This is a genomic window from Massilia rhizosphaerae (assembly GCF_016093545.1).
Lineage (GTDB): Bacteria > Pseudomonadota > Gammaproteobacteria > Burkholderiales > Burkholderiaceae_D > Telluria > Telluria rhizosphaerae.
Map to the genome: position 1 here is coordinate 114,601 of NZ_JADKYX010000005.1, position 115,343 is coordinate 229,943.

Here is a 115,343-nt window from a genome sequence, read left to right on the forward strand (position 1 = left end):
CAACCGACACCGTCGCGCCGGAGGCCGACCTGCTCGACCGCATCGTCGAGCAGAGCAAGGTCGCCAAGTCCAGCGCCGAGCATGCGCGCGCCCGCGACCTGATCGCGGAACTGGTGGGGCAGGTCATGGAAGGCACGGTCGTCGTATCCGACAATCTGGCCGCCACCATCGACGCGCGCGTGGCGGAGCTGGACCGCCTGATCTCGGCCCAGCTGTCGGCCGTGATGCACGCGCCGGAATTCCAGAAGCTCGAATCCAGCTGGACGGGCCTGAACTACCTCGTCAAGAACACGGCGACGGGGCCGAACCTCAAGGTCAAGATGCTCAACGCGACCAAGCGCGAACTGGTGAAGGACTTCCAGAGCGCCATCGAATTCGACCAGAGCACCATGTTCCGCAAGGTCTACGAGGAAGAATTCGGCACCTTCGGCGGCGCGCCGTTCGGGGCGCTGCTGGGCGACTTCGAGATCACGCGCCAGCCGGAAGACATGTATTTCGTCGAGCAGATGTCGCACGTGGCGGCCGCCGCGCACGCGCCGTTCATCTCGGCCGCGTCGCCCGAGCTGTTCGGCCTGGAGAGCTATTCGGATCTCGGCAAGCCGCGCGACCTGTCGAAGGTGTTCGACACGGTGGAATACGCGAAATGGAAGTCGTTCCGCGAATCGGAAGACGCGCGCTACGTCGGCCTCACCTTGCCGCGCTTCCTCGGCCGCCTGCCGTACAACCCGCTTGATGGCGCCACCACCGAAGGCTTCAATTTCGTCGAGGACGTGGACGGCACCGACCATCACAAATACCTGTGGTGCAACGCCGCCTACGCGTTCGGCACCAAGCTGACCGGCGCGTTCGAAGACTACGGCTGGTGCGCGGCGATCCGCGGCGTCGAGGGCGGCGGCCTCGTCGAAAACCTGCCCACGCACACGTTCAAGACGGACGAGGGCGAGATCGCCCTGAAATGCCCGACCGAGATCGCCATCACGGACCGCCGCGAAAAAGAGTTGTCGGACCTCGGCTTCATCTCGCTCGTGCACTGCAAGAACACCGACTACGCCGCGTTCTTCGGCGCCCAGTCGGCGCAGAAGGCGCGCAAGTACGCCAGCGACGCGGCCAACGCGAACGCCGTGCTGTCGGCCCAGCTGCAGTACATCTTCGCCGTCTCGCGCATCGCCCATTACATGAAGGCCATGATGCGCGACAAGATCGGCAGCTTCGCGGCGGCGTCCAACGTCGAGGACTTCCTGAACCGCTGGCTGACCCAGTACGTGCTCCTCGACGACAACGCGAGCCAGGAGCAGAAGGCGCAATTCCCGCTGCGCGAAGCGAGCGTGCAGGTGTCGGAAGTGCCGGGCCGGCCCGGCGTGTACCGCGCGGTGTCGTTCCTGCGTCCCCATTTCCAGCTCGACGAGCTATCGGTTTCCCTCCGTCTGGTCGCGGAGCTCCCGGCATCGACCAATTCTTGATCAACCCGCAGTCAATCAACGCAACAACCTGAAAGGAAGAGAACAACATGGCAATCGACGTCTACCTGCAAATCGACGGCATCAAAGGCGAATCCGCCGATGCCACGCACAAGGACTGGATCGAGGTGAAGAGCGTCCAGTGGGAAGTCCTGCAGCCGAAGTCGGCCACCGCGTCGACCGGCGGCGGCCACACGGCCGAGCGCACCGAGCACAAGGACATCGTCGTCTCCAAGCTGGCCGACCTGGCCACGCCGATCCTGCTGCAAACCTGCTCGTCGGGCAAGACCATCCCGAAGGCGAAGTTCGAGTTCCTGCGCGCCGACGGCCAGGGCGAGCGCGTCAAGTACTTCGAGATCGAGCTGGAAAATGTCCTGATCAGCAGCGTCGCGCCGGCCGTCGAGCAGGGCAACATCCTGACCGAGGACGTGGCGCTGAAGTACTCCAAGGTCAAGTGGAAGTACACCCAGCAGAAGGTCGGCGGCGGCACCGGCGGTAACACGTCGGGCGGCTGGGACCTGTCGGCCAACAAGATCGCCGCCTGATCGCGCGCCGGCACGATGTCCGCCAAAGGTTTCACGCCCGGCCTGTTCGACCGTCTCATCGAGAGACCCGGCCAGAACCAGGCGGGCACCGTGCCGCGCGTGTCGCTCGAGGAAATGAAGGATTCGGTGGCGCGCGATCTCGAGGCGCTGCTGAATACCCGTGCCGTGATGCCGCAGGACGCATTGCGGCGCTTTCCCGAGTGCGCGCGGTCCATCGTCGCGTACGGCCTGCACGATTTCGCGGGCCTGTCGCTGTCGAGCACCGACGACCGCGCCTTCATCTGCAAGAGCCTGGAGGCGGCGATCGCGCGCCACGAGCCGCGCCTGCGCAACGTGCAGGCCCGGCTCGAGCTGCGCGAGGATGCCGTCAACCGGCTGAATTTTTCGATCACCGCGCTGATGGTCGTGAGCGCGGCCCACGAGCCGGTGAACTTCGACGCCGTGCTGCAGCCCTCCAGCCAGCATTACACGATCAGCAAGGCACGGCGCCAGGCCGTGCCGGGAGCCTGAGTTGGACCAGTTATTACCGTATTACGAGCAGGAGCTCGGCTTCCTGCGCCGCCACGCGCGCGAATTCTCCGAACGCTATCCCAAGATCGCCGGCAAGCTCCTGATCGGTGGCGAGGTGTGCGAAGACCCGCACATCGAACGCATGATCGAATCGTTCGCCCTGCTGAACTCGCGCATCGCCAAGCGCCTGGACGACGATTACCCCGAATTCACCGAGGCGCTGTTCGAAGTGCTGTACCCGCACTACCTGCGCCCGTTTCCGTCCTGCTCGATCGCGCGCATGGACTTCGGCGCGGCCGCCGCGCAGCCCGGCGCCGCGGGCGTCATCCCGCGCGGCACGCAGCTCGCCACGCGTCCCGTGCGCGGCGCGCCGTGCACCTTCCGCACCGCCTACGATGTGACGGTGGCCCCGCTGGCGCTGGCGCGCGCCCGCTTCGACGCCATCCTCGACGCGCCCGACGCCGTGCGGCCGCCGCCGCAAGCCACGTCGGCGCTCGCGATCACGCTGTCCGCGACGGGCGCCGCGCCGGTCGCGGCACTGAAACTGGCGAGCCTGCGCGTATTCATCGACGGCGAACCGTCGTTCTGCGCGGCGCTGCGCGACGCCCTGTTCATGCGCGCCGTGTGCGCCTACGTCGAGGCCGACGGCAACGGCCGCTGGATGCCGTTGAATGCCATCCCGCTGCGCCCGGCGGGGTTCGGCGAGGACGAGTCGCTGATCGATTTCCCGGCGCGCTCGCACACCGCGTACCGGCTGCTGACCGAATACTTTTGCTTCCCCGAGAAGTTCAACTTCTTCGACATCGACCTGGCCGCGCTGACCGCCGTGCTGCCGCAGGGGACGCGCACCATCACGCTGCACCTGGCGCTGTCCGGCCTGCGCGCCGATTCGAACGCGGCGCGCATGCTCGGCACGCTGTCCGCGACGAACCTGCTGCTGGGCTGCACGCCCGTCGTGAACCTGTTCCGCCAGCGCGGCGAACCGATCCGGCTGACTCACACGACGGCCAGCTACCCGGTGCTGGCGGACGCGCGGCGCGCCTTCGCGTTCGAAGTGCAATCCATCGACAGCGTGCGCCTCGTGCGCCAGACGCCGCAGGGCGAATCCATCGTCGAATTCCGGCCCTTCTATTCGCTGCGCCACGGCCAGGCGCCGGACAAGAGCGGGCATTACTGGATCATGCGGCGCGACGAACTGCTGGCCGAGAAAAGCCCCGGCTACGAGACGCAGATCTCGCTCGTCGACATCGATTTCGATCCGGCCAACGTCGAAACGGACACGCTCAGCATCGAACTGACGTGCACCAACCGCGACCTGCCCGCGCAGCTCGCGTACGGCGTGCGCGGGGGCGACCTGTTCCTCGCGGGCGGGTCGACCGTGCAATCCATCGGCTTCCTGCGCAAGCCCACGCCGTCGTACCGCTTCGAGCGGGGACGCGGCGCGCACTGGCGGCTGATCTCGCACCTGTCGCTGAACCATTTGTCGCTGTCCGGCGGCGGCATCGCCGCGTTCCGCGAGATGCTCGCGCTGTACGACCTGCCGCGCTCCCCGGCGTCGCAGCGCCAGATCGGCGGCGTCCTCGCCGTCGAGCACCGCGCGGCGACGGCCTGGCTGGCGGGCAATCCGTTCGCCTGCATGGTGCGCGGCATCGAGGTGCGCCTGACGATCGACGAGGAGGCGTTCGTGGGCAGCGGCGTCGACGCGTTCGCCCACATCGTCGAGCGCTTCCTCGGCCTGTACGTGCACGCCAACAGCTTCACGCAACTCGTGATCGTTTCGAACAAGACCGGAGGAGAGCTGCTGCGATGCACGCCACGAAGCGGCGATTTGAGCCTGCTGTAATCGAGCGGCTGTTCGCGCAGCCGTACCGCTTCCAGTATTTCCAGGCCGTGCGCATGATCGAGCTGTGGCTGCGCCGGCGCGGCATGCCGGAGGACGGGCTGCTGCCGAACTTCCTGCGTTTTTCGAATTCGACGTCGCTCGCGTTCCCGGCCAGCGAGATCGAGGCCCTGCAGCCGGAGCCGCGCGCCGTCGCACCGACAAGCGCCGCGCTGGCCGCCGCGCTGGCGTCGTCCGAGCTGCGCTACGTGCGCCTGACGCCCACTTTCATGGGCCTGCTGGGTTCGAGCGGCGCGCTGCCCGCCCATTACACGGAGCGCGTGGCGGCGCAGCAGATCGCCGAACGGGACGACGGCCCGCGCGCCTTCCTCGACACGTTTTCCAACCGCACGCTGGCCCTGTTCTACGAGGCCTGGCGCAAATATCGGCTGGAGCTGAAATACGGCGGCCGCAAGGACGGCTTCTTGCCGCTGCTGCTGGCGCTGGCGGGAATGGGGCATGCGTCGCTGCGGCGGCGCCTGTCCGACCACGGCACTGGTGTGCTGGACGAATCCGTCGCGTACTTCGCCGCCGCGCTGCGCCAGCGGCCCGCGTCCGGCGTGCAGATCGCGCGCGTGCTGTCCGAGTACTTCGGCCAGGACGTGCGCGCCGAACAGTTCGTCGGCCGCTGGTACGACGTGCCCGCCGCCCAGCAGACGGCGCTCGGCCTGGGCAACGCCACCCTGGGCGGTGGCGCGCTGGCCGGCACGCGCGTGTGGCAGCGCGACCTGCGCCTGCGCCTCGTCATCGGGCCGCTGGACCTGCAGGCCTATGAATCGTTCCTGCCGGGCGGCCGCGCGGCGCGCGCGCTGGCGCACATGGTCACCATGTTCACCGGGCTGTCCCTCGAATACGAGGTGCGGCTCGTGCTGCGCGCGTCGCACGTGCGCGGCGTCGCGCTGGGCGATGCGCGGGCCGGCGCGCGCCTGGGCTGGGACGGGTTCCTCGTCGACGGCCCGCAAACGCGCGACCGCGCCGACGTCCATTACGACATCCATGCCGCCTGACGGCGTGCCCACCACTCTAGGAGACTCGATGAGCATTAACCTGAAAACCCTGATCGGCAAACTGGACGACGCCTGCCGCACGGCCGCCACGCGGGCGGCCGGCCTGTGCGTGTCGCTCGGCCAGTACGAGGTCGACATCGAGCACCTGCTGCTGGCATTGCTCGAACAGCCGGCCTGCGACGTGGCCGTCATCGCGCGCCGCTGCGACGTCTCGCTCGAACGGCTCGAAGCCGACCTGCACGCGGAAATCGCCGGCTTCAAGAGCGGCAACACGCGCACGCCGGTGTTTTCCGAGCGCCTGCCGAAGCTGTTCGAGCACGCGTGGCTGATCGCCTCGCTCGACCTGCGCGCGGGACGCCAGGCCGCGATCCGCAGCGGCCACCTGCTGCAGGCCCTGTTGAATTCGCCCGAGCTGTCGCAGCTGGCGCACCGGGCGTCGCCGCAGTTCGCCCGGTTCGACCTGGACCGCATCAAGCACCAGTTCGACGACGTCACGGCCGGCTCCGACGAAGCGCCGGCGGTCGCGGAGGTGGCCGTGCAGGACGAAGGCGCCGACCCGGTGGGCGAGCTGCGGCGCGAACAGGCCGCGAAGACGCCGGCGCTGGACCAGTTCACGACGAACCTGACGCAGCGCGCGCGCGACGGCAAGGTCGATCCGGTGATCGGACGCGACGCGGAAATCCGCCAGCTCGTCGACATCCTCATGCGCCGGCGCCAGAACAATCCGATCCTGACGGGCGAGGCGGGCGTGGGCAAGACGGCCGTCGTCGAAGGCCTCGCGCTGCGGGTCGCGCAGGGCGACGTGCCCGAGGTGCTGAAAGGCGTGGAGATCCACGTGCTGGACCTCGGGCTGCTGCAGGCCGGCGCCAGCGTCAAGGGCGAGTTCGAGAACCGCCTCAAGAACACCATCGACGAAGTGAAAAAAAGCCCGCACCCGATCATCCTGTTCATCGACGAGGCGCACACGATGATCGGCGCGGGCGGCCAGGCGGGCCAGAACGATGCGGCGAACCTGCTGAAACCCGCGCTGGCGCGCGGCGAACTGCGCACGATCGCGGCGACCACGTGGAGCGAGTACAAGAAATATTTCGAGAAGGACCCGGCGCTGGCGCGGCGCTTCCAGGTCGTGAAAGTGGAAGAACCGAGCGAGGAACTCGCCTGCGCCATGCTGCGCGGGATGGCGCCGTTGATGGAGCAGCATTTCAACGTCCGCATCCACGACGAGGCCATCACGGAAGCCGTGCGCCTGTCGCACCGCTACATCAGCGGCCGCCAGCTGCCCGACAAGGCCATCGGCGTGCTGGACACCGCCTGCGCCAAGGTGGCGCTGGGTCGCGACGCGGCGCCGGCCCGCATCGAGGACCTCACGCGCCGGCTGGAGCGTCTCGATGCGGAACGGGCCGCGCTGGAGCGCGAGCAGGCGGCGGGGGAGGGCGCGCACGATGCGCGCCTCGGCGAGCTGCTGGCCGCGCGCGGCGCCGCCGAGGACGAACTGGCGACCTTGCGCGCGCGCTGGGAGCGGGAACGGGACCTCGTCCAGCGCATCCGCGAGGCAGTCGATGCGCGCGGCCTGCGCGCGGAACTGCAGGCCGTGCAGGGCGAGGCGCCGCTGGTGCCGCTGCAGGTGGACGGCCACGTCGTCGCCGGCATCGTCGCCGGCTGGACCGGCATCCCGCTCGGCAAGATGGTGAAGGACGAGATCCACACGGTGTTGAACCTGCGCGACCTGCTGGAGGCGCGCGTGCTGGGCCAGCCGCATGCGATCGAGGCCGTCGCGCAGCGCGTGCGCACCGCGCGCGCGAACCTGGACGACCCGAACAAGCCGCAGGGCGTATTCCTGTTCGTGGGGCCGTCCGGCGTCGGCAAGACCGAGACGGCGCTGGCGCTGGCGGACGTGCTGTACGGGGGCGAGCGCAAGCTCGTCACCATCAACATGAGCGAGTACCAGGAAGCGCACAGCGTCTCCGGCCTGAAAGGCTCGCCGCCGGGCTATGTCGGCTACGGCGAGGGCGGCGTGCTGACGGAGGCCGTGCGGCGCAATCCGTACAGCGTGGTGCTGCTCGACGAAGTGGAGAAGGCGCATCCGGACGTGCTGGAGCTGTTCTTCCAGGTGTTCGACAAGGGCGTGCTGGACGACGCGGAGGGCCGCGAAGTCGACTTCCGCAACACGATCATCATTCTCACGTCGAACGTCGCGTCCAGCACCTTGATGCAGGCCTGCCTGAACCAGGCGCCCGAGGACGTGCCGGCGGCGGACGAGCTGGAAGCGCTGATCCGCCCGGCCCTCGTCAAGCAGTTCAAGCCCGCGTTCCTGGGCCGGCTGAAGGTGGTGCCGTTCTATCCGATCCCGGACGACGTGCTGGCGGGGATCATCGAACTGAAGCTGGAGCGCATCGGGCGGCGCGTGGCCGCGAACCACAAGGCGGCGTTCGCCTACGACGACGCGCTGGTGGACGCCGTGCTGGCCCGCTGCACGGAAGTCGATTCAGGCGCGCGCAACGTCGACAACATCCTGAACGGCACGCTGCTGCCCCAGGTCGCCGAAGCCGTGCTGGCGCGGATGGCGGAGGGCGCGCCCATCGAACGGATCGCCGTGGGCGCGGACGGGAACGGGGACTTCACCTACGACATCGTGTAGCGGCCGGCGCCGCCCTGGTGGAGATATCGATACCAAGCCAGGTGTGGCGTTTTGTTAACATCGGGCACGGCCTTCCTGTTCTCGCAGGCAAGCAAAGCCCCCGTCTGCGGGGCATGGGAGGCCAAATTGTACGTAATTAGTAAAAATCATAACGCGGATTAGTTCCTTTCATTACACAGTCAACTCCTATAATCCAATCGCAATTGTTATCGATATCTAAAACAACTGCCGGCCCCACCCAGGCCGCAGCCCGACAAAACAATCAAGACACCAGACGACTCGGATTATTGGAGGAGAAGAAGATGAATCAGAAATACTACACAGGCCCGCGCATGACGCTGGTCGCACTGGCCCTGTCCCAGGCCTTTGCCATGCAGGCAATGGCGCAGGAGGCGACCCCGGACAGCAACACCGTCGTCGTCACGGGCATCCGTGCCAGTGCGCAATCGGCCCTGGACATCAAGAAGAACACGATGGAGGTCGTGGATTCGATCTCTGCGGAAGATATCGGCAAGCTGCCCGATGCGAACGTCGCCGAGACGATGACCCGGGTTCCGGGCGTGACGGGCTACCGCTACGGTGGTCAAGCCGCCTCCCCCGCTGGCAACGGCTCTGGCCTGACGATTCGCGGCTTGTCCGGCTTGACCTCCGCCCAGCTCAACGGCCGCGCCTATTTCACCGCCGGCAGCCGCGAATTCAACATCGAAGATGCGATTCCCGGGATGATTGCCGGGGTGGACGTCTACAAGAACCCGTCGGCCGAACACGTGGAGGGCGGGATCGGCGGCCTGGTCAATATCCGCACGCGCAAATCCAGCGATTTCAAAAAATTTACCGCGCAATTCAATGCCGGCGTCAACTACAACGAGTTGGAAAAGAAATACGACCCGGACTTGTTCGGCCTGGTGGCCAACCGCTTCAAACTCGGGGGCGGTTCGAGCATTGGCGTGTTGGCGGGCGTTGCCTATCAAAGGACCGCCGATCGTTCGGACAGCATGCTTGCCAACCGCGGGCCGGACCTGCGCCGCATCGTCCGCGCCGACAGTGCCGAGTATGCCAACATGGCCGCCGCCAACACCAGCAACAACCCGGCCCTGCCACTGTCGAGCTATGTCGGTAAAAGCGATATCAGCTACCTGGCGCCGGTCCCGACCCTGCCGGTGGCGGGCACGGTGGGCCCGAACATGCCGAACACGGCCGGTATGACTCCGGAGCAGGTCAGCAACATCATCACCACGCCCGGCGTGTTCACCAACCTGTTCCAGGAGTCGATCCATCGCCAACGCAAGGGGCTGAACCTGGCGGCGGACTACGTCGTCAATAACACCCTGCGCTTCTACACCGAAGCCAACGATACCGAGTACCTGTACCACCAGAAATATCGTTTCATCTGGATCGACCAGGGCACCGCCGGCGGTAGCGGCAACGTGCGCAACCTGCAGACGGCGCCGTTCGCCTTGACCGAAGGCCTGGCCAACCGCAATCTTAACGGCGGCAGCGATGATGTGCTGAGCACCAAACGCTTCCTGTCGGGTACCTTCCTGAACACCCAGCTGCGTCCATGGGGCGGCGACGAGCATTCTCCCTACAAGACCTGGAACGTCGCGGGCGGCGCCGATTGGCGACCCACCCCGGCCCTGTCGCTCAAGGCCGACTTGTCCTATCTGAAGTCATCCCGCACGCAGGACAATCGCCGCGTCGAGTTTGCTGGAGCGGCAGGCACGTCCTGGGACGTCACCCGCGCGACCAATACCGAACCGCAGCAACTCGGCATCAGCGGTCCGAGCGTGTCCGATCCGTCGAATTTCGTGTTCAATTGGTATAACAACGGCCCTCATCAGTCGTGGAATGATAAAGGGAAGGCCGCCGTCTTGAGTGGTGCTTTCACCCCTGAAGATGGGTTCATCTCACGCGTGTCGTTCGGTGTGCGTTACGCTTCCCAGGAGGACCAGTACAGGAACTTCGGTTTCGGCCTCCCCCTCACCACCGATGGCAAGCCCCTCGCGGCAGACCGGTCGAATGCGATCTCGGTGAGCAGCAAGGCCGGCCAGACGGTGCTCGGTCCCACCAACTGGATGCAGGGCAAGACCGGGTTCACGAGCCCGTATGTGGTCTACAACCCGGATCTCCTGCTGGGCAACCAGGTGCGAGATCAGTTCCCGAGTGCCAACATTCCAGCGGAAGGCAGCTGGGCGGAGGCCCTCGATCAGCGCCGCGGCTACAAGGAAAGCACAACGGCGGGATGGCTGAGCGCCGACTTCAACGCGCTGGACGAGCGCATCAAGGGTAACGTGGGCGTGCGCGTAGTACGCACCGATCTCACGGCGTACACGAATCTCATGGACCCCACCACCGCGTCGCTGGCAACGCAGACCAAAACGAACAGCTACACCAACGCACTGCCGACCCTGAACGTCAGCTATGACATTATGAAGGACTTCCTGGTGCGTTTCGGCTATGGTCGCGGGATCACCCGTCCTGACCCGGGCCTGATCAATCCCAACATCGATCGGGGCAACGGAGGCATCGGTGTGCTCAAGGTGGGCAATCCGAACCTGCGTCCGCAGGTGGCCGACAGTTTCGACGTGTCGTTCGAGCGCTATTTCAACGCCACGAACTATACGTCGGTCGCCCTGTTCAGAAAGAACATCGACGGCTTCTTCAACACAGTGCTCAGCTGCCAGTCGGTCCCCTTCACGCCGGCCTATACGGGCGCCACGCTCAATGGCTGTGACGCCGGCAAATGGAGTGTGCAGCAGCAAGTCAACGCAGAAAAGGGTTGGGTCAAGGGCGTCGAAGTGGCGGGCCAGTGGTTCTTCGATCCAAGCGCGGGCTGGCTGAATCACTTTGGCGTGTCCGGTTCGTACACCTACCTCGACTCCGCCAACCCGGTCAACATTGGCACCGCGGCGGCACCGAATATGATCACCACGCAGCAGCCCGCCCTCTCGAAGAACAGCTACAGCCTCTCGGGCCTGTATGAGGACAACAAGCTGTCGGCCCGCCTGGTCTACACCTGGCGTTCGTCCAACACGCCGTGGGGCTTCGGGACGTCCCCCATGTCCAACACCTACACGCCGGCGTACGGCATTCTGGACGGTTCGCTCAACTACGCCGTGGACGACCACATGACGCTGTCCTTTAACGCGAGGAACCTTACCAACAAAGCTCCCCTCCGCTTCTCCGGCGAAGCCCAGACTTACGAGACTGGCCTCGATTCTCAGCACTTCATCAACGGCCGCGCCTTCAGCCTGAACATGCGCTACAAGTTCTGATCACGGCAAGCACCGGCACGACCGTCCGCATCCGCGGCCGGCCGTGCCGGTTTTTTTTGGGGGGAATACCGATCAATGACCACCGATTTCCACCGCCGGCGCGTGCTGCGCGCCGGCGCCGTGACCGTCGGCAGCGCGCTGCTGCCTGTTTCCGGGATCGTCCACGCGGCGGTCTCGCGTCGTTTTGCGATCGGCGAACACGACTTCCTGCTGGACGGGAAACCGCTGCAGATCCGCTGCGGCGAAATGCACTTCGCGCGCGTGCCGCGCGAGTACTGGTCGCACCGCCTCAAGACCATCAAGGCGATGGGCCTGAATGCGGTGTGCGCCTACCTGTTCTGGAATTACCACGAGTGGCGTGAAGGCCGCTACGACTGGGCCGCGCAGCGCGACGCCGCCGAATTCTGCCGGCTCGCGCAGGCGGAAGGCCTGTGGGTGATCCTGCGCCCCGGCCCGTATGCCTGCGCGGAATGGGAAATGGGCGGCCTGCCGTGGTGGCTGCTCAAGCACGACGGCGACGCCTTCCTGCGCACGCGCGACGAAGCGTATCTGGCGCCCGCGCGGCGCTGGCTGAAGGAAGTCGGCCGCGTGCTCGGGCCGCAGCAGGTCACGCACGGCGGTCCGATCCTGATGGTGCAGGTCGAGAACGAATACGGCTTCTACGGCGACGACGTGGGCTACCTGCGCGCGCTGCGCCAGGCGCTGCTCGACACCGGCTTCGACGTCCCGCTGTTCCAGTGCAATCCGACGAACGCCGTCGCCCGCACCTACATCCCCGAACTGTTCACGGTGGCGAACTTCGGCAGCGACCCGGCCGCCGGCTTCAAGGCGCTGGACGCGGTGCAGAAGGGCCCGCGCATGTGCGGCGAATACTATTCCGGCTGGTTCGACACGTGGGGCGCGACGCACCACGGCGGCGGCGTCGAAGGCGCGACGAAGGACATTAGCGCGATGCTGAAGGCGAACGGTTCGTTCAGCCTGTACATGGCGCACGGCGGCACGACGTTCGGCCTGTGGGGCGGCTGCGACCGCCCGTTCCGGCCCGACACGACGAGCTACGACTACGACGCGCCGATCGGCGAGGCAGGCTGGATCGGCGCAAAGTTCGACGCCTACCGCGCCGCCATCACGCCGTTCCTGGCGCCCGACGAAAAGCTGCCGCCGCCGCCGCCGCGCATGCCCGTGATGACGATTCCTCCGTTCGCGCTGGCGGAATCCGTGGCGGTGAAGTCGGCCATGCCGGCGCGCGTGATCAAGGACGTGTCGCCCCGTCCGATCGAGCAGTACGACATCAGCCGCGGGCTCGTGTCCTACCGCGTGACTTTGCCGGCGGGTCCAGGCGGCGTCGTGGAAGTGGCGCGGGCACGCGACCTGGCGTGGGTCCACCTGGACGGCAAGCAGATCGGCACGTTCGACACGCGCTACCGCCGCTACAAGGTCGACGTGCCGGCGCGCGCCAAGCCGGCCGTGCTCGAGATCCTGCTGTACACGATCGCGCGGGTGAACTTCGGCCCCGAAGTCCACGACCGCAAGGGCATCCATGGTCCGGTCACGTTCACGCCCAAGGGCGGGACCGCGGCGCCGCTGGAACACTGGGAAATCCGCGCCCTCGATTTCGATGCGGACGGCGTGCTGCCGCCGCTTGCGTTCAAGAAGGGGCGCGGCAAGGGCGCCGCGTTCTACCGCGGCGGGTTCGATGCCGCGCGCACGGACGACACCTTCCTCGACATGTCGGCATGGGGCCAGGGCGTCGTGTGGGTCAACGGCCGCTGCCTGGGGCGTTTCTGGAGCATCGGTCCCACGCAGACGATGTACCTGCCGGGACCGTGGCTGCGCAAGGGCCGCAACGAGGTCGTCGTGCTGGACCTGACCGGGCCGCGCGGGCAGGGCGTACCCACGATCGCCGGCCTGGCCGCGCCGATCCTCGACCAGCCGCACCGCGAACGCGACCTGCCGCGCCCGCCCAGCACCGTGCGCCTGCACCTGGACGGCGTGAAGCCTGTGCACGAGGGCGAGTTCGCGCCCGGTTCGCAGACGCAGGACGTGCGCTTCGCGCTTCCTGCGACCGGCCGCCAGTTCTGCCTGGAAGCACTCGACGCTTTCGACGGCAAGCCGTATGCTGCCGTGGCGGAGCTGTCCCTGCTGGACAAGGACGGCAAGACCCTGGATCAGTCCAACTGGACCATCGCCTGGGTCGACAGCGAGGAATCGACGAAGGAAGACGGCGGGGCGCTCAACGCGATCAATGGCCAGAACAGCGATTACTGGATCACGGCGCTGACGGGCGCGAGCTACCCGCACCGGCTCGTGCTCGACCTGGGCCGGACCATGGAAGTGGCGGGCCTACGCTACGTGCCGCGCCAGGGGCCGGAAGGCGTGACGGGGCGCATCCGCCGCTTCCGCGCCTATGTGGGGGCCGCGCTGGCGACAGACCAATAAAGAGGAGACACGAGATGAAGAGCAAGACGAGAGTATTCGTGGCCGCGGCCCTGCTGGGCGCCGCATGCCACGCCGGGGCGGCCGACATGTTCCGGCCGGGCGCGCTGTGGCCCGACGACAAGGGCGTGCACATCAATGCGCACGGCGGCGGCATCCTGGAGGACCACGGCGTGTATTACTGGTTCGGCGAGCACAAGGTGGCCGGCGAGGCCGGCAACCGCGCCCAGGTCGGCGTCCACGTGTACAGCTCGCGCAACCTGACCGACTGGCACGACGAAGGCATTGCCCTCGCGGTCAGCACCGATCCGGCCAGCGACATCGTCAAGGGCGCGATCATCGAACGGCCGAAGGTCATCCAGAATCCGAAGACTGGCAAGTATGTGATGTGGTTCCACCTCGAGCTGAAGGGCCACCGCTACGACGCCGCGCGCGCGGGCGTGGCCGTGGCCGACAAGGTGACGGGGCCGTACGTCTACCAGGGTTCGTTCCGGCCGGACGCCGGCGCCTGGCCCGTCGACGTGACGGCCGCCGACAAGGATCCCGCCACGTCGTTCCTCGCGCGCGACCACGCCGGCGGCCAGATGGCGCGCGACATGACCCTGTTCGTCGACGACGACGGCACGGCCTACGACATCTACGCGTCGGAGGAAAACCATACGATGCACATCTCGCGGCTGACGGACGACTACCTGCACTCGGCCGGGCAGTATGCGCGCATGACGCCGAACGGCGACGACGAAGCCCCGGCCATCTTCAAGCACGGCGGCAGATACTACCTCGTGACGTCGGGCCTGACGGGCTGGGCGCCGAACGCGGCGAAGTCGTACGTCGCGGACCACATGTTCGGCCCGTGGAAGCCGCTCGGCAACCCGGTGCGCGGCACGCCGGAACAGCAGAAGATCACGTTCGGCGGCCAGTCGACGTATGCGCTGACCCTGCACCGCAACGGCTGCACGCGGCATATCCTGATGTTCGACATCTGGCGCAAGCACGATGCCATCGACGGCCGCTACGTGTGGCTGCCCGTCGAATGGGAAGGCGGCAAGCCCGTCGTGCGCTGGCGCGACAGCTGGACCCTGGCCGACCTGGACAAGCTGCCCTGCGACGGGGAACGATGAAGGCCGCGCGTAGCGAATCCGGCGCGAGCGCGACGATCTGGGACGTCGCGAAACGGGCCGGCGTGTCGGCCATGACCGTCTCGCGCGTCGTCAACGGCAGCGCCGGCGTCAGCGAGAAGAAGCGGGAAAAAGTCGTGCGCGCGATCGACGAACTCAATTACCAGGTCAACGTGGCGGCGCGCGCCGCGCGCATCGGCACCTTGCGCGTGGGTCTCCTGTACGGCAACCCCAGCGCCGCCTTTCTCAGCGCCTTCCTCGTCGGCGCACTGAGCGAATGCGGACGCCAGGGCGCCCATCTGCTGCTGGAGCACTGCGATACCTTGCAGGGCCAGCGCCAGGCCATCGACCGCCTGATCGAGAACGGCGCCGACGCCATCCTCGTGCCGCCGCCGTTGTGCGACGCGCCGGCGGCGATCCGGCAGTTGTCGGAACTGGGCATTCCCACCGTGGCGGTGGCGACGGCCCGTCCGTCGCACGGCATGTCGGCCGTGCGCATCGACGACTACGAAGGCGCCACCATGTTGACGAATTACCTGCTGTCGCAGGGCCATACCGACATCGGCTTCGTCAAGGGCGACCCCGAACACACGCCGGCCCAGCTGCGCTACCAGGCGTTCATCGACGCCATGCGCGCCGCCGGCCACGTCGTGCCGGCCGAACGCGTCGCCCAGGGCATGTTCACTTATCGTTCCGGGCTGCGGGCGGCGCGCGAGCTGCTGTCGCAACCGACCCGTCCCACCGCCATCTTCGCCTGCAACGACGACATGGCGGCGGCCGTCGTCGCGGTCGCCCACGGCCTGCATCTGCGCGTGCCGGACGACATCGCCATTTGCGGCTTCGACGATACGCCGGTCGCGACCACCGTGTGGCCGGAACTGACGACGATCCGCCAGCCGATCACGGAGATGGCGTGCAGCGCGGTCGCGCTGCTGATCGAACACATCCGCCTGCAGCGCACCGGCCATGCGCACACGCCGCAGCACCGGTTGATGCCCTACACGCTGGTCGTGCGCGAATCCACGGGCGCGGCCGGCTGAGCGCCGGCCGCCGCTCATTTTTCCATCAAGGCGTCACGGGACGCAGCCACAGGGCCTGGCCGCCGGAAGCGGGCAGGTCGAGCTGCAGCACCGTGCGCGCGTCCACCTTTTGCCGGCGGATGCCCACGTGCGTGCGCGTGGGCGCATTCGGGTCGTCCGCGTAGATCGTCGCTTCGTAGGACCGGCCCGGCGGCAGGAAGTCCAGGTGCAGGGGCACGCGGCGCGCTTCGGTGTTGGTGATGCTGCCGACGAACCATTCGTCGCCCTTGCGGCGGGCGACCGTCACGTCGCGGCCGGGCGCGCCGTCCAGCACGCGCGTCTCGTCCCACGTGGTCGGGATGCGGTCCCAGAACGCCAGCTCCGGCTCGTCGTGCGACCGCTCCGGCGTGTCGTACCAGTACAGCGTCTGCAGGGGGCTGTAGTAGACGACGGCGAGCGCCAGCTGGTGCGCGTGCGTGGTCTTGATGCGCGGGTCGTAGTAGCAGATCGTATAGTCGGCCGGACCGGCAAGGAAGCGCACGAACGGCAGCACCGTGTTGTGGGTGGCGTCCGGCATCTCTTCGTTGCCGCGGATGCCTTCCGCCGTCATCAGGTTGGGCCAGGTGCGTTGTTCGCCGGTGGGGCGCCAGTCGTCGTGGATGTTGACCATGATGTGCGCATCGGCCGCCTGCTGGATGGCTTTCTCGAGCCAGGTGGTCCAGCGGTGCGAGCCGACCTGCACGAAGCCGAACTTGACGCCCTTGACGCCCCAGTCGCGGTAGGTCTTGAACAGCGTGTCCGACTGGGCCAGCAGGCCTTGCTGGTTCACGTACAGCCACACGCCGATGCCGTGTTCCTTCGCGTAGGCGATGATGGCGGGCAGGTCGAAGTCGGGAAGCGCCACCTTGCTCGGGTCGGCGTCGAACGAGAAGGCGTTGCCGTACCACTTGAAGTCGATCAGCACGTATTGCAGGTGATGGCGGGCGGCGAAGTCGATGTTCGCCTTGGCGTCCTTGGTCGTCAGCGACATGATGCGCATGATCTTGCCCGGCTTGATCCAGGACGTGTCCGCGATGCGCGACGCGTCGTTCAGGTTCAGGATGAAGTCGTCGTTCTCGATCAGCTGGCCGGGACGGCGCGCGATCATGATGCCGCGCCACGGCGTCGCGAACGGCGAGATCAGGTCGGCCGGGCCGTGCATGGCGGTGACGATCGTGTCGGGCTTGTCCGCGCTCAGCTTGAACTTGGTGCGCGCATAATCGACCATGCGCGCTTCCAGCAGCGCGACGGACAGGCCGTTCGGCAGGGCCAGCGTGAGCGGACGCTCGGACTGATCGGGCCAGTCGTGCAGCGGCAGCAGCTTGTACGGGGCTTGCGCCCAGCCGTGGAACCACGCGCGGGTGCCGGCGGGCATGACGAATTCCACGTCCTCGCCGACGATGCGGTAGTAGGTGCCTTTCGGATTTTCGGGGAAGGCGAAGCGCAGCGCCACGCCCGCGTCGTAGGCGCGCACCTCGACCGCCAGCTTGTAGGTCGGGTTGTCGTCCTTGACCAGGTCGACGGTGAGCGCCTGGTAGTGGTCGCGGATGTGCGCGCGGTCGCCCGTCACCGGGGTCCACGTGCTGTCGTGGGCCGCGCGGTGCACGCCGGTCACGCTCAGGTTCTCGAACCAGCGCGCGTGATGGTCGATGGGCAGCGCCATCGCGCTTTCGGACAGGTGGTTGTCGAGCCGCAGTTCCAGCAGGGAGTCGCGGATCACGGGTTCGCCGTCGTAGCGCACGTTGTAGTACAGCGCCCGCTTGCCGGCGGCGTCCGTTTTCTGCGTGAGTTCGAGGACGATGTGGCCGTCGGGCGAGGCGAGGCGCTCGTCGAGGTCCGTCCCGGCCGCGTGGGCGAGGGTGGTGCCCAGCAGGCACAGGGCGGCGATCAGCATACGCATGGGTCAGGTCTCCAGAAGTCGTCGTGTTTGTTATCGATCACATGCTAGCAGATGTCGGATGGGGAACGCAATCATTCTCGGCGTTTCCGATGGCGGTGATCGGCATTTCCCGTTTCCCCTGCGCGCGGCCCGGCACGACAATCGTCGGCCTGCACACACGCAGTCCGGTAAACGCTAGCGACAGGAGAGCAACGACATGGTTGAAGCACGACAGGAACGGGTATTGATCGCCGGCGGCAGTTCCGGCATGGGGCTGAGCCTCGCGCGAACGCTGCTCGCGGACGGCGCGGCCGTCGTCATCGCGGGCCGCTCGGCCGACAGGCTGGCGCGGGCGCGGGCGGCACTGGCCGACGTCGGCGACGTGCGCACGATCGCGGCCGACATCACGCAAGAGGACGACGTCGTCCGCCTGTTCGAGCAATGCGGGGACGTGGACCACATCGTGTCCACCGCGGCGGACATCGCGGGCGCCTACGAGCTGCTGCCGGCGCTGGACGTGGCCGCCGCCCGCAAGGTCGTCGACTCCAAGTTCATCGGACCGCTGCTGCTGGCCAGGCACGGCGCGCCGCGGCTCGCGGCGAGAGGCTCCATCACGTTCACGTCGGGGATCGCGGCCTACCGCCCGGCGGCGCGCGGGTCCGTCGTCGCGGGCGTCAACGGCGCGCTCGAATCGCTGGCCTATGCGCTGGCCGTCGAACTGGCGCCGATCCGTGTGAACGTCGTGTCGCCGGGCTGGGTCGACACGCCCATCTGGCAGCACGTCGCCGGCGCCGAGGCGCGCGCGAGGCTGGACGCGATGGCGCAGAAGCTGCCCGTCGGCCGCATCGGCCGGCCCGAGGACATCGCCGACGGCATCCGCTTCCTGATGCACAACGGCTTCGTCACGGGGACGGTATTGCATCTCGACGGCGGTCATCGCCTGGTGTAGCGGCGCCGGCCGACGCGGGGAGGGCGGCCAGCAACGCCGCGATGGCGGGCGCCGTCCGCTTGCGCCAGGCGACCGACACCGGCACCGTCGCCGCGTCGCCCAGCCACGGCACGACGGCCACCCGCGCATCCGCGAGCGCCGGCACCATGCGCGGCACGATGGCGCAGCCCAGGCCCCGTTCCACGAGGCCGACGATGGCGGCCACGCTGTCGAATTCGCCCGCGATGCGCGGCCGCGCGTCCGGCCGCGCGTGCAGCGCGGACTCGAACATGCGGCGGTAGGCGCAGCCCTGGCCCGTGACGAGAAACGGTTCGTGCGCGATGTCGGCGTAGCTCGCGCCGGCCGGCGCCTTGGCGGCCAGCGGGTGGGCGGGCGGCACGACCAGCACGAGCGGCTCGTGCGCGACCACGCTGGACGCGACGTCGCCGTCCGGCGCGAGCGTGCCGAAGAAGCAGGCCGCGTCGAGCGATCCGTCCCTCACGCCCGCGTGCAGGGCCGACGTGGCGCCGACGGTCACCCGGACGCTCACGTGCGGATGGGCCGCCGCCATCCGCGCCACGACGTCGGGCAGGAACGCGGCCGCGATGGTCTCGATGCCGCCCACGACCAGCGTGTGCGTGGCGCCGCCGCCCGCCGCGAGGACGGCGGCGCGGGCGGCGTCGGCCAGTTCGATCAGGCGCGTCGCGTGGTCGAGCAGGCACTCGCCCGCGGGCGTCAGCGCGAGCTTGCGGTGCGCGCGGTCGAACAATGCCACGCCGAGGTCGGCCTCGAGCGCCTGGATCTGCTCCGTGACGCTCGACTGCGTGCGATGGATCCGGCGCGCGGCCTCGCTGAAGTTCAGCGTGCGGGCCACGTGGACGAATGTCTTCAGGCGTTTCAGATCCATGGTGAAGGGCGGATGACGATGGACCCGATTGTACTGCGGACTCAGGCCGGCGGCGGCACCCCGAGCATTTCCTCCAGGTGGGCCAGCGCGCCCTGGTCCTTGATCACGGAGCGCAGCCAGGTGTGCAAGTCCTGCTCGCCCGCGCTCGCGGCCTTCTCGGCGAAATACGAGACGGGGCTGTGCGGCTCCGTCTCGCGGAAGAACTTCGCGATGGTGCGCAGCTGGGCGATCGCGTCCGCGCGCGAGCGGATCGCGCCGGCGGCGGGCAGCGGCTGCGGTGCCGCGGCGACGACCTGCACCTCCGCCGGCGCCGGCGATTCGAGGGCGGGCGGTTGTGGCGTCGCGGCCGGCGCGGGCAGCGCGTGCAGCAGCGTCTGCACGGCGTCGCGCGCGGCGGAAAAGCCCGGGCTGTCCTGGCCCAGGCGCGCGTCGGCCGCCCGTTCCAGCTGCGCCAGCGCGTCCAGGCAGGCCAGCGCATCGGCGCGCAACGCGTCGAGGAAGGCCGGCGGGCTCGCGCGCCGCGCCGCTTCCATGTCGGCCAGGCGCGGCGGCGTGTCGGCGTCGCCGGCGGCGGCGCGGCGGCGCGCGGCCTCGAAGTCCACCGTCGAATACGCCGTGCCGCGGCCGTCCGTCAGCGGCATCTCGCGCACGAGGGCGCGCGTGCGCGACAAAATCCACGCGAGGTTGCCGATGCGCTGTTCCTGGTCGCCGCCGTCCGCTTCCGGGTACAAACCCGCGTCCCAGTAACGCTCGCACAGCCCGGCCAGCAGGCGGAAACCTTCGCCCAGGCCGCGCAGGTGGTGGCGCCTGGCGGCCGCCTCGGTGAGCCAGACGGCCAGGCGCAGGTCCTTCGTCTGCTCGGCCAACAGAAGCGCGCAGCGGTCGACGACGAAGCCCCAGTCGGCTTCCTTGAGGTCCGTGACCCACTCGCCCTGCGCGAGCGACGGGTCGTCGAATTCGCGGGCGCGGGCGATGGCGTCCAGGTCGGGAGAAAACGCGAGGTCGGCGCCGCACGGGTGCGCGGCGGAGATCGGGGCGAGCAGGGCGTCGGCGGAAAACATGGCGGTGTCTTTCATCGTTCGGTCATTGCACGAGGCGGAATTCGATGCGGCGGTTGCGCGCGCGGCCCTCGGCGGTGTCGTTGCTGGCGATGGGGCGGTCCGGACCCTGGCCGCTCGTGCTGAGGTTCTCTTCCGCGATGCCGTGCGCCGCCAGGTAGGCCTTCACGGTGGCGGCCCTGGCCTGGCTCAGGCTCACGTTGCTGGCGCGCAGGCCGGCGCTGTCCGTGTGGCCGATGATCTCGACGCGGCGGCCCTTCAGCTTCAGCATCGCGCCCACCATCTCGTCGAGGATCGCGCGGCCGGCGGGCGTCAACGCCGCCTTGCCGCTTTCGAATTCGACGGTGCGGTTACCGAGCGTGTTGTCGAGCAGGGCCTGCTCGGCGGCGGCCACGCGCAGGCCGTTGTTGACGGTATAGGTCGGGTTCAGGTTCGTGGCGACGTTGCTGGCGATGCGCTGGCGCAGCGCCTCGTTGGCGACTTCGCCGTGCAGGCTGACGTTGCTGCCGTCGATCTTGAGCTGGCCGCGGCTGATCTGGCGCAGGTCCGGCGTGATCAGCTTCTGCACGTAGCCGTTCCAGTTGGCCGGCGTGGCGACGGGGCCGACGGCGATCTGGTCGACGACGCGATCCAGACCGTAGACGTCGCGCAGCCTGGCGAGGACGGCGGCCTTGGTCGCGTCGTCCGGCACGGTGCCGCTGACCAGCACCTGGCCCGGCTGCGGCGCGGCGGGCGCCGGCGCGATGTTCTGCGCGGCCGCCGCGCCGGCGCAGCACAGGGCGATGAACAGGAGGGGGAAGAGTCGCATATCAGGTTCCGATGAATGCCGCGCCGACGGAATCGAGCGCGGACTTGAGGGACAGGCCGCCTTGCGCCAGGTAGGCCGAGAGCTTGCGCACGCCGTAGTCGGCATCGACCTGGTCCTCGACCCACTCGAGGTCCGCGAACGCGATGAGGTGGTCCAGGCCGGCCTGCGGGTCGATCAGGGTGCGCAAGGTCTGCGCGGAGGCGCCGGAAAAGCCGACGACGAGCGCGGGCCGGCGTTCCAGCCGGGTGACGAACAGCGCCAGCTCGAAGTCGGCGCGCGCCAGGAACGGCGCGATCACGTGCATCCAGAACGCGGCCACGAGGTTGCGGTGGATGGCGTCGTCCGGCAGCGGCAGCACGAGGCTCTTGTCGAGCCGCCCGGACCCGCTGGCCAGCACGGGCTGCAGCAGCATGCCCAGCGCCAGCAGCACCTGGCGCGTGGTGACGCGAAAGCCGGCGCCGGCCAGCAGCACGTCCAGCGCGGCGATCGTCTGCACGTCGAGGAAGTCGTCGAACGCGGCGTCGTAGGCGGACGCGCCAAGGTCCAGCGCGATGGGCTGGCCGCTCGCGGCGGCCAGCGGCGCGGCCGGATCGCCCGCGTTGCGCACGCCCGCCGTCAGCGTCTCGAGCCGGCTCCACAGGCGCGTGAACACGAGCGGGGTCGTGGGCAGGAAGGCCGCCGGCTCCGCGATTTCCATCGCACCGGCCATCAGGAAAGGATAGCGCCGGCTCGACGCGTCGCTGCTGGCGACGATGTGGCCGCCGATCGCGTGGCGCCGGCGCGGGCCGACGAAGGCGAAGTGCAGCGGCGCGGCGGCGTCGTACGCGAGCTTCCAGCGCGCATTGGTGCTCATCAGGTCCATCGCTTCCGACAGCCAGTCGTCCAGCACCTTCAGCAAGGCCGGGCTGGCGCTGGCGCGCACGAAGTCGCCGCGGCTGGGCAGCTTGCCGAAGTAGCCGACGCTGACGGGGGTGGCCTGGCGGCTCATTGCGCGTCTCCCGCCATGGCCGTGCGCAGCGGCGCCGGCGTCGCTGCGCGCGGCGCCGTGATCGTGTCCGGCAGGCGCAGGCGCTTGAATCCCTGGGCCGGCGCGGCCGCCTGGACGGGCGCCGGCGCCGGGGCGGCCGGCAGGACCTTCAGGTTCGCCGTCACCGTCACGCCCGCGTTCTGCCACGAGAGTTCGAACACGCCGCCGTCCTTGCGCTTGCGCTGGGCCGAGTCGATCATCTTCTTGAGGCCGAAGTGGCCCGGCTCGTCCAGCACGACGACGTTGCGGCCTTCCGGCGTCAGCGCCGTGATCTTCGCGCCCGGCACGCCGGCCGGATTCGGCCACACCATGTGCACCCAGGGCTGCGGCTGGCCGCGCCAGCGCAGCGCCTGGCCGTCGATCTCCAGCGTGAATTCGGTGGCGCCCTGCGTGCCCAGCGCCTGCAGGTCGAAACGGGTCTGCGCCTCGCCGCCGCTGCTGGCCGCCGCGTTGGCGACGCCGCCGGCGGCCAGCGGCGCGACCCAGCCCGGGAAGCTCGCGACGACGTTCGGCGCGAGGTTGATCCCCATGTCGGCCCACGTGCGCGGGCTGAGCGAGTCGCCGCGGCGCACGACCAGCGGGCCGACCGTCGTGTTGAAGAATTTCGCGATCGCGCCCTCCGGGCCGAAGATCTCGCCGATCTCCGCGTTGCTCGCCTCGGCCTTCGATTCGGTCGCGAACGGGTACTTGAGCGCCAGGTTGCGGTTGAACGGCTGGACCACCTGGGCGGTCCACACCTTGTTGATCTCCGCTTCCGCCGGCCGCACGATCACGGCGAACGTCTGCATCAGCGGGCGCACGAGCACCGGGCGCAAGGCCTGGCGCTGGGTGTCCGTCATCCCGACCAGCATCTGCTCGTCGACGTAGCGCAGCAGGTCGGCCAGCTCGGAGCCGCTGCCGTCCAGCGTCTGCTGCATCAGCTGCTTGGCGCCGGGGCCGGGGTCGCCCTGGTTCTTGATCTGGTTGAAGCGCGCGCGCAGCTTGGACAGGTCGTCGATGTAGCCGCGCAGCAGCGACGCATCCTTGTCGCGCGCGACGACGAGGCGGGCGACGCCGGCGAATTCGCGGCCGACCGGGCCGAGCGCCGCGGTGCCACTCTGTCCGGCCGCATTCGGCGTGCCGGGCACGGGCAGGCTGACGTTGACGATGGCCGGCTTCTGGCGCAGGATCGTCGCGCGGAACCAGCCGGTAAAACCTTTCTGCGCGCGCTGCAGGGTGGCGCCGGCCAGGGTCGGGTTGTCCCACGACGTCTGTTCGTAGACCGTGGACATGAGCTTGGCGATGGGCGAATTCTGCGGATCGCCCAGGCGGTTCATGGCGGCGGCCGCGCCGTCGAAGCCGTCCAGGTCCTTCATGGTCACGCCCTGCATGAACTTCTGCCACTCGCGCGCGTACTCGGTCTTGTACAGGTCGACGAGCGATTTCTGGATCTGTTCCGGGCTGCCTTCCAGCGTGAGGTCGTCGCGCGCCGCCGTCTTGAGCACCCAGTCGGCGCTCTGCAGCTCGCGGTTGGCGGCGTCGCGGAACGCCTGCTGCACATAGCCTTCCCAGGCCTCGCGCGTGAACGCGCCGGAGATCGCGTAGCTGCCGAGGACGAGATCCTTGTCCTGGTCGCCCACGATGCGCGCCACCGTGATCGACGGATAGCGCGTGGACGCGCGCGCCTTGATGTCGGCGTACACGCGTTCCCGCGCCGGCATGCCGCGCACGACGCGGCGCAGGTTGTCGCGGGTCTGGTCGACGAGCGCGAGGCGGGTGTCGATGACGGGCCAGGACGGGTCGTTGACCTGGGCGAGGTAGAACGTGATCATGCGCTCGGCGCTGCGGATCATCTGCTCGCGCGGCATGGCGCCGCGGTTCGCCTCCAGCCAGTTGCGCCAGAAGCGCGTCAGCTGGTCGTTCAGGTGGGCGCTTTCGGCGCGCGATTTATCGCCCAGCATCAGGTAGGTCTTGAGCGCGTTGTAGGCATCCTCGGTGTCCGCCGGCGACGCGTCCTTGAACTGCTGCGGCGCGTCGGCGGCCGCGGCGGCCGCGGCGCCCGCCGGCTTGTTCATGGGCTGCAGCTGGGCGGCGTTGCCGTTCACGTCGGCCAGGTACGATTCCAGCGACTGCGTGACGGGCTTCAGCATCACCTCGCGCACGCCGTTGAAATACTCCTCCTTCAGCTTGCGGTCCAGCAGATTGCCCTGGTACAGGCCGAGGCTGAGGGACAGCGGCCGGTGCTCGGCATAGCGGTCGAGCTGTTCGATGCGGTCCTGCAGGATCTCCAGCGCCTGGAAGCGCGACTGCAGGTCGAGGCTCTTGCCCTGCACGCGGATGGCCTGGTCCAGGTCGGCCTGGACGTTGGCGACGAGCTGGCGGTTGTTCATGTACGACCAGCTCCAGCCGGCCAGCGCGAGGCCGACGACGGCCGTCGCCGCGAAGAACGCGGCATAGCGCAGGCGCGTCTTGGCGGGGCTGGCGTACTGCGCGACGAGATCCCTGTCGGCGAAGATCACCTTGCGGAACAGGTTGAGGAGGAAGTACCCCTGCTGGTGGTGCTGCTCGTCGTGCGCGGGCGGCGCGAGGCGCAGGTCGAAGCGCTGGGCCACGCGGGCGGACGACGTCGACACCGTCTCGCCCTCCTGCAGCGCGCTCGTGAAGTAGAAGCCGCGGAACACGGGCTTGAACTGGAACGGGTTGTCCTCGAACAGCGTGGCGACGAACGCACGCAGCGCCGGCTTGATCGACGCGAATTCGAGCGGGAACGTGAACACGCCGGACGGCATGGTCTCGCGGCGCTGCAGCGCCATGTTCGCGAGGCTCAGTTCCTTGAGGCCGTCGTACAACTCGTCGAAGCGGGCGTCGAACAGGTCGAGCAGGCGTTCGCTGGCCGCGTGCTGGTCGTAGGGCAGCGTGGCGCCCCACACCTGTTCGCGCTCGGCGCGTTCGCTCTCGTGGAAGAATTCGTTGAAGCCGTCGATCAGGTCGGCCTTGGTGAACACGACGTAGACCGGCGCGTGCACCTCCAGCCGTTCCGTCAATTCCTGCACGCGCTGGCGCAGGTTCTTGGCGAGGTCGATCGCGAACTCGGGACGGTTGCGCGTCAGTTCCGCGATGCTGACCGCGATGACGACGCCGTTGATCGGCGCCTTGCGGCGATGCTTCTTGAGCAGGTCGAGGAAGCCGAACCACTCCGCGCGGTCCTCGTCGACGACGGAATAGCGTCCGGCCGTGTCGAGCAGGATGCCCTCGGTCGTGAAGAACCAGTCGCAGTTGCGCGTGCCGCCCACGCCCTGCACGACCTTGCTGTCGGCGAACGGGAACTGCAGGCCGGAGCTGGCGATGGCCGTGCTCTTGCCGGCCGCCGGGTTCCCGATGATCATGTACCACGGCAGTTCGTACAGCGCGGCGCTGCCCGACAACTGGCCCAGCTTGGAGCCCTTGATCGTGGCGATGGCCTCCAGCAGGCGCTTGCGGATGACTTCCGTCTCCTGGCGCTGGGTGGCGTCGGGGACGGGCTTGTCGGCCTGCTGTTCGAGCATGGCGCCGATCCGCGCGGCCTTGCGCGCATGGCGCCAGCGCCGCCACGCCCACAGGCCGGCGCCCGCGAGCAGCGCGACGCCGAGCACGATCCAGGGCAGGGTGGACGGCCATTGCAGCAGCCGCGCCGTCGTGAACAGCAGCGCGGCGAAGGCCACCCAGCCGATGACGGCCAGGCTGGTGCGGGTGGTCAGGAAATGCCAGATTTTTTGCATGATGACGAAAGTGTGTTGAATGCCGTGTTATGCCGGGTTATGCCTTGTTGCGGGCGATGCGATGCCGGTGCGCTAGCGCTTCATGACGCCGGGTAGCCGCAGTTCCGTGTGTCCGAGGTCCATCATCTTCCAGCGTCCGCCCCAGGTCAGGCCGACGGATTCCGCCACCTGGCCGTACAACTGGTAGCCCCGCATCGCCCAGGGATCCCGTTCCGAGATCACGAGCCGGCCGTCGCGGACGAACGCGCAGTCGGCGGCGAGCCCGTACTGGTGCCAGCTCTGGTAGGCGCGGGCGTTCGTGACGCCCGGGCCCAGCGCGGCCAGCGCGTCCTGGCGGGCGGCGCTGCGATAGCCTTCCAGGATCGCCATGTCGTAGCCGTAGCGCTCCTTCATGATCCGGAACACCGTCAGCAGGCGCTGCGTGTAGTCCGCATTCAGCATGGCCCAGTCGCGGCTGGCCGAAGCGAGCAGCGGACGTTCGCGCGCCACGTCGGCCGTCGTGAACGCCAGCGGCGGGAGCGGGGGCGGCGGCACCAGCTGCTCGCCCTGCAGCAGGTCGGCCACCTGCGCGTTCACGGGGCGATCCGATGATTCGTACCCGCTCAGCACGGGCCGGTCGGCCAGCAGCAGGGCGGCCAGCGGCGGCAGGCCGACGAGGCCGATGCCGAGCGCGCACGCGATCCAGTGACGCCGCACGAAGCCGGCCAGGCTGTCCGCCGCCGCGCGGCCGTTGGCACGCAGCGCATCCGCATCGCGCATGCCTTGCTGCGCCAGCGCGCCGGCACGGCGGCCGAGCCGCTGCCCGACCCCGGCCAGCGCGTTCAGCACGAACTCGCGCCCGGCCGGAAACAGCACCATCCAGCTGACGGCGCACGCCACGACGAAATAAACGGTTACTGCCAACATCCACACCGCGCTCTCTCCGGAGGAAACGGACACATTGTTGTCGAAGAAATATTTCCGGAAAGTATAAATCCGGTAACCAAAAAACCCGCGCACGATTGAAAAAACGCAAAAACTCACCAAATGTGTTAATCGCGCACGATTAAAAGCAAACTTGCGGCACAATTGTCTTGATTCTTGTAAAGTAATGCAAACTTTTTTAAGGAGCTAATTTGCAACATCAAGGCGATCGCCCGGTCCGAGTCGACCGGCCCAGCCTGCTTACGCCCGACGAGCAGGCCGCACCGGAACGGCAGGGCATCCTCAGCTCCCTCGACGGCATGGGGGCGCAGCCCCGTGCCGAGCGGCGGCCGCGTCCTCGTTCGCGCGCGCTGGCGTGGGGTTTGGCGGGCGCGGGGGCGATCGTCGCGGGTGCGGCGCTGTTCCTGCTGACCGGGGGCGAGGAGCGGCAGGCGCCGGCCGTCGCCGCCGCGGCGGTGCCGAGCGTGGCGGCCGTGGCCGAGGCGCCGCGCGCCGCGCCGCTCACGCCGGTGTCGCTGCCGGAACCCGCCACGCAGACGGCGGCCGTGCTGCGCGACGAGCCCGCGGCGCCGGTCGAGCCGGAACCGGCCGGGCCGATGCCGAATCCGCTGGCCGACATGGCGGTGCCGCCCGCGCCCGAGCACCACAAGGCCCATGCGGCCAAGGCCGAACGCAAGGAAGCGCACGCGAAGGCCGCGCACCGCAAGGCGCACGAGACGGCGCAGGCAAAGCGGTCGAAACCGCGCGCGGCGCGCGAGCAGGACAGCGACGTCGTCCTGCTGGCGGCCCTGATGAGCCACATCGATCCGGCGAGCCGCAAGGCCACGCCGGCGCAGCAACTGGAAGCGTGCCGCCGCTACAACGCCGCGGGCGAGGCGCAGTGCCGGTTGCGGGTGTGCGAGGCCGTGGGCCGCAAGGAGGCGGCGTGCAAGCGGGTGCCCGTTGCGCGGACGGATCCGGAGACTTGAGCGGGACAGGGGCGCGTGAAAGCGCCGGCCGGTCGGCAAGCGCGTCGAAGATTTACGGCGGCGGCAGCGGCCGGCCGCTTTTTGCGCCGTTCCCGTTCCTGACGGGCGCCTCCAGCCCCGCCGCGATCATGGCCACCATGTTCGCGAAGATCTGCCGCAGCACCATGTCGAAGCGCGGATCCGGTTGCGCCGTCCTGCGCCGGCGCACGTGGCGGGCCGCCTGTCGCGTCATTTCGTCGACCATGCGCGCGTCGTCAAGCGGAGCCGGTGCGGGAAAAAGATGATAAAGTGCGGGCCCCGGCATGTGCCGGCAGACCGTCATCCAATGTATCCCATGAGAGACTTCGCGACCGCGGCGCCGCCGTTCGACGCCGCCTTCCTGCACGATCCGTACCCCGTCTACCGCCGGCTGCGCGCGGCCGGGCCGGTGCTGTGGCGCGACGACGTGTTCCAGGGCGCGTGGCTGTTGACGCGCCATGCGGACGTCGAGCTGGCGCTGCGCGATCCCCGTTTTTCCTCGCAGCGCACGGCCGGCTGGGTCAAGCGCATTCCCGGCGTCGACGCGAGCTTCGCCGGCCGCCGCGCGCAGGCGGGACTGGACGCGTTCCAGCGCCTGTTCGGCAGCGCCATGGCGTTCCTCGACGGTGAAGACCATCAGCGTGTGCGCAAGGCGATGGCGGCCGGCTTTCATCCCACGCTGGTCAGGACCTTGCGCGCCGACGTCGAGCGGCTCACCGACGAATTGCTGGACGGGTTGGACGCGCGCGCCGGCTTCGATTTCATCGCCGCGGTCGCGCGGCCGCTGCCGTCGCGTGTGATCGGGCTGATGCTGGGCGTCGACCGTGCCGACGAGGCGCGCTTCATGGCGTGGTCCGACGACCTCGCTGCGTTCGTCGGCGCGCTGCAGCCCACGAGCGACCAGTTGCGCGCCGCCCAGCGCAGCCTGCTGCAGATGGTGCGTTATTTCGACGAACTGCTGCCGGCGCGCCGGCGGCAACCCGGCACGGACCTCGTCAGCCGCCTGCTTGCCGCCGAGGCGGCGGGCGAGATCGAGCCGGACGGCGAACTGCTGGCGCAATGCGCGATGCTGCTGTTCGCCGGCCACGAGACGACGCGCAACCTGCTCGGCAACGGCCTGTACACCTTGCTCGGGCATCCGGACGCGTGGGCGCGCCTGCGGGCGGACGAGGACGGGGTGACGCTCGCCGTGCGCGAACTGCTGCGCTACGACAGTCCCGTGCAGTACACGGGCCGGCGCGTCGCGGCGGACCTCGAGCTGCACGGCGCGATGCTCAAGCGCGGCGACCTCGTGCTCGCCATGATCGGCGCCGCCAACCGCGACCCGGACCGCTTTACGGACCCGGACATGTTCGACATCGGCCGCCGCGCCGGCAGCCACCTGTCGTTCGGCAGCGGCCCGCACGTCTGCATCGGCGCCGGCCTGGCGCTGCTGGAGGCGGACGTGGTGCTGCGCGCCGTCCTGCGGCGCTGGCCGGGCCTGGCCATGACGGACGCCGCGCCGCGCTGGAACGGCATCGCCGGCCTGCGCGGACTGGCCGCGCTGCCGGTCAGCGCTTCGTGAAGTGTGCGACGGCGTCGAAATTGGTGCCGTTCGACTTGACTTCGTACAGCTCGGTGCCTTGCACGGCCAGCCCGTCGAACGGGGCCGGGCCCGCCGGGTAGATCCGGTCGGGCACGCACACGGCGCCGCCCGCGTAATCGATGCACCAGTTGGGCTGGCCGTCGATAATCTTGTGGCTGACGAAGGTGCCGGTGAGCGTGACGCTGCGCTGCGGCACCTGGGTCGTCACCTTGTCCACCGACGCCGAGATCACCGGCACGCCGGGGCCGGGCACGATGGACGTGGCCACCGTGCCGACATAGGTCGCCGTCGTGCCGGCGCTCCAGACCTGCGTGGCGATGACGTCGCCCGTGCACGCCGTGTTGGCGTAGTAATTCGTCGTGACGTCGAGCGTGAGGGTATTGCCCGATCCGGCCGGGCGCTGGATGACGACGGTGTCGACCCCGTGCGACGTGCAGGCGGACGTCCACGTGCCGGCGTAGGCGTCGAGGTTGCCGCTCGTCGACAGCGGCGGCGCCGACGACCCGCCCGCATTGCCGCCACCGCCGCCGCAGGCGGTCAGGCAGAGCGCCATGGCCGCGCACCACATTCTTGTTCGCATCTCGATCTCCTGGCATCAGCTGGCATGATACGCGATCAGCGCACGCTGAGCTGCTGCACGATCTCGCGGTCGAGGGCCTTGAGCGGCACGGACTTCTCCACGCCGCCGCGCTTGATGGCTTCCCTGGGCATGCCGTAGACGACGCAGCTGTCCTCGTCCTGCGCCACCGTGCGGCTGCCGGCCTTGCGCATTTCCAGCAGGCCGGCCGCGCCGTCGTCGCCCATGCCCGTCATGATGATCCCCAGCGCGTTGGCGCCCGCATGCCGGGCGACGGAGCGGAACAGCACGTCCACGGACGGGCGGTGGCGGTTCACGAGCGGGCCGTCGATGACGTCCACGCAGTACTGCGCGCCGTCGCGCCGCAGCAGCATGTGCTTGCCGCCCGGCGCGATCAGCGCGCGCCCCTGCAGCACGCGGTCGCCGTGGCGCGCCTCGCGCACCTCGATCTGGCACAGGCCGTTCAGGCGTTCGGCGAAGGCGGCCGTGAATTTTTCCGGCATGTGCTGCACGATGACGATGCCGGGCGTGACCCGCGGCAGCTGCGTGAGCACTTCTTCCAGTGCCAGCGTGCCGCCGGTCGACGTGCCGATGGCGACGATGCGCTCCGTCGTGCGCAGCATGGGCCGCCCGTCCTGCGCGGCCGGCAGCACCGCGTCCGCCGTCAGTTTCACGGGCACGGGCGCGGGGGCGGGAGAGACTCGCGCGGCGAGGCGCCGCACGTTCGCCAGGCTCGCGGCGCGCACGGCCGAGATCAATTCGTCCGCGCTGTCGCTGAGGAATTCCTTGAGTCCCAGCTTCGGCTTGGTGATGATGGACACGGCGCCCGCGGCCAGCGCCGCCATCGTCGTCTCGGCGCCCTTTTCCGTCAACGTGGAGCAGATCACGACGGGCGTCGGCCTCTCCGCCATGATCTTCCTGAGGAAGGTGATGCCGTCCATGCGCGGCATCTCGACGTCCAGGACGATCACGTCGGGCCAGGCCACCTTCATGCGCTCGATCGCGAGCAGCGGGTCGGACACGGCGTGCAGCAGCCGGATGCCCGGCGCGTTTTCCAGCATCGCGCCGACGACCTTGCGCACCACGGCCGAATCGTCGACCACCATCACCGTTATTGTCTTCATTCCGGCTTGCGGTACACGGAGGGGATGACGGGCCGGATCATGTCGCCGAGGTCCTGCAGGCTTTCGGAATGGCCGATGAACAGGTGGCCGCCGGGCCTCAGGCGGCCCAGCACGCGCGTGACGACCTGGCGCTTGGTCGCGCCGTTAAAGTAGATCATCACGTTGCGCAGGAACACGATGTCGAACGTGCCCAGGTCGCCGGGCAGCGTCGTGTTCAGGTTCACCTGGCGGAACTGCACCCGTTCGCGCAGGGCGCGGTTGACGAGCAGGGTGCCTTGCTGCTCGCGGACACCCTTGAGGCAGTAGCGGCGCAGATAGTCCGGCGGCACGTGGGAGGTCCGCTCCAGCGGATAATGCCCGGTGCGGGCGCGCTGCAGCACGCGCGTGCTGATGTCGGACGCCGTCACCTCCCACGGCGCGGCACCCAGCACGTCGGCCAGCACCATCGCGATGCTGTATGGTTCCTCACCGGACGAGCAGGCCGCGCTCCACACGCGGAACGGGGCGCCTCCGCGCAGGTGGTGGCGCTCCGCTTCCGCCGCTTCGCGCAACAACTCGAAGTGGCGCATCTCGCGGAAGAAATACGTTTCGTTCGTCGTGAGCAGGTCGACGGCCAGTTGCGCCTCGTCCTTGTGCGCGCCGTCCGTCAGCAGGCGGAAGTAGGCATCGTACGAGGGCAGGCCGAGATGCTGCAGGCGCTTGGCGAGCCGGCCGCTGACCAGCGCCTTCTTCGAGTCCGACATCGTGATGCCGGCCATGTCGAAGATGAAGCGCTGGAAGCGCGCGAACTCGCCCTGGCTGATCGCACTGTGCTCCATGGCCGCCTCAGGTGAGCAGCTCGGCGGCCAGGTCCGGCAGGCCTTCGAGCGCCAGCACCGAATCCACGTTCAGCAGGATCACGAACTTGCCGTTCACCTTGCCCATGCCGGCGATGAAGTCGCCGCGGATGCGCGTGCCGAACGACGGCGCCGGCTCGATGTCCGTTGCCGGGATGTCCAGCACGGCGCTGACCGCATCGACGACGACGCCGGTCAGCTGGCGCTCGCCGTCCGACTCCAGCTCGACGATGACGATGCACGTGCGCTTGCCGGGCACGGTCTGGGGCCGGCCGAAGCGGGCCGCCAAGTCCAACACGGGCACGACGGCGCCGCGCAGGTTGATCACGCCGCGGATCGACTCCGGCATCATCGGCACCTCGGTGATGCCGGAAAATTCGATGATCTCCTTGACGGCCATGATGCCGATGCCGAAGGCTTCGCCGCCCAGCATGAAGGTGAGGTATTGGGCGGCCTCGGTGTCGGCCGCCGCGATCGGTTCCTTGTTGGTGTGCTTCATTTTGTCACCCTCGGATCAGAAATTCGTGAAACTCGCTTCGTCCGGCTCGGGCTGCGCGCTCAAGCCGCCGGCCACGCGCAGCGGGGAGCGCCTGGCGCGCGCCGGCTGGCGCGGCGCGGCGGGGCGGCCGGCCGCGCCGCCGGCGAGGCGGAAGAAGCCCATCGTCTGCTGCAGCTGCTCGGCCTGGGAACTCATCTCCTCGGCGGTCGCCGCCAGTTCTTCCGAGCTCGAGGCGTTCTGCTGGGTCGTCTGGGACAGCTGGCCCACCGCGGCGTTGATCTGGCCCACGCCGGACGACTGTTCTTCCGACGCCGCCGCGATTTCCTGCACCAGGTCGGACGTCTTGCCGATGCTCGGCACCATCGCGTCCAGCAAGGTGCCGGCCTTTTCCGCCAGCGCCACGCTGTTGGTCGCCACTTCGCCGATCTCCTGCGCGGCCACCTGGCTGCGCTCGGCCAGCTTGCGCACCTCGGCCGCCACCACCGCGAAGCCCTTGCCGTGCTCGCCCGCGCGCGCCGCCTCGATCGCGGCGTTCAGCGCCAGCAGGTTGGTCTGGTAGGCGATGTCGTCGATGATGCCGATCTTCTTGGCGATCTGGTTCATCGCCGACACGGTTTCCTTGACGGCGGTGCCGCCTTCCGCCGCTTCCTTCGCGGCCTTGGCCGCCATGCCGTCGGTGACCTTCGCGTTCTCGGTGTTCTGCGCGATCGACGCCGTCATCTGTTCGAGCGAGGCGCTGGTTTCCTCGACACCGGCGGCCTGCTCGCTCGACGCCTGCGACAGCGACTGCGCGGTGGCGCTCACCTGTTCGGACGCGCTGGCGAGGGAATCGGCCGCGCCGTTGACCTCGGCCACCACCTGCGCCAGCTTCTCGACGGTGTTGTTGGCGTAGGACTTCAGCTTGCCGTACTCGCCCTCGTACGCCTTGTCGATGCGCTTCGTGAGATCGCCTTCCGACATCGCGCCCATCACCCGCACGACGTCCTCGATGGAAGCGCGCGTGGTCGCCACGAGCTCGTTCAGTTCTTCGCCCATCTCTTTCTGGAAGCCCTTGAGGCCGGCCAGTTCGACGTGGTGGTCGAAGTTGCCGCGGTTGGCCGCCGCCACCACGCGCTTCTGGCCTTCGATCACCTGCGACAGCTTGGCGATCATGTCCTTCACGGACTGCAGCAATTGCCCGGTCTCGTCGGTCGACGTCACCTCGATGTCGATCGCCAGGTCGCCTTCCGCGAGGCGGTTGGCGGCGCGCACGGCGGTGTCGAGCGGCCGCGTCACGCTGCGGCTGATGACATAGCCGAGCGCGATGCCGAGCAGGACGCCGACGGCGATGGCGGTGAGCATGAGCGTGCGGCTGGACTGGTACACCACCGTGGTTTCGTCCGACGCCGCCTTGGCATTGTCTTCCTTCATCCTGCTCAACTCGGTCATCAGGTCGTCGACCTTGTCCACGATCACGCGTGCGTCCTTCATCGCGTACTGGGCGGACTTGCGGTCCTCCTGGTGCAGCCCCGCCGCTTCTTCTTTCTTGGCCGTCGCGAGGATATAGTCCTGGGCTTCCTGGTAGGCCTTGTAGCTGGTTTCGAGCTCGGCGAATTTCTGCTTGCCGGCCTCGGTATAGAACATCGGCCGTGCCTTGTCCAGGTTCGCGCGCATCTGTTCGCGCGCCTTCATCAGCGCGTCCAGATAGGGCGCGGCGTCGACGGCCGGCAGCGATTGCGCCAGCAGGTAATTGCGGATGGCGCGCGCCTGGTAGACCAGGTCGATGTTGGCTTCCTTGATGGACGAGACGCCCTGCAGTTCCTTGGCATACATGCTGTCGGCCATGTCGTTGATCTTGCTGGCGTTGGAAATGCCGATCATCCCGACCACGGCGCTGATGGCCGCCACGAGCACGAAGCCCGCGATCAGGCGCACGCCGATCTTCATATTTTTGAACATATTGGTGTCCCTCAGAATTTGGTGAAGCTCGTTTCATCCGGCGCGTCGGCGGCGAATGCCAGCACGGCGTGTCCCGCGGTGCGCGCGCCTTTCCTCGGCGCGGCGGCCGGCCGGCCCTGCGCCCTGCGTGTGCCGGGCAAGCCCGGGCCGGAATCCTGCGCCAGCTTGAAGAAGGCCATCGCCTGCTGCAGCTGCTCGGCCTGGGAACTCATCTCCTCGGCCGTCGCCGCCAGTTCTTCCGAGCTGGAGGCGTTCTGCTGCGTCGTCTGGCTCATCTGGCCCACCGCCGAGTTGATCTGGCCGACGCCGGCCGACTGTTCTTCCGACGCCGCAGTGATCTCCTGCACGAGGTCGGACGTCTTGCGGATGTTCGGCACCATCTGGTCGAGCAGGTCGCCGGCGCGTTCGGCCACCTCCACGCTGCTCGTGGCCACTTCGCCGATCTCCTGCGCCGCCACCTGGCTGCGCTCGGCCAGCTTGCGCACCTCGGCCGCGACGACGGCGAAACCCTTGCCGTGTTCGCCCGCGCGGGCCGCCTCGATGGCCGCGTTCAGCGCCAGCAGGTTGGTCTGGTAGGCGATGTCGTCGATGATGCCGATCTGCTTGGCGATCCGCTTCATCGCGGCGACCGTGGCTTTCACGGCTTCGCCGCCTTCGGCCGCCTCGCGCGCGGCCTGCGTGGCCATGCCGTCGGTGACGCGGGCGTTTTCCGTGTTCTGCGCGATCGACGCCGTCATCTGTTCCAGCGAGGCGCTCGTCTCCTCGACGCCGGCCGCCTGCTCGGACGCCGATTGCGACAGCGATTGCGCCGTGGCGCTGACCTCTTCCGACGCCGAGGCCAGCGACTGCGCGCCGCCGTTGACGTCGCCGACGACCTGCGTCAGCTTGGCGATCATCTGCTGCATCGCCGAGAGCAGCAGGCCGGTCTCGTCGCGCGACTGGCTGTCGATGCGGACGGTGAGGTCGCCCTCGGCCAGGCGGTTCGCGGCGTCCACGGCCTGGCGTAGCGCGCGGGTGATCGACAGCGTGAGCGCCGTCGCGATGGCCAGCGCCAGCACGATCGCGGCGGTGGTCATCATCATCGTGAGCGACCGGGTCTGCTGGTACTCGGCCTGCGCCTCGGCGGCCAAGGCGTCCATGCGCTCGGTCTGGAGCTTGACCATGGCGTCGATGGCCGCGATCAGTTCCGTGTCCGCGGGGCCGTAGTCGGTCGTGATGTACTCGGCCGCCTGCGCCGGCGACGTCTCCGCCAGCTTTTGGAATTTTTCGTACTTCGCTTCCACGACGTTGCGCTTGTCCGCGATGGCGCGCATCAGTTCGCGCCCGCGCGGCGTGTTGATCCGCTTGGACAGCTCGTCGATCTGCTGCGCCGTGTCGGCCCGCTCGGTATCGGCTTCCTTGCGGAAGCGCTGGATTTCGGCCGGATCCTTCGTCAACAGGAGGGCCCGCAGGTGGCGGCCGATCTCGATGGACTGGCGCGCCACGCTCTGGGCCAGCATGACCTTCGGATACACGCCGCTGACGATGCGGTCCTGCGCGTCGTTCATCCTGGACATGCGGCCGGTGGCCAGCGCGGCGATGCCGGCGAGCAGCAGGAGGACGATGCCGAAGCCGAGGCCAAGGCGCACGCCGATTTTCATATGTTTAAGCACGATGGCTCTCCAGTTGAGTAAGACGATGAGGGACCGTCATGCGGCGGCTGCGTTGCTGTCGGACTCCACGCCGGCAAGGAGGGCCGCTATGTCGAGGATCAGCGCGACGTCGCCGTTGCCGAGGATCGAGGACCCGGACAGGAAGCGCGCGCCGGCGAACACCTTGCCGAGCGGTTTGATCACCGTCTGGAACTCGCCCAGCAGGTGGTCGACGACGAGACCCGCCTTGCTGCCGCCGTGGCGCACGACGACGACGCTGCGCCGCCGCGCCGGCGCGCCCGCCACGCAGAAGCGCTCGCGCAGGCGCACGAAGGGCAGGGGCTCGCCGCGCAGGTCGACCCAGTCGCGGCCCGGCGTTTCGCAGAATTCGATGCATTCCTCGACCACGTCCATCGGGATCACGAACACCGATTTCCCGACGCTCACCTGGAAGCCGTTGATGATCGCGAGCGTGAGCGGCAGGCGCACCGTGACGGTGGTGCCCGCGCCCTCGGTGCTGGCGATGTCCACGCTGCCGCGCAGCGCGACGATGTTGCGCTTGACGACGTCCATGCCCACGCCGCGGCCCGACAGGTTCGTCACCTGTTCGGCCGTCGAGAAGCCGGGCTCGAAGATCAGGTTGAAGATTTCCTTGTCGGTCGGCAGGCGGCCCGGCTCGACGAGGCCGCGCTCGACGGCCTTGGCCAGGATGCGGTCCCGTTTCAGGCCGCCGCCGTCGTCCGTCACTTCGATCACGATGCTGCCGGAGTCGTGGTAGGCGTTCAGCCGCACGAAGCCCTGGGCCGGCTTGCCGCGCGCGGCGCGCACGTCGGCTGCTTCGATGCCGTGGTCCATCGCGTTGCGCACGAGGTGGGTGAGCGGGTCGCCGATCTTTTCGACGACCGTCTTGTCCAGCTCCGTGTCCTCGCCGCTGACTTCCAGGCGGATGTCCTTGCCGAGTTCGCGCGCCACGTCGTGCACGACGCGCTGGAAACGGTTGAACGTGGCGCCGATCTTCACCATGCGCAGCTGCAAGGCGCTGTCGCGCACTTCTTCCACGAGGCTGGACAGCGTGGACGTGCATTCGAGCAGTTCGGGAATCTGCGTGCGGCGCGCCACCAGGTTGGCGCCGGCGCCGGCGATGATGAGCTCTCCCACGAGATTGATCAGGCGGTCCAGCTTGTCGGCGTCCACGCGCACGGAGCGGGTTTCCTGCTGCGGACGCGCGTCGGGCGCCTGGCGCTGTTTCGCCAGGGCCGCCTCGACGACGGGCGCGTGCACGGTCCCCTGGTCGACGAGGATTTCACCGATCGGCTGGGCCGGCGCGGCGCTCGCCGCCTGCGCCGCCAGCGCGTGTTCCAGCTCGTGCGCCGTGACGCTGCCGCAGCGCACGAGCATCTGGCCCAGGTGCTCGCGCTCGGCGGGCAGCTCGTCCAGCCAGGCCAGGTATTCGGCGATGCGGTTCTCGGGCGGCAGGATGCGGATGCGGCAATCCTCGCGCACGAAGTCGAACACGCCGTCGATGGCCGCCTTGTCGGCGCCGCTGTCGAAGCCGATCTCGAACCCGAGGTAGCACGATTCGGGATCGAATTCGTCGGCCGCCGGCAGCTCGTCGGCGATCGTCGCGATGCCCGTGATGATCCCCAGCTGGCCCAGGTAGCGGATGAACGACAGCGGGTCCATGCCGTTGCGCAGGACGTCGCGGCCGAAGCGCAGCGAGATGTGCCAGTGGCCGGCGCCGCCGGCGTCGTGGGCGTCGCCGCCGTCCGCGGCCGCCTGCGTCGGCGCGGGCGCGTGCGCCTCGCCCAGGTAGCCCTGCAGCGCGGCGACGAGCGGGGCGCCGGCGTCGGTGAGGGCGCCGTTGCCGTCCAGCGTGCCGCTTTCCACGGCGTCGACGAGCGCGCCGATGTGGTCGCGGCACGCGAGCAGCAGCGCCACCAGTTCGTCGTCGAGACCCACCGCGCCGTCGCGCGCCTTGTCCAGGACGCTCTCGGCCACGTGCGTGAATTCGACGACCGGGTCGAGGCCGAACATGCCGGCCGATCCCTTGATCGTGTGGGCCGCGCGGAAGATCGCGTTGACGGCGTCCATGCCGTCGCGCGCGACGGCGAGCAGCGCGTTTTCCATCTGCTCGAGCAGCTCGCGGCTCTCGACGATGAAGGTGTGGGTCAGCTGGTCGACGTTGGCGCTCATGCCGCGTCTCCTTCGCACGTCAGGCCGAGCAGCGCGAATGCGGCGCGCACGGCGGGGCTGGCGCCCTGCAGCGCGAGCCGCTTGCCGAGGCGTTCGGCCTCGCGCCGCGCCACCAGCAGCAGCTGCACGCCGGCGCTGTCGAATTCGGTGACGGCGGACAGGTCGAGCGCGGGCGCGTCCATCGTGCGCACGGCCTCCAGCAGGGCGGGATTGAGCTCGGCGGCGCGGTAGATCGTCATCTCGCCTTCGACCGCCAGGCATGCGGCGGCCCCTTGGCACGTTTCGCCAATATTCATGTCATGCTCCTGAAAAGGCCGGCGCAAGCCGGCACGGGGTCAACGCGGCGTCAGGCCAGGGTCAGTTTCTGAACCGCCGCCAGCAGGGCGTCGGGCTTGAACGGCTTGACCATCCAGGCCCGCGCGCCGGCGGCCTTGCCCTGTTCCTTCTTGGCTTCCTGCGACTCCGTGGTCAGCATCAGCACGGGCGTGAACTTGTACGCGGGGCGGGTCTTCAGTTCGCGCAGGAACGCGATGCCGTCCATGTTCGGCATATTGACGTCGCTGATGATCAGGTTGACCTTCTGGCCGGTCAGCTTGGCCAGCGCATCCTTGCCGTCGACGCCTTCGATGACGTCGTAGCCGGCCTGCCTGAGGGCGAGGCCGACGACTTGGCGGATCGAGATCGAATCGTCCACCACCATGATTGTCTTTGCCATGGGAGCTCCTAGAAAAAGGTGATTTCTTCGGCTTGTTGGGGGACGGCCTTGGCCGCGCTTTTGTGGAGTAGGCGTTCTTCCGCCATCGCATACGTGCTTTCCAGTTCGGCCAGCAGGGTGCGTGCGTCGAGGTCCAGCGCCTGCTCGTCCAGCCAGGAGGGCAGGCGGGCGATGTTGTCGCGGACGTGGGACAGGATCTGGCTGACGCGGTCCTGGAACTGCAGCTGCACGATCGCGTCGCCGACTTCGGCCTGGATGCCGGTGCTCTCGCGGGCCAGCAGGTCCGACGAGGCGACGAGGGCGTCGGTGACGCCGCGCAGCGATCCGAGCACGTTGCCGATCATCTGGCCGGACGCCTGCACGGCACGGGTCTCCTCGCGCATCGATTCGCCGGCCGCGCGGCACGTCGTGTCGATCGCGGCGCTGATCCGGCCCACCTGTTCGGCGATGTGCTTGCCCGCCTCGGCCGAGCGGTTCGACAGCATGCGCACTTCGGTCGCGACGACCGCGAATCCGCGTCCCGCCTCGCCCGCGCGCGCCGCCTCGATGGCCGCGTTCAGGGCCAACAAGTTCGTCTGCCACGCGATGCTGGCGACGTCCGCGGCCATCGTCTGCAAGGTGGCGGTGACTTCCTGCAGGCCTTCGATCTTTTGCAGCATCTGCTGCTTGCTGGCGGCGGCATCGGCCAGCATGTCCAGCAACGAGCGCAATTCCTTTTCGCTGGCCGTGAACGTGTCGACGATGTTGCCGCCGTCGCCGCCGTGGCGCGCCGCGCTCGACGCGGCCAGCGCCTGCTCGAGCCGCATGACGATGCCGGAGAAGCGCTGGACGAGCGCGACGACCGCGGTTTCCATCTGCTCGCGCGAGGCGTCGATATGCGATGTCCACACGCCGGCCACGTCGGCGCCGAATGCGCGCCGGTTGGCCAGGGCGTCGTCCGCCGCTGGGGTGCCGGCGGCTGCGGCGCCGGATGCGTGCCCGCGCAGCGCGGCGAAGCCGCCGGCCGCCAGCAGCGCGCAAGCGAACAGCCAGCCATGCCATTGCCAGCGCGCCAGCGGGACGATGACGCAGCCGGCGGCCGCGGCCACGAGCAGCGGGGAGAGGGTTTGCAGGGGGCGTAGTCGCGTCACGCGGCGCTCCGTTTGGTCTGTCGGTGTTCGGATCGTTGCGGCATTTATGAACCGCATCTGTGCAGATGATTGCAGAATGAATTGCCCTAGCGCAAGGCTTTGCGACACAAAATTTCTTATCGGTCGCAGAAACAACACAAACCCGGCGATTTCTAATGCATTGTTGCAATAGGGTTTTTTTCGGTCCGATGACGATTTGTTCAGAAACTATCCGAAACTCACCACTTTGTTGTTGTTCAATTAGTTAACCATTGTGCATATGCATGCGGCGGAAAAAACGGACGTGGTTTCGGCAAACCCGAAGCCACGCGATGGAAATGCCGGATTGTGGGCGCGCGCCCCGCCAACTACCATCGACGCATGAATACGCTGATCCTCACTTGCGCGGGCGGCTTGGTGGCCGGCGCCATGAACGCGCTGGCGGGCGGCGGCTCGTTCGTCAGCCTGCCGGCGCTGATCGCGGCCGGCGTGCCTCCGGTACTGGCGAACACGTCCAGCACTGTCGCCCTGTTTCCGGGCGGGCTCGCCAGCGCATGGGCGTATCGCGACGGCCTGGGGCCGGTCGGCGCCGTGCCGCTGCGCGCGCTGCTGGCGACGACGTTGTGCGGCGGCCTGGTGGGCGCGATGCTGTTGCTGAAGACATCATCCGCGGCGTTCGCGGCCGTGCTGCCCTGGCTGTTGCTGGTGGCCTCGATCGCGCTCGCGTTCGGGCGGCGCATCGGCCGGGCGCTGCGATCGCGCGTGCGCATCCATGCGCGCGCGGTGCTGGCCGTCCAGTTCGCGCTGGGCGTCTATGGCGGTTATTTCGGCGGGGCGGTGGGGATCATGATGATCGCGACGTGGGGGCTGCTGGACAGCCGCGACCTCAAGGACTTGAACGCGCCGCGCACCTTGCTGGTCGGCGCGGCGAACGCGGTGGCGGTGCTGGCCTTCGTCGCGGCCGGCGCGGTGCGCTGGCCCGAGACGCTGGCGATGCTGGCGGGTGCGATCGCGGGCGGCTACGGCGGCGCGCACGTCGGGCGGCGCGCGCCGGCGGGTGTCGTCCGCGCCGCGACCTTGTGCGCCACGGCGGGCATCACGCTCGCGTTTTTCGTGAAGACGTATTTCAGGTGAGGCCATGTTGCAGGCCCTGCTCCTGGTCAGCGCTTCAGTTGCGACAGGTCGCGCACGGCGCCGCGGTCGGCCGACGTGGTCAGCGCGGCGTACGCGCGCAGCGCCTGCGAGACGGCGCGCTCGCGGTTCACGGGCTGCCACGCGGCCGCGCCCCGCGCTTCCATCGCGGCGCGGCGCTGCGCCAGCTCGTCGGCCGTCACGCGCAGGTTGATGGTGCGGTTGGGGATGTCGATGTCGATCATGTCGCCTTCCTCGACGAGGCCGATCGCGCCGCCTTCCGCCGCTTCCGGCGATGCGTGGCCGATCACGAGGCCGGACGAACCGCCCGAGAAGCGCCCGTCGGTGAACAGCGCGCACGCCTTGCCGAGGCCCTTCGACTTGATGTACGACGTCGGGTACAGCATCTCCTGCATGCCCGGGCCGCCTTTCGGGCCTTCGTAGCGGATGATGACCACGTCGCCCGCGTGCACCGTGTCGCCCAGGATGCCTTCGACCGCAGCGTCCTGGCTCTCGAACACGCGCGCGCGGCCGGAGAATTTCAGGATGCTTTCGTCCACGCCGGCCGTCTTGACGATGCAGCCTTTCTCGGCGATGTTCCCGTACAGGACCGCGAGGCCGCCGTCCTGCGAGTAGGCGTGCGCGCGGTCGCGGATGCAGCCTTGTTCGCGGTCCAGGTCGGCCGTGTCGAAGCGCTCGGCCTGCGAGAACGCGACCTGGGTCGGCACGCCGCCCGGCGCGGCGCGGAACAGCGTGTGCACGGCCTGGTCGTCGCTTCGTTTGATATCGTACTTTTCGATCGCCGCGCCCAGCGTCGGGCTGTGCACGGTCGGCAGCGACGTGTCGAGCAGGCCGGCGCGCGCCAGTTCGCCGAGGATGGCGACGATGCCGCCGGCGCGGTGCACGTCCTCGATGTGGTATTTGTTCGTCATCGGCGCGACCTTGCACAGGCACGGCACGTTGCGCGAGATGCGGTCGATGTCGGCCATCGTGAATTCGACGCCCGCCTCGTGCGCGGCGGCCAGCAGGTGCAGCACGGTGTTGGTCGAGCCGCCCATCGACACGTCCAGCGCCATCGCGTTCTCGAACGCGGTCTTGGTGGCGATGCTGCGCGGGAGGATCGTGTAGTCGTCGCCTTCGTAGTGGCGCTTCGCGAGGTCGACGATCAGGCGGCCGGCGCGCAGGAACAATTCCTTGCGGTCGGCGTGCGTGGCGACGATGGTGCCGTTACCCGGCAGCGAGAGGCCCAGCGCCTCGGTCAGGCAGTTCATCGAGTTCGCCGTGAACATGCCGGAGCAGGAGCCGCAGGTGGGGCAGGCCGAGCGCTCGACTTCGGCGACGTCGGCGTCGGAAATGTTCGAGTCGCCGGCCTGGATCATCGCGTCCACGAGGTCCAGCTTGATGATCTTCTTGTCGTCGTTGACGACCTTGAGCACCTTGCCCGCTTCCATCGGGCCGCCCGACACGAACACGGTCGGGATGTTGATGCGCATGGCGGCCATCAGCATGCCCGGGGTGATCTTGTCGCAGTTCGAGATGCAGACCATCGCGTCGGCGCAGTGGGCATTGACCATGTATTCGACCGAGTCGGCGATCAGGTCGCGCGAGGGCAGCGAGTACAGCATGCCGCCGTGGCCCATCGCGATGCCGTCGTCGACGGCGATGGTGTTGAATTCCTTGGCGACGCCGCCGGCCGCCTCGATCTCGCGCGCTACCAGTTGGCCCAGGTCCTTCAGGTGCACGTGGCCCGGCACGAACTGGGTGAACGAGTTGACGACGGCGATGATCGGCTTGTCGAAGTCGCCGTCCTTCATGCCGGTCGCGCGCCACAGGGCGCGGGCGCCCGCCATGTTGCGGCCTTGGGTCGTGGTATGGGAACGGTAAGTGGGCATGGTGTCTCCTTGTGGACGGCGAACGAATGAGGGCACTAGGGTGCCGTGTCGGCGGCAAGTTGTCAAATATATGATTTGGTGGTCTGTGATTCGCAATTCGTATCAGTGCGCGACTGTTATTGCTTTTGCGCAAACTTTGCCCATACACTGGGGCATGCTGATCCGAACTATCGTGAATGCCGGGCTGAGACGCGGGCTGAAACCCCTGTGGAACGACATCCCATCCGTCGCGCGCATGCGCGCCGCGTACCGGCGCATCGACCGCCTCGGGGCGCTTGGCCGGCGGCCCGTGCCCTTCCATGTCGCCGAGGTGGGTGGAATCGGCGTCGAATGGATCGGCCGGCGCGACGCGGCCCGCGACGGCGTCATCCTGTATCTTCACGGCGGCGGTTTCGCGGTGCGTGCCGCGGCGGCCGATCGCCGCTACTGTGCCGGCCTGGCGCGCCGTACCGGTCGCCCCGTCGTGCTGGTGCCCTACCGGCTCGCGCCCGAGTGTCCGTTCCCGGCGGGCCTGGATGACTGCTGCGCCGTCTACGCGGGTCTGCTCGCCGCCGGTATTTTGCCGCACAAGATCGTCGTGATCGGCCACTCCGCCGGTGCGAATCTCGCGCTCGTGCTGCTGATGCGGGCGCGCGATTACGGTTGGCCCCAGCCGGCGGGCGGCATCCTGCTGTCGGCGCCGACCGACCTGACGGCCGGCAGCCCGTCCGCATCCGCCAACGCCGCGCGGGACAGCATGCAGGGACCGAACATCTGGCCGTGGGTGAGGATGACTTACCTTGCCGCCGTCGCGCCTGAGCACCCGGACGTGTCGCCGCTGTTCGGCGACTGGGCCGGCCTCGCGCCGCTCCATTTCCACGTCTCGGACACCGAGATCATCCTCGACGACAGCAGGCGGGCGGCCGAACGCGCACGTCAGGCCGGCAACGCCGTGACGCTCTCCATCTGGCATGACGTACCGCACAGCTTTTATTACATGAACGCGTTGCGCGAGGCGTGGCGGTGCCGCGCCGAAGTGGTTGCGTTCATCGGGCACGTCTTGCGGCGGGAATGAAAAAAGCAGCCCGCGGGCTGCCTTTATGTGTTGGTGGGCTCGGGGAGCCCACCCTACGGCTGCTTTATCGCGGTACGGCGATATGTATCACCACCAACGCCCGTAGACGTAGGGTGGGCACCCTGTGCCCACCATGGCGTATCACCACCACATGCCGTAGATCGTGGCCAGCACCACGCAGATCACCGCCGACCCGAGCGCGAACGCGCCGTCGACCTTGAACAGCTTGGTGTCGACGATCAGCGCCTTGACCTTGCCGCGGGCGAACACGGTGGAGAGCAGGACCATGCCGGCGACGACGAGCCAGAACACGATGAACATGCGGTCCAGGAACGGGATCTCGTACACGCCCGAGCCGTTGTCGTGGGAGAAGCCGATCGGTGCGAGGAACGACAGGTCCATCATCGTCGGCAGGAATTTCAGGATGATCGAGAACACCAGGCCGCCGATCGTCGCGAACATCGCCGCGCTGGACGTGGTCTTTTTCCAGAAGAAGCCCAGCAGGAACATGGCCAGGATGCCCGGCGAGACGAAGCCCGTGTATTCCTGGATGTACTGGAAGCCGCCCTTCTTGTCGATGCCCATCATTGGCGCGATCACGACCGCCAGCAGCATCGAGACGACGACGGTCATGCGGCCGATCCACACCATCTTCTGTTCGGTGACGTTCGGGTGCAGGCGTTTCTGGTAGATGTCCAGGGTGAAGATGGTGGCGATCGAGTTGGCCTTGCCGGCCAGCGACGCGACGACGGCGGCCGTCAGCGCGGCGAACGCGATGCCCTTGATGCCCGACGGGAGCATCGCCAGCAGCGTCGGGTAGGCGCGGTCCGGATTCAGTTCGCCGCCGACGCGCATGGCGTCGCCCAGCACGCCGGCACGATCCAGCGCGAACGCGGCGATGCCCGGCATGACGACGATCATCGGCATCAGGAGTTTCAGGAACGCGGCGAACAGCAGGCCCTTGCGCGCGGTCGGCAGGTCGGCGCCGAGGGCGCGCTGCGTGATGTACTGGTTGCAGCCCCAGTAGTTCAGGTTCACGATCCACATGCCGCCGATCAGCGTCGACAGGCCCGGCAAATCCATGTAGTTCTTGTTGTCGCGGCCCAGCACCATCTCGAAGTGGTCGCGGGTCGTGTTGTACAACGTGGAGAAGCCCTGCAGGGCGCCGTGGCCCTGGCCCAGTTTCGCGACGAGGTCCAGCGCCAGCCACGTGGTCACGAGGCCGCCGACGACGAGGCAGGTCACCTGGATGACGTCGGTGTAGCCGATGACCTTCATGCCGCCCAGCGTGATGATCGCGGCGAAGACGGCCAGGAACAGCATGCAGGGGAACACGCCGATGCCGGTGACGCTGCCGATGGCCAGCGCGCCCAGGTACAGGATCGAGGTCAGGTTGACGACGACGTACAGGCCGAGCCAGAACAGCGCCATCGTGGTGGCGACGGCCTTGCCGTAGCGCTGTTCGAGGAACTGGGGCATCGTGTAGATGCGGTTCTTCAGGTAGACCGGCATGAAGAACACGGCGACGATGACGAGCGTGGCGGCGGCCATCAGTTCGTACACGGCGATGGCCATGCCGATGCGGAAGCCCGAGCCGCTCATGCCGATGAACTGCTCGGCCGAGATGTTGGAGGCGATCAGCGAGGCGCCGATGGCCCACCAGGTGAGCGAGCCTTCGGCCAGGAAGTAGTCGTGCGAGGCGGAGGTGTTCGCGCTTTTCTTGCGGCGGTAGACCCAGAGGCCGTAGCCGGCAACGACCACGAAGTAGACCAAAAAGACGATGGAGTCGAGGCTGGAAATCAGGTTCATAAGCGTGTCTCGTATGACGGGCAGCGCGCGAATGCGGCGCCGTCCGCTGGTTGTTATATCGTCCGCCGAAGCCGGCGACGCCGGCTTCGAGCTTCCAACTTACAAGAGATTATCGGAAACGAGGAAGAAACGCTATTCCAAAAAGTGCTTTTTGCATAGTTTTATAACACTTTTTGTTTGCGCAAACATCGGCGCGCGGCGGCCAGCGCGGGAGGAAGCGGACATCGTGCAACGTCGATGTCCGCAGCAGAGGATTGATGGCAGAAACGGCCGCGGAACCCGCGCGGCCGGCGCCGCGCCGCGGCCTGAGGTCAGGCGAGGACGAGGGCCCGGCCGCCCGACGCGCGGTGCCCGCGCTCGTCCAGCTTGAACACGCTGACGAGGTGGTCGAGCGCTTCCGCCTGTTCGTGCAGGCTGTGGGCCGCCGTCGCGGCCTGTTCGACGAGGGCGGCGTTCTGGTGGGTGACGCCGTCCATCTGGGTGATCGCCTGGTGGACCTGCTGGATGCCGGCGCTCTGTTCGCGGCCGGCGTGGCTGATCTCGACCATCAGTTCGTGCATCTGCTGCACGGTCTGCAGCACTTCGCGCATGGTGGCGCCCGCTTCCGACACGAGGCCGGCGCCGCTTTCGACCTGCTGCACGGACGCGCCGATCAATTCCTTGATTTCCTTGGCGGCCGCCGCCGAGCGCTGGGCGAGGGTCCGCACTTCGCCCGCCACGACGGCGAAGCCGCGGCCCTGTTCGCCGGCTCTAGCCGCTTCCACGGCCGCGTTCAACGCCAGGATATTGGTCTGGAAGGCGATGCCGTCGATGACGGCGATGATGTCGACGATCTTCTGCGACGAAGCGTGGATCGACCCCATCGTGTCGACGACGCGCGCCACGGCCGTGCTGCCCTGCTGGGCGACGCCAGCCGCCGTGTCGGCGAGGGCGTTGGCCTGGTTCGCGTGCTCGGCGTTGTTGCGCACGGTCGTCGTCAGTTCTTCCATCGACGCGGCGGTCTGCTGCAGCGCGCTGGCCTGCTGTTCGGTGCGCGAGGACAGGTCCATATTGCCGGCCGCGATCTGCGTGGACGCGCTGGAGATCGTGCCGGTGGCCGTGCGCACGTTGCCGACGATGTGCGCCAGGTTGGCCTGCATCGCCTTCATCGCCGCGAGCAGGCTGGCGTCGTCGCCGGCACGGGTCTCGACGTCCATCGACAGGTCGCCGGCCGCGATGTGCTTGACGATCTCGGTCGCGTAATCCGGCTCGCCGCCCAGGCGGCGCATCAGCCAGCGCGTGAGCAGCGCGGCGCCGGCCGCGCCCAGCAGGACGCTGCCGCACACGAGCGCGACGATCAGCGTGCGCGATTGCGCGTAGCGCTGCGCGCCGGCGAGGGCGGCCGCGCGGCCGCCTTCGGTGTACATGTCGACGGCCTTGTCGACGTTCTTGCGCATGGCGACGATCAGCTTGTTGGATTCGCCGCGGATCAGCGACTTGGCCAGCACGCCGTCGTTCTGGCGCACGGCGGCGCGCAGCTTCGCGTCTTCCGCCATATAGCGTTGCCACATGTCGAGGAAGTCGGCGTACAGCTGTTTTTCCTCCGGCGACTCGAGCAGCTTGACGTAGGCGTCCTGCATGGCCTTGAGGTCGACGAGGTCATGCGCGATCACCTTGTCGTACTTGTCCATCTCCGACGGCTCGGTGGAAATGATGTACTGCAGCTCGCGCGTGCGGATGCGGGCGACCTGGGACTTGATGTCTTCGATGACGCGGATGCCCGGCATCCAGTGCGACGACAGCCGCAGCGATGTGTCGTTGACCTTGGCGAGTTCACGGATGGAAATGACGCCGACCAGCAGCGTGAGGGCGAGGACGGCGGCGAACGTAATGCCCAGCTTGCTCGCCAGGCGGAGACGGTTGAACCAATTCATCGGCAATTTCAGTGATAAGACGTTAATAAAGCGGGGGGAAGCGTTTCCCAAAGTCAACAATGATAACCGACATCCCAGATCGACGTCACTCTGCAATCGCCTGTGTAGATTCTTTACGACAACTAGATTGCCACGAATGCATGCTGCCCGGCGGTAACGTGCGCAGTGTTGTAGGAATGACAGCCTATACTGCCCTCGTTTGTTCCGAAACCCGGTTGATACGCATCGATGGCGCCCCCGTTTTCACGTCCCGCGGTATTGTTCGTCAAACTGGTCCTGCTGGGGCTCGTGGTCGGCATCGCCGTCTGGATTGCATTAGCACGCTGGACAATGACCCCTCGCAACGTGAGTGAAGCCCCCGTGGCGCAGCCGATCGCCTTCAGCCACAAGCACCACGTGTCCGACGACGGCATCGACTGCCGTTATTGCCACACGTCGGTGGAAAATTCCGCCACGGCCGGCATGCCGTCCACCTCCGTCTGCCTCAGCTGCCATTCCCAGCTGTTCCTCGATTCGCCCGCCCTGGCGCCGCTGCACGAGAGCGCGCGCACGGGCAAGCCGATCCACTGGGTGCGCGTGCACGACCTGCCGGACTTCGTCTATTTCGAGCACGACATCCACGTCAACAAGGGCGTCGCGTGCATCGAGTGCCACGGCCGCGTCGACCAGATGCCCATCACGTGGCGCACGGCGTCGCTGGACATGCAGTGGTGCCTGCGCTGCCACCGCGACGCGCCGCACCACGTGCGGCCGCTGAACCAGGTGTTGTCGATGGCGCCGGAAAAGCCCTTGAGCGCGGACGAGATCCGCCAGCTGAACCGCCTGTACCGCCTGCGCGACGCCCAGGCGCTGACCAATTGCTCGACCTGTCACCGCTAGGTTGCCGAACATGACGAAGCACGACCATCCGATCATCCCCATCGCCCAGGACGAGCCGGCCCGGCGCCGCTTCCTGAAGCTGATGGCAGCATCGGCGGCGCTGGCGGGCGCCGGCTGCAGCGGGCCGCCGGCCGAACCCATCGTGCCGTACGTGACGATGCCGGAGCAGGGCGTGCCGGGCCTGCCCATGTTCTACGCGACCGCGTTCGTGCGGCATGGTCTTGCGCACGGCGTGCTGGTCGAATCGAACATGGGGCGGCCGACGAAGGTCGAGGGCAATCCCGACCATCCCGTCGGCGCCGGCGCGACCGACGTGTTCGCGCAGGCGTCGATCCTGCAGCTGTGGGACCCGGACCGCTCGCAGGCCGTGTTCCGCGGCGACGAGATGGCGACGTGGGGCGCGTTCGACGCCGCGCTGCAGGCGCGCCGTCCGCGCTTCGAGCGCAACGGCGGCGACGGCCTCGCCATCCTCACGGGCACGGTCACGTCGCCGACGCTGGCGCACCAGATCGCCGACCTGCAGCGGCGCCTGCCCAATCTGCGCTGGCATGCGTGGGACCCGTTGCACGACGACGGCGCCGTGCAAGCCGCGCAGCAGGCGTTCGGCCGCCCCCTCGACGCCTTGTACCGGCTGGACCAGGCGAGCGTCGTGCTGGCGCTGGACGCCGACCTGTTCGGCGCCATGCCCGGCAGCCTGGCCCACGCGCGGGCGTTCACGGCGCCGCGCGGCCTGGGCGCGCGCGCCGACGCCAACCGCCTGTACGTGCTGGAAGCGACGCCCACGCTGACCGGCGCCTATGCCGACGCGCGTCTTGCGCGCGCCCCGCACGAGATCGAGGCCGCGCTGTGGCGCATCGCGGCGCGCCTCGGCGCCGCGCCGGACGCCGGCCATGCGGCCGACCCGGCGCTGGACCGCTGGGAAGCGGCCGCCGCCAAGGCGCTCGACGGCGCCCGCGGCCGGGCCCTCGTCGCCGCCGGCCCCACCGTGAGCCCGGCCGGGCGCGCGCTGGCGTACGCACTGACCTTGCGCCTGAACGGCGGCGGCGCCGGCCCGCTGGCCTTCATCGATCCCGTCGAGCGCAGCCCGCAGGATCATGCCGGATCGATTGCCGCGCTGGCCGCCGACATGCGCGCCGGCCGCGTCGACACCTTGCTGATGCTGGACGCGAACCCCGTCTACGACGCGCCGGCCGACCTCGATTTCGGCGCGCTGCTGCAACGCGTGCCGCTCAGCGCCCACCTGGGCCTGTACCGCGACGAGACGGCGCGCGCCGCCGGCTGGCATTTGCCGATGGCGCACTGCTACGAAGCGTGGAGCGACGCCCGCGCGCACGACGGCACGGCGACGGTCGTGCAGCCGCTGATCGCGCCGCTGTACGGCGGCCGCTCGGCGCACGAGATCGTCGCGCTGCTGGCCGGCGCCGGCAGCCGCAACGGCCACGCGCTCGTGCGCGCCACCTGGCAGGGCGACGACGCGGCGTGGCGCGCGATCCTGCGCCGGGGCGTCGTCGACGGCAGCGCGGCGCAACCGGTCGTGCCGGCCGCGCGGCCCGTGCGGCCCCCGGCCGCGGCCTCGCCCGCGCCGCTCGTCGCGCTGTTCGCGCCCGACCCGTCGGTCGACGGCGGCGCGTTCGCCAACAACGCGTGGCTGCAGGAATTGCCGCGGCCCCTCACGTCCCTCACGTGGGACAACGCCGCCCTCGTCGGGCCGGCCACGGCCGCGCGGCTGCACCTGGCCGACGGCGCCGTCGCGCGCTTTGCCGTGGCCGGCCGCACCATCGACGCGCCGGTGTTCGTCCATGCGCACCAGGCCGAGGGCGTCGTCACGCTGCCGCTGGGCTATGGCCGGCGCGCGGCCGGCGCCGTGGGGGAGGGCGTCGGTTTCGACGCGTACCGCCTGCGCACCCTGGCCGCGCTGGGAGCCGCGCCCGCGCTGACGGTGACGCCCACGGGCCGCACCCACGATCTCGTGTTCCGCCAGCGCGAGGTCGACATGCTGGGCCGCGACCCGGTCCACGTCGCCGCACCGGCCGGGCAGGTCGCGGCGGCCCGGGACGGCGCGGCGCCGGCGCAGATGCACGTGCGCGAACTCGCGCGCGCCGCATCGCGGGCGGGCGAGGACAAGGAACACGGCACGATGTACCCGGAGCGCGACTACGACGGCTATAAATGGGGCATGTCGATCGACCTGAACGCGTGCATCGGCTGCGCGTCGTGCACGATCGCGTGCCAGGCCGAGAACAACATCCCCGTCGTCGGCAAGGAAGAGGTGGAGCGCGGCCGCAGCATGCACTGGATCCGCGTCGACCGCTACGTGGCCGGCGCGCGCACCCTGTTCCAGCCGGTGCCGTGCATGCATTGCGAGCACGCGCCGTGCGAAGAGGTCTGCCCCGTCGGCGCCACGGTGCACGACAGCGAGGGCCTGAACGTGCAGGTCTACAACCGCTGCATCGGCACGCGCTTCTGCTCCAACAACTGCCCGTACAAGGTCCGGCGCTTCAACTTCCTGCAATACTCGAACCAGAAGGTGGAAAGCCTGAAGGCGCTGCAGAACCCGGAAGTGACGGTGCGCCGGCGCGGCGTGATGGAAAAGTGCAGCTACTGCCTGCAGCGCATCACGCGCGCCCGCATCGAGGCGGAGAAGGCCGGGCGGCGCATCCGCGACGGCGAGATGGTCACCGCGTGCCAGGCCGTGTGCCCGACGCGCGCCATCCGCTTCGGCGACCTGAACGACCCGGCCAGCGCCGTCGTCGCGGCCAAGGCGTCGCCGCTCGACTACCACCTGCTGGAAGACATGAACACGCGGCCGCGCACGAGCTATCTCACGCGCGTGCTGAACCCCGATCCGGAGCTGGGATGAGCACCCCCGACACGCGCGCCAACACCGACACGCTGCAGTCGCAGGGCAATGCCGTGCTGCGTCCCGGCTGGGGCTATGCGAGCGTCACGGACAAGATCGCGGGCATCGTCCTCACCGACCATTTCGGCTGGCGCTGGTGGACCGCGTTCCTCGTCGCGACCGCCGGCGTGGGCGCGCTGGTGCTGGCGATCACGTGGCTGCTCGTGAAGGGCGTCGGCATCTGGGGCATCAACATTCCCGTCGCGTGGGGCTACGCGATCGGCAACTTCGTGTGGTGGATCGGGATCGGCCACGCCGGCACGTTCATCTCCGCCGTCCTGCTGCTGCTGCGCCAGAAATGGCGCACGTCGATCAACCGCTTCGCCGAGGCGATGACCCTGTTCGCCGCCGGCATCGCGGGCCTGTTCCCGATCCTGCACCTGGGCCGGCCGTGGTTCTTCTACTGGCTCGTGCCGTATCCGAGCGTGATGAACGTGTGGCCGCAATGGCGCAGCCCCCTCGTCTGGGACTTCTTCGCCATCGCGACCTACCTCACCGTGTCGCTGCTGTTCTGGTACGTCGGCCTGATCCCCGACCTGGCCACCCTGCGCGACCGCGCCGGCCAGCGCGGCGAACGGAAAAGCCAGGTCGCGTACGGCCTGCTGGCGCTGGGCTGGCGCGGCGAGGCGCGGCACTGGGCCCGCTACGAGTGGGCCTACCTGCTGCTGGCCGGCCTGGCGACGCCGCTCGTCGTGTCGGTGCACACGATCGTCTCGCTCGATTTCGCCATCGGCAATACGCCCGGCTACCACTCGACGATCTTCCCGCCGTACTTCGTCGCGGGCGCGCTGTTCTCCGGCTTCGCGATGGTGCTCACGCTCGCGATCCCGCTGCGCCACGCGTTCGGCCTGCAGGACTTCATCACGGGCCGCCACCTGGCCAATGCGTCCAAGGTGCTGCTGGCGACGAGCTGGCTGGTGGCCTACGGCTACCTGGCGGAGATCTTCACGTCGTTCTACAGCGGCGACATCTACGAGCGCTACATGACGATGAACCGCTTCCTGGGACCGTACGCGCCGGTGTACTGGTCCATGCTGGCCTGTAACGTGCTCGTGCCGCAGCTGTTCTGGTTCCGGCGCGTGCGCCACAACGTGCCGGTGCTGTTCGTGCTGAGCCTCGCCATCAACTGCGGCATGTGGATGGAACGCTTCCTCATCGTCGTCTCGTCGCTGCACCGCGACTTCATGCCGTCGGCCTGGGGCATGTTCTATCCGACGCGCTGGGACTGGATCACGCTGTTCGGTTCCATCGCGCTGTTCGTCTGGCTGTTCCTGCTGTTCGTGCGCTTCCTGCCTTCGATTTCCATCGCCGAGATGCGCGAGCTGGTGCGCGAAAGCGCGAAGGGGGAGGCATGAGCGAACGGGCACTCTACGGCGTGCTGGCCGAATTCCCCACCGCCGACAGCCTGTGCGCGGCCGTGCGCCACGTGCGCGCGCGGGGCTGGACGAAGGTCGAGGCCTACACGCCGTTCCCCATCGAAGGGCTGGACGAGATCGTCGGCGCGCAGACCGGGGCCATCGCGCCCATCACGCTGCTGGGCGGGATCCTCGGCGGGGCGGGCACCTACTTCCTGCAGTGGTATGCGGCCGTCGTCGACTACCCGATCAACGTCGGCGGCCGGCCGCTGAACAGCTGGCCCGCGTTCATCCCGCCGACGTTCGAGATCACGATCCTCGGCGCGGCGCTGGCCGCCACGGTCGCGATGTTGATGTTGAATGGCCTGCCGCGCCTGCACCATCCGCTGTTCGAGGTCGAGGAATTCGAGCTCGCGAGCCGCAACCGCTTCTTCCTGTGCCTGCCCGCGCGCGATCCCGTGTTCGCGCCGGAGTTCGCGCGCGGCCTGCTCGACGAACTGCATCCGCTGCTGCTGCGCGAGGTGCCGGCATGAAGCGCCTGTCGTGCGCCATGTGCGTCCCGCTTGCGCTGTGCGTCCTGGCCGGCTGCGAACGCGCCAAGCAGGACATGTACGACCAGCCGCGCTACAAGACGTACGCGCCGAGCCCGTTGTTCGCGGACGGCGCCTCGGCGCGCCCGCCCGTCGCGGGCACGGAACCGCGCGCCCGCGGCGCCTTCGCCGACAGCACGGGCGGGCGCGCAGGCACCGACCTCGTGCAGCGCGACGTCCAGGCCGAGACGGCGCAGACGAACCCGTACCCCGTCGACATGACCCTGCTGAAGCGGGGCCAGGACCGCTACATGATCTATTGCATGCCTTGCCACAGCCCGGCCGGCGACGGCGACGGCCTGGTCGTGCGGCGCGGCTTCCCGCCGCCGCCCACCTACCACCAGGACCGGCTGCGCAACGTCCCCGACCGCCACATCTACGACGTGATCTCGAACGGCTACGGCGTGATGGTGCCGTACGGCGACCGCGTGGAACCTGCCGACCGCTGGGCCATCGTCGCCTTCATCCGCGCGCTGCAACTGAGCCAGCACGCGGACGCGGCGGCGCTGCCGCCCGACTTGCGCGCGCGCCTCGCCGCCACCGGAGGCCAGCCATGAGGACGCGGCCGCTCGCCGTCCCCGCGCTGGCGCTGGCCGCCATCGCGCTGGTCGCCGGCTGGGCCGGCTGGCGCCTGGACCTGCGCGCGCTGCTGGCCAGCTACCTGGCCGCGTGGTGGTTCGTGACGGGCGCGCTGCTGGGCGGACTCGCGAACGTGTGGCTGCACCAGCTGACGGGCGGCGCGTGGGGCGAGACGATCCGCGGCCCGCTGCTGCGCGCGGCCCGCTGGCTGCCGCTCGCCTGCCTCCTGTTCCTGCCCGTGCTGCTCGGCGCGCCGCTGCTGTACCCATGGCAGCACGGCGTGTCCGGCCCGCCGGACGCCGTGTTCCGCCACGCCTGGCTCGATCCCGTCTTCTTTACCGTGCGCAGTATCGTGTACCTCGTGCTGTGGAGCGCGCTCTCCATCGTCGAGACGCGCGCCCGCACCCGGTCGCCGGCGCGCGCCGCGGCCTGCCTGCTCGTCTACGGCTTTTCCGTCAGCCTGGCGGCCGTGGACTGGATCATGTCGCTGCAGCCGGAATGGTATTCCAGCGTGTTCGGCTGGCTGGCCGGCACGGGGCAGATGCTGACGGGGCTCGCGCTGGCCGTGCTCTTGATCGACCGCGGGGCCGCCCGCAAGCGCCTGCCGGACCTCGGCAACCTGCTCATGATGTACGTGCTGACGTGGGCCTATCTCGCCTACGTGCAGTTCCTGATCATCTGGGCGGCCGACCTGCCGCACGAGATCTCGTGGTACCTGCTGCGCGGCGCGCCCGGCTGGCAGGCGGTGGCGTGGGTGCTCGTCGTCGGCCACTTCGCCGGACCGCTGTGCATCCTGCTGTCGCGCTTCGCGAAATCCGCGCCCGCGCTGATGGGCGTGCTGGCCGGCGCGCTGCTGGCCGCGCATTTGCTCGACTGCTGGTGGCTCGTGCTGCCGTCCGTCCGGTTCGCGACGCCGCACTGGTTGTGGCTCGCGCCGCTCGTCGCCTGCGGTTTCGGACTGCTCGCGTGGATGGCGCTGGCGCGTCAACGAAAGGAGGCTCTGCATGTCTGACACCGCGGGCGACGATCTCGACCTGCGCGGCCTGCGCCGCGGCGCCTACGTCATCCTGGGCGGCATCGCCTGCGCGCTCGGCGCCGGCGCGCTGCTGCTCCACGTGCGCGGACCGGCCGCGAACACGCCGCCGCAACCGTTCAAGGGCACGGCGCCGCTGCTGCAGCCGGCGCCGCAGCCCGACCGCGTCCGCTACATGCAGGAAAAGCGCCATCTCCTCGACAGCTATGGCTGGGTCGACCGCCAGGCCGGCATCGCGCGCATTCCGCTCGCGGAGGCGATGCGGCTGCTGGCCGCGCGCGGCGGCGCGCCGGCCGCGCCGGCGGCGGGCAAGCCGGCACCGGCCACGCAACCTGGGCGCACGCCGCCCATCCTCGCTCCGGCAAAGGAGGCGCGATGAAGGCCGCCGCCGCGCTCGTCCTGGCGCTGCTGCTGCCGGCCTGCGGCCCGGCGGCCGCGCAGGCCCTGCAACTGCCGCCGCCGCCGGCCGCGCGCTTCGCCCCCGTGACGGGCGCGCGGGTGCCGCTGGACGCCGTCCTGCGCGACGATGGCGGCAGGACGGTGCGGCTGGCCACGCTGTTCGACCGCCCGGTCGTGCTGGTGCCCGGCTATTACACGTGCCCGAACCTGTGTAGCACCGTGTTCGAGGGCGTGCTGCAGGCGCTCGCGCTGTCCGGCCTCAAGGCGGGCGACTATCGCCTCGTGGGCCTGTCCGTCGACCCGCGCGACGGCGCGCGCGAGGCCGCCGCGCGCAAGCGCGCCTATGCCGCGCTGCTGCCCGGCGGCACGGCCGACCTCACCTTGCTGACCGGCGACGCGCCCACGCTGGCGCGGCTGCAGACGGCCCTCGGCTACCGCACGGTGCCCGACGCCGCGAGCGGCCAGCTGGCGCACGCGGCCGGCTTCGTCGTGCTGGACGCGGACGGCCGCATCGCCCGCGGGTTCTCCGGCGTGCGCTACGATCCGGCCGGCCTGCGCGCCGCGGTGCAGGCGGCGGCGCGCGACGAGGCGGCGCCCTCGCTGGGCCAGCAGGTGCTGCTGCTGTGCGCGCACTACGCGCCGACGTCCGGCCGCTTCTCGGCCACGTCGATGGCGCTCGTGCGCGTTGGCGCGCTGCTGCTGCCATTGCTGTTCCTGGGCTGGCTGTGGCGCCGGCGGGGAGGGCGGCCATGAACCCGCAATTCCATCTGCTGCCTGTCGACGCCGCCGTCTCCGCCGGACGCCTGGACGACCTGGCGCTGTGCGTACTGCTGCTGACGGGCGCCGTGGCGCTCGCGGTGCTCGTGGTGATGACGGGCTTTTCGATCCGCTACCGGGCCGGCTCCGACGCCGACCGCACGCACGTGCCGAGGAAGGGGCTGCCCGTCGAAATCGCGTGGACCGTGATCCCGCTGCTGCTCTTCCTCGGCATCTACGCGTGGGGCGCCGTCGACTACGTCAAGCTGTACCGGGCGCCGGACAATGCGATGTCCGTGTTCGTCGTGGCCAAACAGTGGATGTGGGAGGCCGAGCACAAGAACGGCCGGCGCGAGATCGGCCAACTGCACGTGCCGCTGGGCCGGCCCGTGCGCCTCGTCATGACGTCGCAGGACGTGATCCACAGCTTCTTCGTGCCGGACTTCCGGGTCAAGCAGGACGTCGTCCCGGGGCGCTACACGTCCATCGTCTTCACGCCGAGCCGCACCGGCGAATACCGCCTGTACTGCGCGGAATACTGCGGCACGGAGCATTCGCGGATGCTCGGGCGGATCGTCGTCATGCAGCCGGCCGCGTTCGCGCACTGGCTGCAGGCCGGGCCGCACCAGCCGGGCATGGCGGCGCGCGGCTACCAGCTGTACCGCCGCTACGGCTGCAGCGGCTGCCACGACCCGGGTTCGAGCGTGCACGCGCCCGACCTCACGGGCCTCCTGGGCCGGCGCGTGCACCTGGCGGACGGCCGCGCGCTGACGGCCGACGAGCCGTACATCCGCGACTCGATCCTGCAGCCGGCGAAGGACGTGGTCGCGGGCTACACTCCCATCATGCCGTCGTTCGCGGGGCAGATCGGCGAGGAGGACATCCTGGACATCATCGAATACATCAGGGAGAGCGCGCATGACGAGCGCACAGAACGACGCTAGCGTGGTCGACGAGGGGACGCCGTCCGCCGCGCGGCGCGAACCCAGCTACCTCGTGGGCGGCTACCGGCTGATCGACTGGCTGACGACGCGCGACCACAAGCGCATCGCCGTGCTGTACGCGATCTCCATCACCTTCTTCTTCTTCCTCGGCGGCGTGGCGGCCGCATTGATCCGGCTGGAGCTGGCGACGCCGCAGGGCGACCTCGTCAGCGACGACACGTACAACAAGCTGTTCACGGCGCACGGCATCATCATGGTGTGGCTGTTCCTGATCCCGTCGATCCCCGCCGTGCTGGGGAATTTCCTGATGCCGTTGATGATCGGCGCGCGCGACCTCGCGTTCCCCCGGCTCAACCTCGCCAGCTGGTATCTGTACATGGCGGGCGGCGCCATCGTGCTGTGGGCGCTGCTGGCCGGCGGCGTCGACACGGGGTGGACGTTCTACACGCCGTTCTCGTCGATGTTCTCGAATTCGCACGTCGTGGCGGCGCTATCCGGGGTGCTGGTGCTCGGGTTCTCGTCGATCCTGACGGGCCTGAACTTCATCGTCAGCGTCCACACCTTGCGCGCGCCGGGCCTCTCCTGGTTCCGCCTGCCGCTGTTCGTGTGGGCCAACTACGCGACGGCGCTGATCCTCGTGCTGGCCACGCCCGTGCTGGCGATGACGCTCGTGCTGGTCGCGATCGAGCGCCTGTTCCAGGTCGGGATCTTCGACCCGGCGCTGGGCGGCGACCCGCTGCTGTTCCAGCACCTGTTCTGGTTCTATTCGCACCCGGCCGTGTACATCATGGTGCTGCCGGCGATGGGCGTCGCCAGCGAGATCATCCCGTGCTTCGCGCGCCGCCCCGTGTTCGGCTACCGCTTCATGACCTATGCCATCCTTGCCATCGCCGTCATCGGCTTCCTCGTGTGGGGCCACCACATGTTCGTCAGCGGGCAGTCGATCTACGCGGGGCTGGTGTTCTCGCTGCTCTCGTTCCTCGTCGCGATTCCGTCCGCGATCAAGGTGTTCAACTGGACGGCGACCCTGTACAAGGGCAGCATCACCTTCTCGGCGCCGATGCTGTACACGCTGGGTTTCGTCGGCCTGTTCACGATCGGCGGGTTGACGGGCCTGTTTCTCGCGTCGCTCGCGCTGGACGTGCACCTGTCGGACACCTATTTCGTCGTCGCACACTTCCACTACATCATGGTGGGCGGCTCCGTGATGGCCTACCTGGGCGGCATCCATTTCTGGTGGCCCAAGGTCACGGGCCGCATGTATTCCGAGACGTGGGGCAAGGTGGCGGCGCTGATCATCTTCGCCGGCTTCAACCTGACGTTCTTCCCGCAATACCTGCTGGGTTATGCGGGCATGCCGCGCCGCTACCACACCTATCCGCCGGAATTCCAGCTGCTGCACGTGCTGTCGTCGGCCGGCGCCGTGACCCTGGCCGTCGGCTACCTCATGCCGCTGGGCTACCTGGCGTGGTCGCTGCGCTACGGCGCGCGCGCACCGGCGAACCCGTGGCGCGCCACCGGCCTCGAATGGCAGACGGATTCGCCGCCGCCCGAACACAATTTCGCGACGCCGCCCGTCGTCGTGCGCGGGCCTTACGCCTACACGCCGGAGGGGCCATGAACGCGCCCGAGACCCCGGTCCTCGAACCGCAGTTCGCCAACCACGGCCAGCAGGACTTCGCGCGCTCGTTCGGCATGTGGGTATTCCTGTCCAGCGAGCTGCTGTTCTTCGGCCCGCTGCTGTTCGGCTACTTGTACCTGCGCCTGCACGATCCGCAGGCGACGGGCATGGCCAGCCGCCACACGGACATGCTGCTGGGGACCATCAACACGGCCGTGCTGTTGACGAGCAGCTTCTTCATGGCGCTGGCCGGCCACGTCGCCCAGCACGGCCACGAGATGCGCGACCGGCGCCGCGCCGCCCGCCTGCTGGCGCTGACGGCGCTGCTCGGTATCGTCTTCCTCGCCATCAAGGGTTACGAATGGCACAAGGAATTCGACGAGCACCTGTTTCCCGGCATCGGCTTCCGGCCGGACGACGCGACCGATCCGACGACGGTCCACGGCATGGAATTGTTCTTCCTGGTGTACTTCGCCGCGACGGGCCTGCACGCGCTGCACCTGTTCATCGGCGTCTCGGCCTGCCTGTGGCTGATCCTCGTCCTGCGCCACCCGCCGCCGCGCGGCCCCGGCAACGAGGCCGTCGAACTCGTCGGCCTGTACTGGCACTTCGTCGACATCGTGTGGATTTTCCTGTATCCCTTGCTGTACCTGACGCTGCGTTCCGGAGGCTGAATGAACAAGGCGACCCGTCCCCTCTTGTTCACGTGGATCGCGCTGATGGCGCTGCTGGCCACGACGGCCGCCTGCGCGCTGCTGCGCCTGGGCTGGCTGAACACGGCCGTCAGCCTCGCGATCGCGTGCGCCAAGGCGTCGCTGGTCGCGATCGTGTTCATGCGCCTCAGGCGCGCGCCCGCGCTGCTGCGGCTGGCGGCCGTGGCGGGCGCCGTCATGCTGGCGCTGCTGATCGGGCTGTCGATGACGGATTACGCGACGCGCGACGCGCTCACGGCGCCGTGGCAGCAGCCGGCGACGGTGGCGCCGCGACTGGGTAGCCGCTGAGACCTATCGGAGCGGCGGCCGGCCGCGCCCTGCGCCGACGCCCTCGTCGACGACGACATCCCGCCCGTCCCCCGGTGGATTTTCTTCCCGTCCTGGTCGTTTTCGTTGTGGCGACGCGCGAGCCGCAATCGCACAATGAGCTCGTCGAGTAAACATTTGCACGGCCGGAAGGCGTCACGAGTCCGGCCCGATCGCATCCACAACGGAGACATATGAACATCAAGAAAAGCGTGCTGCTATCGCTGGCGGCATTGGGCGCGCCCGCGTTGGCGCAGACGTGCCAGCCCAGCGCTGTCACGCCATACCTCAACATCAACGGCACGACCGCATGGACGCAGCAATCCTCGGCCTCGTTGAACACCGGCTCGACCGTCGTGCTCGGGCCGCAGCCATTCAGCGGGACCTGGTCATGGAGCGGCTGCGGCACGTCGGGTTCCGCGCGCGAGCAGACGATCAAGGTCGCCAACGGCGGCACCAGCGCCAACACTTGCGTCGCGACCGCCACCTTTACCAACAGCTGCGGTGCCAAGACCACCCAGAACTATACCTTCACGGTGTGGCCGGCGTCGGACGCCAATACCGGCAAGTTCATCATGGTCGACCAGTTCGGCTACCTCACCAACGCGACGAAAATCGCGGTGCTGCGCACGCCCAAGGTCGGCTACGATGCGAGCGGCCCGAGCTTCTGGCCCCAGCAGCTCAGCGTGGTGAATGCCAGGACGGGCGCCACCGTGATGACCTTCTGGCCGACGGAATGGAACAACCGGGCCACCGATCCCGACTCGGGCGACCAGGTGTGGTACTTCGACTTCAGCAGCGTCACCGCGCCGGGCACTTACCAGATCGTCGACGCCGGCGGCGCGCGCTCGGCGCGCTTCGAGATCGGCGACAACCCCTACCGCAACGTGCTGATCCAGGCCGTGCGGATGTTCTATTACCAGCGCCTGGGCCAGGACCGGAGCGTGGGCAACGCCGGCGCCAACTGGGCCGACGGCGCCGGCAACCTGGGGACCGGCCAGGACCCGCAGGCGCGGCGTTTCCTCGACAAGAACAACGCCGCCACCGCGCGCGACCTGCGCGGCGGCTGGGCCGACGCCGGCGACTTCAACAAGTACACCAGCTGGGAGGCCGGCTACGCCCAGGATCTGATGGACGTCTACGCCGAGAATCCCACGGTCTTCACGGACGACTTCAATATCCCGGAATCGTACAACGGCGTTCCGGACATCCTCGACGAAGCGAAATATGGCCTGGACTACCTGAAACGCTTGCAGAATGCGGACGGCTCCGTGCTGTCGATCGTCGGCGTCGGCGGCGCCAGCCCGCCGTCCGCGAGCAGGAGCCCCAGCTATTACGGCGATGCCAGCACCTCGGCCACGCTGGCGGCGGCCGCGGCCTTCGCGGAAGGCGCCAAGGTCCTCGGGAGCCTGAACAATGCGTCGCTGTCGTCGTACGTGCAGGACCTGCAGCAGCGCGCCGTCAATGCCTATAACTGGGCCGTGGCGCACCCCAGCGTCATCTTCTACAACAACGACGCGAACCATGGCACCGCCGGTCTCGGCGTCGGCCAGCAGGAAGTCGACGACGCCGGACGCCTCACGCTGCGCACGGTGGCGGCCATCCGCTTGTTCGCGCTTACGGGCAATGTCGCCTACCGCGACTTCGTCGACCAGAACTACACGTCGTTCGGGATGTTCAAGGACTGGTCGTTGTCCGGATTCAGCGCCGGCACCGCGCGCACGCTGATGTACTATGCGTCGCTGCCCGGCGCCACTTCCACCGTGGCCAGCGACATCCGCACCCGCTACCGCGACCTGATGAACCGCTCCGACTACGACAACTGGGGTGCCGTGGAGGCGCAGCGGGACGCCTACCGCGCCAAGATCGGTTCGTACACCTGGGCCAGCAATGCCGTCAAGGCGAACGAGGGCACGCTGTTCACGGAAGAGGGCTACTACGGCACCAGCACCCATACGGCGGAGCAGATCGCCGGCGCCGCGGGCGACTACCTGCACTACCTGCATGGCGTGAACCCATTGGGCAAGGTCTATCTCAGTAATATGGTTAGTTTCGGGGCCGAGAATTCGGTCAACCAGCTCTGGCATACCTGGTTCTTCGACGGCACCAAGTGGGACGACGCCAAGAACTCGGTCTACGGCCCGGCGCCGGGCTATCTGGTCGGCGGCCCCGCCGGCAGCCAGTGGGACTGGGACAGCGGTTGCCCGAACGTGTCGCCGCAGTGCGGCTCGTCCCGTCCGACGCCGCCGTACGGCCAACCCGGCGAGAAGTCCTATCTCGACTTCAACACGGGCTGGCCGCTCGACTCGTGGTCGATCGCCGAGCCGTCGAACGGTTACCAGGTGGCGTACATCCGCCTGCTGGCCAGGTTCGTGAAATAAGTCGCCCACGCCTCCAGGCCGGCACGCTCGCGCCGGCCCGGGGCGTGCGCGGCCGGTGCCGGGTTCAGAACATGAACCACCCCAGCAGGTACACGGTGTCGTTGTCGGCGGCGTTGCGGCCGAATCCGTCGTAGTCGCGCTTGGCGCCGTTGAACTTGCCGTAGCGTGTGAACTGGAGCGTCAGCCGGACGTCGCGCCGCGGCAGGTAATTCAGTTCGGCGATATAGCCGTCGCTGTCGGGACTGCCGTTGCCGCTGCCCGTGACCGCGTCGCCGGTGTCGTACAGCCCGCTGTCGGCGGTGCCGTCGACGCGGAAGCGCGCCAGGTTGACGCCGAACCGCGTGTCGAAATAATAGGTGGCCTTGGCCCGCAGCGCGTGCAATTCGTCCATGCGGTTGCTCGCCGGCGTGCCGGGGTTCCACGTCACCCTCTCGCGCACGTAGTTCAGTTGCGCGGAGATGCGGTGCCGGTCCGTGATGTACTGGTATTGCGCGTCGATGCCGGCGTCGCGGAAGCGGTCGGTCGGGCCCGTCAAGAGTTTGTTGTCGGGGAAGACGTCCGCGACGAGGCCGAACGTGCCGATCATCGCCGAATGCCGGCCGCCGTCCCAGTCGTGCTGCAGCGCGACGCGCCAGTACGGGTTGTAGCCGTCGAGTGAGGCCGCGGTGTCCCGTTCGATGCCGAGCCGCAGCGGGGAAAACAGGTGGTTGGCGGTGCGGTAGGCCGTGACTTCGGCGTAGACCGTGTTGCTCCACAACCCGTAGGCGCCGACGCCGGCCACCTGCTGCCCCAGGTTTTCGATCAGCGGCGCGGCGGCGGGCGTGTTGGCTGCCGGCGACGACGCGAAGGGAACGCCCCAGGTGCTCACCGTGTTGTAGACGTCCTGGACTTGCGGATTGTTGTGCAGCGTGAAACCGTAGAGGAGGTCGTGCGGTCCGATTTCGAGACGGTTGGCATAGCGCAGATCGACGTTGTCGATGCTCGTGCGGTGGTCGACGCCGTCATGGGTCAGCTGCGAAAAGATGCCCGCGTGGTCGCTCAGTTTTCCGCTGAAGAACAGGCTCGCCTGCTGCAAGACCGTTTCTCGGTCCTCGGGAAAATTCTCCTTGAAATCGACGCCGCCGGTGTGGGTGGCGGAATGCGACAGCTGGAGCATGCCGGCGACCGGGAAGGCGAGCCGCGGCCCCAGCGCATAGGCGTTCAGCTTGAACAATCGCCCGGTGGGCGTGAGTTCCGGCCAGCTGACGTGACAGACGAAGCAGTCGAAGCCGGTCTGGCGCGCGAAGCTGGGCACGGCCCGGGCCGGCAGGGTGCAACATGCGAGCACGACGGCGACGGCGATCCGCCACGGCAGCCTGGCAAACGGTTTCATGACGATGCCCCGAACGATGATGACGCCGGTATGATCGCCTGCCCGGGGTCAGATCAATTTGGCGGCCCTCAACCGCCGGCGCCGCGCAGCCTGTACCACGCGATGCCGATCAATTCGTACAGCGCATACCAGGACCGGCGCATGCCCTCGGGGCTGGGCACCCACGAATGCAGCGGCAGCGGCTGGCGGCTGAAGAACAGCGTCGGCGCGCTGACGACGTCGAGCCCCGCGCGCTCGAACGCGGTGCGGGCGCGCGGCATGTGCATGGCGTCGGTCACGAGCAGGATGCGTTTGACCCCGTCCGCGCGCAGCATGGCGGCGCTGAAGGCCGCGTTCTCGGCCGTGTCGCGCGAGCGTCCCTCGACCCATTTCACCGGCACGCCGAAGTCGTCGCGCAGCGCCGCCGCCATCCCGTCCGCCTTCGTCCAGGCGCGGTCGTCCGGGTCGGGATCGACGCCGCTGCTGCCGTTGCCGCCGCTGACGAGGACCGGTAATCCGGTGCGTCGCTGCAGGTGCGCCGCGTAACGCAGGCGCGCCAGGGTGAAGTAGTCGGGGATGTCGCGGTTGTCGTATTCCGGTGCGCGCAGCACCCGCCCGGCGGCCAGCACGACGATCGCCTGCGCTCCCGCGCGCTCGGGCGCCTGCAGCGGCGCCGTCAGCCGTTCCAGCGGCGCGACGAACAACCGCGCGCCCACCGGCGTCGACAGCACGGCCAGCGCGGCCAGGCCGCCGCCGGCGAGGATGCGCGCGGCGCGCGGCCGGCGGCGCCACAGCGCCAGGCCGATGGCGATCACGACGAACAGGCTGGCGGGCGGGAGGATCAGGTCGCGCGGAATCAGGTTGACGAGGTCGAGGACGGGCTTGAGGATCATGGATGGCGTTCGGAATGTCGGCGCCTGGAGTAGACCGCAGGCGGCATCCCGCGTCAAGTCCCGATCCGTCCCTGCCACGCCGCGATCAGGTCGCGGTACGCCTTGCCCACGGGCCGGATCTGCCGCTGCAGGTCGCACAGCCCGCGCGGATTGACGACGCCGCGCATGTGGCGCAGTTCGATGTCCCAGTCGACCTGGTCGGTCACCGAATACCACGTGAAGCCGACGACTTGCACGCCGCTGCGCATCAGGCTGCGCACGACGGCCCATTGGCGGCGCAGCCACTTGCGTGCTTCGTCGCCTTCCGGGCCCTGGTCGCGGTTGGTCTCCGTGTGCATCATCGGCAGGCGGTAGCGTTCGGCGTATTCGCGCGCGATCATCGCATAGCCCAGCGTCTCGCCCGCGTCGCTCGTCGTGCCGTCCGGCTTGACCTCGTGTTCGTTCGTCACGTAGTAATCGCTGCCGAGGATGCAGTTTCCGCACGGCGCGTTTTCTTCGAAGAAGCGGCATTCCTCGGGCGTCATGCCGCCCGCGAGCACGAATTCGCGCTGCACGGGGTCGAGGGGCCGGCCGTAGTTGAAATCGAGGGACAGGAAGCGCAGCTGGTTGCGCCGCTCCGCCTCCGCGACGGCGTCGGGCACGCTGGCGTGGAAGTATTCGCTCGACTCGCTCTGCACGAACACGGCGTCGGGGCGCAGCTGGACGATCGCCTGCATCGCGAGGACGTTGGCCTTGGCCAGGTGCTTCAGCGCCGTCACGTACGAGCGGTGGTCGCGGGCCTGTTCGTTCCACCAGCCGAACAGCGCGGAAAACTTGGCGCACACGTACATCTCGTTGACGGGCGTGTACATCCGGATCCACGGATAGCGCGCGGCGAAGTCGCGCGCATAGGTCTGGAACAGGCCGGGAAAATCGGGATTCTGGAAGTTGCCGACCCAGCCCGGCACGCCGAAGTGGCACAGGTCGGCGATGGGCGCGATGTCGAGGCGCTGCAGTTCGCCGAACGCCTGGTCCGCGAATTCCCAGTCGTAGCGCCCTGGCCCGAGCCATGACCGGTACAGCGGCACGCCGTAGCGCAGGGTGCGGATGCCCAGTTGCCCCGCGAGTTCGAGGTCCGTCTTCCAGTGGCGGTAATGGCCGCATTCCTCCATCTGGTCGCGGCGGATGCGGCCATTGGCTATGGTCGGCGAACTGCTCTCGATCCCGGAAGCGAACATGAACGGCGGCATCAGCGCCTCCCCAGCGGCGGCTGCGCGGTGACGACGCCCGGATCGATCTTGTGGAGGTTGTCGAGACCGGTGAGCAGCATGCAGTCCTGCAGTTCCTGCTCCAGCAGCGTGAGGGCGCACGCGACGCCTTCGCGCCCGCGCGCCGCCAGGCCATACAGCCAAGCGCGCCCGGAGAGGCAGGCACGGGCGCCGAGGCCGAGGGCCTTGACGATGTCGCCGCCCGTGCGGATGCCGCCGTCGAACAGCACTTCGATGCGGTCGCCGACCGCGGCCACGATTTCCGGCAGCACCGAGATCGACGACGGCGCGCTGTCCAGCTGGCGGCCGCCGTGGTTCGAGACGATGATGGCGTCGGCGCCGATGTCGACGGCCGTACGGGCGTCGTCCGCGTTCATCACGCCTTTTAAAATCAGCTTGCGCTGCCACTTGTCGCGCACCCAGCGCGCCGTGTTCACGTCGAACGACGCGTCGAACTGCTCTTCGATCCACTTCGACAGCGAACCGATCGAGCCGGCTTCCTCGATCTCGTGCTCGAAATTGCCGAACGTGTGGCGCTTGCTGCCGACCATGTTCGCGAGCCAGCGCGGGTGGCCCACCATCTGCATGATGTTCGAGGGTGTCAGGCGCGGCGGCACGGACAGGCCGTGCTTCTCGTCGGCCCAGCGCTTGCCCTGTGTGTGCAGGTCGATCGTCAGCACGAGGACGGAGCAGTTGGCATCGTGGGCGCGGCGCATCAGGCTTTCGTTGACCTTGTGGTCCTTCATGAGGTACAGCTGGAACCAGAACGGCTTGTCGATCGCTTCCGCCACGTCCTCGATGGAATTGATGGAGCACGTGGACAGGCAGAACGGCACGCCGAAGTCGACGGCCGCGCGCGCGGCCTCGCATTCGCCGTTGGCCCACGTGAGGCCCGCGAGCCCCGTCGGGCCCAGGGCGAGCGGGATGCGGGCCTGATCGCCCGCCATCGTGACGCTCATCTCGCGGTGCGAGACGTCGCGCAGGCTGTGCTGGCGCAGGGCCAGCGCGCGCATGTCGTCGAGGTTGCGCTGGACGGTCAGCTGCTGTTCCGATCCGCCGTGGATGTAGTCGAACACGACGCTGGGCAGGCGTTCCCGCGCGAGGCATTCGAGGTCGAAGATGCTGGCTACCTTGGTCATGTCGGCTCCTTCATAAATCGCCGCGCGCCGCGAGGTCGCGGATGCGCGCGCCCATGCGGCAGGCGAGGGCCTGGATCGTCAGCGACGGGTTCACGCCGCCCGGCGTCGGGAACAGCGAGCCGTCGCAGATCCACAGATTGGGCACGTCCCAGCTGCGGCCGTCCGCATTCACGACGCTCGTGGCCGGATCGGCGCCCATGCGGCACGTGCCGAGGATGTGGCTGGTGTCGTCGCTCGTCCAGACGTCGCGGCCGCCGGCCGCCTCCAGCATCGCGCCCATGAAGCGGCGCGCGTGGTCCTGCATGCGGCGGTCGTTGTCGGAATATTCGAACGTCACGTGGGCGACCGGCAGGCCGTGGCGGTCGCGCACGTCGGACAGTTCGACGCGGTTGCAGGCGCGCGGCTCCGTTTCCGCGACGGCGACGAAGCCGGCCATGTGGTTATAGTCCATCATCGCGCGCCGCAGCGCCTCGCCCCACAGGTGCCGCTCGGTGGCGAGCACCTGGGCCCAGGCGCGCGGCAGCGGACCCTGGCTCATGAAGGCATAGCCGCCGTGGAAGTCCTTGCCGTCGTCCGTGTAGTTCCAGTGCTCGCACACCGCCATGTTGGGCGGGCCCTTGTACCAGCGGATTTCCTCGTCGAAGCGGGCCCACATGCCGGGGCCGGCGTGCGTCGTCAGGTGCGTGCCGACGAGCCCCGAGCTGTTCGCGAGGCCGTCCGGGAACGGGCCGCAGGCGGAATTGAGCAGCAAGCGCGGCGTCTCGATCGCATAGCCCGACACGACGACGTTGCGCGCGCGCTGGAAGCGCCACTGCTCGTTGCGGCGATAGTGCACGCCTTGTGCGCGGCCGTCGCCGCCCAGTTCGACGCGGCCCGCCATCGCGAGGTCGCGCACTTCGGCGCCGGCGGCCAGCGCGCGCGGGATCCACACGATCAGCGCGCTCTGCTTGGCGTTCGTCGCGCAGCCGAAATTGCAGAAGCCCCGGTAGACGCACGGCGGCGACTTGCCGCGCGGCGCCGACACAGTCGCCAGCGGCACGGCGGCCCACGGGATCCCCATGTTGTCGGCGCCGCGCGCCAGCACGAGGCCGGCCGCGTTCATCTCGTGCTCGCGGTACGGATAGCGCCGGCGCGGCGGACCCCACGGATAGCGCACGGGTCCGGCCACGGCCAGCGCCTGCTCGGCCTCGTCGTAATAGGGCGCCAGCTCGGCGTAGGTGATGGGCCAGTCGAAGCCGTAGCCGAGCTGGCTGCGGGCCTGGAACCACTCGGGCCGGAAGCGCAGGGAGATCATGCTGAAGTGGACGGTCGATCCGCCCACGCCCCAGCCGGAATTGTTGCCGCCGAGGGCCAGCGCGTCGGCGCCGCCGGAGATGCGTTCGTCGAGCCAGTACAGCTGCTGCTGCGCCTCCTCGTCGGACGCGAAGTCTTCCAGCGGCCGCCAGAACGGTCCCGCTTCCAGCACGACGACGGAAAAGCCTGCTTCCGCCAGCTTGCACGCGAGCGTCGCGCCGCCGGCGCCGGCGCCGACGATGGCGAAATCGACCGGTTCGTCGTCGCCGTATTCGCGCATGGGGACCCAGCCGCCCCGTTCGAACACGTCGGGGGCGCGGCCGGCGCCCGTGCGCGGCGCGTGTCCGGCGCTCATGGCGCCTCCTTCGCTTCCCACGGGTCGCGGCTGTCGAACCCCAGGCGCACGTAGCCGCGCGGGCTCGCGGGGCCGCCGAAGCCGATCTCGTTCCACGCGAACGGATGCGCGTAATACAGGCCGGCCGCCGTCTTGACCAGGTGGTGGATGAAGAAGCGCTTCGCGTCGAGCCCCTGCCAGCGGGGCGACGCGGCGCGGCCCTCGGCGAGCACCTGCAGCACGGCGTCCTGGGCGGCGGCGTCCAGCCGGACGAAGGGCAGGTCGTGCAGCAGGCGCGCCTCGTCGTCGACGGCGCCCAAGCCCTGGCGCCAGGCGGCGCGCAGCGGCGGCATGTCCGGGTGGCGGAAGCCTTCGCCGCGGTCCTCGTGCAGCATGGCGTCGATCCAGGGCGTGATGGGAATCGGGCGCGTCCGCTCGGGCTGGGGCAGCAGGCGCGCGTTGATCGCGTCCAGCAGGTCCCACTCGTCGGCCGTCAGCCAGCGCCGGGGCGGCACGGCATCGAGGCGCAGCGCGAGCACGTCGCGGGTGACGTCGTCGAACGACGGGCTGTCCCATTTGGCCAGCACGTCGTAGCCGGGGAAGCGTGGCGGCGGTCGGTCGTGCGTCATGCGGCCCTCCTTCCGGTGCTTTCCTGCGCGGCGCGCAGCGCCAGCGCCGCGCGGCCGGCCAGTGCCAGCGCGGAAAAGCTGGGCGGCGCCGGCAGCGGCGGACCGGCCAGCACGTTCTGGCTCCAGTTGCGCCAGCCACCCATCTGGCGCGCGATGCCGCGGGCGTGGAAACCCGCGCCGATCACGCCCAGCCACGTGCACGCTTTGAGCAGCGCGTCGGTCAGGCGGCGCCGGCCCGGGGCGCCGGGACGCGCGGCCCCGGCCAGCATGACGGCCGTCACGGGCGGCACGCTGACGGGCACCCACATCGCGGGATGGTGGTAGGCGCCGCGGAAGTGCAGCAGGGCCGCTTCCGCGCTCGTGCCGGCCAGGCCGACGGCGGCGAGGCCGCACAGCGCGCGTCCGCTGGGCAGGCCGGCGAGCGTGGCCGCGCCCGCCGCGACGGGCCGGGCCGCCAGGCCGATCACGCCGGCCAACGCCAGCGCCGCCGGCGCGCCGAGCGGCGCCGCGTAGAACAGGTTCGCCCACGACAGGCCGCCGGGCCGGCGCAGCACGTTGTAGGCGTGGAAGCCGAGGCCCGCCGCGCCGACGGCGCAGGCCGTCGCGTAGGGCACGGTGGCCAAGACCGTCGCCCGTGGCGCGGTCGGGCGCGACCCGGTCGACCGCGTGCCACGCAGCGCGCACGCCAGCACGACGGCCGCGCTGGCGAGGGGCGCGAACATGCCGGGGTTCTCGAAGTCGCCGCGATAGTGTTCGAGCGCGCTGTCGCTCAGCACGGACGCGGCCAGCAGCGCGGCCGCCTGGTACAGCCGGCGGGCTTGCGGCGCGGGGTCGGTTGCATCCGCCGTGTCGTGCGTGCGCACCGGCCGGCGCAATGTGGGCGACGGCGCGGGTAGCCTGCGCGCGGCCGCCGTCCGCCCCAGCAGCAGCGCGCCGAGCGCCAGGCCGAGGGTGGCGGCGCCGAGCCCGCGCGCCAGCGGGCGCGCGTCCGCGGGCGCCGCCGCGCTCACGACTTGTCCCCGGGCAGGATGGAGCTGAGCACCTGGCGCGCCACGCCGGCCAGCATCGAGCCTTCGCTCGGGTCGCCCTTCACGATCGTGGTCATGAAGTGCCTGGCCTGGTCGAGCGTGATGTGGGACGGCAGCGGCGGGACTTCCGGGTCGGTCTTGAATTCGAGGACGACGGGCCGGTCGGCCGCGAGCGCTTCGCGCCACGCTTCGCCCACCTTGTCCGGGTCGTTGCAGAAGATGCCTTTCAGCCCGATCAGCTCGCCGAAGCGGTGGTAGGGCACGTCCGGGATCTTCTGCGTCGCTTCGAACTTGGGGTTGCCCTCCATGACGCGCTGTTCCCACGTGACCTGGTTCAGGTCCTCGTTGTTGAAGACGCACACGATCCAGCGCGGATCCTTCCACCGCTTCCAGTATTTCGACACGGTGATCAGCTCCGCCATATTGTTCATCTGCATGGCGCCGTCGCCGACGAGGGCAATCACGGGCCGGTCCGGGTGGGCGAACTTGGCCGCGATGGCGTACGGGACCGCCGCGCCCATCGACGCGAGGCCGCCGGACAGCGAATACATCTGGCCGCGCTGCACCTTGAGGTCGCGCGCATACCAGTTGGCGCAGGAGCCGGAATCGCTCGTCACGATGGCGTCGCGCGACAGCAGCGGCGACAGTTCGTGGCACACGCGCTGCGGATTGATCGGGTTGGCGGGTGCCAGCGCCCGGTCCTCCAGCAGCTTGTACGAGTCGCGCACTTCCTTTTCGACCTTCTCGCGCCAGCTCGTGTCGGTCTTGTCCTTCAACATCGGCAGCAGCATGCGCAGCGTTTCCGCGCTGTCGCCGTGCAGGTTGACCTCGGCAGGGAAGCGTACGCTCAGCATCGTCGGGTCGATGTCGATCTGCACGGCCCGCGCCTTGCCTTCCTTGGGCAGGAATTCGGAATACGGGAAACCCGTGCCGATCATCAAGAGCGTGTCGCAATCGCTCATCATCTCCCAGCTGGCCTTGGTGCCGAGGAGGCCGATCGAGCCCGTCACCCACGGCAGGTGGTCGGGCAGGGCGGCCTTGCCCAGCAGGGCCTTGGCGGCGCCGGCCTTGAGGCGCTCGGCCACGGCGATGACTTCGTCCGTGGCGCCCAGCGCGCCGGCACCGACGAGGATCGCCACCTTGCTGCCCGCGTTCAGCACGTCCGCCGCGCGCACGAGGTCGGCCTCGTACGGGACGACGCGCGGCTTCGTGTAGCCGACGCCGGAGAACACGTTGCCGTGCTTGCGGGGCGGGTCCTCGTACGGCTTGTCCTGGAGGTCGCCCGGCAGCACGAGCACGCTCACGCCGTTGCGGCCCCGCGTCGTGCGCATGGCGCGGTCGAGCAGGTGGCGCACCTGGGACGGCTGGCTCGCCTCGTACACGTAGTCGGCCACGTCCTCGAACAGGCGCGGGAGGTTCAGCTCCTGCTGGTAATGCGCCCCGCGCGCCGTCGTCGGCGCCTGGCCGGTGATGGCCAGCACGGGCATATGGTCCATCTTCGCGTCGTACAGGCCCGTCACCATGTGCGCCGCGCCGGGGCCGCCCGTCGACAGGCACACTCCGGGCTCGCCGGTGAACTTGGCGTGCGCGGCGGCCATGAACGCCGCCATTTCCTCGTGGCGCACCTGGATGAACTGGATCTTGCCGAAGCGGTCCAGCGCGCCCAGCACGCCGTTGATGCCGTCGCCCGGGTAGCCGAAGATGGTGCGCACGCCCCATTCGTACAGGCGTTCGACGAAGAAGTCGCCAACGGTTTTGCTCATGTCTGTCCTCGCGAAGTCTCGATGGTTGGTCAATGCCGGCGCAATTGGCGCAGGCCCAAGGCAAGGCCCGCCGCGCCCACGCCGGCCAGCAGCCAGCCGCGGTGCGTCGTGGCCCACAGCTGCGCGCTGGACGTTGCCGCGCCTTCGTCGAACGTGCCGTGGGCGGCATACGGGCCGGGCACCGGGCGCCACAGGTTGTTCGGGCGGTCGGTCGGGATCGTGTCGGCGCGCTGCTGCCCCGCCACGCCCTTGCGGGCCAGGTAGCGGTCGAGCACGCGGGGAACGAATTTCTCGGCCAGCCGCGTCGCCAGGGTCGGGGCGCCGACGCAGATCTCGGCCCGGCGCGCGTGCGCGGCCCAGTAGATGGCGCGCGCGGCCAGCTCCGGCTGGTAATACGTGCCGATCGGCTTGGGGTGGTGGGTCAGCGTCGTCTTGCACCACTCGAACTGCGGCGTGTTGACGCCCGGCATGTCGACGAGGGCCACGTGGATGTCGCTGTGGTCGTGCTCCAGCTCCGTGCGGACGGACTGCGTGAAGCCCTTGATCGCGTGCTTGGCCCCGCAATACGGAGACTGCAGGGGGATCGAGCGGTAGGCGAGCGCCGAGCTGACTTGCACGATGGTGCCGCGGTTGCGGGGCCGCATGCGTTTCAGCGCGGCCATCGTGCCCCACACGAAGCCGTGGTACGTGACGTCGGTGACGCGGCGGAAGTCTTCCGGGGCGATGTCGGCGAACGGCGCGAACACGGTGGCCATCGCGTTGTTGACCCAGATGTCGATGGGACCGAGCTCGGTTTCCGCCCGTTCCGCGGCGGCGTCGACCTGGGCGTAGTCGGCCGTGTCGGCGGAGATCGCGATCGCTTGCGGCGAACCGAGACGCTCGGCCTCCGCCCGCGCTGCCTCCAGCCGGTCGGGATCCCGTGCGACGAGCGCGATGCGCGCGCCCCGGCGGGCGAACTGTTGCACTGCCGCGCGGCCGATCCCCGCGCTGGCACCCGTGATCACGACGACTTCGTGGCGTGCTTCCGACATGGCGATGCCCTCCAAAAGTGCGATGCAGGGCCAGCTTAACACCATGTGCCGCGCGGCCTCGTCACGTTATGTTTGTGCAAAAGTTCTTGAACAGATTAACGAATTCGATAATTTTTTTGTAACAATTAGCTGGGATACTGTCGAGCGGGAATACGATCGATTCCCTGGCCTGCCGCCGGCGGGTTCACACCACGAAACAGAGGAAACGGAAAATGAAAAACACGCTGTTGTCGTTCGTCGCGTTGCTGCTGTTGTCCCAGGGCGCCCAGGCATCCGAGCAGACCATGTGCTCGGCCAACAAGGGGGCCTTCCTGACGGGCACCGTGACCACCGGGCCCAGGTTCCAGTCCGCCAGCCATTCCATCGACGGCATCAAGCTGTCGCACACGATCCTCTATATGCGCGCCGACCAGGACGGCCGCTCGTACCAGGTGGCGATGGACAACGTCTACGCCGTGGACTACGTGCGCAATGCGACGTCCATCCCGACGTCGCTGGCGGCCCTGAAGGCCGGCACGCGGGTCGAGGTCTGCGGCGAGAAGTATTCGGACGGCACGGGCATCCACTGGGTGCACAGCAATTGCGGCGCCACGCCGACGGCGACGGCCCCGAACGGCTGGGTCAAGAAGATCTCGACGACCGGCACGATCGGCGCCAACCTGGAGCGCAGCCAGGCCTATTGCTATCTGTGGAACTGACGCGAAACGGGGCGCCGCGCGGGCGGCGTCCGCGCTAGGATCGTGCCGATGACGTCCTTACGCATGCTCTGGAGCGGCCTCGCCGCCGTGGCCGGGATCGCGGTCCTGCTGGGCGCGCTCGGGCTGCGCCGGCCGCCGGCCGCGCCGGTGCCGGCCGTCCCCGCGCCGCCCGCGCCCGCTCGGCAGTGGCGCGCGCCGCCGCCCGCGCCCGCGCCCACGCGCGCGGACGCCGCGGCGCCGGCGCGCATTCCCCTGTACGGCCGCAACGGCCGCATCGTCGATCTGCAGGGCGACGACGCGGCCACCTACATCGCGCGCCGCAACGCCGCCGCGCGCACGGGCGACATGCGGGCGGCCTACGAGATCTACCAGGCCGCTTCCGTGTGCGCCGCGGCCGCCGACCCGCTGCCGACGTTCGCGACGGACGCCGAGCGCCTCCAGGCCGAGGCGGCGCGGCGGCACGTGCAGACGCTGTGCGCGGGCGTCTCGGCCGTGCAGTTGCAGGAGCGCATGACGTTCCTCGCGCATGCGGCGGACGCGGGCAACCGCGACGCGCGCATCGACTTTTACATGGAAGGCCCGCCGGGCCCGATGAGCGACCTCGACGCGCGGACCGACGACCCGCAGGTCCAGGACTGGAAGCGCCAGGCCCTCGTCTATCTGCAGCAGGCCGGCGCGCAATGCGACCATTTCGCGCTGTCGTTGCTGGCCAATGCCTACGACCTCGGCCAGCTCGTGCCGCGCGATCCGCGCATGACGATGGCGTATGCGATCGCGGCGGCCGCCGCGCGCCACGTGGCGCTGACGGACGCGCAACTGCGCGCCCGCTTCGGCGACGAGTTGTCCGGCGCCGATTTCGCGGCGGCGCGGCGGGCCGGCGCGGTGCTGGCCCGGCAGGATTGTCCGGCCGGCCCGTGAGGACGTAAAAAAACCGCGGTCGCAACCGCGGTTTTTCACAAGCCGAATGGACCGAATCAGGCCTTCGGCGTGCGGCGGCGACGCTGTGCGCCGACCAGGCCCAGCATGCCCATGCCCAGCAGCATCATGGTGCCCGGTTCCGGCACGGCGGCGTTCGTGAACGTGTTCGAGCCGTCGACCTTGAACACGATGTCGTTGCCGCCGGCGACATAGTCCGGGAACAGGCTGCTGCCGCCGATGTGGAAGTTCGCGGTCGAGGAGTTGCCGGCCGGGTAGTTCAGGTTCGATTCGAAGTTCACGCCGAACAGCATGGCCGTCACGCCGTCCAGGTAGTTCGGATCGATGAAGTCGCCCGGGGCGGCCTGCAGGGCGCTGATCTTGGTCGAGCCCTGGCCGCCGGCGCCGGCGATCGTGAAGGTCGACTGGGTGTTGCCCGGCACGATAGTCAGGAGGGCGACCAGCTGGCCGTCGTCGAAACCGGTGCCGCCGGTGGTCGAGGCGTTGCCGGCGGTGTCGTAGTAGATCGCGACCTTGTTGTCGGTCGAGGCGGGGTCGAGGCCGAACGTGGCGGTCGTGCCGGTGAGGCTCGTCACTTGTTCGGTCAGTTTGGCGACGATCGTGAATTCGAACGTCTTGCCGGCGCCCAGGGCGCCGTTGGCGTTGAAGTCCAGGCCGTTGAACAGGGCGGTCGTGTCGCCGTCGACACTGGCCAGGTTCGACTGGTACAGGAACTGGAAGGACTGGCCCACTGTCAGCGGCGCGCCGAACGGGCCGACGCCGATCGCAACACCGCTACCGGTCGTGTTCCAGTCGAGGGTGGTGGCGTTCGATGCCAGGACATTGGTGCCATCCTTGAGGGTGAACGCTTGAGCCGACGATGCGGCGAAAGCGAAGCCGAGTGCGGCTGCAACCGGGATCAGTTTGCGGAACGATTTCATCATGTTAGCTCCAAGTCATCTGCTGGTTTAGGGTATCGGGGGGATAGTCCAGCGCTTGTCGGCAAGCACACGGCAAACGCGTGCAAGTCACGTGCCAGACAATGCCCCTCCCTTTCAAATCAATGACTTGCGAGCCGGCTGCTGCGAAACTTCACATTCTTGACGGGTGAATGTAAAAAATTTCGACAGCCTATTTTGCATTTGGGAAATTGATCTCAGTGGTCGGCCGGCCGGCTGCGCAGCGTCACCACCGCCTCTTTCAGCCCGGCGCCGCGCACGTGCACCGTGATCGTTCCGCCCGCGCCGGCCGTCGTTCGCACGATGCCCAGCGCCAGGCCGTTGAAGGCGGCCCGTTCCGGCGACTGGAACGATTCGAAGCTCGTCGGATCGCCGTTGTCGGTGGCGACCAGTTGCGCCGGTCCGTCGACGGTGAAGCGCACGCGGTCGTGCGCGCGCGGGGCCAGGGTCCCGTCCTTGTCGACGACGCGCACGGTGACGAAGGCCAGGTCGCGGCCGTCGCTGGCGAGCTCCGTGCGGTCGGCTTCGGCCTGCAGGGCGGCCGGGGCGCCGGCCGTCCTGACGGTCTCCTTCGCCCACTCCTTGCCGTCCTTGTACGCGACGACCGTGATCTCGCCCGGCGCGTACGTCACGTAATCCCAGCGCAGGCGGTAGGCGTACGGCGCCTTCTTCTGGCGCCCCTGCGACTTGCCGTTGACGAACAGCTCGGCCTCGTCGCCCGACGTGAACACGTGCACGGGCGTGACTTGCCCGACGCGCTCCGGCCACGTCCAGTGCGGCAGCACGTGCACCATCGGCAGGTCGGGACGCCAGCGCGACTGGTACAGGTAATAGCGGTCTTTCGGGAAGCCGGCCAGGTCGACGATGCCGGAATACGAGCTGCGCGCCTCGTAGAACGGCGTCGGCTCGCCCAGGTAGTCGAAGCCGGTCCAGACGAATTCGCCGGCCGTGTGCGGGTTCTGGTCCAGCGACGCGAACGCGCGGTCGGCCGAGGCGCCGAAGTCCGCCGCGAACAATTCGTAGGCGCTGACCTGGCGCGTGGCCGGATCGCCGCCGACGCCGGGCCGCACGGCCGCGCTCAGCACGCCCGGCACGGGGAACTGGTATTCGCCGCGGCTGGACAGCGCGGACGCGCTCTCGCTGTGCAGGATCACCTTGTGCGGGAACGCGGCGCGGAACAGCGGGAACTGGCCGGGCAGTGTGCGGATGCCCGTGCCCTGGTAGTTCAGCGCGATGACGTCGACGACGCCCGGCAGCGGCATGTCCGCCTTCGCGTAGTTCATCGCGCTCGTCGCGGGGCGCGTGGCGTCTTCCTCGTGCGCGATGGTCACCAGTTCGCGGCCGATCGCGGCGCCGGCTTCGCCCGTGTACTGCTCGCCCACCTCGTTCCCCACGCTCCACAGGATGATGGACGGGTGGTTGCGGTCGCGCCGGATCATGGCGCGCAGGTCCTGCTCGTGCCAGTCGGGGAAGATCAGGTGGAAGTCGAGCGGCGTCTTCTTGCGCTGCCAGGCGTCGAATACCTCGTCCATCACGAGGAAGCCCATGCGGTCGGCGAGGTCCAGCAACTGCGGGTCGGGCGGATTGTGGCTCATGCGCAGGGCGTTGGCGCCCATCGCGCGCAGGATCGTCAACTGGCGCTGCGCCGCGTGCACGTTGAACGCGGTGCCCAGCGCGCCCAGGTCGTGGTGGTCGTTGACGCCGCGCAGCGGAATATGTTCGCCGTTGACGACGACGCCGCGGTCCGGATCGAATTGCACCGTGCGGATGCCGAACGGCGTCTCGGTGCGGTCGACGACGCGGCCGTCCTGGCGCACGGTGGCGACGAGCGCATAGCGGTTCGGCGTCTGCGTCGGCGGGGGGCCCCACAGGCGCGGTTCGCTCACGGTCGCGGCGCCGGCGACGGTGGCGCTCGCGCCCGCGGCGAGTGAGCTCGGCGCCGACACCGCCGTCGCGACGGGCTTGCCGGCGATGCGGCCCTGCGCATCGAGCGCATATAGCTCCGCCGTCACCGTGGCGCTGGCTGGCGCCGCGCCCTCGTTGTCGATGGCGATGCGCCACGCGACGAGCGCCTTTGCTGCCGACACCTCGGGCGTCGTCACCGTCACGCCCCAGTGGCCCACGTGCACGGGCGCCGTCTTCGTCAGCCACACGTCGCGGTACAGGCCCGCGCCCGGATACCAGCGCGCGGATTCCGGCGGGTTGTCGAGGCGGATCGCGAGCTGGTTGATCGCGCCCGGCCGCAGCCACGGCGTCAGGTCGACGCGGAACGAGTTGTAGCCGTAGGGCCAGCCGCCCGCGAGGTGGCCGTTGACCCACACGCTCGCGTAGGACATGGCGCCGCCCACGTCGAGGAAGATCTTCCTGCCGCGGTCCGCCGCCGGGATGTCCAGCTTGCGCCGGTACCAGACCGGGCCCCATGTCTTGAGGCGGCCCATGCCGCCGTACGGTCCCGTCGTGAGGAACGGTCCTTCGATGCCCCAGTCGTGGGGCAGGGTGACGGCGCGCCAGGCGCCGTCGTCGAAGGCGGCGCGGGCGAACGTGGCGTCGACGGCCGGCTCGCCCGCGGGCCGCGCGTGGCGGTGCGCGGGATCGCGGATGAAGGCATTGCCGCTCGGGAGGATCCACGGTTTCAGCACCGGCGTGTGCGCGCCCGCGACGCGCACCGCTTCCTCCGGCATGGCGTCGGCCACCTTGCCGTCCTCCGACCGGGGCACGGTGGGAAGCACGTCGTACAGGTAAGGGGCAGAGTCGCCGCCTGGATCGCCCGGGTGGAAGCGCCAGCCGTCGTCCAGGAGGATGCGCTGGCGCGGCGCCGGGTGGCCGGCCGCGTCCTGCGGCGCGGCGTGAACGGCGCCGGGTGAAAGGGCGGGCAGCAGGGCGGCCGCCAGGGCGAAGCCGAACGTGGATGCGAGCCGGCGTGCGGCCTTGTGACGCGTGTCTTGCACAGTCTCCTCCGGAACGGACGGTTGCTCGTCGTTGTTATAACATTTAAAATGGTAGCGCAACCATTGACAGTGTATGAGCAAAGCGTCGTCCGGTCAATGGATGCGGCCGGAGCCACTCGATGGAATGATGTTTGGAATTTTAGGCAAGACTTTAGCAATATCGATTATGGAAGCGTACCGGTGCAGCATCTAGAATCGATGATTGCGGTACCACGAAGCGAGGAGGAAGAGTGATGTCCGATACGAAGCAACCCGTCTGGTTCATCGCCGACGCCACGACCGGCCTGGCGGCCGCGCTGGCCGAGGCCGTGCTGGCGTCCGGCCACCATGTCGTGCTCGCGGCCCGCGCGCCCGCGCAGCTGCAGGCCCTCGTCGACCGCCATGCGGGACGCGCGGTCGCGCTGGCGCTGGACGTGACGGACGCCGCCAGCATCGCCCTGGCCGTCGCCGCCGCCGAGGCGCAGTGGGGCCGCATCGACGTGCTGGCCACGAGCGCGGCCCAGCGTTATCCGGGCGCGATCGAGGAGGGCGAGGACGGCGCGATGCGCGGCCTGTTCGACGAGAACGTGTTCGGCCCGATCAACCTGGCCCGCCGCGTGCTGCCCGGCATGCGCGCGCGCCGCGGCGGCCACGTCGTGATGCTGCCCCGCGCGTCCGTGCAGGCGCCCGCGTTCGAGGGCTTCGGCCACGCCGCGCGCGCCGCGCTGGAGGCGCTCGCGGAAGCCTTGTTCTATGAAGTGGAACCGTTCGGCATCGGCGTCACGCTCGTCGATCCGGGCAGCGGCGACGACGCGGACGCGCCCGCGCCCGCGCCGCGCGCCGCCGGCATCGCCGACTACGACGGGTTCGCCGGCCGCGCGGCGCGCGCGTCCGGCGCCGCCCAGGTGGATGCGGCCCGCGCCGCCCAGGCCATCATGCAGGCCGTCGCCGCCGGCCGCGGTCCGCTGCGCCTCGTGCTGGGACGGGCGGCGCTGCAGCGCGCCTACGACCGGCTGCGCGTGCTCAAGGTGGGGTTCGATGCGTGGGCCGAGCTGGCCGCGTCGGCCGACGTGCCGGCCCCGCCGCGTCCGGCCCATCCGCCGCCGAGCCACGGCGGCCGGCCGCGGCGCGGGGTGCGCTCACGCGCTTGACGCCTGCAGGTGGTGCAGGGTGACGGAGCCGCCGCGGCCCAGGTCGGCCGAATCGAAGATGCGCTGGAAGCAGGCGACGTCCGTGTCGATGACGGCCGGTCCGGACGGCAGCGAGCGCGCCAGCGCCAGGTCGAGCGCGAGGGTGGCGTAATGGGTCTGGGCGGCGAAGGCTTCCGCCAGGTTGCGCAGATTGCGTTGCCTGGCTGGCGGCGGTGAGGGCGTGGAATCGCGCACGGTCGTCAATACAATGGAGGTGAGCCCGAGTATAAACCGGCCCGCGCCCGCGCGGGGGGCGTCAGATCCTGGGCAGCCGGATGACGACGCGCAGGCCGTGGGGCTCGGCGTCCTGCAGGTCGACGGTGCCGCCGTGCTGGGTGACGATCTCCTTCACGATGGCGAGGCCAAGCCCGCAGCCTTCGCCCTCGTCCGTCGCGCGCACGAAGCGCTCGAACACGCGGCCGAGGTCGCCCGGCGCGATGCCGGGACCGTTGTCGCTGATGACGATCCGGACGTTCGCGTCGTCCGGTTCGATGCGGACCGTGATCTCGCCGCCCCGGCCGGTGTACTTGATCGCGTTGTCGAGCACGTTCGTCAACGCCTCCCTCAGCAACAGGGCGTTCGCCTCGATCTGCAACGGCGCGCTGCCCTCCGGCGGCGCGTCGTCGTCCATGCCGAGGTCGACGCCGGCACGCAAGGCGCGCGGCACGAACTCGGCGACGATGTCCTGCACGAAGGCGCGCAGGGGCAGGGGCGCCATGTCGGACGCCATCACGGCGTCCGGATCGGCGCGCGCCAGCATCAGCAACTGCGCGATCAGGTGGGCGCCGCGGGTGGCGCTCTGGTCGACCAGCTTCAGCCGCGCGATCAGCGCCGGATCGTCGGTCGCCGCGATGGCCAGCGCCGTCTGGCTCTTCAGGCCCGCGAGCGGCGTGCGCAACTGGTGGGCCGCGTCGGCGATGAACCGTTTTTGCGCGCTCACGCTCTGGCGCACCGAGGCCAGGAGTTCGTTCAACGCGCGGACCAGGGACCTGACTTCCTGCGGCGCCGATTCGATCTGCAGCGGCGCCAGGTCGATCGGCGAGCGTCCTTCGACCTCCTTGCGCAGGCGCAGCAGCGGCGCCAGTCCGGCGCCCGTGCCGACCCAGACGATGATGGTCATCAGGGGAATCAGCGCGGACAGCGGCAGCAGCGTATCGATCAGGATCCCCTGGAAGATGTTCTCGCGACGCGCCATGTCGCGCGCCACCTGGACGAGCATCCACTGCTGCTTGCCTTCGGGTTCGCCATAGGGCAGGTAAAGCGCCGCGATCCTGACCTTGACGTGATGCCCGGGCCCGTGCGTGCCGGCGGGCGGCGGCGAAATGATCTCGCCGTCGTAGAAATACGGTTCGTTCAGCCGGGGCGGCATGTCCTTCGGCGGCATCGGGATGCTGTTATTGCCGAGTATGAATTCGCCCGGCGGCGTGCTCACCATATAGAACAGGCGGTCGTTGGGATCGGCTTCGAGCACCTCCTGCGCCGCGCGCGGAAAGTCGATCAGCAGGCCGTTGCCGATGGGTTTGACGCGCCGCGCCAGCACGCGGGTCGCCTGGGACAGCGTCGCGTCGGCGGCCTGGTTGACGTACCGGACCGCGAGGCGGTAGGTGGCGATGCCGCCCGCGAGCCACAGCACCAGCTGCGGCAGCAGCACCCAGATGACCAGTTGGCGCCGCAGCGACTGGTTGCGGGGACCGATGCGCAAGCGCCGCAGTATGCCCCGCCGCTCAGCCCGGCCGTCCATCGGCGCGCTCGACGGCCAGCAGGTAGCCGAGTCCGCGGATGGTGCGGATTTCGAGTCCCGAACCTTCCAGCTTGCGGCGCAGGCGGTGGATGTGGACTTCCGCCGTATTGCCGGCGCCGACTTCGGTGCCGTCGCCGGCCCACGCGGCGGCGATCTGGTCCTTCGTGACGACCTTGTCGGCATGGACCAGCAGCAGCTCGAGCAGCGTCGATTCGCGCGGGCTCAGTTCGACGGGCTCGCCATGGATGACCGCCCGCCGCGCGGCCCGGTCGAAATGCAGGCCCGCCACCGCCACGTCGCCGTTGGCGGCGGGGTCCTTGCGCGCGCGCCGCAACACGGCGCGCAGGCGCGCCTCCAGTTCCGGGAACTCGAACGGCTTGGTCATGTAATCGTCCGCGCCGGCGTTCAGGCCCGCGACGCGGCTGTCGAGCCGGTCGAGCGCCGTGAGGACGACCACGGGCAGGTCGGGGTGGCTCGCCCGCAGCTTCTTCAGCACCGTGAGCCCGTCGATCATGGGCAGGCCCAGGTCGATGATGGCGATGTCGAACTTCTGCTTGGCGAGCAGGTATTCTGCGACCGGGCCGTTGGGCGCATGCTCAACGGTAAAGCCCGCGCTGTTCAACTGGGCAGTCAAACCATTGGCAAGGATGGGGTCGTCTTCGGCGAGTAATAGCTGCATTTCACAATATTAACGGATTACGGGACTTGTCACAATGCGGCCTCCGGCGTAAAAATCGCGGTCCCTGTGCGGCTTCACAGGACGAGCGAGTCACGTTAATATCCGATGCATACGTTCCAGGAGTCAATCATGGCAATTTCCCCCATTCGATGCCCTGCCGGATGGCGTGCCGCGATCGTCCTGGCGGCCGCATGTGCCGCTACCGCCGTCCACGCGGGCCAGCTCGAGGTGCTGCACTACTGGGACGTGGGCGACGACGCGAGGGCTGCGCAAGTATTGAAATCGGTGGTGCGGCGCCAGGGGCATACCTGGAAGGATTTCACCGTGTCCGCCGACCCGAACGGCTTTCCGCTGTCCCTGCTGCGGTCGCGCGTCCTGTCGGGGAATCCCCCGGCCGCGGCCCAGATCATGCCGCCCGTCATCCAGCAGTGGGCGCGCGAAGGCCTCCTGGCCAACATGGACGACGTGGCGCGCGCTGGCCATTGGGACGCCGTGCTGCCCCAGGCGGTCCGCGACGCCGTGAAGTACAGGGGGCGCTATGTCGCGGTGCCGCTCAACGTCCATCGCATCAACTGGCTGTGGATTAACATGCGGGTGCTGAAGGCGGCCAATGCGCGGGTGCCGACGACGTGGGACGAATTCTTTGCCGCCGCCGACGCGATGAAGCGCGCGGGATACGTCGCCGTCGCCCATGGCGGGCAGCCGTGGCAGGATTTCGTCCTGTTCGAAAGCGTCGCGCTGGGCGTGGGCGGCGTCGACTTTTACCGCAAGGCGTTCGTCGCCCTCGATCCCGGCATCCTGGCCGGGCCGGTCATGGAACGGGTGCTGCAGACCTTCCGGCGCATCAAGGCCTATACCGACCCGGCGGTCATGGGGCGCGACTGGATTCAGGCGTCCTCGACGCTGGTGAAAGGGGAGGCCGGCATGCAATTGATGGGGGATTGGGCGAAACCGGTTTTCGTGGCCGCGCAAAAGAGCGCCGGCCTGGAGTTCGCCTGCGTGCCCGCGCCCGGTACGGCGAAGGCCTTTTCGTTTGCCGTCGATTCGTTTGCGATGTTCAAGATCAAGAATCCCGCGAACGTCGCGGCGCAGAAAGATTTTGCCGCGGACTTGCTGGCACCGGACGTGCAGCAGGAATTCAATCTCGAGAAAGGGTCGATTCCGGTCCGCCTGGGCCTGGATCTCGGCAGATTCGACGCCTGCGCCAGGCAATCGGGCGCCGCGTTCGCGGCCGCCGCGCATGCCAATACCCTGGTGCCCAGCATCTCGATGTCCGTCCCGCCCGTGGTCGAGGACGCCATGCGCGAATCCATCAGCGCCTATTGGCACGACGACCGCATCACCGCCGAAGCGACGATGGCGCGCCTGGCCGCCGTCGCACGCCTCCATCCTCCGGTTCGTCCGTAACCGTTAATCTTCGTTAAGCGACTGCCCCCGGAACGGCCCGCAGGCCGGGTCCGGCTTTCGCCTTTTCTCCCGGAAATAACGGTGTTCCGTATCTAGTACGCACCAGATGTTGCCTGAATGCCGCGTTACGTCAATATGTATGAAATCGATTGACATGCCGAAATCCCAAAGCTTAAACTTCATTAATGACAGATTAATTCCAAGTGAATGCGTCGTTAAGATTGTAACTTTTTCACTTCACTTGAATTGACATCGTCTCTTTGGCGATCGCGCACGCGCCCGGGGCTGGCCGGCAACGCGTGACCTGGAATCGATAGTCAAAGCAAAACAACTAGGGACGGAGTCCGCACTCGACATCGAACGTGGACCGATCAGAAAAACGGGAAGGAGAAGACGTGAACCAATTCAGGAAAACGGCAATTGCCGTGGGCGTTTCCCAATGCGTGCTGTTGGCCAGCGGTATGGCCTATGCGCAAACGACGCCTGCCGCCGACAAGGCCGATAAAGACAAGACGGTGTCCGTGGTGGTGGTCGGCCAGCGCGCATCGCTGGAAAACGCGCAGAAGATCAAGCAGAACGCGGACGAGGTCGTCGATTCGATCGTCGCCGACGACATCGGCAAGCTGCCGGACCGTTCGGTGACCGAGGTGCTGCAGCGCGTGGTCGGCGTGACCATCGACCGCACCATGGTCAAGGGCGATCCTGAACACTATTCCGTCGAAGGCTCGGGCGTGACGATCCGCGGCCTGTCCTATGTGCGCTCGGAGCTCAATGGCCGCGACTCGTTCTCCGCCAACGGCGGCCGCTCGCTGAACTTCGAAGACGTGCCGCCGGAACTGATGGCCGGCGTCGACGTCTACAAGAACCCGTCGGCCGAACAGATCGAAGGCGGCATCAGCGGCCTGGTCAATCTGCGCACGGCCTTGCCGTTCGACTTCGCGGGCCGCAAGGTCTCCATGTCCGTGCAGGACACGTATTCGACGCTGAAGAAGGGCAAGCCCCAGCCGTCGTACACGATGATGTTCTCCAACCGCTGGAAGACCCGCTTCGGCGAATTCGGCGCCCTGGTCGACCTGGCCACGTCGGAAAGCGGCACCCGCACCGACGCCTTCCAGGTTTCGCCGTATTATCCGCGCACCGACATCGAGCCGGGCAAGACCGTCTGGGTGCCGAATGCCGCGAGCTACCGTTCGCTCGAATTCGACCGCAAGCGCGACGGTGCCTATGCCGCATTCCAGTGGAAACCGAACAGCAAGGTCCAGTCCTCGCTGACCTACTTCAAGTCGCGCTACAAGATGAAGTGGGACGAGCAGGCGATCTTCAGCGCGGCGTCGCCCTACAACCTCCAGGTGGCGAACGGCACCTACGACGCCATGGGCGCGCTGGCCAGCGGCTTGCTGACGAGTCCGGCGGACGGCGGCGTCAACTTCAACGACGATACCCGCACCTCGACGCGCAAGTCGGACACGACCGACATCTCGTGGAACCTGCGCTGGCGCCTGAACAGCGCGTGGACCGTCACGACGGACCTGCAGAAAATCCGCGCCACGACCGGCAGCTTCGACTCGACGGTCGCCACCGGCCTGCAGGTTCCGAAGATGGGGATGGACATGACGCAGACGCCGGTGCGCCTGACGTTCGACGACGCCGACCGCGCGTTCATGGCCGACCCGAACAATTACTACTGGGGCTTCACCATGGAGCACCGGGACGCCAGCGTCGCCAACGAGAAGGCCTGGAAGACCGACGTCAAGTACGAGTTCGACAACCCGATCCTGCGCGACCTGCGCATCGGCGTGCGCCTGACCGATCGCGATGCGACGACGATCAATTCCGTGCCGGGTTATAACTGGGCCGCGATCACGCAGCCGTGGCAGGTCGGACCGGTCGGTTCGTGGCAGCCGCTGTCGCACCTGGCCTACCTGGGCGATCCGCGCTTCTCCGCCGGCACGCACCTGAACACGTTCCCCAACTTCTTCAACGGCAAGATGTCGGTGCCGAGCGTGGTGGTGCCGGACGTTGCGCTGGCCGACGGCTATCCGGGCTCGTACGAGAAGCTGCACCAGTTCTACAACGTGCTGTGCGCGGAACGCAGCGGCGGCACGCTGGACAGCTGCGGTGCGTGGAAGCCGGCTTCGTTCGGCACCGATCCGTCGGGCACCAACGACCAGCAGGAGCGCAGCAAGGCCCTGTACTCGCAGCTGCGCTTCGGCTTCGACGACCTGAAATACCCGATCGACGGCAATATCGGCGTGCGCTATGTGAAGACCAATATGGTGGCGCACGGCTACACGGTGTTCAACTTCTCCGCCCCGAACATCCCGGCCGGTGCCACGGTGACCGGCGCGTCGATCCCGAACATCCCGAACTTCCAGCAGAAGGCGGATTTCGACAACACGTACAGCAACGTGCTGCCCACGCTGAACCTGCGCATGAAGGCGACGGACAAGCTGCAATTCCGCTTCGCCTACGGCCGTGCGATGACGCGTCCGGACTTCACGCAACTGCAGGCATATACGAACCTGTCCGAAGCGGCCGACACGACGACCAATACCCAGTCCAACGTCGTCACGGTGAGCAATGTCAGGCTCACGGGTACCGGCAGCGGCAATCCGAACCTGCGTCCGATCATGGCCAAGCAGGCCGACTTGACGGCCGAGTGGTATTTCGCGCCGACGGGTTCGCTGACGGCCGCGCTGTTCCACAAGAAGCTCAGCGACGTCATCATCAACCAGAGCTACAACTTCGCGCTGCCGGACGTGAACGGCACGATGCACGACTTCGTGACGACGGGTCCGGTCAACGGTGCGAACGGCACGGCCAAGGGTATCGAACTGGCTTACCAGCAGTACTTCGACATGCTGCCGGGCTGGCTGTCGGGCTTCGGCATGCAGGCCAACTACACGTACGTGAAGAGCCATCTGGACCTGTATCACCCGGTCTACCAGGTGTACTGCACGGGCGGCAGCGGTGCCGACAACCTGAACATGAACATGAACGGTTGCGACGTCGACGGCAAGACCTTCGGCAACCTGCCGCTCAACGGGCTGTCGAAGAACGCGTACAACCTGGCGCTGTTGTACGACCGTGGTCCGATCTCGGCGCGGGTGGCCTACGCCTGGCGTTCGAAGTCGCTGGAGGCGGTCAACGCCAACGGCACGAACGGCGGCAACGGCCTGGATACCAATCCGAACAGCCCGACGGTCGGCCAGCAAAACGTCAACTTTGCGCTGCCGACCTGGTCGGACGCATACGGCCAGGTCGACGCGTCGATCTTCTACAAGTTCAGCGACGACCTGACGATCGGCCTCGAGGCGCAGAACCTGACCAACACCATGTACAAGCAGTTGATGCAGCAAGGTATCGGCTACAAGGTGCGTGGTGCCTACGTGACCGGCCCGCGTTACACGGCGCAGCTGCGTTACTCGTTCTAAGGCCTCGCACACAGTTTATCTCCTCTGCTTAACGGCAGATTTTGGGGCAGCCTCGGCTTGCCCCTTTTTTTTTCATCATCATCACCGAGAGGATCACATCCATGCGAAAACTGCTTCTTACCCTGCTGTTGTGCGTCGCCGCCGGCGCCCAGGCGCAAACGGAGGTCGTCAAGCTGTGGCCGGAAGGCGTGCCGAATGCACGGGCGAACCCCGGTCCCGAACATCTCGACGGTGACCGCATCAGCAATATCTCGGAGCCGACGCTGACCGTGTATCCGGCCGCCATCGACCGCGCCGCCCACACCGCCGTCATCGTCTGCCCGGGCGGCGGCTACGAGTTCCTGTCGTTCACGCGCGAGGGCCGCCAGTATGCGCAGTGGCTGTCGCATCTGGGCATCACCGCGTTCGTGCTCAAGTCCCGCCTGCGCGACTATGGCCATCCGGCGCCGCTGCAGGACGTGCTGCGCGCGATCCGCATGGTGCGCTCGCAGGCGGCGAAATACGGCGTCGCGCCGGACCGCATCGGCGTCATGGGCAGCTCGGCCGGCGGTCACCTGGCGGCCAGCGCGTCGACGCTGTACGACAATCCGGCCGGACGCACTGGCGCCCCGCTCGACGCCGTCAGCGCGCGTCCCGACTTCGCGATCCTGATGTATCCGGTGATCACGATGGACCCGCAGTATGCCCACATGGGATCGCGCTACGCGCTGCTCGGCGCCCATCCGTCGCCCGAACTCGTCCGCCTGATGTCGGCCGAGAAGCAGGTGACGTCGAAGACGCCGCCGACCCTGTTGATGCATTCGCAGGACGATGGCGTCGTCCCGATCGCCAACAGCATCCTCTATTTCGAGGCACTGACCCGGGCCCACGTGCCGGCGGAGATGTATTTCTTCGAAAAGGGCGGCCACGGCATGGCGATGAATCCCGGCCTCGGCAACGCATCCGACTGGCCGCAGCGGGCCGAAGCGTGGCTGCGCTACCGCAAGCTGATCGTGCAATGAGCGCACGGCAGCCTGCACCGCATTCAACCCCGACATCAAAGACACCAGAGACATCAAAGACATGAAGCGGAAACACAATCTCATCATCCCCGCGCTGATCGCGGGCCTGGTCGCGGGCTGCGGCGGCGGCGGCGGCGGAGGCACGACGTCCGGCACGCCCACCGCCACCACGGCGGCGCCGACCCCGGCTCCGGCTCCGGCCCCGGCGCCCACCCCGACGCCCACCCCGACCCCGACCCCGACCCCGTCCGACGGCGGCACCGGCACGGCCGCCGCCACCTGGCAAAGCGTGAAGTTCGGCGGCGGCGGCTACGTCACGGGCCTGATCTTCCATCCGACGTCCGCGAACGTGCTGTACGCCAGGACCGACGTCGGCGGCGCCTATCGCTGGGACGCGGCCACGTCGTCCTGGGTCAACATCACGGACATGTTCGGCGCGGCGGACAGCTTCTTCGAGGGCGTGGAAAGCATCGCCCTCGATCCGAACAACGACCAGCTGGTCTATATGGCGACCGGCATGTACGACTCGGCGGGCGCCACCGCGCGCCTGTACATCTCCAGCGACCGCGGCGCGCACTGGTCGCACGTCAACCTGCCGTTCTCGACGGGCGGCAACAATGCCGGCCGGGCCCTCGGCGAACGCCTGATGGTCGACCCGAACAAGCCGACGACGCTGTTCTACGGCTCGCGCACGGCCGGCCTGTGGAAGAGCGCGGATGCCGGCCTCACGTGGAGCCAGGTCACCTCCTTGTCGTCCGCCAAGTTCACCCAGGACCAGATCAACGCAGGGGGCTATAGCATGATGGGCGTCGAAACCGTCTTGTTCGACACGGGGACGAAGGGTGGCGGCACGGCCACCCAGACCATCTACACGGCCATCGCCCCCGACTACGTCACCCTGGCGGGCCTGACGTCGAACCTGTACAAGTCGAGCGACGGCGGCGCCACGTGGGCGCCGGTGCCGACGCCGGTGTCCGGCTACCACATCCCGCACCTGGTGCGCGCCGCCGACGGCATGATCTATGTGGCGTTCAGCAAGGGCGCCGGCCCCAGCGTCGCCGGCCCGGCCCGGCTCTACAAGTTCGACGGCAGCAAGTGGACCCTGCTCGCCAGCAACGACACCGCCGGCTATGGCGGCATCTCCGTCTACGGCACGGGCGCCACGACCCGCATCGCGCTGGGCGTGTCCAACACCTGGGGCTTCGGCCAGGTCGTCCAGTTGTCCGACGACGACGGCGTCACGTGGCGCGAGATCGAGCAAGGCATGCCGCACACGCCGGCCAGTGGCGCCGGCGGCTGGGTGGACGACATCGAGATCGATCCGAGCAACCGCGACCACATCCTGCACATCTCCGGTGGCGGCATCGTGGAAACGAAGAACGCCTCGGCGGCCACGCCGAGTTGGAGTGAATCGGTCACCGCGCTGGAAGAAACCTGTCCGCTGGCCATCGCCACGCCGTCGGCCGGGGCGCCGTACAAGCTGATCAACAGCTCCGGAGACGTCGGCACGTGGGTCGACGCGGACCTGACCACGAAGCCGACCATGGGCCCCACCAGCAACTGGAGCAGCGGCAACACCGCCGACATGGCGTGGGCCGATCCGCTGTACATCGCCAGCGCGGGCGTCGCGAACTGGTCCGGCGCGGGCGGCTTCGGCTTCTCGTCCGGCGACGGCGGCAAGACGTGGACGAATTTCCCGGCCCTGCCGGCCGGCGCCAAGGCGAACACGAGCAACGCGGGGAACCTCGTGGTCACGGCCCGCAACAAGGTGGTGTGGGCGCCGCCGAACTCGGTGCCGTCCTATACGACGGACAACGGCGCGACCTGGGCCGCGACCAATCTGCCGGCGCTGCCGGCCGTCGGGATCAACTGGGACCGCGGCTACCGCCTGGCCGCCGACCGCAAGAATCCGAACAAGGTGTATGCCTACGATTCGGGCGGCGCCTCATGGGCCGGCGCGGGCAAGGTCTATGTGTCGACCGATGGCGGCCACACGTTCACGCTGAGCCAGGGTTCGGTGGCGGCGAATTTGGCGCCCAACGCCTGGAATTCGACGTCGATCGCGGTCAATCCGAACGCCGAGGGCGACGTCTGGCTGGCCGACGGCAATACCGTGTACCACTCGCTGGACTCGGGCGCGACCTGGACCAGGCTCGCCAACTTCGCCACCGCCAACGGCGCGCAGGGCGCCAGCGCGGTGGCACTGGGCAAGGCGGCGGCCGGCGCCGGGTACTCGGCCGCGGTCTATGTGGTGGGTACCGTGAACGGCGTGTGGGGCGTGTACCGCTCCGACGACGGGGGCGCCAGCTGGGCGCGCTTCAACGACGACGCGCACCAGTTCGGCGGCATCGGGGTGATGGCGGCCGACCAGAACGCCTATGGCCGGATCTATGTCGGCGGCAGCTGCCGGGGTATTTTGTACAGCAACTGAGTTTAACAAACGTTAACGCGGGCGGACAGCCGCTGGGGCACGGACCACGTGCCCCAGCGGCTTTTTTCATGGCTGCGCGCGCGTCCGCCCGCTTGGCGCTCTCGCTTACAAAATCCGGCGTGCCGTCTTGACCTCCATCACTAGTAAATACCATTGACAGTGGAAAACTTTGAGGTTTAGACTACGTTCAGCTTCATTAATTCTCACAGAATATTTCGTTAATGTATTTGCCGGATTGGATGCCAACCGATTCCGGCAATGCAGCGCCCACCGTACAGAAGTCGTTTGCGCGGCGGACGACAACGAAGCCTTGCCGGTGCCGCACGACGTCCGACGCAGATCGGGGAGTGCAGCCGGCCCCGATCGGCAAGGTGAACAGCAGGCAGGGACGCCGGCGACAACCGGACGACAGGCAGCGCCTGGGATCCGGGAACCCAAATCAAATATCCTTTCTTGAGGAGATCTTCGTGAATCGGAATCACAACTTCGTCATCCCGGCCCTGCTCGCGGCCCTTCTGGCCGGTTGCAGCGGCGGCAACACGACCCCCAGCGCGACTGGCACCGCGCCGGCCCTGGCCGCCACCGTCGGCTCGGCCACCTCCTGGACGAGCGCGAAATGGGGCGGCGGCGGCTACGTCACCGGCCTGTTCTACCATCCGAGCAATTCGAGCCTGCTGTACGCGCGCACCGACGTGGGCGGCGCCTATCGCTGGAACGCGAGCAACTCGTCGTGGATCCCCATCACCGACGGCATCGGCTGGGGTGGCGGCGAGGGCGCATATCACGGCGTCGAAAGCCTGGCGCTCGACCCGAACAACGATCAGCTCGTCTACATCATGACCGGGCAGTCGCTCGACTCGGCTTCCCACGGCCGGCTCTATGTCTCGAGCAATCGCGGCACCACCTGGACGCACTACGACGTGCCGTTCCCAGTCAACGGCAATGCCAACGGCCGGGGCACCGGCGAACGCCTCGCGGTCGATCCGAACAATCCGTCGACGCTGTTTTACGGCTCGCGCACGTCCGGCTTGTGGAAGAGTACGGACTCGGGCCAGACGTGGAATCAGGTGACGGGCCTGTCGTCCACGATCGCCAACGGCGGCGGCATGATGGGCGTCGAGCAGGTCGTCTTCGACACCTCGACCAAGGGTTCCGGCCAGCCGACCTGGATCATGTGGGCCACGGTCGCTCCGGACTACGCCCAGGCCGCCGGCCTGACGTCGACCTTGTACAAGTCGACCAACGGCGGCTATTCGTGGACGCCGGTCACGGTGCCGTCCAACGTGTCGGGCTACTACATCCCGCACACCGTGCGTGCCGCGGACGGTAACTTCTACATGGTGTTCAACCAGGGTGTCGGCCAGGGCATCAACGGCCCCAGCTTCCTGTACAAGTTCGGCGCCACCGTCGGTAACGGTTCTTGGACCCAGCTCAAGAGCTCCACGACCAACGGCTTCGGCGGCCTGGACGTGTTCGGCAGCGGTTCGACCGCCCGCATCGCGCTGGGCATGACCGGCTGGAGCGACACCAGCAAGCAGATCCAGGTGTCCGACGACGGCGGCAACAACTGGCACGAAGTCGAGGCCGGCATGCCGCACACCAGCGACTCCTGCGTCGGCTGGATCGAGGGCGTCACGATCGACCCGGCGAACCGCGACCACATCATGCACATCCACGGCGGCGGCGTCTGCGAAACGATGAACGCTTCGTCGTCCTCGCCGACCTGGAGCCCGAAGGTCAACAACCTCGAGGAGACCGTCACCCTGTCCCTCGTGACCGCACCGGTCGGGGCATCGTACAAGTACATCAACAGCGCGGGTGACATCGGCACGTGGGTCGATACGGACCTCGCGACCCGGCCGACGCGCGGCCCGCTGAACTCGTGGAGCAGCGGTAACTCGGCCGACATGGCATGGTCGGATCCGACCTATATCGCCGCCTCCGGCGTCGACAATGCCAACGGCCACGTCGTCAAGGGCTTCTGGTCGGGTGACAGCGGCAACAGCTGGTCGCAGTTCTCGTCGCTGCCGACCGGCGCCGCGGCGAACGGCAGCGAGGTGCAGAGCATCGCCGTCCCGTCGCGTAACAACGTGATCTGGGCACCACCCGATTCGGTGCCGTCGTACAGCACGAACAGCGGCGCGAGCTGGACCGCGACCAACCTGCCGGCGTTCGGAGCGACCTGGAACGGCTACTATCGTGCCTATCGCCTGGCCGCGGACCGCAAGAACCCGAGCAAGGTCTATGCCTTCGATTCGGGCGGCGCACCGTGGAGCAACGAGACGGGCAAGGTCTACATCTCCTACGATGGCGGCCATAGCTTCGGCCTGAGCGGGATGTGGGGCGCCCAGAGCATGGCGCCGAACGGCTGGCACGACACGTCGATGGCGGTCAACCCGAACGCCGAGGGCGACATCTGGGTGACTGACGGCAATTCCCTGTACCACTCGGTGAACTCGGGCTGGAACTGGGTGCAGGTCGGCACCTTCGCGTCCGCCAACGGCACGAAGGGCGCCACGAAGGTCGCGTTGGGCAAGCCGCTGGCCGGCTCCTCGTACTCGGCCGCGATCTACGTGGAAGGCACGCTGAACGGCCAGTGGGGCATCTTCCACTCGGACGACGGCGGCGCAACGTGGGCGCGCTTCAACGACGACATGCACCAGTTCGGCGACAACAACGTGTTGGCGGCCGACCAGAGCACCTATGGACGCATCTACGTCAACGGCGCTGCCCGCGGCGTGATCTACACCAACTAAGTACCACGTTCTTGACGTAGCCAATGACCGTCGCGGCATCCGCAAGGACCGCGACGGTTTTCCGTTTGCCGAACGACGGTGGCGGCGTCAGTCTCATTCCTCAAATCTATAAAAACAACGCGCCAACCCCAACGCCAACCGGGCCGGCGCGGCGGAGCTACGTCCCTGACGGGAAATCGTTAAGCCACTCATTCCTTCTTAGAGGAGACATCATGCATCGGAAGCACAACTTCATCATCCCGGCGCTGCTCGCGGCGGCTCTTGCCGGCTGCAGCGGCGGCAGCACCACGCCAGGCGCATCGGGCACCGCCGGCCCCGTCGTCGCGGCCACCGTCGGCTCGGCGACCACCTACACGAGCGCGAAATGGGGCGGCGGCGGCTACGTCACGGGCCTCATCTATCACCCGACCAGCTACGCCGTCATGTACGCGCGCACCGACGTCGGCGGCGCCTACCGCTGGAACAATTCGAACGGCTCGTGGACTCCCATCACCGACGGCATCGGCTTCAACGCGGGCGAAGGCACCTACCACGGCGTCGAAAGTATCGGACTCGATCCGACCAACGACAACAAGGTGTACCTGATTACGGGCATGTACTCGCACGACTGGCAAGGCACCCCGGTCAATGGCCGCATCTATGTCTCCAACGACCGCGGCAACAGCTGGACACACTACGACCTGCCGTTCCCGGTCGGCGCCAACGAAGACGCTCGCGCCATCGGCGAACGCCTGAAGCTCGATCCCACCAACCCGTCGACGATGTTCTACGCGTCGCGCACGGCCGGCCTGTGGAAGAGCACGGACTCGGGCCAGCACTGGACCCAGACCGGTTTGTCGAGCAAAGTGCTGTCGGCCAGCGAGATCCAGGGGCTCGGTGCCGCGCCGGTGGGCGTCGAGCAGATCATGTTCGACAACTCGAGCGTGGGCGGCGGCGCGACGACGTGGATACTGTATGCCGCGATCGCGCCGGACTACGTGCAGAAGGCAGGCCTGACCTCGACCCTGTACAAGTCCACCAACGGCGGCTACTCGTGGACGCCGGTGGCGGTCCCGTCGACCGTGACCGGCTACTACGTCCCGCACATGGCGCGCACCAACGATGGCAACTACTACGTGGTGTTCAACAAGAACTCGGGGCAGGGCGCACAGGGCCCCGGCTACCTCTACCGGTTCGGCGGCATGACCAACGGCGACTCGTGGTCCCAGCCGCTCGCCACCACCACGCAGGGCGGCTTCGGCGGCGTCTCCGTGTACGGCTCCGGTTCGACGGCCCGCATCGCGCTGGCCGAGACCGGTGTCTGGGTCGACAACCCGCCGGCCGTCCTGCTGTCCGACAATGCCGGCGGCACCTGGCGCGAAATCGCGGGCGGCATGCAGCACTGGGGCGGCGGCTACGGCGGCTGGGTGGACGATGTCGAGATCGATGCGACCAACCGCGACCACATCATGCACGTCACCGGCGGCGGCGTCTGGGAAACCTGGAACGCGTCGTCGGCCACGCCGAGCTGGGATGCGCCGGTCAACAATTTCGAGGAAGTCTGCCCCAATGCCATCGTCGCGCCGCCGGCCGGCGCGTCGTACAAATTCGTGCAGTCTTCCGGCGACGTCGGCACGTGGCTCCAGACCGACCTCGCGGCGAAGCCGTTCAAGGGTCCGACCACCGCCTGGAGCAATGGCGCTGTCGCGGACGTGCTGTGGTCCGATTCCACGTTCATCGTCGGCACCGGCGTCCTCAACTCGAGCCAGACGCCGTTCGGCTTCTGGTCGGGCGACGCCGGCAACACGTGGTCGAACTTCGCGACCTTGCCCAACGGCGCTTCCAGTTCCAGCGCACAGAGCATCGCGGTCACGTCCCGCAGCAACGTGATCTGGGCGACCAAGAACTCGGTGCCGTCCTGGTCCTCGAACAATGGCGGCAGCTGGACCGCGACCAACCTGCCGGCGCCGACCGTCACCAGTGTCGATTCCAGCTATCACCTGGCGGCCGACCGCAAGAATCCGAACAAGGTCTATGCCTATGACGCGGGCGGCGCCGAGTGGACCGGAACGGCCGGCAAGGTTTATGTGTCGACCGATGGCGGCCACAACTTCACGCTGAGCCAGGGCTCGGTGTCGGCGAACCTGGCTCCCAACCGCTTCGGTTCCACCTCGCTGGCGGTCAACCCGAACGCCGAAGGCGACGTCTGGCTGGCCGACGGCGATGCCGTGTACCACTCGACCAATTCGGGTGCGAGCTGGACGAAGCTGACCGGCTTCGCGACGGTCGCGGCCAGCGGCTCGACGGACAAGTTGCTGGGGGCCGCCAGCATCACCCTCGGCAAGGCGCAGACCGGCAGCACGTACTCGGCCGCGGTCTACGTCGTGGGCACGCGCAATGGCGTGTGGGGCGTCTATCACTCCGACGATGGCGGTGCGACCTGGGCGCGTTTCAACGACGACGCGCACCAGTACGGCGGCATCTTCGCGATTGCGGGCGACTGGAACACCTACGGCCGCCTCTACTTCAGCGGCACCGGTCGCGGTGTGATTTACACCAATTGAGCGGTACGACCCTGATGTAGATCATGACCGTTGCGGCACTGGATGCTGGCCGCAACGGTTGTTTTTGCGCTCGTGAATTCAATTGACAGTGAAAAAGTGTGAGTATTAAACTATATTTAATACCACTTCATCCTGTTTTCATGTTTCGTTAATGCGAACGGATGCCCGATACCGGCCTGGGCGCGCATCGTGCCCGGTCCGGTAAAAGCCAACGCGCGCTACCCGGCTGACCGAGGTCGGCCGGGCGAGCTTGTTTCAAGGTTCCATGTTCGACGCCGTACGCTGCCGTGACCTCATCGCGGTCTCTGCGCATGGCGAGTATTGTTTCTAATTTATAAAAAACGTTGACTCGAGGCATGGTGCCGCCGGACCGCTTTGGAAACATCCCCGGAACGCCTGCGACGACGTCGACGAAGGAAACGCGCTGCGCGCCGGTCGGGCGCGGTCTTCCTTGGCGCCGCGCCGGACGATCTCCGGCACGGCGGCAGGGCCAGCGCGGTGGAGCTACGTTGTTCTAGACCGGAAAACGGCAAGCCAATCATCCTTCCTTTTAGAGGAGACACAATGAATCGGAACCACATTTTCGTCGTCCCCACGCTGCTCGCGGCGCTTCTTGCGGGCTGCAGCGGCGGCAACTCCACGTCGGGCGTGTCGAGCACCGCACCCTCCCTCGCCGCCACCGTCGGCGCGGCGACCACCTACACGAGCGTCAAATGGGGCGGCGGCGGCTACGTCACAGGCCTGATCTATCATCCGACCACCGCGAACCTCCTGTACGCCCGCACCGACATCGGCGGCGCCTACCGCTGGAACCCGGCCACCTCGTCGTGGACGCCCATTACCGACGGCATCGGTTTCAATGGCGGCGAGAGCCGGTTCCACGGCATCGAAAGCCTCGCGCTCGACCCGAACAACGACCAGCGCGTCTACATGGCCACCGGCATGTACACGTTCGAAGGCAACGGCCGGCTCTATGCCTCCACCGACCGCGGCAATACGTGGACGCACTACGACCTGCCGTTCCCGGTGGGCGGCAACAATCCCGCCCGGGCCATCGGCGAACGCCTGGCGGTCGACCCCAACAATCCTTCGACGCTGTTCTACGGTTCGCGCACCGCCGGCCTGTGGAAGAGCACGGACTCGGGCCAGACCTGGGCCCAGGTCACGTCGCTGTCGACCCTGCAGCTGACGAACGACCAGGTCAATACCATGGGCGGCTGGGTGACGGGCGTCGAGTCGCTCGTGTTCGACACGTCCACCAAGGGCACCGGCGTTGCGACGTCGACGCTGTATGTCGCCGTCGCCCAGGACTACGCCAACGCGGCGGGTCTGAGCTCGACCTTCTACAAGTCCGTCGACGGCGGCGCGACGTGGACGCCGGTGGCGGTCCCGTCCGCGGTGGCCGGCTACTACGTCCCGCACATGGTGCGCGCCGCCGACGGCACGATCTATGTGGCGTTCAGCGCGGGCGCCGGTCCGGGCGTCGCCGGCCCCGGCTACCTGTACAAACTCAGTGGCGGCACGTGGACGCAGATCGTCAGCAATTCCTCCGCCGGCTACGGCGGCCTGTCGGTGTACGGCTCCGGCCCGACGGCCCGCATCGCGCTGGGCGTGTCCAACACCTGGGGCTCCGGCCAGGTCGTCCAGCTGTCGGTCGACGGCGGCAGCACCTGGCGCGAGATCGAGCAGGGCATGCCGCATACGCCGTCCGGCGGCGCCGCCGGCGGCTGGGTGGACGACATCGAGATCGACCCGGCCAACCCCGACCACATCTCGCACATCCACGGCGGCGGCATCGTGGAAACGACGACCGCGACGGCGGCCACGCCGAGCTGGAACAGCGCGGTGACCAACCTCGAGGAGACGGCCACCCTGGCCCTCGTCACGCCGCCGGCCGGCGCGCCGTACAAGTTCGTCAACAGCGCGGGCGACATCGGCACGTGGGTCCAGACGGACCTCGCGGTGCAGCCGACCAAGGGCCCGAGCACTGCATGGAGCAGCGGCAACGCCGCCGACGTGCTGTGGTCCGATCCTGCGTACATCGTCGGTAACGGCGTCATCAACGCGAGCAACACCGCCTTCGGCTTCTGGTCCGGCGACGGCGGCAACACGTGGTCGAACTTCGCGAAGCTGCCCACCGGCGCCTCCACCAACAAGGGCAGTACGGGAAGCATCGTCGCCACGTCACGCAGCAACATCGTCTGGGCGCCGCCCAACTCGGTGCCGTCGTACACGACGAACAACGGCTCGCGCTGGTCGTCGACCAACCTGCCGGCGCTGGCCAGCCTCGGCTGGGATCGCGGCTACCGCCTCGTGGCCGACCGCAAGAATGCGAGCAAGGTCTACGCCTACGATTCGGGCGGCGCATTCTGGGGCACGCCGGGCAAGGTCTACGTCTCGACCGACGGCGGCCACCATTACACGCTGAGCCAGGGCTCGGTGAACGCGAACCTCGCCCCGAACGCGTACTGGATCACGTCGATGGTGGCCAACCCCAACGCCGAGGGCGACCTGTGGCTGGCGGACGGCAACACCGTGTACCACTCCACCGATTCGGGTGCGACCTGGACGGCGCTGAATGGCTTCGCCACGGTCGCGGCCAGTGGGTCGACGGGCGCGTTGCAGGGGGCGAGCGCGATCGCCCTGGGCAAGCCGCTGGCCGGTTCCTCCTACTCGGCCGCGATCTACGTCGTGGGCACGATGAACGGCGTGTGGGGCATCTATCACTCCGACGACGGCGGTGCGACCTGGGCGCGCTTCAACGATGACGCGCACCAGTACGGCGGCGTCGGCCAGATCGCGGCCGACTGGAACACCTACGGACGCATCTACTTCAGCGGCACCGGCCGGGGGCTCGTCTACACCAACTGATCGGACGCGCGTTTCACGTAGGAAATGACCGCCGCGGCGCCGACAAGGCGCCGCGGCGTTTTTCCGTATGGGCCGCAAATTAGTTCTATATGCATGTGGTAAGTATTTAATTTAATTAATACAATATGAACGATGGATGGCATACCCATCCCACGACATGCGCGGCCAGCCGCGCATCCGCAGCCACAACGACAACGACGAAGAGACATGAACAAGACAACACGGATGGCCGTGCCCCTGCTGGCACTCGCCGCCGCCTGTGCCTGCGGTGCGGGCCAGGCGGCTGAACTCGGCCTGGCAGGCATCTTTTCCGACCACGCGGTCCTGCAGCGCGACCAGCCCATCGCCGTCTGGGGCAAGGCCGCCCCCGGCAGCAAACTGACCGTCACCCTGGGCGGACGCACGGCAACCGGCAGCGCGGACGCAAACGGCAAGTGGAAGATCCAGCTGCCGGCGCAGGGCGCCGGCGGACCGTACACGCTGACGGTGACGTCCGGCGCCGACAAGGTCAGCCGCGCCGACGTCCTCGTCGGCGACGTCTACCTGTGCTCGGGCCAGTCGAACATGGAATTCGCCCAGCGCCAGTCGACCAACGCCATCGGCGCGACGTATCTGGGACCGAACGACAGGCTGCGCTACTTGAACGTCCCGAGGAACAGCGCGGCGGCGCCGCAGGACGAATTCAACGGCCCGGTCGCGTGGAAGAGCGTGACGCCGGACACCGTCGGCGACGCCTCCGCCGTCTGCTACTACATGGCGCGCTCGCTGCAGGCGACCTACAAGATCCCGGTCGGCTTCATCCAGGCCAGCTGGGGCGGCACGACGATCCAGGGCTGGATCGGCGCGGAGTCGCTGCGCACCGTCGGCGACTACGCGACCGGCGTCGACGCCGTCGCGCTGTACGGACGCGACCTCGGCGCGGCGATGCGCGCCCAGGACGCGCGCACCGAAGCGTGGTGGCGCGCGCACGACCCGGCCACGGCCGCGCAGCGCGCCTGGATCGCGCCGGATCTCGACGACAGCGGCTGGTCGACCGTCACCCCGTCCGGCTCGTGGAAGGACAGCGGCGTGGCCGGCTTCAAGGACTTCGACGGCGTCGCGTGGTATCGCACGACCGTCACGCTGACCGACGCGCAGGCCAAGGCCGCGAACATGCTGCACCTGGGCCCCGTCGACACCTGGGACACCACCTGGGTCAACGGCGTGCGCGTGGGCGGCGCCGGGCTGGGTTGGCTGTGGCGCGATTATCCCGTGCCCGCGGGCGTGTTCAAGCCCGGTCGCAACGTGATCGCCGTGCGCGTGCTGAGCGGCGGGCAGGGCGGCGGCCTGACCGGCGCGCCGGCCAGCCGCACCATCGGCACCCGCGACGGCCAGACGATTGCCCTGCCGGCCGCGTGGAAGGTGAAGCGCGGCAGCGCGTTGACGGGCCTGGGCGTGCCGCCGGCGCCGTGGGACATGCTGACGAGCTACACGACGCTGTACAACGGCATGATCGCGCCGCTGGTCGGCTACAAGTTCAAGCTGGTGGCGTGGTACCAGGGCGAGGCGAACGCCGACCAGAACGCCGCCAACCCCGGCGGGCCGCAGGAATACCGCACCTTGCTGCCGCTGTTGCTGCGCGACTGGCGCCAGCGCTTCGGCCAGGGTGCGTTGCCGTTCTTCGTCGTGCAGTTGCCGGGCTTCGGCGCCACGGCGACGGCGCCGGTGCAGTCCAACTGGGCCGAACTGCGCGCCGCGCAGGCGGACACGGTGGCGCACGACGCGCACGCGGGCCTGGCCGTCACGCTCGACGTGGGCGACCGCTTCGACATCCATCCGACCGAGAAGACCGCCGTCGGCGAGCGTCTCGCGCGCGCCGCGCGCGCCGTCGCGTACGGCGAGAAGATCGCGCCCGGCAGCCCGTACGCCGTGTCCGCGCGGCGCGTCGGCAACGACATCGTCATCGCGTACAAGGACGCGGGCGGCGGCCTCGCGACGTATTCGTCCAACCGCCCCATCGGCTTCGAGGCATGCGCGGGCAAGGCGTGCCGCTTTGTCGACGCGCGCGTAAAAGGTGATATCGTCGTGCTGCCCGGCGCCGGCACGCCGGGCGTCACGCGCGTGCGTTACGCGTGGGCCGACGCGCCGATCGTGAACCTGTTCGGCGGCGACGGCCTGCCGGCCGCGCCGTTCCAGCTCGACGTACACTGACAACATCCAACCCACCCAACCATTGGACATTGAAATGCAAGAACGACAAAAAACGCGCCGGTTGCCGCGCCTCGCCCTGATTCCCCTGTTGCTGGCGACCGCCGCGGCGCACGGCGCCACCGATCCGCTGGCCCCGACGGCGCACTGGAGCGCCTATACCGCCGGCCGCGCGGCCACGCCGCCGATGGGGTGGAGCAGCTGGAACGCGTTCGGCACCAACATCGACGAAGCGAAGATCCTCGGTTCGGCCCAGCGCCTGGTCGACAGCGGCCTGGCCGCCAAGGGCTACCGCTACGTCAACATCGACGACGGCTGGGCGCAGCGCCGCCACATGCCGGACGGCCGCCTCGAGATCCGTCCCCAGCAGTTCCCGTCGTCCGTCCAGGGCGGCAAGAGCACCTTCCGTCCGCTCACCGACAAGCTGCACGCGATGGGCCTGAAGGCCGGCATTTATTCCGACCTCGGTCGCAATACCTGCTCGCAGGCCTACGGCGGCGACGATCCCAATCTCCCGAAGGGCAATATGTTCGAACGCGAGGTGGGCCTGTACGGCCACGTCGACCAGGACATCGACCTGTTCTTCGGCGACTGGGGCTTCGATTTCATCAAGGTCGACGGCTGCGGCCTGCGCGCCTACGGCGCCGCCAGCCCGAAAGTGCGTTCGGGCGCCTACCGCGCGTTGACGCCCTCGCTGGACCTGGAAACGGTCACCCGCTCCAACATCCCGGCCGTGCAGGCGGAATTCAAGCAGATCAACGCGGCCCTCAAGCGCAACAATCCGGATGGCGACTTCCTGCTGTCGCTGTGCGTGTGGGGCTCCGCCGACGTGCGCGCCTGGGGCAAGGACTTCGGCAACCTGTCGCGCACCAGCGACGACATCCGGCCGTCCTGGACCCGCCTGCTCAGCAATTTCGACAGCGCGGCGACGCGCGAACTGTACGCGCATCCGGGCAGCTGGAACGACCCGGACATGCTGTTCATCGGCGCCGGCGACTTCGACGCCAACCACCTCGTGGAAGCCCGCTCGCACTTCTCGCTGTGGGCCATGCTGAACGCGCCGCTGCTGACGGGCGCCGACCTGACCAAGACGCCGCAGTCGCTGCTGGACATCTTCGGCAATGCCGACGTCATCGCGATCAACCAGGACCCGGCCGGCAACCAGGCGGTGATCGCCTACGACGCACGCGACCTGCAGATCCTCGTCAAGCAGCTGGCCTCGGGCGACAAGGCCGTCGCCGTCTTCAACCGCGGCTTCACGCCGATCGACGTCGACCTGACGGCCGCGCACATGAAGTACCGCGCCGACGCGCCGGTCACGCTGACGGACCTCTGGAGCAAGTCCGACATGACGTTCACGAACGAGACCAAGCTGCGCGTGGCGCCGCGCGAGACGCGCATCTTCCGCGCGCACGGCACGCGCGTGCTGGCGGACGGCCTGTACCTGTCGGAGCAGCCGGGCAGCGTGAACCCGGCCGTGGACGGCGTGACGCGGCCGCAGGTCGATCCGACGATCTTCCGCTCCTCGTTCGCCTGGACCGGCACCAAGGGCGCGGGCGAACGGCCGATGTACGCGGGTTGGGGCGGCGCGCGCGCCGACAGCACGCCGTACGGCCAGGTGCTGCAGATCGGCGGCACGGCTTTCACGTCCGGCATCGGCATCCTGGCCAATTCGCGTCTCGAAGTGCGTAACCACGATTACCGCCGCTTCACGACCAGCGTGGGCGTCGACGATTCCGCGCTGGACCGCAAGCATGCCGTCACCTTCACGATCTACGGCGACGGCAAGCTGCTCGCCAAGAGCCGCGCGCTGCGCTGGGGCCAGCCGGCGCAGGCGTTGGCGGCGGACGTCGCCGGCGTCAAGCTGATCGAGCTGGTGGCGCGCAGCGCCGGCGCGGACGACGAGCAACTGCCGGTCACGTGGGGCGACGCAGCGTTGTTGTCGGGCGCGCAGCAGAAGTGACCATGCGCCGCCGCGGCGCATGCATTTGGTGGGCGGAGGGCCGCCCACCCTACCGCTTCACGTAGGGTGGGCACCCCGTGCCCACCGGTTCGCGTTACCGAGATCGGTTCAAGCGATCGCGTAGTCACATCTGGCGGAACAGGTGCGCGAACAGCGGGCTGACGCGCAGCTTGTCCGCCCGGTTGCGTAGATTGAGCGTCAGCTTGCCGGCATCGTCGCGGCTGGCGCTTGCCACGTGCCGCATGTTGACGATCGCGCCGCGGCTGATCTGGCGGAACTGGTCCGGGTCGAGCTGCGGCAGCAGGTCCTTGAGGCTCAGCCGGATCAGCGCGTCGCCGTCGCCGCTCGCCACGTTGACGTATTTGTCGAGCGCCTGGAAGTACGCGACGTCCTGCACGGGAATCATGCGCACGACGTTGCCGACGGCCGCACGGATCACCGTGAGGCGCTCGGCCGGCGCGCTTGCCGCCGGCAGCAGGGCGCGCATCTGCTCGACCAGCTGCGCCAGGCCATCGTCGTCCGCCTGTCCGGGCGCGGGCGCCAGCCGGGCCTTCAGGCGCTCGACGGTGCGCGCCAGGCGCGCATCGCTCACGGGCTTCATCACATAGTCGACGGCGGCCTGCTCGAACGCCTTGACGGCATAGTCGTCGTACGCGGTCACGAACACGATCTGCGGGAACGGACGCGCACCTTCCCACCGTTCGGCCAGTTCCTGCGCCGCTTCCAGGCCGCTCTGGCCCGGCATCTTGATGTCCAGGAACAGCACGTCGGGCTGCAGTGCCAGCGCCTGCTGGACGGCGGCCACGCCGTTCGGCGCCGTGCCGGCGATGTCGAGTTCCGGCCACAGGCGGCGCAGGGTGGCGGCCAGCGTGGCGGCAAGAATCGGTTCGTCCTCGGCGATAAGGGCGCGCAGGGACGGGGATGCGGCGGTCGGGTTCATGCGGTCTCCAGGGGCAGTGTGAGGCGGGCCAGCACGCCGTGCGGCTGGGCGGGAAGCAAGGTCAGGGCGGCGCGCGCGCCGTACAGCACCTGCAGGCGTTCGCGGGTGGTCGTCACGCCCACGCCGCTGCCTTTCGCGGGCGTGTCGGCGTCGGGCAGGCCGAGGCCCGTGTCGCTGACGCAGATGTCGAGCAGGCCGGCGCGCACGCTCGCCTCCACGGTCACGGTGCCGCCTTCGATCTTCGGTTCCAGGCCGTGGATGATGGCGTTTTCCACGAGCGGCTGCAGCAGCATGGCCGGCAGCCGCGCGCGGCGCAAGTCGTCCGGCAGGATGCAGCGATACGCCAGGCGCGACCCCATGCGCACGGCCATCAGGCCGAGGTAGGCTTCGGCCGCCTCGAATTCCTGGGCCAGGGTCGTCGTCTCGGCGCGGGTGGCGGACAAGGTGGCGCGCAGGTACTGGATCAGGTGGTCCAGCATCCGGTTGGCCTGCTGCGGATCGATGGCGATCAGGCCCTGCAGGTTGGCGAGCGTGTTGAACAGCATGTGCGGTTCGATCTGCGCCTGCAGCAGCCGCAACTGGGCTTGCAGGGCCTGGCGCTCGATCGTTGCGGCGCGCGCCCTGACCTCCGTGCGTTCCAGCTTGATGCGTTCGACGCGTTCGCGGTTCAGGATCATCAGCGCCATCACGCACATGCCCAGCAGCGTGAACAGGATCATGCCGCGCTGGCCGCGGTCGTTCGGATAGTCGTGCAGGTCGGGCCAGCCCGTGCCCAGGATCAGGCCACCGACCACGATGCCGCAGTAATGCGCGACGGGCGCCGTCGCGACGAGCAGCACGAGGCTCGGCACCAGCCAGCGGCGGCGCCGCGCGGGATCGTCGAGGACCGTCAGGCGCAGCCCGTCGAGGACGGCGAGCCCGATGAGCCCGATGCAGATCGAGTACACCATCTGGTCGTACAGCTCCCACGTCTTGCCGTTCACCAGCGTGATGAGGACGGCGGCCAGGGCGCACACGATGACGGTCAGGCCGGCGTCGTCCGCCAGGCGGCGCAGTTTCGGCCGGCCGGCGGCGGTTGGGGGCGGGAAGAAGCGGGCGAGGGTGATCATGGTTGGCCTGTGGTCCGATGCTTGACGGTTGGCGGCATTGTGCCGCCGCGCCCCGGCGCGGGCAAGCCGGGCGCGACGAACCGGGGCCGGCGCCGACCGAAACGGGGCATAATGGGCCCGAACCGCCTTCGACCCCGTCACGACATGGATTTCCAGTTCCTCGGCACCTCGTCCGGCACCCCGACCAAGACCCGCAACGTGAGCGGCCTGGCCCTGCGCGGGCCGGGCGGCGGCTGGTCGCTCGTCGACTGCGGCGAGGGCACGCAGCACCGCATCCTGCACACGCCGTTGTCGCTGCACGACCTGCGCGCCGTCTTCGTCACCCACATGCACGGCGACCACTGCTACGGACTGCCCGGCCTCCTGGCCAGCGCCGGCATGCACAACCGCACGGCCCCGCTGACCCTCGTCGGCCCGCCGCCCCTGCGGACGTTCATCGACGCCGTGATGGCCACGAGCGAACTGGGGCTGCCGTACGCGCTGGACTTCATCCCCGTCGGCGAGCTGGCCGCACGCAGCGTCCTGCCCGACCTGGCCGTCGACGCCGTCGCATTGTCGCACCGCGTGCCGTCGTACGCCTACCGCTTCACCGAGCGCGCCGTGGAGCGCCGGCTGGACGCGGACCGCCTGCGCGCGGCGGGCGTGGCGCCCGGTCCCGCGTGGGGCGAACTGCAGCGCGGCCTCGACGTGGTGCTGGACGACGGCCGACTCCTGCGCGCGCACGAGTGGCTGCTGGCGCCGCGCAAGGCGCGCACGATCGTCGTCGGCGGCGACAACGACGACCCGAACCTGTTGCTGGACGCGGCGCGCACGGCGCAGGTGCTGATCCATGAGGCGACCTACACGGAAGAGGTGCTGCTGAAGGTGGGGCCGGGGCCGATGCACAGTTCCGCGCTGCGGGTGGCGCGCATGGCCGCCGCGGCCGGGCTGCCGAACCTGGTGCTGACGCATTTCAGCCCGCGCTACCAGGACGGGGACGGACCGTCGTCGCTGGCGGCGCTGGCGGCGGAGGCGCGCGCGGTCTACGCGGGCAATCTGTTCCTGGCGCGGGATTTCGAGCGCTACGTGCTGGATCGCGACGGCCTGTGCCGGCGGGTGGGCGACCGCGCGTCCTGAAATATTTTTTGTAACACGCGAAAAAAATCTGCGATATCTTTTTTGCGCCGTCAATCGTTTTCATTTCCCGAAAAGTTATCGCGGGTTCCCGCATCGATAACGATATTTTTTAAATGACAGGCGAAATCTGGATTTTCGGAATCGCAGCTATTTCCGTGCTGAAATCTGTAAATTCTCCGGTCGAATCAGTGGCTTAGAGGCATCCTCGGCGCAGTTGCCAAGCCTCCGAAAATGCCGCATTCTCCGCTCCTGATACGGATGGGAAGGCTGTCGTATCGCTCAAATCATAATTAAACGACGGAGACTACAGTGCAAAATCCATTATTTCGGGCGGGATGGGGCGCGCTATTCGCGTCCTGCTTCATTGCCGCCAATGCCGCCGCCAATGCCGCCGCCAATGCCGGCGCCAATGCCGGCGCCCAGGCCGGCGCCACGCTCCCCACCTTCCAGAACGCGTCCGTGCACGACCCGTCCGTGATCAAGGTCGGCGACACGTTCTATGTATTCGGTTCGCACCTGGCCTCGGCCAAGTCGAAGGACCTCATGAAGTGGACGCAGATGACGGACGGCGTCAACGCCGCCAATCCGCTGTTCCTGAACGGGGCGAAGAACGTCTACACGGAGCTGGCCGAGACGTTCGCGTGGGCGAACGTGCAGGACTTGTGGGCGCCGGACGTGCGCCGGCTCGCGGACGGCAAGTACTACATGTACTACGACGCCTGCGAGGGCGACGCGCCCCGGTCCGCGCTGGGCGTGGCCGTCGCGGACAACGTCGAAGGCCCGTACGTCAACAAGGGCATCATCCTCAAGTCCGGCATGTGGGGCCAGGCCAGCTACGACGGCACCGTCTACGACGCGCGCAAGCAGCCGAACACGGTCGATCCGAACGTCTTCTTCGACAACGCGGGCAAGCTGTGGATGGTCTACGGCTCGTACTCGGGCGGCATCTTCGTCATGCAGATGAATCCCGCCACCGGCGTGCCTTACCCGAACCAGGGCTACGGCAAGCGCCTGGTGGGCGGCAACCACGCGCGCATCGAAGGCGCATACGTGCTGTACAGCCCCGCGACGGCGTACTACTACCTGTTCACGTCCTTCGGCGGCCTCGATGCGAACGGCGGCTACAACATGCGCGTGGCGCGCTCGACGAACCCGGACGGTCCGTACTACGACGCCCAGGGCAACGACATGGCGAACGTGAAGGCCGATCCGGCCAAGCCGCTGTTCGACGATGCGTCGATCGCGCCGTACGGCGTCAAGCTGATGGGGAACTTCCTGTTCGAGCGCAAGCTGGGCGAGGCCGGCACCGGCATCGGCACGGGCTACGTCTCGCCGGGCCACAACTCGGCCTGGTACGACCCCGCGACGGGCAAGCACTTCCTGATCTTCCACACGCGCTTCCCGGAACGGGGCGAGCAGCACGAGGTGCGCGTGCACCAGATGTTCATGAACGCGGACGGCTGGCCCGTCGTGGCGCCGTACCGCTACGCGAACGAGACGCAGCCGGCGTTCCTGCGGCCCGAATTCGTCTTCGGCGACTACCTGTACGTCAACCACGGCAAGGACATCACGGCCGCCATCAAGAAGTCGCAGCTCATCACCCTGAACGCCAACGGCACGATTACCGGGGCCGTGAACGGCACGTGGCGCAGGACCGGCGGCAACCAGGTCGAGATCAACCTGCCCGGCGCGTCCACGTACAAGGGCGTGCTGCTGACCGAGTGGGACGAGACGTCGAAGTCCTACGTGACGACGTTCACCGCGTCCTCGCGCGAAGGCATCGCCATCTTCGGCAGCCGCCTCATTCCGCGCACGGACCGGCAGGTCGCCATCGCCATCTACAATGAACTGAGCCTCGGCCCCACGACGGCCGTCACGGGCAACCTCACGCTGCCGACGACGGCCGCGCGCAACGCCGTCATCGGCTGGACGTCGTCGAATCCGGCCGTCGTCAGCAACACGGGCGTCGTGACGACGCCGGCGACCGGCTCGATCAACGTCACCTTGACGGCGCGGATCACGAAAGGCACGGCCACGCTGACGAAGACCTTCACCGTCACCGTGCGCAAGCTGGGCGGGCTGGTGGCGTACTACGCGTTCGACGGCAACCTGCTCGATTCCAACGGCGCGTTCGCGCCCGGCACCGTCATCGGCAACAAGATCGACGTGGCGGGCGGCAACCTGACGTACGCGGCGGGCGTGCACGGCAACGCGGTTGTGTTCGACGGCGCGACCGGCGTGCGGCTGCCGAACGGCCTGATCTCGTCGAACACGTACACCGTGTCCATGTGGCTGAAACCCGCCCAGTTGACCGCGTTCACGCCCGCGTTCTTCGGCGCGCGCACGACGGATTCCTGGATCAGCTTCCTGCCGATGGGCCATGCCTTCGTGAACGGCGCGACGATGCTGTGGTCGGGCTCCGCCTGGTACGACGCCGGTCTCGGCATGAACATCCCGGTGAACCAGTGGTCGCACGTGGCGTTTGCCGTCAACAACGGCGCCGTCAACGTGTACGTCAACGGCGTCAAGCGCTTCGCGGGCTCGGGCTTCCCGAACGTGTTCACGACGACGACCGGCACCTTCGCGCTGGGCGTGAATTACTGGGACACGCCGTACAAGGGCGCCATCGACGAGCTGCGCATCTACAACGCGGCCCTGAGCGACGCCCAGGTCGCCGGCCTGGCGCATTGAAGGGGATGCCATGACAACAGCAGTCCGACGCAGTGGGCGATGGACGAGTTCACGGTGCCGGAGCCGGGCTCGCTGGCGTTGATGGGTGCGTCGCTGGCCGGGTTGCTGTTCGCGCGGCGCCGCAAGCACAGCGTGTGAGGCGTAGGCCACCAAACCCACGCGTTCATCGTGTCACTCCAGATGCTCGTGGTGCTCCGCCACGCCCCGCTTCCAGTATGCCGACACGCGTGTAGCCTCGCGCGGCACGCCTTGTTCGTTCAACGCCGCGCGCACCCGCGCCATCGTCGCCGCTTCGCCGGCGCCCCACGCGAACCCGCGGCCGGCGGGCAGCGCCAGCGCCCGCAGGTCCGCGACGAGCGCGTCGGCCGTGTCGAACCAGCGCAGGTCGACGCCGGCCGCGCTCGCGAAAACGCGCCGGTCGGCGGCAGCCGCATGCGCGAGCACGAGCGCGCGGCTGCCCGTCGGCAGCTCTTCCAGGCGGCGCGCGATGGCGGGCAGGGCGGTCGCGTCGCCCGCCAGCAGATGCCAGTCCAGCGATTGCGGCACGATCATCGATCCGCGCGGCCCGCCGATGACGGCCTGCTGTCCGACGGCGGCGCGGCGCGCCCAGTTCGACGCCTTGCCGTCGCCGTGCAGCGCGAACTCGATCACGAGCTCGCGCGCTTCGCGGTTGAAGCGCCGTGGGGTATAGTCGCGCCTCACCTGTTCGCCGGCCTCGTCCGGGAACATGAACTTGACGTGGTCGTCGAACGACAGCGACGTGAAATCTGCCAGTGCCTTGCCCGCGAAGGTGACGGCGACGAAGCCGGCGCCCAGCGGTTCGATGCGCGCGACGGCGACGTCGCGCAGCTTGAGTTCATGGCGTACGCGGCGTACAAACGTGTCTGGGTGTCCGGCTTGCGTCATCGTTGCTCCGAATTAGTTGATAATGTCCTTCAATTCCCTCATTATGCGAAATATAGTTGATCAAGTCAACCAAAATGCGCCATCGCCCGCGCTGGAAGTGCTGGAGCGCGTCCACGCGATCATGCATCTGTACCGCTCGGCCCAGCAGCGCAGCCTGCGCGCTGGGCCGCACGACCTGGCGCACATGGAGATCAAGGTGCTTGGGTTCTTCGCGCGCCATCCGGGCGCGACGCAGAGCGACCTGGCCGCGCATTCGGGACGCGACAAGGCCCAGCTGGCGCGTCTCGTGCGCAGCCTGCGCGACCGCGGGCTGCTGGACGCGACGGCGGACGAGATGGACAAGCGCAGCACGCGCTTGGCGTTGTCGAGTGCGGGAAAGGCGATGTTCGCGGCGCTGCACCGCCACGACGGCGCGCTGGCCGAGGTGGCATTGGACGGGATTGCGGACGCGGACCGCGCGACCCTGCTCGACTTGCTGGAGCGGGTGCGCGCGAACCTGGAGGCGGGGCAGGGCTGACGCCCGGCCGGCTCAAACGGATACGTCGGACAGCAGGATTTCGCGCCGCTCGGCCGCGCTGCGGCGCCCGGCATCCAGCAGGCGCATGACCGTGAGCGCCTCGCGCGCCGGCACGGGGTTCGGCGCCTTGCCCAGCAGCGCGTCGCGGATGCCGGCGTAATACGCTGGGTACGCGCCGTTCTCGGTTGGCAGGATGGAGGTCGCCAGCTGGCCGTCGCGCAGGACCGCCAGCGTACCGGTTTCCTTGTCCACGCCCCAGGCGGCCGCATCGCCGGCCGGCAGGCGGCCCGCGATCAGGTCGGCCTCTTGCGGATCGAGGCTTTGCTTGACCCAGCTGCCGGCCAGGCCGTGCAGCGCCACGCGCGGGCGCGCGACGGCGGCCACCATGCTGGCGCCGAGGTCCACGCGCAGGCCGTCCGCATAGCGCAGGCGCGCCTGGAACTGGTCTTCGCAGCGGCTGCCCGGGCGCAGCAGCGGCAGGTCCGCTTCGATGGCGAGCGGTGCGCCGAAATACAGCACGGCTTCGTCGAGCAGGTGCGGGCCCAGGTCCATCCAGATGCCGCCGCCGGCGTCAAGCTCTTCCTTCCAGCGCGCCTGCGGCTGCGGGCGGAAGCGGTCGAAATGCATGGCCGCGTGGCGGACCGGTCCCAGCGTGCCGTCGGCGAGCAGGCGCAGCGCGGTGCGCGTCGTGCTGTCCCAGCGGCGGTTGTGGTACACGCTCAGCAGCAGGCCCTTGTCCTCGGCCAGGCGCACGAGCTCGGCGGCCTGCCGCGCGTCGTCGGTGAACGGCTTGTCGACGACGACGTGCTTGCCCGCTTCCAGGGCGGCGCGCGCCAGCGGGAAGTGCGTCGGGTTCGGGCTGGCCAGCACGACGAGATCGACGGCCGGATCCGCGAGGAGCAAGGCCGGCTCGGCGTGCACGGCGACGCCGCCCAGGTCGGCGCGCACCTTGTCCGGATTGCGGCTGGCGACGGCGCCGATGGCAAGGCCCGGCGTCGTGCGCAGCAGCGGCGCGTGAAAGACCTGGCCGGCGAAGCCGTAGCCGATGAGTCCAACGTTGATCGTGGCGGCGGTCATGGTGTTCCTTGTCGCGATGCGGTCAGTGAGGCAGCGGGGCACCGGCGGGACGGGGACCGGTGGCGCGTCCGGCGCTGCGTTCGATGCGTTGCACGTCGAGCGGACGCGTGACGCGGTAGCGCGCCAGCGCGGCGGCGCCCACGGCCACGGCCTGCGCGCCGAAGTGCGACGTGCGGATGGCGGGCGGCTCGAGCATGGCGGCGTGCGCATAGGCGGCCAGCACGTGGCGCGCCGGTTCGATGAAGGTGTCGCCCAACTGGAGGGCGGGGCCGCCGATGACGATCGCCATCGGGTCGAAGCCGGCCCACAGATTGTTCAGGAGGACGCCCAGTTGGCGGCCGGCCGCGTCGACGGCGGCGCAGGTGGCGGGGTCGCCGTCGGCCACGCGGTGGAACAGGCGCTCGAGGGCGGGATGGCTCGGACGTTCGCGGCCCAGCAGCGACGCGAGGCCGATCAGCGCGTCGGCGCAGCCGCGCCGGCCGCACTGGCACACCGGACCGCCGGCCTGCAGGATCGCGTGGCCCACTTCGCCGGCAAAGCCGGACAGGCCGGTCAGCAGGCGGTCGTTGACGATCACGCCGGCGCCCACGCCATACCCGATCGACAGGTAGATCAGCGGATCGATGCCCGACTGGTCGGCGAATTCGAACTCGCCCAGCGCCGCCACGTTCGCTTCGTTCTGCATGAACAGGGGGATCCCGTCCAGCTGCGAGCCCGCGACGTGGGTGCGCACGATCCCGGCCACGTCGACGTCGCGCCAGCCGAGGTGGGGCGCGTTGTGCAGCAGCCCGCGCGCTTCGTCGACGGCGCCGTGCAGGCCGATGCCCACCCCGAGCACCTGCCGGGCCTGGCCGTGGCCGGCCGGCCGCGCCAGCCGCTTCGCCAGCTTCATGAGCGCGAGCGTCACGAGGCGGATGCTGGATTCCGGATCGGCCGGGTCCTCGTACGTGAGGATGCGCGTGTCCAGCACTTCGCCCAGCAGGTTCGTCGCGACGACGCGGGCCTCGTCCACGCCCAGTTCGGCGCCGAGCAGGGCCAGGCGCGACGGGTCGAGGTGCAGGGGCGTGGCGCGGCGGCCCACTTCGCCGGTCACGAGCAGTTCGCTTTCCGTCAGCCAGCCTTCGTCGACCAGTTCGCGCACGAGCAGGCTGATCGTGGATTTGGTCAAGCCCAGCACGTCGGCCAGCGCGGCGCGCGACAGTCCGGGCTGGACGCTTACCTGGCGTACCAGCGCCATACGGTTCAGTTGCTTGAGGAGTTGCTGGTCACCGGTAACGGGCATGGGCGGGAAAAATCAAGTGGATTGTGATGATTATGCAACAGATCGAAAATATTTGTGCGTCATGCGTTAAGCATAGTGGCGTTCCGGGCGCGCCGGAAGGTGGGAAGTATAGCTGCGGGGACGTCGGGGCGGGTTGGAACGAAGTGATTGATTTATTTATGAAATCGATTTCTTGTGCAATTTTTTTCGCGCGATTACGTGCGTTACGTAACGCGTAATTGGGCAAGAAACTCACGCATTCTTTCGGTGCATCAGCGCCATTTTTCCGTGCGGACAGTTCGTTCGTTCGATTGACCAATGTGAAGAATGTTCTTAATCTTAAAAAAATGATGTCCGCTATCAATGACCAAAGAGTCAACATTGCAAAGGCCGGGATGGCCGGCACGACACGGACAAGCGCCAGGAGTAGTACCACCACCACGCACGTCGCAGCCGTCGGGCGCGGCGTTTTTTTCGAGAGACGAGAGGAGACACAGTGCTGTACACCAAGAGGGTTTTTTCCCATCACCTGAACACCAGGCATCGCCTGATCAGCCTCGCAGTCGCGAGCGCCTGCGCTGCCCTGGTCGTACCGGGCTATGCGCAGGAAACGAGCAACGGGGCGTCCAACGGCGTCGCATCGCCGAACGACCCGTCCGTCACCGCACCGGTACAGGGCGTCGCGACGAATACCGTCGTGGTGACCGGTATCCGCGCGAGTATGCAGTCCACGCTGAACCTGAAGCGTAATTCCGACGGCATCGTCGACGGCATCGTGGCCGACGACATCGGCAAATTCCCCGATACGAACCTGGCCGAGGCGGTCCAGCGCATCTCCGGCGTGTCGATCGACCGTAACCGCGGCGAAGGCGCCAACGTCACCGTGCGCGGCGTCGGTCCGGACCTGAACATGGTGCTGCTGAACGGGCGCCAGATGCCGACCGCGAACCTGGGCGACCAGGCCGGCCGCGCGTTCGACTTTTCCAACCTGGCGTCGGAAGCCGTGTCGCAGATCCAGGTGTACAAGAGCGCCCGCGCCGACACCCCGCCGGGCGGCATCGGCGCCACGCTGAACATCATGACGGGCCGTCCGCTGGACCTGGGCAATCGCGCCACCATCGGCGTGAAGGGCGTGTACGACAAGTCGAACAACAACCTGCCGTCCATCGACGCCGCCAAGAAGGTCACGCCGGAAGTCTCGGGCCTGTACAGCACGACGTGGCACGACGGCATGTTCGGCTTCGCCGTCACGGGCAGCTACCAGTCGCGCAACCTGGGCGTGAACCAGGCCGCGGTGACCAACGGCTGGCTCGGCCCGTTCCACGGCGACACCGTCAGCCAGGACCCGGGGCCGATCCCCGTGTCGGGCGTCGGCGTGACGAACCCGCCGAAACCCAGCGACCTCTATCTGACGCCGCAGAACCTGTCGTACTTCGTGCGCGGCTCGCAGCGCCAGCGGACCAACGGCCAGCTGACGTTCCAGTTCCGTCCCGAGAAGAACCTCACGACGACGCTGGACTACACCTACGCGCAGAACAAGATCCAGACCAAGTACCACGAACTGTCGGTCTGGTTCAACCACCCGCTGAACGCCCAGACGAGCAGCTGGACCAACGGTCCGCTCGCGTCGCCGCTGTACTATGAAGAGCAGGTGAAGAACCAGGATCTGGCGATGAACGGCGGCGACTTCGCCACCAAGTCCACGCTGGATTCGATCGGTTTCAACACCCAGTGGCGCGTGTCGCCGGCCCTGCGCCTCTCGCTCGACATGCACCATTCGGTGGCCGAGTCGAAGGCCGACAGCCCGTACGGCTCGAACAACGACCTGGCGACCGTCAGCTTCTCGCGCGGCACCACCGGCGTCGACTTCAGCCAGGAGATGCCGATCCTCGTCATCCCGGGCGGGGCCGATTACGCGGGCGCGCCGAACCAGGTGTCCGGCTCGTGGTTCCAGGATGGCCTGAACAAGATGAAGATCGACCAGATCCAGGCCGGCGGCAGCCTGCGCCTGTTCGATTCGTCGAACCTGAACTTCGGCCTGTCGCACACGAAGAACACCAACCACTCGGTGTTCCAGCAGGTGCAGCGCGACTCGTGGGGCGGCACGTCGAAGAATCCGGGCACCGACTACAACCAGAACCTGTGGTACGCGGACGGCATCAGCCAGTACTTCAGCAAGCTGGGCGGCTCGAGCGATCCGCGCCTGTACAATCGCTTCAACCTGTTCGACTTCGCGGCCGTGCGCGACAACGCGATCAACGTCACGGGCGATGCGGCCGGCTACACCCCGAGCCTGTCCAACCCGAGCTTCAACCGCACCACGGTCGAGAAGACCAAGGCGCTGTACATGCAGTTCAACACGGACTGGGATACGGCGATGCCGATGCACACGGGCGTGGGCTTCCGCTACGAGAAGACGGACGTCGCGTCGACCGGCCTGTTGAAGCAGCCGACGCAAGTCAACTGGATCTCGCAGAACGAGTTGCCGATCGTGTTCGGTTCGCAGACCTTCCAGACGCAGACCGGCAGCTACAGCAACTTCCTGCCGACGTTCGACTGGGACATGGACGTGCGTGACGACCTGAAGGTGCGCGCCAGCTACGGCGTGTCGATCGGCCGTCCGCGCTACGACCAGATCGAGGGCGGCACCACGTACAGCGCGACGGCCGGCGTGACCG

At 68.4% G+C, this 115,343-nt stretch carries 85 protein-coding genes (2 of these 85 only partly in view); 45 read left to right on the forward strand and 40 right to left on the reverse strand.

Going from position 1 to position 115,343, the window contains the following annotated elements:
* The 10 genes from tssC to ISF28_RS10320 all read left to right on the forward strand — a co-directional run.
* Positions 1-1,460, forward strand: partial view of a type VI secretion system contractile sheath large subunit gene (gene tssC, locus ISF28_RS10275; protein WP_198117082.1) — the 3' portion only. The gene continues 40 nt to the left of window position 1, outside the view; 1,460 of the gene's 1,500 nt are visible here — the last part of the coding sequence; the start codon falls outside the window, past its left edge; its stop codon occupies positions 1,458-1,460.
* A 47-nt stretch (positions 1,461-1,507) separates the two neighbouring features.
* A complete protein-coding gene (locus ISF28_RS10280) occupies positions 1,508-2,002 on the forward strand; it encodes an Hcp family type VI secretion system effector (protein ID WP_198117083.1) in 495 nt (164 codons plus the stop codon).
* 15 nt (positions 2,003-2,017) lie between these two features.
* Positions 2,018-2,512: a type VI secretion system baseplate subunit TssE gene (gene tssE / locus ISF28_RS10285; protein ID WP_198117084.1), complete on the forward strand. Its 495-nt coding sequence runs from the start codon at positions 2,018-2,020 to the stop codon at positions 2,510-2,512.
* A gap of 1 nt (position 2,513) precedes the next feature.
* Positions 2,514-4,355, forward strand: coding sequence for a type VI secretion system baseplate subunit TssF (tssF, locus tag ISF28_RS10290; RefSeq protein ID WP_198117085.1), 1,842 nt, complete (start codon positions 2,514-2,516; stop codon positions 4,353-4,355).
* Positions 4,319-5,398 (forward strand): type VI secretion system baseplate subunit TssG, encoded by a 1,080-nt coding sequence (gene tssG, locus ISF28_RS10295; protein WP_198117086.1) that lies wholly within the window; start codon positions 4,319-4,321, stop codon positions 5,396-5,398. The genes tssF and tssG overlap by 37 nt, the downstream gene beginning before the upstream one ends.
* Before the next feature lie 28 nt (positions 5,399-5,426).
* A complete protein-coding gene (gene tssH, locus ISF28_RS10300) occupies positions 5,427-8,036 on the forward strand; it encodes a type VI secretion system ATPase TssH (RefSeq protein ID WP_198117087.1) in 2,610 nt (869 codons plus the stop codon).
* Positions 8,037-8,338: 302 nt separating this feature from the next.
* Positions 8,339-11,311: a TonB-dependent receptor gene (locus ISF28_RS10305; protein WP_198117088.1), complete on the forward strand. Its 2,973-nt coding sequence runs from the start codon at positions 8,339-8,341 to the stop codon at positions 11,309-11,311.
* Positions 11,312-11,386: 75 nt separating this feature from the next.
* Entirely contained in the window at positions 11,387-13,750 is a 2,364-nt protein-coding gene (locus ISF28_RS10310; RefSeq protein WP_198117089.1) for a beta-galactosidase, read from the forward strand.
* Positions 13,751-13,764: 14 nt separating this feature from the next.
* Positions 13,765-14,868: a glycoside hydrolase family 43 protein gene (locus ISF28_RS10315; RefSeq protein WP_198117090.1), complete on the forward strand. Its 1,104-nt coding sequence runs from the start codon at positions 13,765-13,767 to the stop codon at positions 14,866-14,868.
* A complete protein-coding gene (locus ISF28_RS10320; protein WP_198117091.1) occupies positions 14,865-15,905 on the forward strand; it encodes a LacI family DNA-binding transcriptional regulator in 1,041 nt (346 codons plus the stop codon). Before ISF28_RS10315 ends, ISF28_RS10320 begins: the two co-directional genes overlap by 4 nt.
* 25 nt (positions 15,906-15,930) lie before the next feature.
* Here ISF28_RS10320 and ISF28_RS10325 read toward each other — a convergent pair whose 3' ends face one another.
* Positions 15,931-17,823, reverse strand: a complete 1,893-nt coding sequence (locus ISF28_RS10325) for a glycoside hydrolase family 97 protein (protein WP_198117092.1) — start codon at positions 17,821-17,823, stop codon at positions 15,931-15,933.
* A gap of 196 nt (positions 17,824-18,019) precedes the next feature.
* Between ISF28_RS10325 and ISF28_RS10330 the strand changes: the two genes are divergently transcribed.
* The gene (locus ISF28_RS10330) at positions 18,020-18,751 is read left to right on the forward strand and encodes an SDR family oxidoreductase (protein ID WP_198117093.1); all 732 of its coding nucleotides are present in this window, start codon (positions 18,020-18,022) and stop codon (positions 18,749-18,751) included.
* On the opposite strand, the gene ISF28_RS10335 is transcribed toward ISF28_RS10330, so the two are convergent.
* The 6 genes from ISF28_RS10335 to ISF28_RS10360 all read right to left on the reverse strand — a co-directional run bounded on the left by ISF28_RS10335 (position 18,705) and on the right by ISF28_RS10360 (position 27,179).
* Complete coding sequence (locus ISF28_RS10335; protein WP_198117094.1) at positions 18,705-19,637, reverse strand: LysR family transcriptional regulator; 933 nt, start codon at positions 19,635-19,637, stop codon at positions 18,705-18,707. The two genes, ISF28_RS10330 and ISF28_RS10335, sit on opposite strands and share 47 nt — an antisense overlap.
* A gap of 41 nt (positions 19,638-19,678) precedes the next feature.
* A complete protein-coding gene (gene tssA, locus ISF28_RS10340) occupies positions 19,679-20,698 on the reverse strand; it encodes a type VI secretion system protein TssA (protein ID WP_198117210.1) in 1,020 nt (339 codons plus the stop codon).
* Positions 20,699-20,720: 22 nt separating this feature from the next.
* Positions 20,721-21,503: an OmpA family protein gene (locus ISF28_RS10345; protein WP_198117095.1), complete on the reverse strand. Its 783-nt coding sequence runs from the start codon at positions 21,501-21,503 to the stop codon at positions 20,721-20,723.
* 1 nt (position 21,504) lies between these two features.
* The gene (tagF, locus tag ISF28_RS10350; RefSeq protein ID WP_198117096.1) at positions 21,505-22,491 is read right to left on the reverse strand and encodes a type VI secretion system-associated protein TagF; all 987 of its coding nucleotides are present in this window, start codon (positions 22,489-22,491) and stop codon (positions 21,505-21,507) included.
* The gene (tssM, locus tag ISF28_RS10355) at positions 22,488-26,267 is read right to left on the reverse strand and encodes a type VI secretion system membrane subunit TssM (RefSeq protein ID WP_198117097.1); all 3,780 of its coding nucleotides are present in this window, start codon (positions 26,265-26,267) and stop codon (positions 22,488-22,490) included. The genes tagF and tssM overlap by 4 nt, the downstream gene beginning before the upstream one ends.
* Positions 26,268-26,339: 72 nt before the next feature.
* Positions 26,340-27,179, reverse strand: coding sequence for a M15 family metallopeptidase (locus tag ISF28_RS10360; RefSeq protein ID WP_370663418.1), 840 nt, complete (start codon positions 27,177-27,179; stop codon positions 26,340-26,342).
* A gap of 203 nt (positions 27,180-27,382) precedes the next feature.
* Here ISF28_RS10360 and ISF28_RS10365 point away from each other — a divergent pair, with 203 nt between their 5' ends.
* Positions 27,383-28,159, forward strand: coding sequence for a hypothetical protein (locus ISF28_RS10365; RefSeq protein ID WP_198117099.1), 777 nt, complete (start codon positions 27,383-27,385; stop codon positions 28,157-28,159).
* Between the two features lie 52 nt (positions 28,160-28,211).
* Here the strand turns inward: ISF28_RS10365 and ISF28_RS10370 are convergent, their stop codons facing one another.
* Positions 28,212-28,403: a hypothetical protein gene (locus ISF28_RS10370; protein ID WP_198117100.1), complete on the reverse strand. Its 192-nt coding sequence runs from the start codon at positions 28,401-28,403 to the stop codon at positions 28,212-28,214.
* 90 nt (positions 28,404-28,493) lie between these two features.
* Here ISF28_RS10370 and ISF28_RS10375 point away from each other — a divergent pair, with 90 nt between their 5' ends.
* On the forward strand, positions 28,494-29,741 hold the full coding sequence (locus ISF28_RS10375; RefSeq protein ID WP_229518987.1) for a cytochrome P450: 1,248 nt from the start codon (positions 28,494-28,496) through the stop codon (positions 29,739-29,741).
* Here ISF28_RS10375 and ISF28_RS10380 read toward each other — a convergent pair.
* The 10 genes from ISF28_RS10380 to ISF28_RS31030 are packed head-to-tail and all read right to left on the reverse strand — an operon-like array spanning position 29,728 to position 40,405.
* Complete coding sequence (locus ISF28_RS10380) at positions 29,728-30,342, reverse strand: hypothetical protein (protein ID WP_198117102.1); 615 nt, start codon at positions 30,340-30,342, stop codon at positions 29,728-29,730. The two genes, ISF28_RS10375 and ISF28_RS10380, sit on opposite strands and share 14 nt — an antisense overlap.
* Before the next feature lie 35 nt (positions 30,343-30,377).
* Positions 30,378-31,463: a protein-glutamate methylesterase/protein-glutamine glutaminase gene (locus ISF28_RS10385; RefSeq protein WP_198117103.1), complete on the reverse strand. Its 1,086-nt coding sequence runs from the start codon at positions 31,461-31,463 to the stop codon at positions 30,378-30,380.
* A complete protein-coding gene (locus ISF28_RS10390) occupies positions 31,460-32,281 on the reverse strand; it encodes a CheR family methyltransferase (RefSeq protein WP_198117104.1) in 822 nt (273 codons plus the stop codon). Before ISF28_RS10390 ends, ISF28_RS10385 begins: the two co-directional genes overlap by 4 nt.
* 7 nt (positions 32,282-32,288) lie before the next feature.
* Positions 32,289-32,798 (reverse strand): chemotaxis protein CheW, encoded by a 510-nt coding sequence (locus ISF28_RS10395; RefSeq protein WP_198117105.1) that lies wholly within the window; start codon positions 32,796-32,798, stop codon positions 32,289-32,291.
* Between the two features lie 15 nt (positions 32,799-32,813).
* The gene (locus tag ISF28_RS10400) at positions 32,814-34,736 is read right to left on the reverse strand and encodes a HAMP domain-containing methyl-accepting chemotaxis protein (protein WP_198117106.1); all 1,923 of its coding nucleotides are present in this window, start codon (positions 34,734-34,736) and stop codon (positions 32,814-32,816) included.
* An 11-nt stretch (positions 34,737-34,747) separates the two neighbouring features.
* Positions 34,748-36,376: a methyl-accepting chemotaxis protein gene (locus tag ISF28_RS10405; RefSeq protein WP_229519004.1), complete on the reverse strand. Its 1,629-nt coding sequence runs from the start codon at positions 36,374-36,376 to the stop codon at positions 34,748-34,750.
* A 48-nt stretch (positions 36,377-36,424) separates the two neighbouring features.
* Positions 36,425-38,560: a chemotaxis protein CheA gene (locus tag ISF28_RS10410; protein ID WP_198117108.1), complete on the reverse strand. Its 2,136-nt coding sequence runs from the start codon at positions 38,558-38,560 to the stop codon at positions 36,425-36,427.
* On the reverse strand, positions 38,557-38,856 hold the full coding sequence (locus ISF28_RS10415; RefSeq protein ID WP_198117109.1) for an STAS domain-containing protein: 300 nt from the start codon (positions 38,854-38,856) through the stop codon (positions 38,557-38,559). The genes ISF28_RS10410 and ISF28_RS10415 overlap by 4 nt, the downstream gene beginning before the upstream one ends.
* A gap of 50 nt (positions 38,857-38,906) precedes the next feature.
* Positions 38,907-39,275, reverse strand: a complete 369-nt coding sequence (locus ISF28_RS10420) for a response regulator (RefSeq protein ID WP_198117110.1) — start codon at positions 39,273-39,275, stop codon at positions 38,907-38,909.
* An 8-nt stretch (positions 39,276-39,283) separates the two neighbouring features.
* The gene (locus tag ISF28_RS31030; protein ID WP_370663413.1) at positions 39,284-40,405 is read right to left on the reverse strand and encodes a methyl-accepting chemotaxis protein; all 1,122 of its coding nucleotides are present in this window, start codon (positions 40,403-40,405) and stop codon (positions 39,284-39,286) included.
* 360 nt (positions 40,406-40,765) lie between these two features.
* On the opposite strand from ISF28_RS31030, the gene ISF28_RS10430 reads away from it, so the two are divergent.
* Positions 40,766-41,518, forward strand: a complete 753-nt coding sequence (locus ISF28_RS10430; RefSeq protein WP_198117111.1) for a sulfite exporter TauE/SafE family protein — start codon at positions 40,766-40,768, stop codon at positions 41,516-41,518.
* Between the two features lie 26 nt (positions 41,519-41,544).
* Here the strand turns inward: ISF28_RS10430 and ilvD are convergent, their stop codons facing one another.
* Positions 41,545-43,407, reverse strand: coding sequence for a dihydroxy-acid dehydratase (gene ilvD / locus ISF28_RS10435; RefSeq protein WP_198117112.1), 1,863 nt, complete (start codon positions 43,405-43,407; stop codon positions 41,545-41,547).
* Between the two features lie 154 nt (positions 43,408-43,561).
* Here ilvD and ISF28_RS10440 point away from each other — a divergent pair, with 154 nt between their 5' ends.
* Positions 43,562-44,461: an alpha/beta hydrolase gene (locus ISF28_RS10440; protein ID WP_198117113.1), complete on the forward strand. Its 900-nt coding sequence runs from the start codon at positions 43,562-43,564 to the stop codon at positions 44,459-44,461.
* A 141-nt stretch (positions 44,462-44,602) separates the two neighbouring features.
* On the opposite strand, the gene ISF28_RS10445 is transcribed toward ISF28_RS10440, so the two are convergent.
* Positions 44,603-46,270 carry a sodium:solute symporter family transporter gene (locus ISF28_RS10445; RefSeq protein ID WP_198117114.1) on the reverse strand — a complete coding sequence of 556 codons (1,668 nt, stop codon included), beginning with the start codon at positions 46,268-46,270 and terminating at the stop codon, positions 44,603-44,605.
* A 311-nt stretch (positions 46,271-46,581) separates the two neighbouring features.
* Positions 46,582-48,183 carry a methyl-accepting chemotaxis protein gene (locus ISF28_RS10450; RefSeq protein WP_198117115.1) on the reverse strand — a complete coding sequence of 534 codons (1,602 nt, stop codon included), beginning with the start codon at positions 48,181-48,183 and terminating at the stop codon, positions 46,582-46,584.
* A gap of 345 nt (positions 48,184-48,528) precedes the next feature.
* On the opposite strand from ISF28_RS10450, the gene ISF28_RS10455 reads away from it, so the two are divergent.
* The 13 genes from ISF28_RS10455 (at position 48,529) to ISF28_RS10515 (ending at position 62,638) form a co-directional block, all read left to right on the forward strand.
* Positions 48,529-49,062, forward strand: coding sequence for a cytochrome c3 family protein (locus tag ISF28_RS10455; protein ID WP_370663414.1), 534 nt, complete (start codon positions 48,529-48,531; stop codon positions 49,060-49,062).
* A 10-nt stretch (positions 49,063-49,072) separates the two neighbouring features.
* On the forward strand, positions 49,073-51,922 hold the full coding sequence (locus ISF28_RS10460; RefSeq protein WP_198117117.1) for a 4Fe-4S dicluster domain-containing protein: 2,850 nt from the start codon (positions 49,073-49,075) through the stop codon (positions 51,920-51,922).
* Entirely contained in the window at positions 51,919-53,316 is a 1,398-nt protein-coding gene (gene nrfD / locus ISF28_RS10465) for an NrfD/PsrC family molybdoenzyme membrane anchor subunit (RefSeq protein ID WP_198117118.1), read from the forward strand. Before ISF28_RS10460 ends, nrfD begins: the two co-directional genes overlap by 4 nt.
* Positions 53,313-53,849: a DUF3341 domain-containing protein gene (locus tag ISF28_RS10470; RefSeq protein WP_198117119.1), complete on the forward strand. Its 537-nt coding sequence runs from the start codon at positions 53,313-53,315 to the stop codon at positions 53,847-53,849. The genes nrfD and ISF28_RS10470 overlap by 4 nt, the downstream gene beginning before the upstream one ends.
* Positions 53,846-54,463, forward strand: a complete 618-nt coding sequence (locus ISF28_RS10475; RefSeq protein WP_229518989.1) for a c-type cytochrome — start codon at positions 53,846-53,848, stop codon at positions 54,461-54,463. Before ISF28_RS10470 ends, ISF28_RS10475 begins: the two co-directional genes overlap by 4 nt.
* Positions 54,460-55,497, forward strand: a complete 1,038-nt coding sequence (locus ISF28_RS10480) for a hypothetical protein (RefSeq protein WP_198117120.1) — start codon at positions 54,460-54,462, stop codon at positions 55,495-55,497. Before ISF28_RS10475 ends, ISF28_RS10480 begins: the two co-directional genes overlap by 4 nt.
* Positions 55,490-55,897: a hypothetical protein gene (locus tag ISF28_RS10485; RefSeq protein ID WP_198117121.1), complete on the forward strand. Its 408-nt coding sequence runs from the start codon at positions 55,490-55,492 to the stop codon at positions 55,895-55,897. Before ISF28_RS10480 ends, ISF28_RS10485 begins: the two co-directional genes overlap by 8 nt.
* Complete coding sequence (locus ISF28_RS10490) at positions 55,894-56,670, forward strand: SCO family protein (protein WP_198117122.1); 777 nt, start codon at positions 55,894-55,896, stop codon at positions 56,668-56,670. Before ISF28_RS10485 ends, ISF28_RS10490 begins: the two co-directional genes overlap by 4 nt.
* The gene (gene coxB, locus ISF28_RS10495) at positions 56,667-57,617 is read left to right on the forward strand and encodes a cytochrome c oxidase subunit II (protein ID WP_198117123.1); all 951 of its coding nucleotides are present in this window, start codon (positions 56,667-56,669) and stop codon (positions 57,615-57,617) included. Before ISF28_RS10490 ends, coxB begins: the two co-directional genes overlap by 4 nt.
* A complete protein-coding gene (ctaD, locus tag ISF28_RS10500; protein ID WP_198117124.1) occupies positions 57,592-59,238 on the forward strand; it encodes a cytochrome c oxidase subunit I in 1,647 nt (548 codons plus the stop codon). The genes coxB and ctaD overlap by 26 nt, the downstream gene beginning before the upstream one ends.
* Complete coding sequence (locus ISF28_RS10505; RefSeq protein WP_198117125.1) at positions 59,235-59,912, forward strand: cytochrome c oxidase subunit 3; 678 nt, start codon at positions 59,235-59,237, stop codon at positions 59,910-59,912. The genes ctaD and ISF28_RS10505 overlap by 4 nt, the downstream gene beginning before the upstream one ends.
* Positions 59,913-60,239 (forward strand): cytochrome C oxidase subunit IV family protein, encoded by a 327-nt coding sequence (locus ISF28_RS10510; protein WP_198117126.1) that lies wholly within the window; start codon positions 59,913-59,915, stop codon positions 60,237-60,239.
* Between the two features lie 212 nt (positions 60,240-60,451).
* Positions 60,452-62,638, forward strand: a complete 2,187-nt coding sequence (locus ISF28_RS10515; protein ID WP_198117127.1) for a glycoside hydrolase family 9 protein — start codon at positions 60,452-60,454, stop codon at positions 62,636-62,638.
* Positions 62,639-62,702: 64 nt separating this feature from the next.
* On the opposite strand, the gene ISF28_RS10520 is transcribed toward ISF28_RS10515, so the two are convergent.
* The 9 genes from ISF28_RS10520 to ISF28_RS10560 form a co-directional block, all read right to left on the reverse strand.
* Positions 62,703-64,010: a cytochrome C gene (locus ISF28_RS10520; protein ID WP_229518990.1), complete on the reverse strand. Its 1,308-nt coding sequence runs from the start codon at positions 64,008-64,010 to the stop codon at positions 62,703-62,705.
* Between the two features lie 68 nt (positions 64,011-64,078).
* Positions 64,079-64,882 carry a YdcF family protein gene (locus ISF28_RS10525; RefSeq protein ID WP_198117128.1) on the reverse strand — a complete coding sequence of 268 codons (804 nt, stop codon included), beginning with the start codon at positions 64,880-64,882 and terminating at the stop codon, positions 64,079-64,081.
* 53 nt (positions 64,883-64,935) lie between these two features.
* On the reverse strand, positions 64,936-66,111 hold the full coding sequence (locus ISF28_RS10530; RefSeq protein ID WP_229518991.1) for a family 1 glycosylhydrolase: 1,176 nt from the start codon (positions 66,109-66,111) through the stop codon (positions 64,936-64,938).
* Positions 66,111-67,268 carry an alpha-hydroxy acid oxidase gene (locus ISF28_RS10535; RefSeq protein WP_198117129.1) on the reverse strand — a complete coding sequence of 386 codons (1,158 nt, stop codon included), beginning with the start codon at positions 67,266-67,268 and terminating at the stop codon, positions 66,111-66,113. The genes ISF28_RS10530 and ISF28_RS10535 overlap by 1 nt, the downstream gene beginning before the upstream one ends.
* A gap of 10 nt (positions 67,269-67,278) precedes the next feature.
* Positions 67,279-68,916 (reverse strand): GMC family oxidoreductase, encoded by a 1,638-nt coding sequence (locus ISF28_RS10540; RefSeq protein WP_198117130.1) that lies wholly within the window; start codon positions 68,914-68,916, stop codon positions 67,279-67,281.
* Positions 68,913-69,524 carry a gluconate 2-dehydrogenase subunit 3 family protein gene (locus ISF28_RS10545; protein WP_198117131.1) on the reverse strand — a complete coding sequence of 204 codons (612 nt, stop codon included), beginning with the start codon at positions 69,522-69,524 and terminating at the stop codon, positions 68,913-68,915. Before ISF28_RS10545 ends, ISF28_RS10540 begins: the two co-directional genes overlap by 4 nt.
* Positions 69,521-70,534 carry a hypothetical protein gene (locus tag ISF28_RS10550; protein WP_370663415.1) on the reverse strand — a complete coding sequence of 338 codons (1,014 nt, stop codon included), beginning with the start codon at positions 70,532-70,534 and terminating at the stop codon, positions 69,521-69,523. The genes ISF28_RS10545 and ISF28_RS10550 overlap by 4 nt, the downstream gene beginning before the upstream one ends.
* Entirely contained in the window at positions 70,531-72,315 is a 1,785-nt protein-coding gene (locus ISF28_RS10555; protein ID WP_198117132.1) for a thiamine pyrophosphate-requiring protein, read from the reverse strand. The genes ISF28_RS10550 and ISF28_RS10555 overlap by 4 nt, the downstream gene beginning before the upstream one ends.
* Before the next feature lie 29 nt (positions 72,316-72,344).
* A complete protein-coding gene (locus ISF28_RS10560) occupies positions 72,345-73,346 on the reverse strand; it encodes an SDR family oxidoreductase (protein WP_198117133.1) in 1,002 nt (333 codons plus the stop codon).
* Positions 73,347-73,558: 212 nt separating this feature from the next.
* Between ISF28_RS10560 and ISF28_RS10565 the strand changes: the two genes are divergently transcribed.
* Both ISF28_RS10565 and ISF28_RS10570 read left to right on the forward strand, forming a co-directional pair.
* Positions 73,559-74,044, forward strand: a complete 486-nt coding sequence (locus tag ISF28_RS10565; protein WP_229518992.1) for a hypothetical protein — start codon at positions 73,559-73,561, stop codon at positions 74,042-74,044.
* A gap of 48 nt (positions 74,045-74,092) precedes the next feature.
* A complete protein-coding gene (locus ISF28_RS10570) occupies positions 74,093-74,962 on the forward strand; it encodes a hypothetical protein (RefSeq protein WP_198117134.1) in 870 nt (289 codons plus the stop codon).
* Positions 74,963-75,018: 56 nt separating this feature from the next.
* Here ISF28_RS10570 and ISF28_RS10575 read toward each other — a convergent pair whose 3' ends face one another.
* Together ISF28_RS10575 and galB are read right to left on the reverse strand one after the other, a co-directional pair.
* On the reverse strand, positions 75,019-75,903 hold the full coding sequence (locus ISF28_RS10575) for a PEP-CTERM sorting domain-containing protein (protein WP_198117135.1): 885 nt from the start codon (positions 75,901-75,903) through the stop codon (positions 75,019-75,021).
* 212 nt (positions 75,904-76,115) lie between these two features.
* Positions 76,116-78,866 carry a beta-galactosidase GalB gene (gene galB, locus ISF28_RS10580; protein ID WP_198117136.1) on the reverse strand — a complete coding sequence of 917 codons (2,751 nt, stop codon included), beginning with the start codon at positions 78,864-78,866 and terminating at the stop codon, positions 76,116-76,118.
* A gap of 233 nt (positions 78,867-79,099) precedes the next feature.
* Here galB and ISF28_RS30885 point away from each other — a divergent pair, with 233 nt between their 5' ends.
* Entirely contained in the window at positions 79,100-79,996 is an 897-nt protein-coding gene (locus ISF28_RS30885) for an SDR family NAD(P)-dependent oxidoreductase (protein ID WP_198117137.1), read from the forward strand.
* Here the strand turns inward: ISF28_RS30885 and ISF28_RS10590 are convergent.
* From ISF28_RS10590 to ISF28_RS10600, 3 genes are all read right to left on the reverse strand, one after another.
* Positions 79,985-80,230 (reverse strand): hypothetical protein, encoded by a 246-nt coding sequence (locus tag ISF28_RS10590; protein ID WP_198117138.1) that lies wholly within the window; start codon positions 80,228-80,230, stop codon positions 79,985-79,987. The two genes, ISF28_RS30885 and ISF28_RS10590, sit on opposite strands and share 12 nt — an antisense overlap.
* A gap of 61 nt (positions 80,231-80,291) precedes the next feature.
* Positions 80,292-81,776, reverse strand: coding sequence for a sensor histidine kinase (locus ISF28_RS10595; RefSeq protein ID WP_198117139.1), 1,485 nt, complete (start codon positions 81,774-81,776; stop codon positions 80,292-80,294).
* Entirely contained in the window at positions 81,760-82,455 is a 696-nt protein-coding gene (locus ISF28_RS10600; RefSeq protein ID WP_198117140.1) for a response regulator transcription factor, read from the reverse strand. Before ISF28_RS10600 ends, ISF28_RS10595 begins: the two co-directional genes overlap by 17 nt.
* Before the next feature lie 129 nt (positions 82,456-82,584).
* Here ISF28_RS10600 and ISF28_RS10605 point away from each other — a divergent pair, with 129 nt between their 5' ends.
* The 9 genes from ISF28_RS10605 (at position 82,585) to ISF28_RS10645 (ending at position 103,048) form a co-directional block, all read left to right on the forward strand.
* The gene (locus ISF28_RS10605) at positions 82,585-83,862 is read left to right on the forward strand and encodes an ABC transporter substrate-binding protein (protein ID WP_198117141.1); all 1,278 of its coding nucleotides are present in this window, start codon (positions 82,585-82,587) and stop codon (positions 83,860-83,862) included.
* 395 nt (positions 83,863-84,257) lie between these two features.
* Complete coding sequence (locus ISF28_RS10610) at positions 84,258-87,296, forward strand: TonB-dependent receptor (protein WP_198117142.1); 3,039 nt, start codon at positions 84,258-84,260, stop codon at positions 87,294-87,296.
* Positions 87,297-87,397: 101 nt separating this feature from the next.
* Positions 87,398-88,297 carry an alpha/beta hydrolase gene (locus ISF28_RS10615; protein ID WP_198117143.1) on the forward strand — a complete coding sequence of 300 codons (900 nt, stop codon included), beginning with the start codon at positions 87,398-87,400 and terminating at the stop codon, positions 88,295-88,297.
* Positions 88,298-88,358: 61 nt separating this feature from the next.
* Entirely contained in the window at positions 88,359-90,728 is a 2,370-nt protein-coding gene (locus tag ISF28_RS10620) for a beta propeller repeat protein (RefSeq protein ID WP_198117144.1), read from the forward strand.
* Positions 90,729-91,195: 467 nt separating this feature from the next.
* Complete coding sequence (locus ISF28_RS10625; protein WP_198117145.1) at positions 91,196-93,484, forward strand: dockerin; 2,289 nt, start codon at positions 91,196-91,198, stop codon at positions 93,482-93,484.
* A gap of 212 nt (positions 93,485-93,696) precedes the next feature.
* Entirely contained in the window at positions 93,697-96,027 is a 2,331-nt protein-coding gene (locus tag ISF28_RS10630) for a dockerin (RefSeq protein WP_198117146.1), read from the forward strand.
* Positions 96,028-96,591: 564 nt separating this feature from the next.
* Positions 96,592-98,898 (forward strand): sialidase family protein, encoded by a 2,307-nt coding sequence (locus tag ISF28_RS10635; RefSeq protein WP_198117147.1) that lies wholly within the window; start codon positions 96,592-96,594, stop codon positions 98,896-98,898.
* Between the two features lie 207 nt (positions 98,899-99,105).
* Positions 99,106-101,088: a sialate O-acetylesterase gene (locus ISF28_RS10640; RefSeq protein ID WP_198117148.1), complete on the forward strand. Its 1,983-nt coding sequence runs from the start codon at positions 99,106-99,108 to the stop codon at positions 101,086-101,088.
* Between the two features lie 34 nt (positions 101,089-101,122).
* Positions 101,123-103,048 carry an NPCBM/NEW2 domain-containing protein gene (locus ISF28_RS10645; protein ID WP_198117149.1) on the forward strand — a complete coding sequence of 642 codons (1,926 nt, stop codon included), beginning with the start codon at positions 101,123-101,125 and terminating at the stop codon, positions 103,046-103,048.
* Positions 103,049-103,172: 124 nt separating this feature from the next.
* Here ISF28_RS10645 and ISF28_RS10650 read toward each other — a convergent pair whose 3' ends face one another.
* Together ISF28_RS10650 and ISF28_RS10655 are read right to left on the reverse strand one after the other, a co-directional pair.
* Complete coding sequence (locus ISF28_RS10650; RefSeq protein WP_198117150.1) at positions 103,173-103,988, reverse strand: LytR/AlgR family response regulator transcription factor; 816 nt, start codon at positions 103,986-103,988, stop codon at positions 103,173-103,175.
* On the reverse strand, positions 103,985-105,097 hold the full coding sequence (locus ISF28_RS10655) for a sensor histidine kinase (RefSeq protein ID WP_198117151.1): 1,113 nt from the start codon (positions 105,095-105,097) through the stop codon (positions 103,985-103,987). The genes ISF28_RS10650 and ISF28_RS10655 overlap by 4 nt, the downstream gene beginning before the upstream one ends.
* 144 nt (positions 105,098-105,241) lie before the next feature.
* Here ISF28_RS10655 and ISF28_RS10660 point away from each other — a divergent pair, with 144 nt between their 5' ends.
* The 3 genes from ISF28_RS10660 (at position 105,242) to ISF28_RS10670 (ending at position 109,042) form a co-directional block, all read left to right on the forward strand.
* Positions 105,242-106,213 carry an MBL fold metallo-hydrolase gene (locus ISF28_RS10660; protein ID WP_198117152.1) on the forward strand — a complete coding sequence of 324 codons (972 nt, stop codon included), beginning with the start codon at positions 105,242-105,244 and terminating at the stop codon, positions 106,211-106,213.
* Between the two features lie 309 nt (positions 106,214-106,522).
* Positions 106,523-108,904, forward strand: coding sequence for a family 43 glycosylhydrolase (locus ISF28_RS31165; RefSeq protein WP_370663416.1), 2,382 nt, complete (start codon positions 106,523-106,525; stop codon positions 108,902-108,904).
* Positions 108,905-108,943: 39 nt separating this feature from the next.
* Positions 108,944-109,042, forward strand: coding sequence for a PEP-CTERM sorting domain-containing protein (locus ISF28_RS10670; RefSeq protein ID WP_198117153.1), 99 nt, complete (start codon positions 108,944-108,946; stop codon positions 109,040-109,042).
* 33 nt (positions 109,043-109,075) lie between these two features.
* On the opposite strand, the gene ISF28_RS10675 is transcribed toward ISF28_RS10670, so the two are convergent.
* Complete coding sequence (locus ISF28_RS10675) at positions 109,076-109,810, reverse strand: siderophore-interacting protein (protein WP_198117154.1); 735 nt, start codon at positions 109,808-109,810, stop codon at positions 109,076-109,078.
* A gap of 121 nt (positions 109,811-109,931) precedes the next feature.
* On the opposite strand from ISF28_RS10675, the gene ISF28_RS10680 reads away from it, so the two are divergent.
* A complete protein-coding gene (locus ISF28_RS10680; RefSeq protein WP_229518993.1) occupies positions 109,932-110,327 on the forward strand; it encodes a MarR family winged helix-turn-helix transcriptional regulator in 396 nt (131 codons plus the stop codon).
* Positions 110,328-110,339: 12 nt separating this feature from the next.
* Here ISF28_RS10680 and ISF28_RS10685 read toward each other — a convergent pair whose 3' ends face one another.
* Together ISF28_RS10685 and ISF28_RS10690 are read right to left on the reverse strand one after the other, a co-directional pair.
* On the reverse strand, positions 110,340-111,404 hold the full coding sequence (locus tag ISF28_RS10685; RefSeq protein ID WP_198117156.1) for an oxidoreductase: 1,065 nt from the start codon (positions 111,402-111,404) through the stop codon (positions 110,340-110,342).
* Between the two features lie 22 nt (positions 111,405-111,426).
* On the reverse strand, positions 111,427-112,686 hold the full coding sequence (locus ISF28_RS10690; RefSeq protein ID WP_198117157.1) for an ROK family transcriptional regulator: 1,260 nt from the start codon (positions 112,684-112,686) through the stop codon (positions 111,427-111,429).
* A gap of 475 nt (positions 112,687-113,161) precedes the next feature.
* Between ISF28_RS10690 and ISF28_RS10695 the strand changes: the two genes are divergently transcribed.
* On the forward strand, positions 113,162-115,343 hold the 5' portion of the coding sequence (locus ISF28_RS10695) for a TonB-dependent receptor (RefSeq protein WP_370663417.1). 848 nt of this gene lie beyond the right edge of the window; the window shows 2,182 of its 3,030 coding nt (coding positions 1-2,182); the start codon lies at positions 113,162-113,164; its stop codon lies off the right edge, out of view.

Coding starts and splice junctions, on each gene's coding strand:
- ISF28_RS10280 (WP_198117083.1), top strand. CDS start 1,508: ATGGCAATCGACGTCTACCTGCAAATCGACGGCATCAAAGGCGAATCC.
- tssE (WP_198117084.1), top strand. CDS start 2,018: ATGTCCGCCAAAGGTTTCACGCCCGGCCTGTTCGACCGTCTCATCGAG.
- tssG (WP_198117086.1), top strand. CDS start 4,319: ATGCACGCCACGAAGCGGCGATTTGAGCCTGCTGTAATCGAGCGGCTG.
- tssH (WP_198117087.1), top strand. CDS start 5,427: ATGAGCATTAACCTGAAAACCCTGATCGGCAAACTGGACGACGCCTGC.
- ISF28_RS10305 (WP_198117088.1), top strand. CDS start 8,339: ATGAATCAGAAATACTACACAGGCCCGCGCATGACGCTGGTCGCACTG.
- ISF28_RS10310 (WP_198117089.1), top strand. CDS start 11,387: ATGACCACCGATTTCCACCGCCGGCGCGTGCTGCGCGCCGGCGCCGTG.
- ISF28_RS10315 (WP_198117090.1), top strand. CDS start 13,765: ATGAAGAGCAAGACGAGAGTATTCGTGGCCGCGGCCCTGCTGGGCGCC.
- ISF28_RS10320 (WP_198117091.1), top strand. CDS start 14,865: ATGAAGGCCGCGCGTAGCGAATCCGGCGCGAGCGCGACGATCTGGGAC.
- ISF28_RS10325 (WP_198117092.1), bottom strand. CDS start 17,823: ATGCGTATGCTGATCGCCGCCCTGTGCCTGCTGGGCACCACCCTCGCC.
- ISF28_RS10330 (WP_198117093.1), top strand. CDS start 18,020: ATGGTTGAAGCACGACAGGAACGGGTATTGATCGCCGGCGGCAGTTCC.
- ISF28_RS10335 (WP_198117094.1), bottom strand. CDS start 19,637: ATGGATCTGAAACGCCTGAAGACATTCGTCCACGTGGCCCGCACGCTG.
- tssA (WP_198117210.1), bottom strand. CDS start 20,698: ATGTTTTCCGCCGACGCCCTGCTCGCCCCGATCTCCGCCGCGCACCCG.
- ISF28_RS10345 (WP_198117095.1), bottom strand. CDS start 21,503: ATGCGACTCTTCCCCCTCCTGTTCATCGCCCTGTGCTGCGCCGGCGCG.
- tagF (WP_198117096.1), bottom strand. CDS start 22,491: ATGAGCCGCCAGGCCACCCCCGTCAGCGTCGGCTACTTCGGCAAGCTG.
- tssM (WP_198117097.1), bottom strand. CDS start 26,267: ATGCAAAAAATCTGGCATTTCCTGACCACCCGCACCAGCCTGGCCGTC.
- ISF28_RS10370 (WP_198117100.1), bottom strand. CDS start 28,403: ATGGTCGACGAAATGACGCGACAGGCGGCCCGCCACGTGCGCCGGCGC.
- ISF28_RS10375 (WP_229518987.1), top strand. CDS start 28,494: ATGAGAGACTTCGCGACCGCGGCGCCGCCGTTCGACGCCGCCTTCCTG.
- ISF28_RS10380 (WP_198117102.1), bottom strand. CDS start 30,342: ATGCGAACAAGAATGTGGTGCGCGGCCATGGCGCTCTGCCTGACCGCC.
- ISF28_RS10385 (WP_198117103.1), bottom strand. CDS start 31,463: ATGAAGACAATAACGGTGATGGTGGTCGACGATTCGGCCGTGGTGCGC.
- ISF28_RS10390 (WP_198117104.1), bottom strand. CDS start 32,281: ATGGAGCACAGTGCGATCAGCCAGGGCGAGTTCGCGCGCTTCCAGCGC.
- ISF28_RS10395 (WP_198117105.1), bottom strand. CDS start 32,798: ATGAAGCACACCAACAAGGAACCGATCGCGGCGGCCGACACCGAGGCC.
- ISF28_RS10400 (WP_198117106.1), bottom strand. CDS start 34,736: ATGTTCAAAAATATGAAGATCGGCGTGCGCCTGATCGCGGGCTTCGTG.
- ISF28_RS10405 (WP_229519004.1), bottom strand. CDS start 36,376: ATGAAAATCGGCGTGCGCCTTGGCCTCGGCTTCGGCATCGTCCTCCTG.
- ISF28_RS10410 (WP_198117108.1), bottom strand. CDS start 38,560: ATGAGCGCCAACGTCGACCAGCTGACCCACACCTTCATCGTCGAGAGC.
- ISF28_RS10415 (WP_198117109.1), bottom strand. CDS start 38,856: ATGAATATTGGCGAAACGTGCCAAGGGGCCGCCGCATGCCTGGCGGTC.
- ISF28_RS10420 (WP_198117110.1), bottom strand. CDS start 39,275: ATGGCAAAGACAATCATGGTGGTGGACGATTCGATCTCGATCCGCCAA.
- ISF28_RS10430 (WP_198117111.1), top strand. CDS start 40,766: ATGAATACGCTGATCCTCACTTGCGCGGGCGGCTTGGTGGCCGGCGCC.
- ilvD (WP_198117112.1), bottom strand. CDS start 43,407: ATGCCCACTTACCGTTCCCATACCACGACCCAAGGCCGCAACATGGCG.
- ISF28_RS10440 (WP_198117113.1), top strand. CDS start 43,562: ATGCTGATCCGAACTATCGTGAATGCCGGGCTGAGACGCGGGCTGAAA.
- ISF28_RS10445 (WP_198117114.1), bottom strand. CDS start 46,270: ATGAACCTGATTTCCAGCCTCGACTCCATCGTCTTTTTGGTCTACTTC.
- ISF28_RS10450 (WP_198117115.1), bottom strand. CDS start 48,183: ATGAATTGGTTCAACCGTCTCCGCCTGGCGAGCAAGCTGGGCATTACG.
- ISF28_RS10460 (WP_198117117.1), top strand. CDS start 49,073: ATGACGAAGCACGACCATCCGATCATCCCCATCGCCCAGGACGAGCCG.
- nrfD (WP_198117118.1), top strand. CDS start 51,919: ATGAGCACCCCCGACACGCGCGCCAACACCGACACGCTGCAGTCGCAG.
- ISF28_RS10470 (WP_198117119.1), top strand. CDS start 53,313: ATGAGCGAACGGGCACTCTACGGCGTGCTGGCCGAATTCCCCACCGCC.
- ISF28_RS10475 (WP_229518989.1), top strand. CDS start 53,846: ATGAAGCGCCTGTCGTGCGCCATGTGCGTCCCGCTTGCGCTGTGCGTC.
- ISF28_RS10480 (WP_198117120.1), top strand. CDS start 54,460: ATGAGGACGCGGCCGCTCGCCGTCCCCGCGCTGGCGCTGGCCGCCATC.
- ISF28_RS10485 (WP_198117121.1), top strand. CDS start 55,490: ATGTCTGACACCGCGGGCGACGATCTCGACCTGCGCGGCCTGCGCCGC.
- ISF28_RS10490 (WP_198117122.1), top strand. CDS start 55,894: ATGAAGGCCGCCGCCGCGCTCGTCCTGGCGCTGCTGCTGCCGGCCTGC.
- coxB (WP_198117123.1), top strand. CDS start 56,667: ATGAACCCGCAATTCCATCTGCTGCCTGTCGACGCCGCCGTCTCCGCC.
- ctaD (WP_198117124.1), top strand. CDS start 57,592: ATGACGAGCGCACAGAACGACGCTAGCGTGGTCGACGAGGGGACGCCG.
- ISF28_RS10505 (WP_198117125.1), top strand. CDS start 59,235: ATGAACGCGCCCGAGACCCCGGTCCTCGAACCGCAGTTCGCCAACCAC.
- ISF28_RS10510 (WP_198117126.1), top strand. CDS start 59,913: ATGAACAAGGCGACCCGTCCCCTCTTGTTCACGTGGATCGCGCTGATG.
- ISF28_RS10515 (WP_198117127.1), top strand. CDS start 60,452: ATGAACATCAAGAAAAGCGTGCTGCTATCGCTGGCGGCATTGGGCGCG.
- ISF28_RS10520 (WP_229518990.1), bottom strand. CDS start 64,010: ATGAAACCGTTTGCCAGGCTGCCGTGGCGGATCGCCGTCGCCGTCGTG.
- ISF28_RS10525 (WP_198117128.1), bottom strand. CDS start 64,882: ATGATCCTCAAGCCCGTCCTCGACCTCGTCAACCTGATTCCGCGCGAC.
- ISF28_RS10530 (WP_229518991.1), bottom strand. CDS start 66,111: ATGCCGCCGTTCATGTTCGCTTCCGGGATCGAGAGCAGTTCGCCGACC.
- ISF28_RS10535 (WP_198117129.1), bottom strand. CDS start 67,268: ATGACCAAGGTAGCCAGCATCTTCGACCTCGAATGCCTCGCGCGGGAA.
- ISF28_RS10540 (WP_198117130.1), bottom strand. CDS start 68,916: ATGAGCGCCGGACACGCGCCGCGCACGGGCGCCGGCCGCGCCCCCGAC.
- ISF28_RS10545 (WP_198117131.1), bottom strand. CDS start 69,524: ATGACGCACGACCGACCGCCGCCACGCTTCCCCGGCTACGACGTGCTG.
- ISF28_RS10555 (WP_198117132.1), bottom strand. CDS start 72,315: ATGAGCAAAACCGTTGGCGACTTCTTCGTCGAACGCCTGTACGAATGG.
- ISF28_RS10560 (WP_198117133.1), bottom strand. CDS start 73,346: ATGTCGGAAGCACGCCACGAAGTCGTCGTGATCACGGGTGCCAGCGCG.
- ISF28_RS10565 (WP_229518992.1), top strand. CDS start 73,559: ATGAAAAACACGCTGTTGTCGTTCGTCGCGTTGCTGCTGTTGTCCCAG.
- ISF28_RS10570 (WP_198117134.1), top strand. CDS start 74,093: ATGACGTCCTTACGCATGCTCTGGAGCGGCCTCGCCGCCGTGGCCGGG.
- ISF28_RS10575 (WP_198117135.1), bottom strand. CDS start 75,903: ATGATGAAATCGTTCCGCAAACTGATCCCGGTTGCAGCCGCACTCGGC.
- ISF28_RS30885 (WP_198117137.1), top strand. CDS start 79,100: ATGTCCGATACGAAGCAACCCGTCTGGTTCATCGCCGACGCCACGACC.
- ISF28_RS10595 (WP_198117139.1), bottom strand. CDS start 81,776: ATGGACGGCCGGGCTGAGCGGCGGGGCATACTGCGGCGCTTGCGCATC.
- ISF28_RS10600 (WP_198117140.1), bottom strand. CDS start 82,455: ATGCAGCTATTACTCGCCGAAGACGACCCCATCCTTGCCAATGGTTTG.
- ISF28_RS10605 (WP_198117141.1), top strand. CDS start 82,585: ATGGCAATTTCCCCCATTCGATGCCCTGCCGGATGGCGTGCCGCGATC.
- ISF28_RS10615 (WP_198117143.1), top strand. CDS start 87,398: ATGCGAAAACTGCTTCTTACCCTGCTGTTGTGCGTCGCCGCCGGCGCC.
- ISF28_RS10620 (WP_198117144.1), top strand. CDS start 88,359: ATGAAGCGGAAACACAATCTCATCATCCCCGCGCTGATCGCGGGCCTG.
- ISF28_RS10630 (WP_198117146.1), top strand. CDS start 93,697: ATGCATCGGAAGCACAACTTCATCATCCCGGCGCTGCTCGCGGCGGCT.
- ISF28_RS10635 (WP_198117147.1), top strand. CDS start 96,592: ATGAATCGGAACCACATTTTCGTCGTCCCCACGCTGCTCGCGGCGCTT.
- ISF28_RS10640 (WP_198117148.1), top strand. CDS start 99,106: ATGAACAAGACAACACGGATGGCCGTGCCCCTGCTGGCACTCGCCGCC.
- ISF28_RS10645 (WP_198117149.1), top strand. CDS start 101,123: ATGCAAGAACGACAAAAAACGCGCCGGTTGCCGCGCCTCGCCCTGATT.
- ISF28_RS10650 (WP_198117150.1), bottom strand. CDS start 103,988: ATGAACCCGACCGCCGCATCCCCGTCCCTGCGCGCCCTTATCGCCGAG.
- ISF28_RS10655 (WP_198117151.1), bottom strand. CDS start 105,097: ATGATCACCCTCGCCCGCTTCTTCCCGCCCCCAACCGCCGCCGGCCGG.
- ISF28_RS10660 (WP_198117152.1), top strand. CDS start 105,242: ATGGATTTCCAGTTCCTCGGCACCTCGTCCGGCACCCCGACCAAGACC.
- ISF28_RS10670 (WP_198117153.1), top strand. CDS start 108,944: ATGGACGAGTTCACGGTGCCGGAGCCGGGCTCGCTGGCGTTGATGGGT.
- ISF28_RS10675 (WP_198117154.1), bottom strand. CDS start 109,810: ATGACGCAAGCCGGACACCCAGACACGTTTGTACGCCGCGTACGCCAT.
- ISF28_RS10680 (WP_229518993.1), top strand. CDS start 109,932: ATGCATCTGTACCGCTCGGCCCAGCAGCGCAGCCTGCGCGCTGGGCCG.
- ISF28_RS10685 (WP_198117156.1), bottom strand. CDS start 111,404: ATGACCGCCGCCACGATCAACGTTGGACTCATCGGCTACGGCTTCGCC.
- ISF28_RS10690 (WP_198117157.1), bottom strand. CDS start 112,686: ATGCCCGTTACCGGTGACCAGCAACTCCTCAAGCAACTGAACCGTATG.